The 115,343-nt window shown below is 35.9% G+C and carries 116 protein-coding genes, 1 tRNA gene and 1 riboswitch (1 of these 118 only partly in view); of the genes, 54 read left to right on the top strand and 63 right to left on the bottom strand.

Annotation, left to right across the window (positions count from 1 at the left end):
- The 19 genes in view from ACQ76T_RS23965 to ACQ76T_RS23875 are tightly spaced (at most 59 nt apart) and all read left to right on the top strand, a layout consistent with a single transcriptional unit that may run on beyond the window.
- On the top strand, positions 1-1,224 hold the 3' portion of the coding sequence (locus tag ACQ76T_RS23965; protein ID WP_431345708.1) for a hypothetical protein. It extends 474 nt beyond the left edge of the window; 1,224 of the gene's 1,698 nt are visible here — the last part of the coding sequence; its start codon lies beyond the left edge, outside the window; the stop codon is at positions 1,222-1,224.
- The gene (locus ACQ76T_RS23960) at positions 1,199-1,684 is read left to right on the top strand and encodes a hypothetical protein (RefSeq protein ID WP_431345707.1); all 486 of its coding nucleotides are present in this window, start codon (positions 1,199-1,201) and stop codon (positions 1,682-1,684) included. Before ACQ76T_RS23965 ends, ACQ76T_RS23960 begins: the two co-directional genes overlap by 26 nt.
- A gap of 24 nt (positions 1,685-1,708) precedes the next feature.
- The gene (locus ACQ76T_RS23955; protein ID WP_431345706.1) at positions 1,709-2,599 is read left to right on the top strand and encodes a hypothetical protein; all 891 of its coding nucleotides are present in this window, start codon (positions 1,709-1,711) and stop codon (positions 2,597-2,599) included.
- A gap of 59 nt (positions 2,600-2,658) precedes the next feature.
- Complete coding sequence (locus ACQ76T_RS23950; RefSeq protein ID WP_431345705.1) at positions 2,659-3,732, top strand: hypothetical protein; 1,074 nt, start codon at positions 2,659-2,661, stop codon at positions 3,730-3,732.
- A gap of 10 nt (positions 3,733-3,742) precedes the next feature.
- Positions 3,743-4,159, top strand: coding sequence for a hypothetical protein (locus ACQ76T_RS23945; RefSeq protein ID WP_431345704.1), 417 nt, complete (start codon positions 3,743-3,745; stop codon positions 4,157-4,159).
- Between the two features lie 17 nt (positions 4,160-4,176).
- Positions 4,177-5,304 carry a hypothetical protein gene (locus ACQ76T_RS23940; protein WP_431345703.1) on the top strand — a complete coding sequence of 376 codons (1,128 nt, stop codon included), beginning with the start codon at positions 4,177-4,179 and terminating at the stop codon, positions 5,302-5,304.
- Positions 5,301-5,828 (top strand): hypothetical protein, encoded by a 528-nt coding sequence (locus ACQ76T_RS23935; protein WP_431345702.1) that lies wholly within the window; start codon positions 5,301-5,303, stop codon positions 5,826-5,828. The genes ACQ76T_RS23940 and ACQ76T_RS23935 overlap by 4 nt, the downstream gene beginning before the upstream one ends.
- Positions 5,829-5,848: 20 nt before the next feature.
- Entirely contained in the window at positions 5,849-6,742 is an 894-nt protein-coding gene (locus tag ACQ76T_RS23930; protein WP_431345701.1) for a hypothetical protein, read from the top strand.
- Positions 6,742-7,008 carry a hypothetical protein gene (locus ACQ76T_RS23925; protein ID WP_431345700.1) on the top strand — a complete coding sequence of 89 codons (267 nt, stop codon included), beginning with the start codon at positions 6,742-6,744 and terminating at the stop codon, positions 7,006-7,008. Before ACQ76T_RS23930 ends, ACQ76T_RS23925 begins: the two co-directional genes overlap by 1 nt.
- Positions 6,926-7,378: a hypothetical protein gene (locus tag ACQ76T_RS23920; protein ID WP_431345699.1), complete on the top strand. Its 453-nt coding sequence runs from the start codon at positions 6,926-6,928 to the stop codon at positions 7,376-7,378. The genes ACQ76T_RS23925 and ACQ76T_RS23920 overlap by 83 nt, the downstream gene beginning before the upstream one ends.
- A complete protein-coding gene (locus tag ACQ76T_RS23915) occupies positions 7,378-7,632 on the top strand; it encodes a hypothetical protein (RefSeq protein ID WP_431345698.1) in 255 nt (84 codons plus the stop codon). Before ACQ76T_RS23920 ends, ACQ76T_RS23915 begins: the two co-directional genes overlap by 1 nt.
- Positions 7,607-8,248 carry a hypothetical protein gene (locus tag ACQ76T_RS23910; protein WP_431345697.1) on the top strand — a complete coding sequence of 214 codons (642 nt, stop codon included), beginning with the start codon at positions 7,607-7,609 and terminating at the stop codon, positions 8,246-8,248. The genes ACQ76T_RS23915 and ACQ76T_RS23910 overlap by 26 nt, the downstream gene beginning before the upstream one ends.
- Before the next feature lie 4 nt (positions 8,249-8,252).
- Entirely contained in the window at positions 8,253-13,076 is a 4,824-nt protein-coding gene (locus ACQ76T_RS23905; protein ID WP_431345696.1) for a phage tail tape measure protein, read from the top strand.
- Positions 13,073-16,297, top strand: coding sequence for a hypothetical protein (locus ACQ76T_RS23900; RefSeq protein ID WP_431345695.1), 3,225 nt, complete (start codon positions 13,073-13,075; stop codon positions 16,295-16,297). The genes ACQ76T_RS23905 and ACQ76T_RS23900 overlap by 4 nt, the downstream gene beginning before the upstream one ends.
- Positions 16,298-16,351: 54 nt before the next feature.
- On the top strand, positions 16,352-17,218 hold the full coding sequence (locus ACQ76T_RS23895) for a hypothetical protein (protein ID WP_431345694.1): 867 nt from the start codon (positions 16,352-16,354) through the stop codon (positions 17,216-17,218).
- On the top strand, positions 17,218-18,972 hold the full coding sequence (locus ACQ76T_RS23890; RefSeq protein WP_431345693.1) for a hypothetical protein: 1,755 nt from the start codon (positions 17,218-17,220) through the stop codon (positions 18,970-18,972). The genes ACQ76T_RS23895 and ACQ76T_RS23890 overlap by 1 nt, the downstream gene beginning before the upstream one ends.
- Positions 18,973-18,996: 24 nt before the next feature.
- Positions 18,997-19,554, top strand: a complete 558-nt coding sequence (locus ACQ76T_RS23885; RefSeq protein ID WP_431345692.1) for a hypothetical protein — start codon at positions 18,997-18,999, stop codon at positions 19,552-19,554.
- On the top strand, positions 19,517-20,092 hold the full coding sequence (locus ACQ76T_RS23880; protein ID WP_431345691.1) for a hypothetical protein: 576 nt from the start codon (positions 19,517-19,519) through the stop codon (positions 20,090-20,092). Before ACQ76T_RS23885 ends, ACQ76T_RS23880 begins: the two co-directional genes overlap by 38 nt.
- Entirely contained in the window at positions 20,089-20,529 is a 441-nt protein-coding gene (locus tag ACQ76T_RS23875; protein WP_431345690.1) for a lysozyme, read from the top strand. Before ACQ76T_RS23880 ends, ACQ76T_RS23875 begins: the two co-directional genes overlap by 4 nt.
- A 202-nt stretch (positions 20,530-20,731) precedes the next feature.
- Here ACQ76T_RS23875 and ACQ76T_RS23870 read toward each other — a convergent pair whose 3' ends face one another.
- On the bottom strand, positions 20,732-21,364 hold the full coding sequence (locus ACQ76T_RS23870) for a DUF4760 domain-containing protein (RefSeq protein WP_431345689.1): 633 nt from the start codon (positions 21,362-21,364) through the stop codon (positions 20,732-20,734).
- Positions 21,365-21,831: 467 nt separating this feature from the next.
- Between ACQ76T_RS23870 and ACQ76T_RS23865 the strand changes: the two genes are divergently transcribed.
- The 7 genes from ACQ76T_RS23865 to ACQ76T_RS23835 all read left to right on the top strand — a co-directional run bounded on the left by ACQ76T_RS23865 (position 21,832) and on the right by ACQ76T_RS23835 (position 26,088).
- Positions 21,832-22,209, top strand: a complete 378-nt coding sequence (locus ACQ76T_RS23865) for a YopX family protein (RefSeq protein WP_431345688.1) — start codon at positions 21,832-21,834, stop codon at positions 22,207-22,209.
- A 4-nt stretch (positions 22,210-22,213) separates the two neighbouring features.
- On the top strand, positions 22,214-22,627 hold the full coding sequence (locus ACQ76T_RS23860; RefSeq protein ID WP_431345687.1) for a hypothetical protein: 414 nt from the start codon (positions 22,214-22,216) through the stop codon (positions 22,625-22,627).
- Between the two features lie 211 nt (positions 22,628-22,838).
- On the top strand, positions 22,839-23,117 hold the full coding sequence (locus ACQ76T_RS23855; RefSeq protein WP_431345686.1) for a hypothetical protein: 279 nt from the start codon (positions 22,839-22,841) through the stop codon (positions 23,115-23,117).
- Between the two features lie 194 nt (positions 23,118-23,311).
- Positions 23,312-23,785, top strand: coding sequence for a LexA family protein (locus ACQ76T_RS23850; protein ID WP_431345685.1), 474 nt, complete (start codon positions 23,312-23,314; stop codon positions 23,783-23,785).
- On the top strand, positions 23,782-25,038 hold the full coding sequence (locus ACQ76T_RS23845) for a Y-family DNA polymerase (protein WP_431345684.1): 1,257 nt from the start codon (positions 23,782-23,784) through the stop codon (positions 25,036-25,038). Before ACQ76T_RS23850 ends, ACQ76T_RS23845 begins: the two co-directional genes overlap by 4 nt.
- Before the next feature lie 43 nt (positions 25,039-25,081).
- Complete coding sequence (locus ACQ76T_RS23840; RefSeq protein ID WP_431345683.1) at positions 25,082-25,720, top strand: SOS response-associated peptidase family protein; 639 nt, start codon at positions 25,082-25,084, stop codon at positions 25,718-25,720.
- Positions 25,720-26,088, top strand: a complete 369-nt coding sequence (locus ACQ76T_RS23835; RefSeq protein ID WP_431345682.1) for a hypothetical protein — start codon at positions 25,720-25,722, stop codon at positions 26,086-26,088. The genes ACQ76T_RS23840 and ACQ76T_RS23835 overlap by 1 nt, the downstream gene beginning before the upstream one ends.
- On the opposite strand, the gene ACQ76T_RS23830 is transcribed toward ACQ76T_RS23835, so the two are convergent.
- The 3 genes from ACQ76T_RS23830 to ACQ76T_RS23820 all read right to left on the bottom strand — a co-directional run bounded on the left by ACQ76T_RS23830 (position 26,078) and on the right by ACQ76T_RS23820 (position 28,574).
- Entirely contained in the window at positions 26,078-27,271 is a 1,194-nt protein-coding gene (locus ACQ76T_RS23830; RefSeq protein ID WP_431345681.1) for a phage integrase SAM-like domain-containing protein, read from the bottom strand. The two genes, ACQ76T_RS23835 and ACQ76T_RS23830, sit on opposite strands and share 11 nt — an antisense overlap.
- A 145-nt stretch (positions 27,272-27,416) precedes the next feature.
- A tRNA-Ser gene (locus tag ACQ76T_RS23825) sits at positions 27,417-27,503 on the bottom strand.
- Between the two features lie 54 nt (positions 27,504-27,557).
- Complete coding sequence (locus tag ACQ76T_RS23820; RefSeq protein WP_431345680.1) at positions 27,558-28,574, bottom strand: asparaginase; 1,017 nt, start codon at positions 28,572-28,574, stop codon at positions 27,558-27,560.
- Between the two features lie 161 nt (positions 28,575-28,735).
- On the opposite strand from ACQ76T_RS23820, the gene ACQ76T_RS23815 reads away from it, so the two are divergent.
- Positions 28,736-29,416: a TrmH family RNA methyltransferase gene (locus tag ACQ76T_RS23815; protein WP_431345679.1), complete on the top strand. Its 681-nt coding sequence runs from the start codon at positions 28,736-28,738 to the stop codon at positions 29,414-29,416.
- A 50-nt stretch (positions 29,417-29,466) separates the two neighbouring features.
- On the opposite strand, the gene ACQ76T_RS23810 is transcribed toward ACQ76T_RS23815, so the two are convergent.
- The 3 genes from ACQ76T_RS23810 to tsaD are packed head-to-tail and all read right to left on the bottom strand — an operon-like array spanning position 29,467 to position 31,567.
- On the bottom strand, positions 29,467-30,162 hold the full coding sequence (locus ACQ76T_RS23810) for an RsmE family RNA methyltransferase (protein ID WP_431345678.1): 696 nt from the start codon (positions 30,160-30,162) through the stop codon (positions 29,467-29,469).
- Positions 30,159-30,554, bottom strand: coding sequence for a hypothetical protein (locus tag ACQ76T_RS23805; protein ID WP_431345677.1), 396 nt, complete (start codon positions 30,552-30,554; stop codon positions 30,159-30,161). The genes ACQ76T_RS23810 and ACQ76T_RS23805 overlap by 4 nt, the downstream gene beginning before the upstream one ends.
- Positions 30,551-31,567 carry a tRNA (adenosine(37)-N6)-threonylcarbamoyltransferase complex transferase subunit TsaD gene (gene tsaD, locus ACQ76T_RS23800; protein WP_431345676.1) on the bottom strand — a complete coding sequence of 339 codons (1,017 nt, stop codon included), beginning with the start codon at positions 31,565-31,567 and terminating at the stop codon, positions 30,551-30,553. Before tsaD ends, ACQ76T_RS23805 begins: the two co-directional genes overlap by 4 nt.
- Positions 31,568-31,571: 4 nt before the next feature.
- Between tsaD and ACQ76T_RS23795 the strand changes: the two genes are divergently transcribed.
- From ACQ76T_RS23795 to ACQ76T_RS23785, 3 genes are all read left to right on the top strand, one after another.
- Positions 31,572-36,368, top strand: coding sequence for a translocation/assembly module TamB (locus ACQ76T_RS23795; RefSeq protein ID WP_431345675.1), 4,797 nt, complete (start codon positions 31,572-31,574; stop codon positions 36,366-36,368).
- Positions 36,369-36,502: 134 nt separating this feature from the next.
- Positions 36,503-36,973 carry an Lrp/AsnC family transcriptional regulator gene (locus ACQ76T_RS23790; protein WP_034682046.1) on the top strand — a complete coding sequence of 157 codons (471 nt, stop codon included), beginning with the start codon at positions 36,503-36,505 and terminating at the stop codon, positions 36,971-36,973.
- A gap of 68 nt (positions 36,974-37,041) precedes the next feature.
- A complete protein-coding gene (locus ACQ76T_RS23785) occupies positions 37,042-37,419 on the top strand; it encodes a hypothetical protein (RefSeq protein ID WP_431345674.1) in 378 nt (125 codons plus the stop codon).
- A gap of 3 nt (positions 37,420-37,422) precedes the next feature.
- Here the strand turns inward: ACQ76T_RS23785 and gwsS are convergent, their stop codons facing one another.
- From gwsS to ACQ76T_RS23760, 5 genes are all read right to left on the bottom strand, one after another.
- Positions 37,423-38,517 carry a grasp-with-spasm system SPASM domain peptide maturase gene (gene gwsS / locus ACQ76T_RS23780; RefSeq protein WP_431345673.1) on the bottom strand — a complete coding sequence of 365 codons (1,095 nt, stop codon included), beginning with the start codon at positions 38,515-38,517 and terminating at the stop codon, positions 37,423-37,425.
- A 343-nt stretch (positions 38,518-38,860) separates the two neighbouring features.
- On the bottom strand, positions 38,861-39,040 hold the full coding sequence (locus ACQ76T_RS23775) for a hypothetical protein (RefSeq protein WP_431345672.1): 180 nt from the start codon (positions 39,038-39,040) through the stop codon (positions 38,861-38,863).
- Complete coding sequence (gene gwsG / locus ACQ76T_RS23770) at positions 39,037-39,942, bottom strand: grasp-with-spasm system ATP-grasp peptide maturase (RefSeq protein ID WP_431345671.1); 906 nt, start codon at positions 39,940-39,942, stop codon at positions 39,037-39,039. Before gwsG ends, ACQ76T_RS23775 begins: the two co-directional genes overlap by 4 nt.
- Positions 39,939-40,823: a hypothetical protein gene (locus tag ACQ76T_RS23765; protein ID WP_431345670.1), complete on the bottom strand. Its 885-nt coding sequence runs from the start codon at positions 40,821-40,823 to the stop codon at positions 39,939-39,941. Before ACQ76T_RS23765 ends, gwsG begins: the two co-directional genes overlap by 4 nt.
- Before the next feature lie 112 nt (positions 40,824-40,935).
- A complete protein-coding gene (locus ACQ76T_RS23760; protein WP_431345669.1) occupies positions 40,936-41,121 on the bottom strand; it encodes a TIGR04139 family peptide modification target in 186 nt (61 codons plus the stop codon).
- Between the two features lie 681 nt (positions 41,122-41,802).
- On the opposite strand from ACQ76T_RS23760, the gene ACQ76T_RS23755 reads away from it, so the two are divergent.
- On the top strand, positions 41,803-42,069 hold the full coding sequence (locus ACQ76T_RS23755; RefSeq protein WP_431345668.1) for a hypothetical protein: 267 nt from the start codon (positions 41,803-41,805) through the stop codon (positions 42,067-42,069).
- A gap of 6 nt (positions 42,070-42,075) precedes the next feature.
- Here ACQ76T_RS23755 and ACQ76T_RS23750 read toward each other — a convergent pair whose 3' ends face one another.
- Positions 42,076-42,255, bottom strand: coding sequence for a hypothetical protein (locus ACQ76T_RS23750; protein ID WP_431345667.1), 180 nt, complete (start codon positions 42,253-42,255; stop codon positions 42,076-42,078).
- Between the two features lie 94 nt (positions 42,256-42,349).
- Here ACQ76T_RS23750 and ACQ76T_RS23745 point away from each other — a divergent pair, with 94 nt between their 5' ends.
- The 5 genes from ACQ76T_RS23745 (at position 42,350) to ACQ76T_RS23725 (ending at position 45,076) form a co-directional block, all read left to right on the top strand.
- A complete protein-coding gene (locus ACQ76T_RS23745; RefSeq protein WP_431345666.1) occupies positions 42,350-42,883 on the top strand; it encodes a DUF4303 domain-containing protein in 534 nt (177 codons plus the stop codon).
- A 39-nt stretch (positions 42,884-42,922) separates the two neighbouring features.
- On the top strand, positions 42,923-43,459 hold the full coding sequence (locus tag ACQ76T_RS23740; protein ID WP_431345665.1) for a DMP19 family protein: 537 nt from the start codon (positions 42,923-42,925) through the stop codon (positions 43,457-43,459).
- Between the two features lie 29 nt (positions 43,460-43,488).
- Positions 43,489-44,028 (top strand): hypothetical protein, encoded by a 540-nt coding sequence (locus ACQ76T_RS23735; protein WP_431345664.1) that lies wholly within the window; start codon positions 43,489-43,491, stop codon positions 44,026-44,028.
- A 72-nt stretch (positions 44,029-44,100) separates the two neighbouring features.
- On the top strand, positions 44,101-44,580 hold the full coding sequence (locus ACQ76T_RS23730) for a hypothetical protein (RefSeq protein WP_431345663.1): 480 nt from the start codon (positions 44,101-44,103) through the stop codon (positions 44,578-44,580).
- On the top strand, positions 44,558-45,076 hold the full coding sequence (locus tag ACQ76T_RS23725) for a hypothetical protein (protein WP_431345662.1): 519 nt from the start codon (positions 44,558-44,560) through the stop codon (positions 45,074-45,076). Before ACQ76T_RS23730 ends, ACQ76T_RS23725 begins: the two co-directional genes overlap by 23 nt.
- A 113-nt stretch (positions 45,077-45,189) precedes the next feature.
- Here ACQ76T_RS23725 and ACQ76T_RS23720 read toward each other — a convergent pair whose 3' ends face one another.
- Both ACQ76T_RS23720 and ACQ76T_RS23715 read right to left on the bottom strand, forming a co-directional pair.
- Positions 45,190-46,134: a transketolase family protein gene (locus ACQ76T_RS23720; RefSeq protein ID WP_422694768.1), complete on the bottom strand. Its 945-nt coding sequence runs from the start codon at positions 46,132-46,134 to the stop codon at positions 45,190-45,192.
- Positions 46,135-46,164: 30 nt separating this feature from the next.
- Positions 46,165-47,019 carry a transketolase gene (locus ACQ76T_RS23715; protein WP_431345777.1) on the bottom strand — a complete coding sequence of 285 codons (855 nt, stop codon included), beginning with the start codon at positions 47,017-47,019 and terminating at the stop codon, positions 46,165-46,167.
- A gap of 656 nt (positions 47,020-47,675) precedes the next feature.
- On the opposite strand from ACQ76T_RS23715, the gene ACQ76T_RS23710 reads away from it, so the two are divergent.
- Complete coding sequence (locus ACQ76T_RS23710) at positions 47,676-49,913, top strand: reprolysin-like metallopeptidase (RefSeq protein WP_431345661.1); 2,238 nt, start codon at positions 47,676-47,678, stop codon at positions 49,911-49,913.
- A gap of 93 nt (positions 49,914-50,006) precedes the next feature.
- Here the strand turns inward: ACQ76T_RS23710 and ACQ76T_RS23705 are convergent, their stop codons facing one another.
- The 13 genes from ACQ76T_RS23705 to ACQ76T_RS23645 form a co-directional block, all read right to left on the bottom strand.
- Entirely contained in the window at positions 50,007-51,566 is a 1,560-nt protein-coding gene (locus ACQ76T_RS23705) for a sodium:solute symporter (RefSeq protein WP_431345660.1), read from the bottom strand.
- A gap of 148 nt (positions 51,567-51,714) precedes the next feature.
- Positions 51,715-52,002, bottom strand: coding sequence for a GNAT family N-acetyltransferase (locus ACQ76T_RS23700; RefSeq protein WP_431345659.1), 288 nt, complete (start codon positions 52,000-52,002; stop codon positions 51,715-51,717).
- A gap of 1 nt (position 52,003) precedes the next feature.
- Positions 52,004-52,399 (bottom strand): OsmC family protein, encoded by a 396-nt coding sequence (locus ACQ76T_RS23695; RefSeq protein WP_431345658.1) that lies wholly within the window; start codon positions 52,397-52,399, stop codon positions 52,004-52,006.
- Complete coding sequence (locus tag ACQ76T_RS23690) at positions 52,399-52,617, bottom strand: (4Fe-4S)-binding protein (protein WP_422694763.1); 219 nt, start codon at positions 52,615-52,617, stop codon at positions 52,399-52,401. Before ACQ76T_RS23690 ends, ACQ76T_RS23695 begins: the two co-directional genes overlap by 1 nt.
- 163 nt (positions 52,618-52,780) lie before the next feature.
- The gene (locus tag ACQ76T_RS23685) at positions 52,781-53,320 is read right to left on the bottom strand and encodes an NADPH-dependent FMN reductase (protein WP_431345657.1); all 540 of its coding nucleotides are present in this window, start codon (positions 53,318-53,320) and stop codon (positions 52,781-52,783) included.
- Positions 53,321-53,344: 24 nt separating this feature from the next.
- Entirely contained in the window at positions 53,345-54,244 is a 900-nt protein-coding gene (locus ACQ76T_RS23680) for a pirin family protein (RefSeq protein ID WP_422694760.1), read from the bottom strand.
- A gap of 54 nt (positions 54,245-54,298) precedes the next feature.
- Positions 54,299-54,610 carry a GNAT family N-acetyltransferase gene (locus tag ACQ76T_RS23675; RefSeq protein ID WP_431345656.1) on the bottom strand — a complete coding sequence of 104 codons (312 nt, stop codon included), beginning with the start codon at positions 54,608-54,610 and terminating at the stop codon, positions 54,299-54,301.
- Between the two features lie 158 nt (positions 54,611-54,768).
- On the bottom strand, positions 54,769-55,644 hold the full coding sequence (locus ACQ76T_RS23670; RefSeq protein ID WP_431345655.1) for a pirin family protein: 876 nt from the start codon (positions 55,642-55,644) through the stop codon (positions 54,769-54,771).
- A 156-nt stretch (positions 55,645-55,800) separates the two neighbouring features.
- Positions 55,801-57,204 (bottom strand): MFS transporter, encoded by a 1,404-nt coding sequence (locus ACQ76T_RS23665; protein ID WP_431345654.1) that lies wholly within the window; start codon positions 57,202-57,204, stop codon positions 55,801-55,803.
- Between the two features lie 141 nt (positions 57,205-57,345).
- The gene (locus ACQ76T_RS23660) at positions 57,346-58,188 is read right to left on the bottom strand and encodes a hypothetical protein (RefSeq protein WP_431345653.1); all 843 of its coding nucleotides are present in this window, start codon (positions 58,186-58,188) and stop codon (positions 57,346-57,348) included.
- 345 nt (positions 58,189-58,533) lie between these two features.
- The gene (gene asnB, locus ACQ76T_RS23655; RefSeq protein ID WP_431345652.1) at positions 58,534-60,201 is read right to left on the bottom strand and encodes an asparagine synthase B; all 1,668 of its coding nucleotides are present in this window, start codon (positions 60,199-60,201) and stop codon (positions 58,534-58,536) included.
- A 319-nt stretch (positions 60,202-60,520) separates the two neighbouring features.
- On the bottom strand, positions 60,521-62,188 hold the full coding sequence (locus ACQ76T_RS23650) for a GLPGLI family protein (protein ID WP_431345651.1): 1,668 nt from the start codon (positions 62,186-62,188) through the stop codon (positions 60,521-60,523).
- 187 nt (positions 62,189-62,375) lie between these two features.
- Positions 62,376-63,581, bottom strand: coding sequence for an RsmB/NOP family class I SAM-dependent RNA methyltransferase (locus ACQ76T_RS23645; RefSeq protein WP_431345650.1), 1,206 nt, complete (start codon positions 63,579-63,581; stop codon positions 62,376-62,378).
- Positions 63,582-64,102: 521 nt separating this feature from the next.
- On the opposite strand from ACQ76T_RS23645, the gene ACQ76T_RS23640 reads away from it, so the two are divergent.
- Positions 64,103-64,447: a zinc ribbon domain-containing protein YjdM gene (locus ACQ76T_RS23640; protein ID WP_422694752.1), complete on the top strand. Its 345-nt coding sequence runs from the start codon at positions 64,103-64,105 to the stop codon at positions 64,445-64,447.
- 299 nt (positions 64,448-64,746) lie between these two features.
- Here the strand turns inward: ACQ76T_RS23640 and ACQ76T_RS23635 are convergent, their stop codons facing one another.
- Positions 64,747-65,682: a sulfate/molybdate ABC transporter ATP-binding protein gene (locus tag ACQ76T_RS23635; RefSeq protein WP_431345649.1), complete on the bottom strand. Its 936-nt coding sequence runs from the start codon at positions 65,680-65,682 to the stop codon at positions 64,747-64,749.
- 75 nt (positions 65,683-65,757) lie between these two features.
- Here ACQ76T_RS23635 and ACQ76T_RS23630 point away from each other — a divergent pair, with 75 nt between their 5' ends.
- A complete protein-coding gene (locus ACQ76T_RS23630) occupies positions 65,758-66,417 on the top strand; it encodes a YceI family protein (RefSeq protein WP_431345648.1) in 660 nt (219 codons plus the stop codon).
- 129 nt (positions 66,418-66,546) lie between these two features.
- The gene (gene pheS / locus ACQ76T_RS23625) at positions 66,547-67,557 is read left to right on the top strand and encodes a phenylalanine--tRNA ligase subunit alpha (protein WP_431345647.1); all 1,011 of its coding nucleotides are present in this window, start codon (positions 66,547-66,549) and stop codon (positions 67,555-67,557) included.
- A 288-nt stretch (positions 67,558-67,845) separates the two neighbouring features.
- Here the strand turns inward: pheS and ACQ76T_RS23620 are convergent, their stop codons facing one another.
- Entirely contained in the window at positions 67,846-68,616 is a 771-nt protein-coding gene (locus ACQ76T_RS23620; RefSeq protein ID WP_431345646.1) for a DUF3108 domain-containing protein, read from the bottom strand.
- Between the two features lie 150 nt (positions 68,617-68,766).
- On the opposite strand from ACQ76T_RS23620, the gene ACQ76T_RS23615 reads away from it, so the two are divergent.
- Together ACQ76T_RS23615 and ACQ76T_RS23610 are read left to right on the top strand one after the other, a co-directional pair.
- Positions 68,767-69,822, top strand: a complete 1,056-nt coding sequence (locus tag ACQ76T_RS23615; RefSeq protein ID WP_431345645.1) for an NAD(P)/FAD-dependent oxidoreductase — start codon at positions 68,767-68,769, stop codon at positions 69,820-69,822.
- Between the two features lie 12 nt (positions 69,823-69,834).
- Positions 69,835-70,164, top strand: coding sequence for a ferredoxin (locus tag ACQ76T_RS23610; RefSeq protein ID WP_431345644.1), 330 nt, complete (start codon positions 69,835-69,837; stop codon positions 70,162-70,164).
- A 71-nt stretch (positions 70,165-70,235) separates the two neighbouring features.
- Here ACQ76T_RS23610 and ACQ76T_RS23605 read toward each other — a convergent pair whose 3' ends face one another.
- From ACQ76T_RS23605 to ACQ76T_RS23575, 7 genes are all read right to left on the bottom strand, one after another.
- Positions 70,236-70,577, bottom strand: a complete 342-nt coding sequence (locus ACQ76T_RS23605) for a hypothetical protein (RefSeq protein WP_431345643.1) — start codon at positions 70,575-70,577, stop codon at positions 70,236-70,238.
- Positions 70,578-70,622: 45 nt separating this feature from the next.
- Positions 70,623-71,204, bottom strand: a complete 582-nt coding sequence (locus ACQ76T_RS23600; RefSeq protein ID WP_431345642.1) for a TIGR00730 family Rossman fold protein — start codon at positions 71,202-71,204, stop codon at positions 70,623-70,625.
- Between the two features lies 1 nt (position 71,205).
- Positions 71,206-72,174 (bottom strand): tetratricopeptide repeat protein, encoded by a 969-nt coding sequence (locus ACQ76T_RS23595; RefSeq protein WP_431345641.1) that lies wholly within the window; start codon positions 72,172-72,174, stop codon positions 71,206-71,208.
- A gap of 68 nt (positions 72,175-72,242) precedes the next feature.
- Positions 72,243-72,662, bottom strand: a complete 420-nt coding sequence (locus tag ACQ76T_RS23590) for a hypothetical protein (RefSeq protein WP_431345640.1) — start codon at positions 72,660-72,662, stop codon at positions 72,243-72,245.
- A gap of 14 nt (positions 72,663-72,676) precedes the next feature.
- Positions 72,677-74,119, bottom strand: a complete 1,443-nt coding sequence (locus ACQ76T_RS23585) for an aminoacyl-histidine dipeptidase (protein ID WP_431345639.1) — start codon at positions 74,117-74,119, stop codon at positions 72,677-72,679.
- 81 nt (positions 74,120-74,200) lie between these two features.
- Positions 74,201-74,692 (bottom strand): hypothetical protein, encoded by a 492-nt coding sequence (locus ACQ76T_RS23580; RefSeq protein ID WP_431345638.1) that lies wholly within the window; start codon positions 74,690-74,692, stop codon positions 74,201-74,203.
- 24 nt (positions 74,693-74,716) lie between these two features.
- Positions 74,717-75,322 (bottom strand): hypothetical protein, encoded by a 606-nt coding sequence (locus tag ACQ76T_RS23575; protein ID WP_431345637.1) that lies wholly within the window; start codon positions 75,320-75,322, stop codon positions 74,717-74,719.
- A 258-nt stretch (positions 75,323-75,580) separates the two neighbouring features.
- On the opposite strand from ACQ76T_RS23575, the gene recR reads away from it, so the two are divergent.
- The gene (gene recR / locus ACQ76T_RS23570) at positions 75,581-76,192 is read left to right on the top strand and encodes a recombination mediator RecR (RefSeq protein ID WP_422694740.1); all 612 of its coding nucleotides are present in this window, start codon (positions 75,581-75,583) and stop codon (positions 76,190-76,192) included.
- Entirely contained in the window at positions 76,188-77,027 is an 840-nt protein-coding gene (locus ACQ76T_RS23565; protein WP_431345776.1) for a glycosyltransferase family 2 protein, read from the top strand. Before recR ends, ACQ76T_RS23565 begins: the two co-directional genes overlap by 5 nt.
- Positions 77,028-77,078: 51 nt before the next feature.
- Here ACQ76T_RS23565 and secG read toward each other — a convergent pair whose 3' ends face one another.
- From secG to ACQ76T_RS23550, 3 genes are all read right to left on the bottom strand, one after another.
- Positions 77,079-77,432 carry a preprotein translocase subunit SecG gene (secG, locus tag ACQ76T_RS23560; RefSeq protein ID WP_431345636.1) on the bottom strand — a complete coding sequence of 118 codons (354 nt, stop codon included), beginning with the start codon at positions 77,430-77,432 and terminating at the stop codon, positions 77,079-77,081.
- A gap of 134 nt (positions 77,433-77,566) precedes the next feature.
- The gene (locus ACQ76T_RS23555) at positions 77,567-79,612 is read right to left on the bottom strand and encodes a M16 family metallopeptidase (RefSeq protein WP_431345635.1); all 2,046 of its coding nucleotides are present in this window, start codon (positions 79,610-79,612) and stop codon (positions 77,567-77,569) included.
- Positions 79,613-79,620: 8 nt separating this feature from the next.
- Entirely contained in the window at positions 79,621-80,934 is a 1,314-nt protein-coding gene (locus ACQ76T_RS23550; RefSeq protein WP_431345634.1) for a M16 family metallopeptidase, read from the bottom strand.
- A gap of 260 nt (positions 80,935-81,194) precedes the next feature.
- Between ACQ76T_RS23550 and ACQ76T_RS23545 the strand changes: the two genes are divergently transcribed.
- The gene (locus ACQ76T_RS23545) at positions 81,195-83,525 is read left to right on the top strand and encodes an ATP-dependent helicase (protein WP_431345633.1); all 2,331 of its coding nucleotides are present in this window, start codon (positions 81,195-81,197) and stop codon (positions 83,523-83,525) included.
- Between the two features lie 355 nt (positions 83,526-83,880).
- The gene (locus ACQ76T_RS23540; RefSeq protein ID WP_431345632.1) at positions 83,881-86,625 is read left to right on the top strand and encodes a TonB-dependent receptor plug domain-containing protein; all 2,745 of its coding nucleotides are present in this window, start codon (positions 83,881-83,883) and stop codon (positions 86,623-86,625) included.
- A 137-nt stretch (positions 86,626-86,762) separates the two neighbouring features.
- On the opposite strand, the gene tenA is transcribed toward ACQ76T_RS23540, so the two are convergent.
- The 7 genes from tenA to ACQ76T_RS23505 form a co-directional block, all read right to left on the bottom strand.
- Complete coding sequence (gene tenA / locus ACQ76T_RS23535; RefSeq protein WP_431345631.1) at positions 86,763-87,413, bottom strand: thiaminase II; 651 nt, start codon at positions 87,411-87,413, stop codon at positions 86,763-86,765.
- Complete coding sequence (thiD, locus tag ACQ76T_RS23530) at positions 87,400-88,233, bottom strand: bifunctional hydroxymethylpyrimidine kinase/phosphomethylpyrimidine kinase (protein ID WP_431345630.1); 834 nt, start codon at positions 88,231-88,233, stop codon at positions 87,400-87,402. Before thiD ends, tenA begins: the two co-directional genes overlap by 14 nt.
- Positions 88,230-88,865 carry a thiamine phosphate synthase gene (thiE, locus tag ACQ76T_RS23525; RefSeq protein WP_431345629.1) on the bottom strand — a complete coding sequence of 212 codons (636 nt, stop codon included), beginning with the start codon at positions 88,863-88,865 and terminating at the stop codon, positions 88,230-88,232. The genes thiD and thiE overlap by 4 nt, the downstream gene beginning before the upstream one ends.
- The gene (gene thiM, locus ACQ76T_RS23520) at positions 88,862-89,659 is read right to left on the bottom strand and encodes a hydroxyethylthiazole kinase (RefSeq protein ID WP_431345628.1); all 798 of its coding nucleotides are present in this window, start codon (positions 89,657-89,659) and stop codon (positions 88,862-88,864) included. The genes thiE and thiM overlap by 4 nt, the downstream gene beginning before the upstream one ends.
- 60 nt (positions 89,660-89,719) lie before the next feature.
- A riboswitch (TPP riboswitch) is annotated at positions 89,720-89,812 on the bottom strand.
- Positions 89,813-90,163: 351 nt separating this feature from the next.
- Positions 90,164-91,198: an alpha/beta hydrolase fold domain-containing protein gene (locus ACQ76T_RS23515; protein WP_431345627.1), complete on the bottom strand. Its 1,035-nt coding sequence runs from the start codon at positions 91,196-91,198 to the stop codon at positions 90,164-90,166.
- A 23-nt stretch (positions 91,199-91,221) separates the two neighbouring features.
- On the bottom strand, positions 91,222-91,605 hold the full coding sequence (locus ACQ76T_RS23510; protein ID WP_431345626.1) for a DUF3037 domain-containing protein: 384 nt from the start codon (positions 91,603-91,605) through the stop codon (positions 91,222-91,224).
- On the bottom strand, positions 91,592-92,365 hold the full coding sequence (locus tag ACQ76T_RS23505; RefSeq protein WP_431345625.1) for a HipA family kinase: 774 nt from the start codon (positions 92,363-92,365) through the stop codon (positions 91,592-91,594). The genes ACQ76T_RS23510 and ACQ76T_RS23505 overlap by 14 nt, the downstream gene beginning before the upstream one ends.
- A gap of 206 nt (positions 92,366-92,571) precedes the next feature.
- On the opposite strand from ACQ76T_RS23505, the gene ACQ76T_RS23500 reads away from it, so the two are divergent.
- Together ACQ76T_RS23500 and ACQ76T_RS23495 are read left to right on the top strand one after the other, a co-directional pair.
- Complete coding sequence (locus ACQ76T_RS23500) at positions 92,572-93,414, top strand: alpha/beta hydrolase family protein (RefSeq protein WP_431345624.1); 843 nt, start codon at positions 92,572-92,574, stop codon at positions 93,412-93,414.
- Between the two features lie 47 nt (positions 93,415-93,461).
- Entirely contained in the window at positions 93,462-93,971 is a 510-nt protein-coding gene (locus tag ACQ76T_RS23495) for a hypothetical protein (protein ID WP_431345623.1), read from the top strand.
- Positions 93,972-94,021: 50 nt separating this feature from the next.
- Here ACQ76T_RS23495 and ACQ76T_RS23490 read toward each other — a convergent pair whose 3' ends face one another.
- From ACQ76T_RS23490 to ACQ76T_RS23450, 9 genes are all read right to left on the bottom strand, one after another.
- Complete coding sequence (locus ACQ76T_RS23490; protein WP_431345622.1) at positions 94,022-94,846, bottom strand: flavin reductase family protein; 825 nt, start codon at positions 94,844-94,846, stop codon at positions 94,022-94,024.
- A gap of 62 nt (positions 94,847-94,908) precedes the next feature.
- The gene (locus ACQ76T_RS23485) at positions 94,909-95,316 is read right to left on the bottom strand and encodes a GxxExxY protein (RefSeq protein WP_431345621.1); all 408 of its coding nucleotides are present in this window, start codon (positions 95,314-95,316) and stop codon (positions 94,909-94,911) included.
- 33 nt (positions 95,317-95,349) lie between these two features.
- Positions 95,350-96,597 (bottom strand): fumarylacetoacetase, encoded by a 1,248-nt coding sequence (fahA, locus tag ACQ76T_RS23480; RefSeq protein WP_431345620.1) that lies wholly within the window; start codon positions 96,595-96,597, stop codon positions 95,350-95,352.
- 56 nt (positions 96,598-96,653) lie between these two features.
- On the bottom strand, positions 96,654-97,118 hold the full coding sequence (locus tag ACQ76T_RS23475) for a hypothetical protein (protein ID WP_431345619.1): 465 nt from the start codon (positions 97,116-97,118) through the stop codon (positions 96,654-96,656).
- Positions 97,119-97,189: 71 nt separating this feature from the next.
- A complete protein-coding gene (gene hppD, locus ACQ76T_RS23470; RefSeq protein WP_431345618.1) occupies positions 97,190-98,320 on the bottom strand; it encodes a 4-hydroxyphenylpyruvate dioxygenase in 1,131 nt (376 codons plus the stop codon).
- Positions 98,321-98,559: 239 nt separating this feature from the next.
- Positions 98,560-99,351: a hypothetical protein gene (locus ACQ76T_RS23465; protein WP_431345617.1), complete on the bottom strand. Its 792-nt coding sequence runs from the start codon at positions 99,349-99,351 to the stop codon at positions 98,560-98,562.
- A gap of 129 nt (positions 99,352-99,480) precedes the next feature.
- On the bottom strand, positions 99,481-100,755 hold the full coding sequence (locus ACQ76T_RS23460; protein ID WP_431345616.1) for an acetyl-CoA hydrolase/transferase family protein: 1,275 nt from the start codon (positions 100,753-100,755) through the stop codon (positions 99,481-99,483).
- Positions 100,756-100,976: 221 nt separating this feature from the next.
- Complete coding sequence (locus tag ACQ76T_RS23455; RefSeq protein ID WP_431345615.1) at positions 100,977-102,488, bottom strand: succinate CoA transferase; 1,512 nt, start codon at positions 102,486-102,488, stop codon at positions 100,977-100,979.
- A 174-nt stretch (positions 102,489-102,662) separates the two neighbouring features.
- Positions 102,663-103,814: a homogentisate 1,2-dioxygenase gene (locus ACQ76T_RS23450; protein WP_431345614.1), complete on the bottom strand. Its 1,152-nt coding sequence runs from the start codon at positions 103,812-103,814 to the stop codon at positions 102,663-102,665.
- A 121-nt stretch (positions 103,815-103,935) separates the two neighbouring features.
- On the opposite strand from ACQ76T_RS23450, the gene ACQ76T_RS23445 reads away from it, so the two are divergent.
- The gene (locus tag ACQ76T_RS23445; RefSeq protein ID WP_431345613.1) at positions 103,936-106,005 is read left to right on the top strand and encodes a TonB-dependent receptor plug domain-containing protein; all 2,070 of its coding nucleotides are present in this window, start codon (positions 103,936-103,938) and stop codon (positions 106,003-106,005) included.
- 92 nt (positions 106,006-106,097) lie between these two features.
- On the top strand, positions 106,098-106,463 hold the full coding sequence (locus ACQ76T_RS23440) for a thioredoxin fold domain-containing protein (protein WP_431345612.1): 366 nt from the start codon (positions 106,098-106,100) through the stop codon (positions 106,461-106,463).
- A gap of 175 nt (positions 106,464-106,638) precedes the next feature.
- On the opposite strand, the gene ACQ76T_RS23435 is transcribed toward ACQ76T_RS23440, so the two are convergent.
- Both ACQ76T_RS23435 and ACQ76T_RS23430 read right to left on the bottom strand, forming a co-directional pair.
- Positions 106,639-107,109, bottom strand: coding sequence for a cupin domain-containing protein (locus ACQ76T_RS23435; protein WP_431345611.1), 471 nt, complete (start codon positions 107,107-107,109; stop codon positions 106,639-106,641).
- A 3-nt stretch (positions 107,110-107,112) separates the two neighbouring features.
- On the bottom strand, positions 107,113-108,102 hold the full coding sequence (locus ACQ76T_RS23430; protein ID WP_431345610.1) for a quinone oxidoreductase family protein: 990 nt from the start codon (positions 108,100-108,102) through the stop codon (positions 107,113-107,115).
- 90 nt (positions 108,103-108,192) lie between these two features.
- Here ACQ76T_RS23430 and ACQ76T_RS23425 point away from each other — a divergent pair, with 90 nt between their 5' ends.
- Positions 108,193-108,582, top strand: a complete 390-nt coding sequence (locus ACQ76T_RS23425; protein ID WP_431345609.1) for a winged helix-turn-helix transcriptional regulator — start codon at positions 108,193-108,195, stop codon at positions 108,580-108,582.
- Between the two features lie 59 nt (positions 108,583-108,641).
- On the opposite strand, the gene ACQ76T_RS23420 is transcribed toward ACQ76T_RS23425, so the two are convergent.
- The 4 genes from ACQ76T_RS23420 to ACQ76T_RS23405 form a co-directional block, all read right to left on the bottom strand.
- Complete coding sequence (locus ACQ76T_RS23420; RefSeq protein WP_431345608.1) at positions 108,642-109,496, bottom strand: glycine betaine ABC transporter substrate-binding protein; 855 nt, start codon at positions 109,494-109,496, stop codon at positions 108,642-108,644.
- Between the two features lies 1 nt (position 109,497).
- Complete coding sequence (locus ACQ76T_RS23415) at positions 109,498-110,325, bottom strand: ABC transporter permease (RefSeq protein ID WP_431345607.1); 828 nt, start codon at positions 110,323-110,325, stop codon at positions 109,498-109,500.
- 1 nt (position 110,326) lies between these two features.
- Positions 110,327-111,577, bottom strand: a complete 1,251-nt coding sequence (locus tag ACQ76T_RS23410) for a quaternary amine ABC transporter ATP-binding protein (protein ID WP_431345606.1) — start codon at positions 111,575-111,577, stop codon at positions 110,327-110,329.
- A gap of 541 nt (positions 111,578-112,118) precedes the next feature.
- Positions 112,119-112,484, bottom strand: a complete 366-nt coding sequence (locus ACQ76T_RS23405) for a DUF1304 domain-containing protein (protein WP_431345605.1) — start codon at positions 112,482-112,484, stop codon at positions 112,119-112,121.
- A gap of 64 nt (positions 112,485-112,548) precedes the next feature.
- Here ACQ76T_RS23405 and ACQ76T_RS23400 point away from each other — a divergent pair, with 64 nt between their 5' ends.
- The 3 genes from ACQ76T_RS23400 to ACQ76T_RS23390 all read left to right on the top strand — a co-directional run bounded on the left by ACQ76T_RS23400 (position 112,549) and on the right by ACQ76T_RS23390 (position 114,068).
- Positions 112,549-113,121: a Crp/Fnr family transcriptional regulator gene (locus ACQ76T_RS23400; RefSeq protein ID WP_431345604.1), complete on the top strand. Its 573-nt coding sequence runs from the start codon at positions 112,549-112,551 to the stop codon at positions 113,119-113,121.
- A 63-nt stretch (positions 113,122-113,184) separates the two neighbouring features.
- Positions 113,185-113,622, top strand: a complete 438-nt coding sequence (locus ACQ76T_RS23395; RefSeq protein WP_431345603.1) for a DoxX family protein — start codon at positions 113,185-113,187, stop codon at positions 113,620-113,622.
- Positions 113,623-113,624: 2 nt separating this feature from the next.
- A complete protein-coding gene (locus tag ACQ76T_RS23390; protein ID WP_431345602.1) occupies positions 113,625-114,068 on the top strand; it encodes a carboxymuconolactone decarboxylase family protein in 444 nt (147 codons plus the stop codon).
- Positions 114,069-114,324: 256 nt separating this feature from the next.
- On the opposite strand, the gene ACQ76T_RS23385 is transcribed toward ACQ76T_RS23390, so the two are convergent.
- On the bottom strand, positions 114,325-115,293 hold the full coding sequence (locus ACQ76T_RS23385; RefSeq protein ID WP_431345601.1) for a cyclase family protein: 969 nt from the start codon (positions 115,291-115,293) through the stop codon (positions 114,325-114,327).
- Positions 115,294-115,343 lie beyond the last annotated feature (50 nt).

The following is a 115,343-nucleotide window of genomic DNA, read 5'->3' as shown; positions in this document are numbered from 1 at the left end:
ATAACAAAAATCGTATCAGTTGACTGTGATAGAGATAAGATTAATAAGATTGCTTATCTATCATGCTTAGAGCTAGAAGATCGATCTATTCACGGTTTTTCTTACATAGATAAAGATCAATATATTTTTTTCGATAGAGACTATAACATAATTGTACAGTCTTTCCATGATTTAGGAGAATGTCCTGCAGATTGGGTGTCATCTGAGAATATGTTTCAAAACAACAATGTAGTTAAGAAGTCTATTTTCTCCTATGCATTACCGGATTTTGAGGAATATGTTTTCCTTAAAACTTTGCAAAGAATGACAGAGCCAAACGGGGCTATTCCTGTAACTGTTCAATTAGATGCTAAAGAAACAAACACATCAGGTGAATTAAGAAAGGGGCTTTCAAAAGAGCCAATGTCTGCTACGATATTAGGAGCACAGGTAAACAATGAATTAAATCCTGTTGCGCCATCAGAAAGTGATGTGCAAGCGGGAACAATTATAAAGGTTAAAGTTCCTAAAAGCTCTGATACAGGAAAGGTTGATATGGATGTAGTTCAAAACTTTTTCCAATTTCACTATATGCCAATTGAGGCACTTCAATATTTGGATGACAGGATCAAAAATATTGAGACAAAGATATTATCATCAATGATTGGTGATGTAGCTGAACAAAATGAATCTGCTAAGAATGAAATGCAGGTATCAAAAGGCTACGATAGTAAAGAGGATAGACTAAGATGGTTGTCGGATGAATTAAGTCGAATTAAGCAGCTTTCAGACTTTAAAACATTAGCTCTTCTTCATGGAAAAGATAAAGTATCGGTTGAGGTGTTCTTTGGAACTGATTTTTTTATTGAGACTCTCGATGATTTGTATAAGTCTTTCAGTTTAGCACCTAATGCTATTGAGCGAAGAAAAATATTGAAGAGAATATCAATGAATCGCAATCAGCATAATCTTCAACAAGCTAAAAGAGATGTGATTTTATATGATATAATTCCTTACGTGTCAGATAAAGATTTTGATACTGCGAGAAATAATCAGATAGATCCTGTTGTATTCGAGTTGCAAACAAGATTTGATTATTGGATCTCAATATTTGAAGCTCAATACGGGCAGATAGAACTGTTCTACGAAGGATTAGGAGATATGCAAGAAAGTGCCAAGATGATAACAATTAAGAATTTAATAAAAAACATTATACAAAATGAAAAACCTATCAGTAACGCTTAGGCTATTCTATGGTGAAGTTAGCTATGATAAAGATGGAAAAGTGAAGAGCAAAAACGAAACGGTATCTATTACTTTCGGGAGCCCTGAATGGGATAATTTCCTAAAGCATTTAAAATCACATGGGGTAACATCTGTTGAGGTGGAGAAGGTTTATGATCTATCAAAAATCAATAAAGACGAGCCTATTGAATCACTAAAGAGATATACAGAGGTAGAGTATAAGTCAGAGATTGAAGCTGTGGTCAATAAGCTTTTTGAAGTGTCAGAAAAACCTCTAACACCTGAGCAATTAGAAATAGTAAAGCTTAAAGAACAGATTGCTGCTTTAGCCGCGGGTGGAGTAAAGACTACTGCTAAAAAAGAAACAGAACCTAAAAATGGACTTTCGAAAGGTGGAGTAAAGACTGGCGAAAGTGAAAATTTAAATCCAGATCCGGTAAAGGATGAAGAAGGTAAGTAAAAACAAAACAATACATAAAAGACTATGGAATTTTTAACAGGAGAGTTTGCTAAAGAGTTGGGGTTAACTCCAGAGCAAATCACAGGAATTACTACAAAAGGAACGGAATATATCTCAGACCAAAAAAAAGAATGGGATAAAAAAGCGAATGAAAATGCAGAGGGCATTCTAACCGGAGCGGCGAATTACTTGCAGGAGAAAACCGGGGTGAAATTAGACCGTCAAAGCGGCGAAAAGTTTGGTGATTATGTATCTCGAATTTCTACATCTGCTTTAGAAAGCAAATCTGCCGAAATTGAAAAACTTAAATCAGAATACAATCAGAAGATTAAAGATTTCAAAGGCGATGATGCAACAAAGGCAGAGCTAGAAGCGGCTAGACAAAAGCTAGACGATGCCCAAAAACAGCTTGCGGACTATGATACTGTAAAAGATAAAGCAGGGAAGTTTGAAAGCGTGTCAAATGAACTTTCTGAGTTTAAAATTAAGGCAGCATTTGGAGATGCTAAGCCTGTTTTCTCGAAAGATGCTAATCAATATGAAGTTCAGGCAAAATGGGCTGAATTTCAAAAAAGAACTCAGGATAAATACAATATCGAATTAGTTGATGGCGAATACCTGGCAATCGATAAAGAAAATCAATACAAAAATGTAAAGCTTTCCGAGCTTGTTGCCAATGATGAGGTTCTTAAGTCTATTACTACAGAAAGAAAACCAGGAGGAATAGGTGCGCGTGTAGACACATCTAAAGTAGAAGGAATCGAAGGGGATGTTCCGGTAACTGCTAAAACGGATGTTGTAGAGAGAACCAAGATTGTAAAAGATCAGATCGCAAAAGAAGGTATTTCTCCAACAGATCCTAGATATTCAGTAAGATTTGCTGAGTTAAATAAAAAAATTACAGAAACGAAATAACGAAATACTGCGAAGGACCGCAAACGTGTATAATTATTAACAATTAAAAGAAAATTTAAATGAATTTAGATGTAACAATGCTAAATAACTACCAAGACACTAATACGTTTTCGGAGTCACGTTATGCGGAGCTTGGCGGTGTAGATTTAGTAAAAAACAGTACAAGGAAAGCAGACTGGGTTTCCCCGGATGTTATCCAAAAAATTTCCGAAAGCTCTTCTTTGAGAGAAGTCGAGATCCCAGCAATTATTGATCAAGATGTTGTAGTAACAGCTGTGCCAGGTTTTGAGATACCAGCTAACTTATCTACATCAGGGAAGATCACAGCAATTGCATATGATATTTTCTCAGGATTTAGACATTATCCGGCTCACTATGCTAACAACACGGTGAAAGAACAGTTTGATTTGGACCATAAGATTAAGAAAGTTGCTTATGGAATGGGTAAAAAGTTGGACGAAATTGTATTGTCTCGTTTAGAAGCAAGAAAAACTCAATTAATGCCATTAGGAACCGCTCAAGTTTCTGACGGTTCAAAAACATTCGGATTTAACGTAACAACTGATACGTTAGAGATAAGTAAAGAAGCTCAGAAAGAGTACATGTTTGCTAACCTTTCCAGAATTGTTGAGGCTAACGAGGTAGGTGGAGATTATGAGATCGTGACTTCAAGAGCTGGATTAGCTGCTGCAAAGAATGAGTGGGCTAAATACGGTAATAGCAATGAAAAAAATCTACAAGCGTTAGGATTCCCAGCAATTGATCAACTTCATGAAACAGGAACGCTAATTCCAGGAGCAAACAACTTCAACGGTTACTATGTAAGAAATGGAGCTATTGCAATGTATGAGAACTTCCCGGCTGATTTTAGAATGGGCACTAAGTTCGGTGGCAAAGAATGGTCTATTTCTGATATGGAGATTCCATTTGCAAGGCTTAGAGCTAACGTGTTCACAAACTTAGAAGCAACTAATGCAACCGCTTTAGTATCGGCAGGAAGAGACACAAACTTAGTAATGACACACTTCCAGGAGATGGCACTATGGATTAGAGTGTACTTCTTGGAAGAGTTCAATAGTGACCTAACCACTAGAGTAAATCCAGTAGTTAAAATTGTTGGTTTAGCATCTTAAAAAAAAGCATATGAATAATATAACATATACAGACAGTAAGGGCAATGTAGGTGTTTTAAACACTATTGCTGTTCAGGAGATCACAGATAATCTAACTCTTACAGTTCATGACTCAGGAAAGAATGTTTTAGTGGGAATTGACGGAAAATCAATCACACTTCCTCCAACAATGAAGGGGTTGAAATTTACTTTCATAAACATTGGTGATGCTGGAAACAATATTGTTAAAGTTTCACCAGCAGCAACGGATGGTATTTCTGGAACAGTAGGAGCGGTTACGTTGGACGGGACAATTAATAAATCAGCTCAGAATACAAAAGGAACGTCAAAAACAGGAGATAATATCACGATTATAGGAACCGGAGTAAAAGGTCCAAAAGCATGGATAGTTGTTACCGGAACAGGAGTTTGGGCTAAAGAAGCATAATTTATTATTAGTATATCATGAAGATAGGATTTGCAGAAGAATACACATCAAATATTACGCTCGATAAAGAATTAAAACTGACATCAAAAACAGGAATAGTTCTAAACAGCGGTGTCCACCCGTACATTACGGTTGATAATCTTCTGCAGTTCCTTCCTTATGGTGATTTAGTTTTTAAAGAATACGATAATAGCAAGGTCTATAATAATTATTCCGAAAGCTTGAATAGGGATGATATTGTTAAGCATAATGATAATCTATATCAATGTTTAAATAATGTAATATCAGGTATCGAACCAGCGTCAAATTCAAATATTTGGTTGGTAACCAACAAGGAGAGTATTCTATTAAAGTCATGGATTGAGAAAGTTAAAGAAAAGGCTATTTCAGATCTATATCTTTCTAAAAGGCTTATTAATTCACAGTATATCTACGAGAATGGGGAACATAAGTATAAATTGCCAAATGATTACTCAGGATGGGTTTTTGAATCGAAAGGAAGCGATTATGTAACAATTACCTTAAATGAAATTTCATTACAAGCGACAACTTCTTCTCCTGTTAATTTATTCGTTATCAACAACGGGCAGCTTGTAGACACAATTGTTTTACATCCAAAAAATGGGGTTCTTTCTTTTGAACAAGTAAACTATTCATTCTCAGGAAGAGGTAAATGGGTATTTGCTATTGATAGTCAGGAAGTGTTAACCAATTTTGGATGGGTTGATGAACTAAAGTACGATGGATTTGTTTGTTATCCTGTAACAGGAATTGGAAATACCCCTGAGTCTGCTAGATACACATATCAAAATGTGTCAATGGGATTGGGGTTTAATGTATCTGTAACATTGGATAGCGAGAACTATTTGAAGTATAATTTTCAAAACTTTACCGGGTTTCTTAAAGCGTGTTTTGAATACATGACCTTACAAATGTTTCTTTCGAATTCTCATCAGCGAAGCAATCGCACGGAGAATGGGATTAATAGAGAACTATTGATGATGGAAACGAAAGATTTGGATGCCAACACATCTGCAAAAAGATATTTCCATGAGCTTAAAGAAGCTAAGAAAATCATAGAAAAAACATTCGATACTCAACTCAGTGATGATGATGGTTTTGAAATTAAAGTAACGTCTGTATGATACACGAAAAAGACAATTCAGTAGGCATAGACCATTTGATAAGCAAAGCGCAAAAAAAAATTTACGCAGCTTTAAACAAGAAGTGGAATATTGATTTAGAAGCTTATCCAAGGTGTTATGTGATAGAATCTCACGATGAAAAAAGAACTATTGAGCATTATAATTCAAACAAAGAATATAGTGGAAATTTGATAGTATCCGAAAGTGATAAATTCTTCTTTACTGCCGAAGATGATCAAGAAAGAATCAATAACAGACAATTTACAACTAAAGTAAAGTTGTACTTCATTTTAGATTTAAAATTCATCTATCCTAATGAGCCAGGAAGATGTGATAGTAAAGTCCTTTCAGATGTTGTTGGTACTATTGATTCAAGCGGAGGGTTTGAAAAGGACATTAAAATAATTACAGACTATCAAAGTGTCTTTGAGACCTTTTTCTATGAATTTGACAACATTCAGCCTTATTACTGCTTTCGTATTGACTTAAAAACAATTCCATATTCAATTGATTCAATTTGTTAAATAAATAAAATTAAAATACAATGTTAAAAATTAAAAGATGTAATATTTCAGAAATGGCGGCCAGACTGGGCGGTTTATTTTGTGATGAAGAGCCTGTTGTTGGGTTTATTTTCGCGGACAGAAGAATCCGTTTAGATCCTGCCTCGTTTACCAAAACAAAATGGGATGAGTTTATCCAGAAGGACTGGGTAATCGGAACCGTAAAGTATGATGCTGCGGAAGATGCAAACGTTGATCCTACATATACCGATCTTACAACCGGAGAAAGCATTAAGCAAAATGATGGTATCAAAAAATGGAATACAACTTACTATAAAGGGAACTGTTTCCAAAATGAATTACAAAAGCTTGATAAGAGTCAGAGATACTCAATTTTTGTCGTATTCCAGGATGGATCAATGCTTGGTCAGTTAATGAAAGATGGGAAGGTTAAAGGCTTTGACGTTCGTTTATTTACTGGTATTAAAAATGTGAAGACTGCTGCAGAAGGAGGGGGATCTACACTAAGAATTGATCTTACCCGTGATGCGATGACTTACTGGCAGAGAAGTTCTGTATTAGTGGAAAGTACTGAAATGTCATTTACAGAATTAAATCCGGTAACCGGGGTTAATCTAAAGGTCCTTTCACCGCTTGTTGCTGGAGCTACTAGTACTAAAATTGAAATTTCTAACATGTGTGCGAATTCAACAGTTATCGGCCTTGAAACTCCCGCTAAATGGAAAATGCGAAGAAACGGAGTTTTAGAAGCTGTGACAGCAATTACAGAGGTGAATGGAGTTTATACTTACACACACGCTGCTTTAGTTGCAGGTGACAATATTTCATTCGAAATAAATGATGGGGGGTATTCTGTTTATGTATTGGATACTGATTATTATGCAGGTAAAACACAAGAAGAAAAAGTAGCATAATGAGTAAGTATTACGTAGGAGCTTATGTAATTGTACCTGAAAAGCCTTTTACTTCCATGGATAAGGCGGTTGATTACATACAAGCAAGGCATCCAGAACTGAGCAGAGAAACCATTGAAGAACGTATTGATCCTAAAATTAAATTAGATGGGACTGATAAATCCGATAACACTACTGAAAAGAGTGAAGGAAGCAAAAGCGAAAGCTCCGAAATTAATAGTGGAGGGGCTAAAGGCGCAAAACCTAGCTCTAATAAACCAGGATAACCTTTTACATGGTAAAGATAGTGAAGGGGGCTTAATGCCCCTTTACTCTAAAAAGTATCGTAGGGGTAATTTATTCTATGCTGATTACAAAAATAGATCAAACCCTTTGAGCAAGAGACGATGGGATTTAAAACATTCATGGGATAAAAAATTTGATGGTTTATTCTACAGAAGCATAAAGGTTACTATCACAGATAAACAGGTTAAGTTTGATACAAATTACTCTCCTGAGTATATGAAAGAAATTTACTACTATAAATCAAAGAGTAAAATCTTAGGTATCACAAAGCAGCAGTTTATTGAAGTTCAATTGAAAAATAAACTCAAAGTAGGACCAAAACTAAAAAATATAATCAATAAAAGAAGTTAATGTGCAATTGTAGTAAGCCTGTAACTATTACAGAGTGTGAAAGATTAAAAAAATATGCAAGAGATCCGGAAGGAAGATTCTTTATCTATCACATTTTCGATGGAAGAGGTTTAGAAATAGCATATGTAGAAAATGATAATAATCCGAATAGAGTAGCGATAGAACGCGGTTTTATTAATAGCGAAGGATTGCCAGAGTGGTTTAATGTAAAGGAGCATCCGTGCATTTATGAAGAAGAAAAAAAACAAAATTAGAATTTATCAAGACAGTAAAGATCTCCCCTTTTGGAACTATAAAAGAATAGTGCAAACAGGGGATTTTTTTTACATGATAAAAGGATATAATTCAGGCGATGAAATTGAATATGATCTCACTGAATTAGAAAGTAAATATGATTCAATAATTCAAGATTATGTCATATCTCAAAACACAAAGAATGAAGATATAATCAACTATAGTAATTGTCTTATAGCTGCAAATGAAATAGAAAAACTGAAGATAGTCATTAAAATTATTGATCTAGTAATTGATCGAAATGAAAAGAAAAAAGTCTTAGGTCTCGAATTCGATAATAGAGTGATTGATGAATTGCTTCAGAATGTAAAAGTTCAACGAAGTGATGATCTGGAAATACAAAAGCAAAAGATACTCGATAAGATACAAAAGTTTAAAAATCAGCTAGAGAAGTCAAAGTCAATTATTGAAAAAAAGGAGAGTAATAATGATGAAGACTATGATATTGATGAGCAGTATATCAGTGTTTGCTTAGGTTTAGAAATGCATGTAGATGAGAAATTAATTTCTCTCTATCAATATGGAGTTATGGTTAAAATGTTAGTGAAAAAGGTAGAGTCTATTAATAAATCTTAGGGAAATGTCGGAGAGATTAGCGGTAATACAGAGTGATGTAACAGTAAAAGAAATAAATGAGATAGATAATAATGTGCAAAAATTAGTAAGTAGTTTTAATTCACTATTATCAATTACAGACGCAGTTAACAAATCATTTCAAACTGGAAAGCCTAAGGATTATGCAAATGGGCTTAAACAAGCTAAAACACTTGCTCAGGAGCTAGCAAATGTAGAAAAGGAACTAGCAAGCGTTAAGTTAAAATTAGCCCAAATAGAAACTCAGGAAACTAAAACCATTGTAGAACAATACAAAGCCAGGAAAGAAGCCGCTAACGCTGCCACTGCAGAAGCAAGGACAGAGCGTCAACAGCAAATACAGTCTCAGGCAAGTGCGAGCGCATATCAAAAAGTCTCGCAAGAAGCGAATAAATTAAAAAGACAAGCCAAAGACCTTGAAGCAGAAATTCTTCTGCTTACAAGAGATTTCAAGACTGGCGTAATATCTCAGGAACGCTATAATCAAGAATTAGGAAAGCTTCAGTCGCAATTCTCACAAGTTGTTGGTAAAGCCAGACAATTAGACTCCGAGCTTAAAAGAATTGATGCAAATGTAGGTGATAGGCAGAGAAATGTCGGTAATTACCAACAATCCGCACTGTCTGGAGTTAAGCAGTTGGAGTCACAGATCAAATCAATGATTACAATGTATGTAGGTTTTCAGGCTGTAGTTACTGGAGCAGGAAAACTAATGCATAATAATTACGAGTTATCAGATGCTTTGGTTGATCTTCAGATTCGTTTGAACGGAAATAAACAAGCAGCTGATGAACTCTTTGAATCATTAAAGCAAATTGACACCAGGACAAGTTTAGGGGAACTCGTTAATACAGCTTCGTTAGTTGCTAAAAAAGGAGTGGCTAAAGATGAAATTGAAGGTATCACAAAAGCCTTGGATGATTATTTTATTGTTGCTGGAAAAGAAGCCGGGAATAGGGAAGAGGGTACGGCATCAATTATCAAACTTATTTCCATTTTTAATGAAGACAAGCATATAACCGCCGAGCGTGTTACAGAAATTTCAACCGCACTTGTTAAGCTTCAAAACTCCGGAGTGGCTACAGGAGCTAGAATGATTGATGTAGCAGAAAGGATTGGTGCTATCAGAGGGTTAACAGGGGTTACTTTACCTCAGGTTTTAGGTTTCGCTGCCGCAATTGAGCAGCTTGGGCAGAAAAGTGAGGTTGCAGGAACTGCCGGAATGCAGATATTGACAAAGATCCTTTCTGACATGCCTAAGTACGCAAAATTAGCAAATGTATCTGTTAAGGAATTAAGAAAAGCGTATAGTGAAAATCCTTTTGAAGCTGTAGTGATGGTAGCCGAAGGAGTTCTAAAAAGCGGAGACTTTGAAAGAATATCTCAAGATTTGGAAGAAGTAGGAGTAAGGGGAGCAAGAGTTAAAGGAGTTTTAGGAGACATTGCCGGAAATGCAGATTTCGTTCGTAAAAGAATTAAAGATGCGGGACTTGCGATTAATCAAACCGGATACCTTTCTGAAACAGCGGCTTTAAAACAGGAAACGTATGCTGCGACAGTTGATAAAATCAAAAAGGAATTTGAATTAATAGGAGATTCAAAAGGGTTTATGAATTTTTTAAAAGGTTCTTCTAATCTTCTCATGAATTTTATAAAATTAATTACTGCAATTCCTTTTAGCGTTGTAATTACCGGAATAACACTAATGACCGCTGCATGGGCTTACTATAAAGGCGTTGCCATTCAAGCTGCAATAGCTACAGCATGGAATAATTCTGAAAGTTTATTAGGAATTGTTCGTAATACAGCTGCTAAATTGGGTCTAGTTAGCGAAACAGCAGCAAGAAGGGCCCAGACGGCTGCTATTCAAGCTGATACTTTGGCGAGGAATGTAAATATTGCAAGCCTTGAAAATCAAATTGTTCAAGAAAGGTTCGCTATTGCATCTATTCAAAGTCAAATAGTAACAACAGAAGCTGAAATGATTGCTAAAAGACAGCAGATCGCCACTAGAGAAGCTCATATAGTTGCTTTAGAAGCTGAAATTATAGCTACAAGAGAAGCGGCGGTAGCACAGGCAGCTTTAAATACGACAACAAAGGCATCACCATTAGGGGTAATATTAGGCTTGCTTGCTTTAGCAATTCCATTATTAATAACATATGCCGATAAGACTGATAAAGTAGCGATAAAGACAAGAACCGCAGCAGATAATCAAAAGGACCTTAATGACGCAATGAGCAAGGGAGCGAAAAATGCGGGCGATGAAGCATTTGAAATGGATAATTTATATAGAAAAGCTACCGATGCAAATGGAGCTATTAAAGATAAGCAAGCGGCCGTCAAGCAACTCCAAGAACAATTCCCTTCATATTTTGGTCAGATAAACGAGGAAATTATCATGAATGGAAAGGCCGAGGCAAGTTACATAAAACTTAAAAATGCAATTGTAGCGTCTGCTAGAGCCGAAGCTATTAAGGATAAATTAAAAGGTAGAGAATCTGAAAGGCTCTCAAAAGAGGAATTACTAAGAAGAGAACTAGATCAGGAACTTGAAAACAGAAAGAAATATAAGCTTCAGGCAGACTTAGGATTGGACGAAACATCTACTATTGATAATGGAGACGGTAAGGAAATATTTATCAAAAAAGATAGCAAGAAACTATACGAAGCAAGTACTATAAGGGCGTATAATATAATTAAAACGCTTAATGATAATAGAAAAAATTATAGAAAAGAAGATAAAATCCTACTTGATCAGATGGAGATAGATCTGAAAAATTCTGAGAAATATAGAGAAGATAGAGCAAATATGCTAGGGAAATTTGCTAAAAATGGAGATGATGAAAAAGAGAAAAAAGAGAAAGCATATACCGGTGCAAAATATACTGGAGAGCAGAAGGACTATATAATGAGGCTTGAATCCGTCAGAGATAAAGAGCTGTCTATTAACGAGAAAAAATATATTGATGGCGAATTGTCCTTAAAGGAATACTTAGAAAAAAGCAAAAATCTAAATATTAGTTATTTAGATGATAAAATTAAATATTTAAAAGGCGCCAATGCTAAAGAGGAGTCTGAGATTTCTAAAGCGGAGCTAGAAAAAGCAAAAATAACTAGAGACACTCAAAAAAAGATATTTGAAATTGATAGCAAAAATCTAGAAGAGAATTTTAAGATGAGATCCAACACTCTGGAAAGGCAATCTAAGGATCTTGAAAAATCGGATTATTTAACCGACTTCGATAAACTCAATAATTTAATTCAATTGGATAGTCAAATGCTATCTGAAACAAGTTCTTTCTACGAAAAGCAGATTGAATTAGCGCAAAATGCAGCTCAGGAAACTGTTGAATTAGAGCGAAAACGAGATGAGGAAATTGGAAAAATTGAAGATCAGAGATATGACAGGATAAAATCAATCACTGAAGCTGTAAAAAAGGATATAGAGACAAGATCAAGCTATGATAAAACATTTGGATCAATATCTCAAGAAGAGCAAAAGGCGGTTATTTTAAATAATAAAAAATTAACAATTGCAGAGAGAGAATACCGTTTAAGTGTCCTTGAAAAGAACAATCAGATAGAAGTTAATAAACTTGAATTAAAGAGGCTTGAATTACTATCAGATCAGCTTTCCACTAAAATAGCAATTAATCAAAATGGGTTTGCTACTCCAGCGGATTTTAAAGAAGCTGCTGATTTAAAAGCGCAAATCGAAGCTATAAAAAATGAAATTAAAGAGCTTAATTTAGAAATTATTGAAACTCTAAGCCCTAAGGATAACGCAACCAAGGATGTTATAATGGGTGGGCTAAAGGACTTAGGTTTTGACCATGTGTCTGATCAATTCGGCGTTATGTTTGACAAGATCAAGCAGCAAACGGCAGATTGGAAGGATTATTCTTTATTGGCGGCATCCGCAGTTCTGGAAGGCTTATCAATGCTGAGTCAACACCAAAAAGAAAAAACTATTGCTGACCTTGACGAGCAGCTTAAAAAATCCCAAGAAGTTACAGATCAAGAGGTGGGATTTATAAATTCCAGATTAGATGCATTAAATGCTATGGGAGATCTTACTGCAGAGCAGATAACTGAAAGGAATAGGCTGGAAGACGAAGCTAGAGTTTATCAAGACCAACAAAGGGAAAGGGAAAAGCTTATTGAGACTCAAAAAGCTAAAGCAGAACAAAAAGCAGCGGCACAACAAGCTCTCATAAATGGAGCCTTAGCTGCAACAATGACATTAGGTCAAATGGGATTTATTGCCGGAGCAATTCCTGCAGGTTTGGCTTTAGCTTTTGGTATCGCTCAATCTATTGCCATCATGTCAAAAGATCCGGTTCCGAAGTACTGGACCGGAAGAAAAGGAGGAAAGGCAGAGTTTGCTATCACACAGGATAGAGGACGTGAAATTATTGCCGGAGAAGATGGAAGGATTAAATCTTTAGGATCAGATTCAGGAGACAAGATGACGTGGTTGGATAAAGGAGATACTGTTTACACGGCAAATGAAACGAAAAGCATTTTAAAATCACTGGGCCCAGATGCGCAAGTCGGCAAAAAATTATTCAGAAACATCGCTCAAAAAAGTTTAATCGCTCCTCAAATGACGGTTCTAATGAAGACTGTGGATAATTCAGATGCAATAGCTGAAAAATTAGGAAAGAAGATTGATCAGTCGTTTGCAAAGTATACTCATCCAACAATCGAAAAAAGAAATGGAATGATTATAAGGTATAGAGGATCTCAAAATGGAGAGGTGATAGGAGAATATGATAATAACGGAAATGAAACTTACTACTCATGATAAGCATTAGAAACATAGTACACGAAAACGGAATTAAAAAGATTTTCAAATTCATTGTACCCTCTGGATCTTCTTTCCAGGGGGAATACAAAATAGAAATGCCGGATGGTTGGAATGATGTGGATTCCATAATTAATATTGATGATGAAAACTTTAGAGTTAAAGATTTCATTATTGGAGAAAACACTAAGCTTAAATTCTACCAATATGATGATGACGTGGCATATAACGTTCTTGAAAATGTATATGAAGAACAAAAAGGTGACGGAAGGATAATATTTAAATGGATTGCAGTAAAAGATGGTATTGAGTACGATCTTCTAAAGGATAATTTTGAAGTGAATATGAATAAATATTCGCGGACTTTCGATAAAAGTAATTTCAAAATTGAAATTGAACTTATTAAAAGTGAAGCTCAAAACAAATTATTTAATCGTGACGATGTAACAATTGATCTATTTGCCTTAAAGGATATTGATGAAAACGAGATTACGCCTGTTGAAACTTATAAAATTGGTTATAAAAAAGGAAATAGGAAACAATCAAACTTCTATTCATGGGATATATCTCAGGATGATTTCACACTTGATTCTAGAACAGATCATTTTGTTGCATTTCATAGGTCTGATGATTATCAATTTGGAAACAATACTAATGAATATTGTGGCTTTAAAAATATGAACTTTGGAACAATAGGGACGATAAGATCAGATGAAGGGCCATTTGTTACCACAGACATTACTTTGAAGTCAATAAAAATAGAAATAAGCAATATGCATTTTGTATTTAAAAGAAGTAATAATACAGCTCCTGCAGTTAGACTATGTGCAATTATTAGAGGACCAGGACAATATTATGCACAAGAATTAGTAAAGGCAGAAATGTTTCCCACGGAATCTGAGATTAAGATTAACAATGATACGTTTAATCTGTCTAATATGACCAATAATTCAAATAACCTAATGCCAGGCCAATCTCTTTCTTTTCTTTTTGTAACTGACGACCCGAATGATAAATTTACATTTCATTCGATTAAAACAAATACAAGTATTGAGATAACGACTAATATGGAATCTCCAATTGTTAGCACAAAAGGTGTAAGAATATTTGATGCTTTGAACCAGGTTGTTAAAAATTACACAAGTTCTAAGCTGAGCTTAATAAGTAACTATATAGGCCCAGGAGGAATATATTTTAATACATCAATTTCTACAGGGATTTATTTAAGAGGCCTACCTCCGGTTTACACTGTGGGTCAGAAGATTAAAACTTCTTTAAAATCAATAATGTCAGACGGATTGTCTAAACTCCTTGCATTAGGGTATGATATTTTAGATAACAAAGTAATTGTTGAAGATATTGGATATTTTTTCAAAGATATTAACTCTTATGATTTATCTGAAAAACTCTATTTAAAAGATGATTTTAAATTTGAAAACGACAAAGATGTAGTATTTAATTCTCTGCTTTTCGGATCAAAGAAATATTCAAAAAATGTAAAAGACGATATTCAGAATTTTATTACCGCATCAGAGTTTACTACACCAATTGTCAGCGTCAAAAATAAATTAGATAAGCAAACGGATCTAATTATTGATGAGTATAAAATACAGGAACTTATTGAAGACAATAGTTCTTCAACTAATGATAATGATGATGATCTCGTAATGATTGATATGATCAATAAATCAGATTATTTGGATAATGGAATTTTTGCAAATTGTAAGCATGCAAATAAAGAAGGTAAATTAACCCTTACTTGTACTACGACTCCATTTGACACTACGATGATGGAAGTAGGCACTATGATCCAAATTTTAGAAGGTATTAATACTGGAAAATGGGTTATATTAAAAATAGATAAAGCGGAGCTAACACTCAGTAAAACCTCCCAAATACAAGAGGGAGTTTTTGACACGCCAATTAGATACTTAATACCTTCATTGATCAAAAACAGATCAATGAATGATGGTTTTACAGATTCAGATGAAATAAGAAACCCTGAAACTTCTACGAATGCAAGGCATAATCCTAAATATCATATGGCCAGATGGTCGGCATGGTTTGGTAGTGGATTAAGAAAGAAAAAGGACACTGATTTAATCAAGGTTACCAATTACAAAAACAATAGTAAGGCTAAAATGAGAGCTAACTCTATGGATCTTATTAATGAACTTCAGGGATTGATAGAAGTGGGAGCGAATGAAACACTAGCAAGGTTAAGAGAATATTCCCAACCGTTTTTTTCCGGTGACAGAATAGAAATTTCGTATTCAGACGTTACATTCGAAGAGTTTATATCTCTTTATGAAAATTGGAGGTATGGCCATGATAATGATAGGATGAAAAGCAGAGGTAGTATTATTGTTAACACGCCAATGGGAATAAGCGAAATCTTTCCATTCGGTGACGGTGCATTTTCTCACAGCAGAAAAGATAATGTGTTGAGCATAAAAGGAAAGGTAAAAGGGAAATTCGCTGCCAAACCTGTTTTATTAAGTGTTAATCAGTTGGACCGCAATACAGTTGAACTTACATGGGATTATGATCAAACTTACGTAAACCCTAAAATAGACATTCAGTATACTTTAGATGGTTTTGTGTGGACTACTATAAAGCAAGTTCAAAATCTGAAACAGGATATAGTAAGCTCAGACGTTTTTAATGAATTAATGACGGGAACTAGTGTTCACTTTAGGATTCTCGTGTCAACCGATGACTTATTAAATAAAGCCTCAAACACCCTTTCTATTAATTGGAAATTCAATGATTATGTAATTCAATTAATAAGCAAGACGGAGAGCGCAGATTGTGGAAATAGTCGTTTAATACTTGATATTACTGGCACTGTTAGCTTGAATTTAAGCGTGGACTATGAGTTTGTACCAAGTGGCGGTAAGGTTAGTTTAGCTAATACATCAAATAATACAGATGATTTAAATTACACTTCTCCATATGGCCAGGATTCTGATGATGGTAACATTGGTAAGGTAATTAATATAAACAATGAAACTAAGAGGTTGATTATTGATTTGGTTAACAGCGACAAAAACGTTAATTCAGAACCGTTGAATTGTCGTTTCGGAGATACTACAGTTGGCGTTTTTGCAAATTCAACTATTAAATTTAAAAATACCACAACCAATCAAACAGATGAATTTTATTTGTCAGCTATAAATATTAAGAAATACATTGCATTCTCTACACCTCCAGAAATATAAAAAGATCATTACGCCCTCATAAAGGGGTAATGTAAGCAGATATAGATTTGTATCATGCAGAAATTCTGGTATCACAGCCCTGTAAGGTTTTATAGAACTTCGGAAGAACTCGAAGACATGACCAATCCACAAAACACACAGTTTTATGGACATAAAGAGCCTTATCCTTTGCAGGTGAAAGAGTATCATAGATTTTTAATTCCAAACTATAAAAATGAAGTAGGATCTGATCTGAAGCTGTTCTTAATAGCTGAAGATGAAACAGAAATACACTGTCAATTTGGAATAAGCGAAGGTAAACTATTTAGGCTTACCTTTATTTGTTTTGAAGAAATTCAAGGTCATTTTGAGATACGAAATGAAATTGGTGATATTCTTTATTATTCAAACTGTGTAAAATTCACTGATAGTACCGATGCTGATGGCCGTCAATTTATTCGAGTTGCGACTAAATGCGCCTACAATAGAAACCTTTTTTCATATGCCAATAATAGACATGACTGGATGATCACCAATCTACCTGCTTATTGTATGGGAGAGTTTACTATTGATGAAGAATTAACTACCGCTAAGTCAGGGAACGATTCAACAATTATCAAAGATGGATGGTCGGAAGAAGTTGTAAGCTATAGGGTATTAGCCGAAGGGGATAACAATATCCTGTCCTTTATTGCCGTACATACCATGAATAAGGATTTCTACATAGATGGAACCAAAAGAACGCGAAAAGAGAAATTAGAGACTACAGATCATACATCCGAAATAGAAGTAAAGTTTACCAATCAAAAAGATGAAAACGGACTCAATATTTTATTGGATGAAAAGGAAATATTTGCCGATGTGATAAAATTCGCACTAGGTAATGACGATAAAACAAAGATTTACACATACGATAATAACAAAGCAATACAGACAAGATAATGACCGAATTAAATTCAAAAGCATTTATTGATGTAGAACCAATATCGGAGCTTCCTGAAAAAACTTCACTAGAACCGGGAGGGCATATGCTATATCAAGCTGCGGATGGAAAGACCTATAGAATAGGCACAATTTCATTTTATCCATTGTTGAAAAACATTAAACCAATTTCCCCTAGTGATAGGGGGCCATTTGACGCTGATACTTTATACAAACCAGCTGTATATGCAAAAGATGGAACGGAATATCCAAATCTTATGCCTGCAGAGGATGAAAATGGAAATCCTACAATTTTAAAAGCCGTTGAAGGGTATGACACATTGTTTTACAATAATGGAACAGCTTGGATTATTATAAAAAATAAAATGCCTGAGCCCTCTAACATTACGCCAGACCGAACAACATTTTTTGACTCGGTGAATTTATCAAATCCTGATAAGCTAGAAATTAACAGAAATGTTGATGAAAAAACAGGATTGTATAGTGACACGCCTGATTACGATTTATTTAAATTAATTGAAGTCAAAGAAAATACTAATTATTCATGGAATACAGTTACAAGGGCGGCATGGTATGATAAGGATCTTAATTTTTTAAGTGGATTTTTGGATGTGACAGGTATACCATCTACGCATTCATCACCATATAACGCGCGTTTTGTATCATTTTCTGTATTAACAGGAGCTCAAATTATGATGAATGAGGGCGCTCCGTTGGATTATGCGCCGTATCAAGCAACAATTAAAAGAGAGTATATTGGAAAAGTACAGCCAGATGATATTGTTGATGGGTCTATTGCCAAAGAAAAGCTTCAAAATTATAAAGGTTCTGACACGTTAAGTAATATGTTTTTATTTGGTGCGGGTAATTGGAATTCAACCGGAGAGCACTCATTTGCTATTGGACCCGAAGCGTTAGAGAGTGTTCAATCAGCAGGTGCTATTGTTGCAATTGGATCACGCGCTTTGAAAAATCACAAAAGTCAAAATAGCAATGTTGCCATAGGCGCTGACGCGATGATGAATTCGGAAACATGTAACGATTGTTCGTTAATAGGTCACGAAGCCGGATTAAATATGGTGGGGGGTGTAGGTGATACAGGTATGGGTCGAAGATCTTTAGCTAGAGCTGCATGGGCTAGTAATAATACTGCTTTTGGTGATTCTACACTATTTCGAAATAAAGCAGCACAAGGCAGTGATATAAGTGCGGGAAACGTTGCCGTTGGGTATGTATCAATGGAGTATGGGTTTTATAATACAGCAACTGTTGGAATAGGAAGGGCAGCGGGAAGATTTACAAACTCAACCAATAATGTTTTAATAGGAGACGCCGTGCTTTATGGTCGGGAATTATCACATGAGGATAAAGAAGGAACTACTGTTGATGTTATTACCGCTGCTGAAAATGTTACTGCAATAGGTGCTATGGCTATGAACCAAGCAAAGAATGGCTGCCATGAAAATACAGTTGTTGGACAGTTAGGATTGTATCAAGTGGAAGGAATTAGAAATACTACAGTAGGCCTTCAATCAGGTTATAATGTTACGACAGGCAATGGAAATACATTTATAGGATGGTGTGCAGATGTGACAACTGGATCAGTATCAAATTCAATAGCAATAGGCTATAATGTAAAAACGACAAAAAGTAACCAGGTTGTAATTGGTAATACAGATAATGATGAATTTGTTTTCGCGGGTGTTGTGTTCTCAAAAGAGCAATTAGAAGCATTAAAGGCTTTAGTAAGCTAATTCAATAAAAAATATTAAAATGAAATGGCGAATCCAATATCTATTTTCATAGTCAATAATCTGCTTTCAATACACTCAGGATCTGTTGTAAGTAAAGTTAGTGCAACATTTAAACTTGCGGTAGTTCCTGCAGTTGGTATTTCTATATCAGAGCGGTTTACTGGATGGTATATTGATGCTCAATTTTTCATAATACTTTTAACTGGAGGTTTACTGGGAGATTTGATTATCGGTATTATTAAACATTTAAAATTGAACAGTTTTTCATTTAAAAAAATGCTGTTAGGATTCACTTTAAAAATGGCGATCATAACAATAGCGTATTTCTTTACAGAGGCTATTCTGCAAATTATTTCAGAAGGCGAAATGGATAGTATTTATTTTAAAGTAATATCCAAGCTGGCAATATTTTTATTTCCCGCCGGAAACGCTGCAATTAATATGGGCATTATTACTAATGGCAAATTTCCGCCGTTAGGATTTTTAATGAAGTTTGAAAAATTCAATAAAACACTTGATGTTAATATATTCAAAGAAAAGCAAAATGAAAGCGAAAATACTGATAATAATACTACTGAGTAGTTTTCTGCTCGGCTGTAAGACTAAGCACAAAACATCCTTTTATTCAAAAGAGGGTAGAACTGATATTGAGAGGATAACATTAGATTCCGTGAAAGAAAAATCCGTGAAAGAGTCCACTAAAAAAGTTGTGGATCACACGATAAAAAAACAGATGGAAGACTTCTCAGGGGATATTGTGATCCGGGGAAAATCAGATACATTGAACCCGTTGATATTTCATAACGTAATTTCCGGAGACACTTTGCAAAGTATCGTCATACGGGGCACGGCTGATTATTACATCAACAGCTACTACCGGAAGGCTACCGAAGACAAAAAAGAAAAGTCCAGTGAGGAAAAAACAAATATCATTCAGGAGCTGGCAAAAGATGCAGTATCCAAAGAAACAATTAAGAAAGTTGCTGCTGAAGTCGAGAAGAAAACCAATGACATTAAAACGAAAGGTTTTCAAGCCGGAGCCTGGATTGTTCTGACGGTATTAGGAGTCGTTGCAATCGTAATATTTGGAATTTATAAATACGTAAAAAGAAAGAAATGAAAACATCAAAAAAAGGCATAGACTTAATATTGTCATTCGAGGGGTTTAGTTCAAAGCCTTATCTGGACTCTGCAGGAATTCCAACAATAGGTTATGGAAATACTTATTATCCAGGAGGAAAAAAGGTGACAATGAAGGATCCGGCTATCACAAAGGAGAAAGGAGCAGAATTATTTGCGTCGGTCCTACCTACTTATGAAAAGATTGTCAACTCAAATGTGAAAGTTCCATTGACTCAGAATCAATTTGATGCGTTGGTATCCCATGCATACAATACCGGAGGATCAGACGGTTTGTTTTCGCTTGTCAATAAAAAAGCAGGTGAAGTTGCAATCAGAAATTGGTTCACTACAAAATACATTACTGCTGGAGGCAAAGTCTTAAACGGGCTAATCCGGAGAAGAAAAGCAGAGGCTGATTTGTTCTTTGCGAAATAAGCTGAAGTACTACAAGACCGTTTTTAAATAAAATAGCCTCCAACTAAGGAGGCTGTTTTTATTTTATTTTTAATTTTTCATTTGAATACATAGTTTTAAAAACCATGGTAGTCATTTTTGATTGCAGTCGTTTTCATAATTTTTCTAGTGTTAATGTTATATAATATAAGTTGATTTGTTACCGCAAAGATAATAAATATTTCTAATGTTTATCTTCGTTTATCCATTTTATTGCAAGTTTTTCAAAATTAATCCAACTTCTTGGACTTTCTTCTTGAACATAATTAATATAATGTTCTAGTTTTTTATAATACTTACCAAAAAGTCTGCCATATAAGCGTTTTACTATTTCATTATCTAAATCTCCAGCTAAAACCATTGCAGATATACTTTCAAAGTAATTTAGGGTAATAAATAAAGCTTGTCTACATTCTTTATTCTTGGAATCGTTTATGTGAGTAATTAATAAATGTAAATTTTGCCTTTCTAATTTATCTTTATGTTCAACAAATAAAAGCCTTACTTCATCATTTATCTCCATCATTATAGGTTTTCTAAAATCAGAACAAATATCGTATGTATATTTAGATAAATTCTGTCTATTGCTAGCTTCTTGAGTTTTAATTTGATTTTCAAGATTGTGAATATGATATATTAGAGTCAAGAATGCGAGAATTGCTAAAGTTACTTTAGTTGTGTTGTCTAGAGATTTAGCAGCATCCCATTCTACTATATATCTAAATGCAAAGAATACTGCACAAAAAGTTAAGGCTAAACAAATAATAATCAACCAAACGAGACGTATGTGGTATCTTTTATTAAATAAAGAATTCATTAGTTAATAGTTTATTTTAATTTACAATCGCGAAAATAATATTTCTGAACGACAAATCAAGTCGCATTATTAATTATTTGCGAAACTAATGAAAATGGACTTTAAACAATTACGGTTTCCCGTAGAGTTATTACTACAGCATATCCGGGAAAATACCTACTCAATAGTTAGATCTTCTATTCCGCCATATAGTTGCTTTAATGCATTCAATGCTCTAGTGGAATCTTTCTTAGTAAATGATCTATTCGCTGTTCGGTTTAGCTTGTTCGTAAGGTATAAAGCAGCCGTTTTATTGTTCGGAAACATAATTTTTGCAACCTCAGATATATTAACGGCCTTGTTTGTTTTAAGATATTCCTCCACTGTCATAAAGCAAAGGTAAAATATTTTTCAAAATAAGTACATATAAATATGTAATTGTACATAAAATTATGTACATTTGTAAAAGAAACATAAACAAAATAGTCATGAGAGAAATAAAATTTAGAGGTATAGAATTAGAATCTAAAAATTGGGTTTATGGCTCGTTAATAAATTTTGATCCAATTCCTGAAATTCAAGAAAACGATTACGATGAAGGCGCTTATGGTTATCAAAGGTGGGAAGTGATCCCTGAGTCAGTTGGCCAATTTTATATGGAACTTCAAACATATGATAATGAAGTACAATCATTTGATGCTTACGAAGGTGATATTATTGAAGTTGGAAGATATGCGCCAACCGAATATTATACAGTCGTCATAGAAGATATTAGAAAGACGCCTGATAATCTGTTTGGCAGTAGCGTTGTTTCTCGAAAGCTATTAGGAAATATTTACGAAAATCCTGAATTATTAAACGCCTAGTATTATGAAATTAATCCCCCTTTCGGACTTTGTTCTGGAGCAAGATAAAATTACAAGCAAAAGGCCATTGCGAGGTATATATACATACAAAGCAATCAGATCTTATGATAAAATTGTAAACTATGCGAATTTTTTAAAGCAACCCGTCCATGAAAGTATGTTTATACCTATTGATAAGCAAGGTAATATTATTTCAAGACCTAATTTGGAAGATGGATATTCATCGATTGGCTATTCGTCCGATGTATCCAAGGCTATAGCTAAGTATAAAAAAGCCCAAAAGAAAGTACTTTTCAATGGGAGATACAAAACAGGTATGTTTGACAAACCTATTTCTGAAATGATAGTTGAAGACTTAATAAAGTTTGAATTTGAACTAACCCCTTCCGCTTTAGAGGCTATAGGACTAAAGGAATAGCTTTTTCCTTTTTATTAATGAAAATATGACTTTTAGTGCAAATGCGATTATTATAATCAAGCAGAATGCTATTTGAATATCAATTTCAGCTTCAGTAATATTATCACTGGGCTTTGGAAGAGTAATATCAATTATAAGCATAATTTTTTTATGGAAGATAAAAAAAAATTTCAAACGGAGTAGTCTCCACAAAATATAAGAATATAGTGTTATGATTTTAGAAATTATAGATTGGAAAGAATATCACCCCAACGGACAATTGTGGATTGAGGGAAAAATTGGGATTGTAGCTGATTTATGGAAGCATTTATATGATACTAGAGAGCAGTGGAAAGGATATGAAGGTAAATATATTTGTAGATTGGGTAATTGGAAGAAATACTATGACAATGGTCAATTGGCTTGGCAAATGTTTTTTAATGATAATGGTTATTTTGAAGATAAAAAAACGCCATCTTTTAGAAAAGACGGAACGATAATTATATATTAAATACACAACAAATACAACTCATTAATTTGAGTTTTCATGGTTATTAGTTTTTATCCTCGGAGAGATCCGGGGATTTTTTTGTGGATAACTTTTTAATGCGTCAAGTTCTGTCGCCATGCGGGTTTTGATTTGTCGCATGAAAATTTAACATCGTTTTGGTATAATTTGGTTCAAAATGTACATAACTTTGCGATATGAAAACGATCGGAAATTTAGAGTTATTTACATTGGAAAGCACAGAACCTGTTGTGTTAAAGCCTTTTGAAGAAAGGTTGCACGCTGGCGGTTATGGAGCGTTTCCGAGTGCTGCTTTGGATTTTCCTGATGAATCGATTGATTTTTTAAAGCTATTGGTTAAGGATCCGGTAACGACATTTCCAGGAAGAGTTTCCGGAGATTCTTTAAAGGATATTGGTATACTCAATGAGGATTGGTGCTTGATACAAAAAGGCATCGAAGCCCGGCCAAATGATTTGGTAGCGGCAATAATAGAAAATCAATTCTTTATTAAGCGGTTCAGACCTCGCTATGGAGCCGGGAACCAAATTAAAGAATTGAAGCTTGAATCAGCCAACGTTGAATTTTCAGATTTTGACATCACAGATGAAACAGAATTCTTTCTATGGGGTGTCGTTACATGGACTTTTAAGAATTGGAGAAAATTATGATAGCGCTTATAGACGGCAACAATTTCTACGCATCATGCGAAAGAATATTTAATTACGAATGGCGAGGTCGTCCGGTCGTTGTACTTTCAAATAATGACGGGTGCGCAATCGCTAGAAGTAATGAAGCTAAAGCTTTGGGAATTCCCATGGGTGAGCCGTACTTTAAACTGAAACATTTCGAGAAAACACACGGCCTTGTAGTGTGTTCGGCAAACTTTGTGTTATATGGAGATATAAGCAATAGAGTAGTGCAGATTACCCGGAGGTACTGTAATGATATAGAAGTGTATTCTATAGATGAGTCCTTTCTTTTTCTGGATGGTTATTCAAATCAACTCCAAAGAATGGTAGATCTCAGAAGAGATGTCCTGCAGGGATTAGACCTTCCTACAAGTATCGGTATAGCACCTTCAAAAACACTCGCTAAAGTCGCCAATAAAATAGCGAAGAAATTCCCGGACAGGACCGGATCAGTATATATGCTTGATTCCTGGAAGAAAATTGAAGCGGCCTTAAAATGGTTTCCAATTGATGATCTATGGGGTATTGGTCGTAGATATAATGATAAGTTTCGAAGCTATGGCGCTCACACCGCATGGGATTTTACTCAATTCCCAGATGGATTCCTTAAGCAAGAAATGGGAATTCTGGGCCTACGAATGAAAAAAGAGTTATTAGGAGAAGCTCAATATTCAATGTCGGTTCCTGAGCCTAAAAAAATGATCTCAACGACCAGGACGTTTGATACCGGACACGCTGAGTATGATTATGTGCATGAGCGAGTATCCACTTTCGCGTCAGAGTGCGCCCGAAAACTTCGTGAGCAGAAGTCATGCTGCAGGCATGTAACTGTATTTATAATGACGGATCGGTTTAAGCAGAACCAAGTGCAATACTCAGACTCGTTTACGGTAACGCTCCCTAATCCTAGTAATTCATCTATTGATATTTCTAAGTACGCTAAAAAAGCACTTGATCACATTTTCATTCAAGGCCCGAAATATAGAAAAGCCGGAGTTATAACGGGAACGTTTGTTCCGGAAAATGAAAGAATGACGAGTCTGTTTGATATAGACAATCAAGAACGACATGCTCCAATTATGAAAGCCATGGATTCAATGAATAGTCGCCTTGGCAAACAAAAAGTTAAGCTGGCATCTATGGATGTACAGACTACATGGAAGATGGACCAAAAGCATCTTTCACCTAAATATTCAACAAGTTTTTACGACTCTATAATTTTGAAAGCGTAATAATTTGTACGCTTTTTGTATCTTTTCAATTAAAATTATCAACATGTGTTATTCGTTCAGTAATAAAAAAGTAGACCTTAAAGAGGTTGCTAAAGAATTGGATGCGGAAAATTATGAAAGTGATTATGTTCAGGAAGATAATGTTTCTGCATTCACTAGACCTGCAATGCCTATTGTATTAGAACACAACGGTAGAAAAATTACCCACGGAACCTGGGGGCTTTACGCAGAAATTCCAAAAGACAAACCCGCAAAGGGATTAAACCTCACAGCCGAAAACACACATACATATTATAAGAAGTTTGAAAATAACAGATGTGTTATTCCTATATCCGGATTTTATGATTTTCAGCATGTAACCATTCCCGGAAAGAAAACACCTGCGAAAGTAAAGCATGAAGTATTCTGGAAAGACGCGGATCATATGTATCTGGCTGGATTCTTTGACGTTTGGGAAAACAATGAAATAGGAGTAGGCATAGTAACTACTGCAGCAAACGAACTTATGTCGGTAATTCACAACTCAAAAATGAGAATGCCTATCTGCTTAGATGCAAGAATGGCGGACCGGTTCCTGAAGGACGAGCCGATAGAAGAATTTGTTTTTCCGGCTTTTGATCCGGAACTCGTTGCCATGAACCTGGAGCCTGAGAAAATGCCACCACCAACTCTTTTTGGATAATGGAAGATTCAAAACATATATTTCAATTGCTCGCTAACTATATAGAAGATGATCCGGAAAACCTGGATGATTTCTACGATGATGCTATGAATTTAATTCGCGGAGCTGCAGCAGATAAAAATATTGAGTTTGACGGCTACTTCCGGGAGCGCTGGGAAATCTCCGCAGACACTATCTTTGAATTTGATGAGGACTATTTTGAAGATGAAGATAGGAGAGATCTTTATGTATTCTTATCAGCTTTAGTTGACGAAGAAGTATTCAGCTATCTACATTATGTATGGCATCATGTTAAAAACGAAGAGCTATCGAAAACTATAATTGAAAATAGGATAGAGGAATTAAAAGAAAAAGGCGTCAGATTTTAGACGCCTTTATAGAATCAATAATTTCTTTATGAATCTTATCTTTAATATGATTGGGAAATTTACCTTCATAGATTGAGTGTGTATCGTTTTGTGCGTGTCCAGTTATTTCTTTAATTATGTCCCTATTTAGATATAGCTCTTTCCCGCCAATATTGATAAATGAGTATCTAGGCGACTTGGAGAATGTTTCAGTTTTTATTTTAAGATCTTCAGCTATTTTTCTGAAGCCATCAATGTATTTTTGTCTGTATGGTTTATAAACATATTTATGAATAGGAGTAATAAAATCTGAATTTGGATCATCAAAATAATCAATAATTTCCTGAGCTTCATCAAATATATAATTATCAATAACCTCTTGAGTATTTCCTTTAAATCGAATAAATTTTACTCTCCCATCTTTAATGTGTTTTTTTTTAAGAGATGCAATATCAATGAAATCAATTCCTCCAAGATAAAAACAAAGCATAAAGTATCGGTAATAATTATGATCAACTGGATTAACGGCAATTATTTTCATCTCATTTAGAGATAGGTATTTGTCTTTAGTATTTCTGCAGGACGTTTTAATTCCATGGAATGGACTCACTGAGGTTTCAGGCTTGTAAATGCCTCTTTTTACAGCCTGGTTGTAAACTGCTCTAAGATTTGCAATGTAGACGTTTATTCCTCCGTCACCACATTTATCTGATTTGTCTAGTCTAAATTTATGTAAAAAGTTATAATCTATTTCAGAAAATTTAAGAGACTTCTTATATGATTTGAACACCTTTAGGTTGTCGGCATATTTAGTCGCAGTACCCCCGGTTTTAATTTCTGTTTTTGATGTATTTTCTCTGTGAATTTCAAGTTCTTTAATTCTAACGCTCCAAAAATCATAAACACTATCAGATATTTCTTTTCCAAGAATAATATTTTCGACCTCTGGAGCAGTTCTTTTGTCTCGTGAATTTAAAAGATTAAGAATCTTTCTATCTTTTTCTAAAAGGAAATCTGAAATAGCAATATATAATGGATGGCTTTTTTTAGGCATTTCTTTTTTGAAATCCCAATCTTTTACAAGAGAAGAATATTGAGTAAAAGGATACTTTCTATCCTTTGCTGATATGTATATATAAAGCCTTAATGGATGCTCCCCACTTTTTAAAGTAGTTTTTGTATCTAAGTAAAATCTTATTTTCATGGAAATTCTATTGTGTAAATATTGTGTAAAAATAGATTGGAATATCCCTATTTTGTACTTAATAAAACTAATAAAATAAATTATAAAAATAAAACGTGTAAGCGTAATAAAAGCAAAAACCGCTGATAATCAGCGGTTTTATTTGCAGAGAGGAAGGGATTCGAACCCTCGATACAGTTACCCGTATACTACCTTTCCAGGGTAGCTCCTTCAACCACTCGGACACCTCTCTTTTTGAGATTGCAAAAATAGTGTATTTTCTGGAATATCCAAATAAATATTACAATTAATCTGTAATTTCTCCACAAAGACTTCTTGTAAAGTTATCTGCAAAGGTTCCGGTATAGTTTGGATTATCGATAAGGTGCATTGCCTTTGTAATCGCTGTTTCTGCAGTCATGTCTCTACCGCTTATTGCTCCGATTCTTGAAAAAATATTACTGTTTTCATACTTCCCGAATGAGATACCACCTGATATACACTGGCTTACCACAACGATTTCCGTTCCGTTATCTCTGATTTCCTGAAGGGTTTCCTGAGTTTTTTCACTGCTGAAAATAGTTCCGGACCCGAAAACCTGAAGAATAAGAACCTTCATTTTTGGGATTTCCTTAAAATGACTCAGATGCATTCCCGGGAAAATTCTCCAGAATAAAATATCTTCAGAAATATGCTCATCCACATGAAATTCTATAGTAGGATCACAACGAAGCAGATTGTCTTTAAGGATATTTAAATGAACACCTGACTGTCCCAGGATAGGATAGTTAGGACTAGAATACGCATCAAAATACTCAGCAGAATATTTCAAGGTTCTGTTTCCTCTTAATAATTTATATTCAAAATATATGGCAACCTCCTGAATCACGGCTTCATCGTTCTCGTAAAGGCTGGCGTAGTAAAGGCTTGTCAGAAGATTTTCCTTGGCATCCGTTCTCAGATCACCAATAGGAAGTTGAGATCCCGTCATAATCACAGGTTTTCTCAATCCTTTTAGCATAAAACTTAGTGCAGAAGCCGTATAAGACATCGTGTCCGTTCCGTGAAGAATCAGGAAACCATCGTAATCATTATAATTTTTGTAAATATAATTGGCGATGATTCTCCATTCCTCAGGTCCCATATCCGAAGAGTCTAGCGGTTTGGCAAATGGATGAACAAATACCTCACACTCCATGAGCTTCATTTCAGGCATTTTTTCAAAAATATTTCCAAAATCAAAGGCGCGGAGACTTCCGGTTTCATAATCTTTTTCCATTCCGATGGTTCCACCGGTATAGATGAGCAGGACTTTTCGCTTCATGTACTAATTTTAATTAAGAATTGAACCCCGATTAGGGTTCATAGGTCAAAATTACGTTAATTTGCAAAGATTTGAAAATGAAAGAAACGCTTATCATAAAATTTTATGTAAATAAGACGTTTATGGTTTGTGTTACCGTTTGTTCTTGAAAAAATAAATACATGCAGAAGAAAGATTTAGGAGAAACTTTTGAATATTTAAAACAATTTTTAACAGAGGAAAGACTTGCTAAAATTGAGCATTTCTCTCAGGAAAGTTCAGACTTTGTGCTTCCGGTTGTAGAAGATGTTTATCAGTTCAGAAATGCAGCGGCCATTGTACGTTCCGTAGAGGCCTGTGGTTTTCATAAAGTAGTCGCTTTACAGGAAGAATATAGTTTTGAACCCAATCTTCGGGTAACAAAAGGAGCAGATACCTGGGTTGAGGTTGAGAAGCTTCCAAGAAGTATGGAATCTTTTCAGAACATTAAAGACAGGGGATATAAGATCGTAGCTGTTTCGTTGGAGAATAATGCTAAAATGCTGCCTGAATATGAGATTACAGAACCTATAGCCTTAGTTTTCGGAACAGAAATGGAAGGTGTTTCTCAGGAAATTCTGGACTTTGCAGACGAAACACTGGCTATTCCAATGTATGGCTTTACAAGAAGCTTTAACGTTTCTGTAGCGGCTTCCATCTGTATGTATGAGCTGAAACAAAAGCTGATAAAATCTGATATTGATTATAAACTGGATGAAGAGAAGCTGTTGAGAATGAAAATTCTCTGGACAGTCAATTCAATCAGAAGCGGACAGCAGATTTTTGAAAAATACTTGCGAGAAAACAATATTGATTGGAAATAATTAATGAGAAATAAAAAAGAGAAGATTCAACGTCTTCTCTTTTTGTTTTTTTATATCATGTGGTAATAATTCCATGCGGCTACAAAAACGCCTGCAGTTTCTGTTCTAAGTCTTTGGTTTCCGAGAGATACTGCTTTTACTTTGTTTTCTGCCAGAAATGCAATTTCCTTTTCAGAAAAATCACCTTCAGGGCCAATCAGGAAAACAATCTCTTCCAATTGAGGAATTGCTTTAAGCTCCATTCTTTCAAGGTTTTCATGGCAATGCGCTACAAAAGTGTGTTCTGTATCAATATTTTTTAAGAAATCAGTAAGTTTCACCGCGTCATTGATGATGGGAAAATGAAACCTTAAACTTTGTTTAGAAGCTGCAATAGCTTGTTTTCTTATTTTATCAATATTGATATTTTTGCGTTCCGTTTTTTCCGTTACAATAATACTGATTTCCGAAACTCCCATTTCCACAGCTTTTTCTACAAAAAACTCAATCCTGTCGATATTTTTGGTAGGTGCTATGGCTATGTGAAGTGTTGGATTAAAACTAGGTAGATTTTCTTTGATCTCCGAAACTTCAATACCTGCTTTTTTACCTTCTATAACCAGTTTTCCGGATGCAAGTTTTCCTTTTCCGTCTGTCACGTGAATATCTTCACTATTCTTCATGCGAAGAACTTTTACAATATGCTGTTGCTCTTCATCATTGATGATTACTTTTTGATCGGCTATTTCTCCGTAAAATAGTTTCATATATCCTGGCTTATAAATGCAACGCCTGTTTTGATCGTGGTGTATATATCCGTATCGCACTCTCTGTAAGAGCACATATATATTTCTTCTATCCAGTTATTATTAATGAAAATCAGATTTAAGTATTCCTGTTTTCTCAAATTATTTTTGATGGATAAAAAATCGCCTTCTTTTGGGGTGTAGGGAAAACTGAAAAGATGTTCAGAATTGATTAATTTTAAAACTTCATCTTTTATATCCTGAATATAACCTGTTTCAGAATTTGATGGAAAATAATCTAAAGAAACCTCCGAATTTTCATTTTTTCCTGTAATCGTTTCCAGTATCCAATAATATTTGGAATTCTTTTTAGAATGTGTCCCCAGTACTTTTTCTTCTAAGAGTATTTTCATAAATCATATTTTGCCGTTGCCGAAGTTCTCAGGTCTGTAAATTCTCCTCTTTCAAATTTCAGTTGAGCTACCATAGCAATCATCGCAGCGTTATCTGTAGTGTATTCAAATTTGGGAATATAAATGTCCCAGCCCAGTTTCTCTTTATTGTCTTCCATTGCTTTTCTTAAAGCAGAATTGGCAGAAACCCCACCTGCAATAGCAACCTGGTTTACGTCGAGGTCTTTAGCTGCTTTTTCAAGCTTATTCATCAGAATTTCAATGATGCATTTCTGTACAGAAGCACAAAGGTCATTAAGGTTTTCTTTGATGAAATCTGGGTTTTTTCTAACCTCTTTCTGAATAAAGTACAAAACAGAAGTTTTGATACCACTGAAAGAATAATCGTAGTTTTCCAGTTTAGGTTTGTTAAACGTAAAAGCATTGGGATTCCCTTCTTTAGCAAGTCTGTCAATGATAGGACCCGCCGGGTAGTCGAGATCAAATATTTTTCCGATTTTGTCAAAAGCTTCTCCTGCGGCATCATCAATAGTTTTCCCGATGATTTCCATATCAAAATAATCTTTTACCAATACAATCATCGTATGTCCACCACTTACGGTAAGACATAAGAAAGGGAAAGTAGGCGGCACAGGATTTGCATCCTCGATGAAATGGGCCAAAATGTGGGCTTGAAGGTGATTTACTTCAATTAACGGTACATTAAGACTCATAGCCAGAGATTTAGCAAATGATGTTCCTACAAGAAGAGATCCCAAAAGTCCGGGTCCGCGTGTAAATCCTATAGCTGAGATAGCATTTTGTTGTATATTTGCTTTGGAAAAAGATTTTTCAACAACGGGGATAATATTTTGTTGATGGGCCCGTGAAGCCAATTCAGGAACTACACCACCGTATTCTTTATGGATGGCCTGATTCGCGGCAATGTTCGAAAGAATAGAATTTCCCTTGATGATAGCTGCTGAGGTGTCGTCGCAGGACGATTCAATACCTAAAATTATAGAGTCGCTCATAATAATGGCAAAGTTAGAGAATAATAACGAGAATGAGAATAAAAAATCAGTAGCTGAAAACCTAGGGGATCAGGTACAGAAAACTGTTGAAAATGTTGAAGGAAAAGTTCGGGAAACAGTAAAGGAAGCATCAGAACTTGCTTCAGACGCTCTTCATCACCCTGTAGAAACAGCAGGAGAATTTGGGAAACAGGCCATTAAAGATGTGACCAGCTATACCTGGTGGGCTAAACTTCTTCTGACTATTTTTTGGCTCGGAATTTTCGTTATTGGAAGTATTCTTGTGATTATCAATCTTCCGATTACCAAGCAGTGGGCAGCAGATCAGGCATTACAGATTGTAAATCAGGATTTCAAATCCGGTTTTTCCACAGAAAGTGTGGATGTGAATTATTTCGGAGACGTAACAATAAAAGGCTTAAAAGTTAAAGACTATAAAGGATTTGATTTCATTAAAGCAAAGGAATTTCGTGCCGACTCAGATTGGATTTCTCTGGCAGTAAATGCCATTTCAGGAAACAGTAATTCTTTAAGCTTCAACTCTCTGACACTTATAAATGCCGATGTGAAAGTTATTACGTATAAAGGGGACAGTATTTCAAACTTTGTCCGTTTTACAGAACTTTTCGATAACGGTAAAAAAAGGGATCCTAAAAAACCTCCTTTTCAGCTGAATTCCAGAGTGCAGATTATTGATTCCAAAGTATCAATCATTAATGAGAATTCTCCGGGAGAGCATGGCAAGTGGCTTACCGCAACAAAATTTAATCTGAAAGCTCCCAACATGAAAGTCAATGGACCTAATGTTTCAGCTTTAATCAATAACATGTCGTTTGTAACTTCAAGATGGGGGAAATCTCACATTGTAGATACTTTTTCGACGGAACTGTCTTTAACCAAGCAGTTTTTATCATTAAAAGACCTTACGCTGAATACAGATCACACTTTACTTCAGGGAAATATCAAATTTAATCTTCATGATGGCTCCTGGTCAGACTTTGCAGATCGGGTTCGTTGGGATATGAATATTAATCAGGGAAGTGAGATTAGCGGTTATGATATCAGTTATTTTGTAACAAACTGGGATAATATCAAACCTTTTAATCTTTCCGGAACAATGACGGGTCCTCTGAATAAATTCCATTTAGAGAATTTTCTCATCAGAAACCCGGATGTAAATATAGCAACCAAAACCATGAAGGTTGATAAGTTACTGAAAGGGCATTTTTCTATTGAAACAAAAGATCTTTCCACAGATTTTACCTATAAAGACTTAAAGGCAATGATGCCTTCCTTCATTTCCAATAAGATGAAGAACTTTGCTGATGATTTTGGAAAATTGAAATACAATGGAACAGCAAAAGTAAATCCCGATCAAATTTATGTAGAGAATGGAAATCTAATGACAGGAATCGGGCAGGCCAAAATTTCCAAACTTACCCTTACCGGCTACAGTACAGCAATGCCTAAATACTCTGGCTATCTTGATGTAAAAGATCTTAATACTTCCGTCATTACAAAAAATAAAACGGTAGGATTAATCTCGGGAAAATTTGATCTTAACGGGCAAAGCTTTGATGTAAATACAATGCGACTGACTACCAAATCTCAGATTGCCAGCATTGAAATCATGAACAAAACGATTAATAATCTCTATCTGGACGGATTATTGGATCATAAAAAATACAACGGACTCATTACCGTAAATGATGAACAGGCAAAAGCTACCATCAAAGGGTTAATAGATTTCAGTACTTCCAAAATCGCAATGGATGTGAATGCTGATGTGAACTATTTGAACATGAACTATTTTACCAATAAACCTGGAAGTCAGGTGGTAAGTGGTCAGGTGGAAGGGAAGATGTCTATGTCATCCATCAATGATCTTACTGTGGATGTAGATGCCAATAATCTTCATTTTGCTACGGCAACCCAAAAATATGATATTCCTAAAGCCAAATTAAAAACTTTTGTAGGTGCAACGGGCCGTATTATTGATGTAGATGCTCCAGGGGCAGCTACAGGGAAAATATCTGGGAAATACAGCCTTGCAGATCTTCAGGGAATGGTGGAGAACGGAATAGGAAAAATATTGGTAGGACCTCCGCCAAGAAAATTATATCACGGACAGAATTTTGCCCTGAACTTTAATGTTCAGCAGGGATTGGTCAACTATTTTCTACCCGATCTGAAACTGCCTAAGGGCGCTATAGTTGAAGGAGAGTATGACGGAAATTCCAATAATTTGATTTTGAATCTTGATGCAGCTTCGTTAAAATATATCATGACGAAGGAAGAGGATATTACAGATGCTGATAAAGCACTGGCTGCCTCCAATCCTGATTACAAAATTAACGACAGAAGGAGTCAGAGCAGAGACAGTGCTATGGTAGACAGTGTTAAAGTGAGAATTAACACGGCAAATCTTAACCAGCAGTTATATGCAAGAATCAACAGACTGGAGTATAATAAAAATATTATCAAAGACTTTGAACTTAAAGGAAGCAATGAAAATGGAAACACTCTTCATTTAGCAACTGTATTTAAGCATGGAAGCCCTGATGATGAGATCAATGAAAAACTTAAAGAATACGCCATTAACGTGGATCAGTCTACGGATGCCGTTGGTGATTTTGTGTTTAAATTTGAACCTACGGAAGTTAAATTTAATGAAGTGACCTGGGCTATAGATACAAGTCCGGATTTGAATCATTCCATTACATACAGAAAGCAAACGGGAGATTTTGATATAAGGAACCTGAGAATTTATTCCGATAAGAGTGCGCTATTTATCAAAGAAGCCCAATTTAAGTCCGCCAAGGATTTTTATGTAGATGCAGATATTAACGATTTTGCTGTTGAAAAACTTCTTGAAATGCAGTCTGGAGGGAATGGAATGGATATAAAAGGTCTTGCTAACGGAAGTGTGAAGATCAAAATGGATAAAAGTACGCTTCAGCCTTTAGTAGATGTGACGATTGATGATATCAAAATGAATGGTAATGATATGGGTGATATTTCCATTTCAGCTACCAACGGATTCTCTCTGAATGTGTATGATATTGATGTGAAAGTACATTCGGCAGGAGTTTTGGGAAGCAACAGCCTTAACTTAACAGGAACTGTTAACAACAACACCTCTTCGCCAATCATAGATCTTACCGCAGAAATGCGTGATTTTGACCTGTCATTCACCCAGCAGTTTGTACAGACTGTTTTCGGAAATATCCGAGGAAAAGCAACCGGCGATCTTAAGATCAGTGGTAAGCTCAATAATCTTGATTATAACGGAGATATTGCTTTAAAGAATTTTGGACTTAAACTTCTTTTTACCGGTGTAGATTATGCTTTTGATGATAATGTCATTCAGCTTACAAAAGGGCTTGCCATTCTCAATAATATTGAAGTACACGACGGCAGAACAAATTCGAAAGGGAATATATCCGGGGCGATACAGTTTGAAACTCTTTCTTCAATGGGTGTATCTCTCGTAATGAGGGCAGATAACCTGCTTATGCTGAATTCAACACAAAAAGATTCCGATCTTTTCTGGGGAAGAGTTTATGGGCAGGGAGATCTTTATGTGGATGGGCCGGTTTCAGGGTTGAGCATCACAACACCTAATATGAAAGCGCTTAACGGAAGTACTTTTACCTTCAATTCAAGTTCTACTTCGAATGTTGAAGAATTTAAAATGTTGAGATTCCTGAAAGAAGGAAAAGACGGATTGGTCACTCTTGAAGAAAAGAAAAAGACGGGAGCCAATATGAATATCGACTTTAATCTGAATGTAGACAAAGGAACAACAGTTAACGTACTTGTAGGAGATGATGTGGGTAATATTACCGTAAAAGGAGTCGCGGACCCGTTGAAGTTCCAGATGAACAGACAGGGGAATATTGCGATGAGCGGAACCTATAAAGTAGATAACGGAACTTTTGTCTCCAAAGCGATCCTTAATAAAACATTCCAGATCGAGAAAAACAGTAGCATCCGATGGGACGGTGATGCCATGAAGCCAACGCTAGACATCAATGCCAATTATATAAGAATGGTTTCCAATGTAGGAGAATACCTGAGCATGGGGAAACTACAGCCTATCAGTGTGCTGCTTCAGGCTCATATTACCCAGTCGCTGGTAGATCCTAAAATTGATCTTAACGTAACAGCTATGGATGTTTCCAGCCAGGTAAGAGAAACATTAGCTGCTAAAATGAGCCAGGAAGGAGAGAAAGTTCTTCAGTTTGGTTCGGTTCTGTTGCTGAGTACCTTTAATGTATCCAATTCCGGCGGAGTAGATGTGAATGTAGGAAATGTGGCCGAATCTTCGGGGTATAATATGCTTCTTAAACAGTTGGGATCTGTACTTAATACGATGAGTAATGAATTCCAGATTGACCTTAATTATGTGAAAGGTGATCAGAGCTCAAGTGTAGGAGACAGAGCGAATGCCGGAGTAAGTGTAGCAGTTTCTCCGAGAGTAAATATTAAAACAGGATTGGGAATTCCGCTTTCAAAGACAGAAGGGGCTCAAAATAACTATCTTTCTACTGAAGGCTCTGTTGAGTATGACCTTTCCAAGAAAAATGATGGTACGCTGCTTATAAGGGCTTATTCCAAGCCAACCAATATAGGAATGGGAATGGTGAGTACAAATGGTTCTGCAAATCAAGCCTATGGTGGTGGTATTGTATGGAGTAAAAGCTTCAATTCTTTGTTTAAAAAGAAGAAAAAAGACAAAAAAAATTCAGACGCCAAAGGTGAAATAAAAACAGATTCTATAAAATCAACTGGTAAATAATCGGAATATTTTAATGATTTTTATCATCTGTGTTAATTATTGTTAATATTTGATATATATTTTTTACTTAAATTATTTTTCGTAAATTTGCAAAAAATACATAGATTTTTTAAAGAAATTGTAATTTAACTAATATGAACTATCAACTGGACGAAATAGACAAGAAAATTCTTGATTTCTTAGTAGAAAACACAAGAATGCCTTTTACAGAAATTGCAAAGCAGATGGATGTTTCTGCTGGAACAATTCACGTAAGAGTGAAAAAGATGGAAGATGCAGGTATTATTTTGGGATCATCTCTTAACATCGATTATGGTAAGCTGGACTATCACTTTACAGCTTTCATCGGAATCCTTTTGACAAAATCAAACCGTACTCAGGAAGTACTGAAAGAATTGTCAACAATTCCAAACGTAATCGAAGCTAGCGTTATTTCAGGAAAATATAATATTTTCTGTAAAGTAAGAGCGAAAAATACAGATGATGCCAAGAGAATTATTTATCAGATTGATGACATTCAGGATGTAATGAGAACTGAAAGTATGATTTCCATGGAAGAGTACTTGAGTGACAAGAATAGACTGATCAACGCGATCTCTATTTAATTCAAATTTTAAACAAATAACTATAAAAGAACTTATGAAATCTCTCATAAGTTCTTTATTTTTGTAAGATGGAAGAATACACCTATTTTGACGAAGATCCGAAGAAAGGATGGGGATTTGTATTGGCCTTTGCAGCCTTGATGTTGTTTACCGTAATGGGATTGGGAATTGATGTGGATGAATATCTGCAGCACGAGTTTCTGGAAATTCCAAGATGGTATTTTTATGTGATCTTTTCGATTGATCTTGTGATGATGATAGGACTTGTACTGATGTTCTTCTATAGAAAAATCGGGATCTTTATGTTTCCGGCTTTATTGGTGCTGCATTTCTTTATGCACAATTATTACCTCTCTACATTTTTGTATACGGATGTAACCAATCTTTTCCTTTTTACAGGATTTGGAATGCTGGCAATTATCCCGAAATGGAAGTTTTTCAGGTAGTATTTATAGCCTTACAGAGCTTTTAAGATCTTGTTCCTGATAATATTGAATAGCTTCTTTTTTCAAAGGGTTTTGGGACCACTCTTCCCACTCGCAGCGGTAAGGATTATACCCACATTTTAAAGGCTTTGAAATATCAAGTCCTTCTGGATTTAAATGGGTTCTTTCTGTGTAAGCTCTGCAGTCGGTGCATACATAACGGAATTCACAGTCTTTACAGGTTTCTATCTGATCCTTGGTAAGACTCCAATACTTTTTGAAATGATCCATGTTCAAAGCTTCCTCAAGGGTTTTATAGTTTATATTGCCAAAACTTTCAGACATTAGAGGGCAGTTTTTCAAATTGCCATTTCGGTCAATACCTATTTTCTTATGAAGGCAGGAATTATAATTGACTGCTTCCAGAACTTTAGGAAGGTTAGTATTGAAATATTTGACATCTACTTTACCACAGGCTGATATTTTTAGATCTTCTTTTATAAACTGTACAGAAAATCTGTAGTTATTTTTAATATTGAATGGTTTTTGAGTACAATCATAAAAAAACAAACTGTAAACTCTTCTCGTATTCTGATGAAGCTGTTGGATGAAAAGCTCATTGATCTTTTGATGGAACGGTGAAAATATTTCTATCCCGGATAAAACTGAATTTTCAAATATTTTGTCGATCTCGATTAAATCTTCAGCACTGAACACAGCTGAACTGTATAGAGTAAGATGTTGTATTCCCAGATTTTCGATGGAAGGTTTTATCTTTCTTATCAACTCTATATTGTCTGTTTCTATAAAAATATCGGTGATTTTGCCTGGCTCCTGATATTCCATTGAAAGTGATGGAAAGTTTTTATCCCAATCATTTTCTGAGATAAAGCCATATTCTTTTTCCAGTAAAAGAGTGAGATATTCATTAACTATTTCTCCCGATTCTTTATCGTAGTTTTCCAGGATATTTTCAATAGAAAGGCTTTTCAGCTCTTCTATGAACTCGTACAACTCCAAAGGGTACAGCTCTGATACATTTCTCTGTAGATCGGAGATTAGCATTCTATTTGCTCCTTTGGCGATCAGAATGTTGCTGAATAGATTGAAATATTGCATAGACTGAATAAAGTTTTTATTGTTGGTATTACTGGAAAGCTACCTATATTCTGATTTGTGATTGAGTTCAACAGGACTGCTTTTTTTAAATTGTATTGCCAATTTTCTTTTTCTCTTCTGTAATTTTCCAGTTAAATTCTTCTTAAATAGAAATAGCATAAGTGTCATCACTTAAAGGAACAAATACATTTTATCGAATCTGATTGTCGAAATTTTTCCGACCGAAATATTAAGGCTTCATCTTTACTATCGAGATAAAAAGTGATTTTTTCAGTTTTTAAACTGTCCGAATAAGAGCTAGTATCCATATAAAGAAGAAAGAATAATAAAAAAATCGGAATTTTTATAAGAGTCTTGTGAGAGATTTTAAAGGTTTTTCTCTGATATGAAAGTTACTTTTATATTTTTCACAGCCCAGGACATAGATAACATCATTTTCTTTTTTTGTTTTCTGATTGTGAAAGGCTTCGATATGTTTGAAAGTAAGGGGTAGTTTGTTCTTTTCTTTTACTTTGATTTTCATAAATATTCTGCGATTTCTTTATCCAGCGAATAGTTACATATATTGGAAAGTCCCAGGAATTGTCCAATTGTATTAACTTCCAAAAAATAGAATTTTCCGTCTTTACATTTTATAAAATCTAATGAACCACAATTTAAATCCAGGGTTTGCATTAGAAGTTCAACTTTTTTCTCAACATGCTGTGGAAGTCGATATCGGATGTTTCTATTGGGCTTTTTAAAATTATATTTCCTGAAATCTGTTTTTGTCTGTTTGTCGTTCTGAGAAAAAATAGCCATTGAGTAACATTTTCCGTTCAGATAAAAGGTTCTTATCTCAAATTCTTTATCAATTTGTTCCTGAAAGAAAGTAATAAAAAAATCTGTTTTTTCTTTTTGATGTATCGTTGTAGTATACATGATACCGTTTAAATCCTTATCAATATCATCCAATATTGGGTTTCCGCCAATTGTTTTGATAATGGTCTTATGCAGAGTGACTTGTTCCGTATTGTCTGCCAGAAAATATTCAGGAACTTTTAAACCTACTTTTCTTGCCTGTTCTAAAACCAAAAGTTTATTTATATCGCTGTTGCTTTCCTTATTGATGTGCTTTTTAGATTCCAATGTTTTTCTTACATAATCTTCTAGCCAATGCTGTATCTCATTCATATGAGCATGTACGGAAAGATTATCGTATTTCAGCCGTTTAATCTTCAGTCTCCCTCTTCTATACCACACGCTGGTAATATCTTCAAGGAAAAAAGAATTTCTATCACTCTTCAGAAAGATCTTTTTATTCTCTGTTTTGATTTCAAAAACTTCATCTTCATGGATGCGAATGAAGTTTTTCTTCATATTCACAAGCCATTGTATAACTTTTAGAGTAGTTCTCTCATTATTGTTGGAAATAATAAGAATCATTTTGTTCCTTTTTGGGTGATGGAAGAACGTTTCAAGGCAGGTAATCCTATACTTTTTCTATTTCGGTTTACTTTTACGGTATCAATAACAGCAGTATAACTTGGGTAAGAGCCAAAGGGCATCTCTTTTTTACTGATTTGCAGATCATGCCTGTCTACCATATTGGCGTAATCTTTTGGATTGCAGTCACCCGATTTTATATATTCAAGCATTTTCATCTTAAAGTAAGGATATTCCTCCTCATCAATCATGTGGCTAAATAATGGATGCATGGGCATAAAAACATCATTATTTCCAATAAGTCCAATTTTCTGAACAGAAGGATAACCGTAATTTTCAAAGGTCCATTTCAGCAACCGAGCATTTATTTTATCATTCTTTTCACTCAGTTGAGGATTCTTGCGCTCTTCTGCCTGATCACGGATAAATGCTATGCTGAAAGAATCTACCAGACGTTTATTTAAGCCTTTTTTCCAATTTGCAATTTTCTGTTTTACCTCAGTGCTGTCTATTCCGTATTTTCTAAACAGGTCATAGTGTTTTTGATAAGAATCTTCATAAGGAGCAAGTAAAGAAATAAGTTTATAAAGACTTTTTTTTCCTCCAAAATTTTTGTTGCGCTTATCTGCCAGTGTAATGTAAGTTTCATATTCCTCAATACGTTCCTGGTTTTTAGGAGCATATTTTTTGAAAAGGATTCGGTATTGTTTAATAACTTCTTCCGGCTGTTTGTTTTTTCGATAAATACTATCAATCTCATTCACTTTATTATAATAGGTGATATAATCTTTTGTTTTGCAGGAGAATAGTAGAAAAATTATAGATAATAGGAATAGGGTATTTTGGATAGAAGGCTGTTTTTGTATTAATTTTCTTTTCATGAGTGGTTGGAATATTTTTATTTACGCCTTGAAAATTATTTTTCACTTATTATTTGAAAAAAGGGGGAATTACTCCCCCTTTATAAATAATGATGTATACTAATATTCCTTTTTAGCAAACTTCTAACGTAGATTCAAGCTTATGATCTCTCCATGTTTCTTTGTCATAGCAATCTCCGTTGTTGGTTGCTACATAGTTAACTGCAGACCTTCCTCCTCCTTGAATTGTTTGCAGGTTTTTCAGTTTCTTGTTTTCTAAAGAGGAGAAACTACTCTTCATACCGACTAATTTTTTCATTTTGATAGTTTTTTTGTGTAATTAAAATCATTTGTGTCATTTACCTTTGACGTAAGGATCAATAATTCTCATCATTATCTGTACTGTACACTTACATCTATTGATTCAGAATATATTTCATCAACGTTGATGGATCAAAACTATAAATAATTAGGTCCCGTTATAGTGCTAAGTATTGCGTATAATTTGTAGTTTTTTTGAGTGGATTTTTCAATAATTTACATGGTAATTATTGTACAGATTAATGATTAATGGAGATTAGGGATTTGATGAACACATGAAGTTTGATAAAAAGTGTAAAGTATTGAAAAGAAGATTGGATAGAGTTTTTATGAATATTCTGTAAAAAGCAGAATTATTTTCTCATGTACACAATAAAAAATGATCTCCTTACACGAAGGTATAGGGATGCAAATGATACAAATATAAATGTTTTTACAGGACACAATTGGTTTTGAAAAAAAGATATTGATCTTTTTTCAACTTTTCATTTCGACAATTTGAAAAGAAAGAAGCTCAGATATTGTAGAAATATTACCTTAATAGAAAAGGTAATGATAACGGTCTAAAAAATGAAGCTTTGCCATTAAATTTACTCGGAAAAAATCCCTTGGAAAAAATGTTTCCAAAGCGGTGTGTTCATCCAGTCCAAATTTCTTTTTTAGGCGGTATTTTGATCCTGTGTCTAGGTTGCTCACCGCCAGTAATGGCGGATTAAATCGTAAGAAGTTTATTTACAGCCTTGGTGATCTTAAAGGTTTTGAGCTGCAAACTTTCCGGATGATGGGTTTTATTCCTATAGTTTGCTATCTGTATGCTAATTTTAGAAATACCTCGGGATTGAAACGTCCGCTAATCGTACAATCTTTCAGAAAGAGTACAATGCAGGAGGTAACGAATGAGATTGAAGATGTAAAAAAATGGAATAACGAAATACCAATCACTTAAAAAAAACTATTGGGTATTATTCTGATCCTGACGGGTTTTTGCCTGGCTGTTATTGTGAAAATAGGATCCTCCAGGGAAACTTCCTGGATGTTCACTCATGGAGATGTTCCTCCACTGCTTTTTGCTGTAGCTTTCATGATTCCCGGAATGATTATATATAATAAAAACAGATGATAAGTTATCCATAATCATGAAACTGGCTATACATATATAAAATATAATAGACTGATTTCATTGAATTAAGGTAATTTTACCGCCCATTTTAAAAAAGAAAAGAAGTATGGATTTTGGAATTTTGAAACAGCAGATAGAAAATGCTGCTAAAAAAGCTTTTTTAGAAATGTATGAAAAGCATGGAGCAGAAAAAATCTACAGTTTTGCTTTGTACAGCGATGAAGGGGCAATGACGGTTTGCCCTGCCACCAATACAATAAAAGTACTTGAGACTGTAGATCAGGAAGATGCGCTGTATTACAAATATGAACCTGCAGAATGGACCTATGAAATGGAGGGAGCCAATGATGAGTTCGATACCATTTGTACACAATTGAGAAGTGAACTTGAAAAATATGAAGAAGATGATCAGGGATTTCAAAATTTTCAAACTAAGCTGTATTCTTCCTGTATCGAAGTACTGGAGAAACTTAAAAATGAGAGATTTTTTACGTCAATCACAGGGGAGGATATTTTCCTGATTTTTACCATTTCAGAGTATGAATTTGAGATAGAAGAAGTAAAAGAGCTCATCATAAGACTAAATGATAATCAATATCAAAGAGAATATCTTGAATGGATGGCTACCTGGGGCAATTAAAAGAATGGGAATTAAAAAAACACATTTTAAATATATCATATGAAGCAAGATAAAATAATTGTCTCAGATACCTCTTATAAAAATGATGATGCTTATGAGGTAATAGCATCCAATATATCTATAGTAAATCTTTTAAATGAAGAAGGAATTGCAGAAGAATATATGCATGAAGATTCAGTCATGAGCTATTACGTCGATTATTATGTGGCACAATATAAAAATGGAAATTTTTCTCAGTTTGTCTGGAATTCCGGCTGGTCTGAAGAACTCAATAAAATGATAGAAGAAGGCCTGAAGAAAATAGGTGCAGAAAAACATCTGGAATTATTTCAGGATCAGTGTTCGAAAGTAGAACAACTTGATGATGAAAAGCTTGAAATATTTCTGGAAGGCGAATATTTTGGTCCCAATGAAATTCGGGACTCTTTGAAAAACGATTCATTTTATACTCTGGAAGAAGATATTACAGTACTTCATTCCCAATGGTTGAAGAATCATCCGGATCTGAAAGTTCTCACTATTGATGAAATGTTTGCCGAGCTTGAAAAATGGATAGGAAGAAAGATTGAACGATAATATTTTAAAACTAAAAGTGAATTCAACGTATGGAAAATCTCCAAAACCTAAATATTGAATTTAGAAATTATCTGGATATGATCAGTTCCGGACTTATAGATGATCTGGCTCAGTTGCTGAGAGGTGAAACAATAAGCTATCTTCACGGTATGCATTCTGATATCAAAGCTTTCTATTTTGAATATGAATTTGACTATCTGAATATTGTGTTTTGGGGAGTAGATCACAAAGGCAATATTGCGACAAATACCCAATCTCTGCCAACCAAAAAGAATAGCAATGCATCTAATGAAGAATGGAGCGCCTTGATTCCTGAAGAAATATGGGATAAAGTTTCAGACTTTGAGGATCATTATGAAGATGATGATTTTGACGAAATTATGGACGAATATAACGAAGAGAAGTATAAGATTTTTGAACAGTGGTTTTCTGACTGCTGGAAGAAAGCTTCAGAACATACCCTAATAAAAATGAATGCCTATTTTTCTATTCATGATACCTATTTCAGGACAGATCTGAATACCATGAAAACGATTAATGAAGACGAAATCGCCCGGATTTTTGAATAAATATAGGATCGAAGATCTCTTCAAGTAGTAAAATGTAAACCCAAATAAAATATCAATAACAATTATATTATTATGAATAACTATAAATTTTATAAGCAGGAAGGAAATCAATATGTATTTAAAAATCAACCGGTATTTATCACCATACTTTGCCTTATTTTCCTAGTGATTGCTGGATTGATCTTTAACAGTGCAAGAACTTTTAGCTATATTATTATTGCTCTGGTAGTCCTTATTATGATCAATTTCTTTACAAAAAAATTCATCATAGATATGGATCGGAAAACCATTACCGGCAAACATACCATTTTTGTTCCTGAGAGAACTTATCCCCTTGAAAATTTCACAAACTTTCATGTATTGGCGACCAAATACATGGGATTTATTACAACAAATGTAATGCTGTCTATTTATTTCGAGGTAGATGGTAAAGAAAAGAAACTTACCGTAGGACAGGCTCTTACCCAGGGAGGAATACAGAAAATGGTGAATGAAACGGAAGATATTATGAATATTAATAATCCGGACAATGGACATCACAGACCGCTATAAGTTTGAAGAGACCGGAAGTGAAATAAGTTTTATGCCCAATTTTAATGCGCTGGGAAGCTTACTTGTGTGGCTGGCTTTAGGAGTTGTTGCTGTTCCAATTGTCATCTGTTATTTTATGAATAGAATGTCTTCTGATCAATTTAAAATCGCAGGCATTGTATGGGGAATTTATATGATGTATTTTCTGTTCGATCTTATCTTCAGAGTTCCCGTGAAATATATCTTTGATAAATCGGAGAAATGTATCTACAGAAGGCAGATTCTGGCCAAAAAGATCATGAATTTTGAAGAGATGACCTACTTTATCAATGATGAAAGCGGAGGACATTATTATTCCATAGGCAAAAAGCGAAGTCAGTTTGTGAAAAACTATAGAATCAGTAATTACTTTTCAGGTTCAAAGGCTTCTCATAGAAGAGAAGATGAGTACATCGAAAAAATATTACATCCAATATTAGTTGCGGTAGGTATTCCACTGAATCAACCCGAGACATAAAAATAAATAACAATAGTAGGGTAGAAGCTACGAACCATGACAAGTATAGACAAAGTAAATGCGGCGGTTTCGAAGAAACCGCCGCATTTTTATATCAAATAGCTCTTACAATATTAAGCTAAAATTCTCTTTACAGCTTCTTTTACAGCTTCTGCATCAATTTTATACTTCTTCATCAATTCTGCAGGCGTTGCAGACTCTCCGAAAGTATCATGTACAGCTACAAATTCTTGTTTTGTAGGTCTCTTTCTTGCAAGCATTCCCGCAACAGATTCTCCTAAACCGCCAAGATAGTTGTGCTCTTCAGCTGTTACAATTTTACCTGTTTTTTCAACAGATTTTAAGATGATTTCTTCATCAAGAGGCTTGATGGTGTGGATGTTGATCACTTCACAAGAAATTCCTTCTTTTTCTAGCTCATCAGCCGCTACAAGAGATTCCCACACAAGGTGTCCTGTTGCAACAATGGTTACATCAGTACCTTCCTGAAGAAGAATTCCTTTTCCGATTTCGAACGGCATATCTTCAGGGATGAATACAGGAACTACGGGTCTTCCGAATCTTAAATATACAGGACCTTCAAAGTCTGCAATCGCTAATGTTGCCGCTTTGGTCTGGTTGTAATCGCAAGTGTTGATTACCGTCATTCCAGGAAGCATTTTCATCATCCCGATATCTTCCAATACCTGGTGAGTAGCTCCATCTTCTCCTAGGGTAAGACCTGCGTGAGAAGCACAGATTTTTACATTTTTATTAGAATAAGCGATAGACTGACGAATCTGGTCGTATACTCTCGAAGTAGAGAAGTTCGCAAAAGTTCCTGTGAAAGGAATTTTTCCTGTAATGCTAAGACCTGCAGCAAGCCCCATCATATTAGCTTCAGCAATACCTACCTGGAAGAATCTTTCAGGAGCCTTCTCGATGAATTTCTCCATTTTCAAAGAACCGATAAGGTCTGCACAAAGTGCTACTACATTAGGGTTTTTATCAGCAAGTTCAGCTAATCCTGCTCCGAATCCTGAACGTGTGTCTTTTTTTTCTGTATATGTAAATTTCATTTTTATTTTTATTAATCGAGAGGTTAGGATTTAGTAATCTGCCTGTGTTTCTAATGGTAACTGTTGTAATGCATTGGTCAGCTGCTCATCATTTGGAGCTTTACCATGCCATGCATGAGATCCCATCATATAATCTACTCCTTGTCCCATTTCTGTATGAAGAAGAATAGCTACAGGTTTTCCTTTTCCTGTTTCAGTTTTTGCTCTTTCAAGAATTCCGATTACTGCTTCAAGATCGTTACCGTTCTTTTCTTCTAAAACAACCCATCCGAATGCTTCAAGTTTAGCATGAAGATTTCCTAAGCTTAATACATCATCTGTATCACCATCAATCTGACGGCCATTGTAATCTATAGTAGAGATAATGTTATCTACTTTTTTAGCAGCAGCATACATGAAAGCTTCCCAAACCTGACCTTCCTGAAGCTCACCATCTCCGTGAAGAGAGTAAACAAGAGATTGATCACCATCCAGTTTTTTACCCTGAGCTACTCCTAAAGCCACAGAAAGTCCTTGTCCAAGAGATCCTGATGCTACTCTGATCCCAGGAAGTCCTTCATGAGTTGTAGGGTGACCCTGTAATCTTGAATCCAGTTTTCTGAAAGTGCTAAGCTCCTCTACCGGAAAGAAACCAAATCTAGCTAAAGTAGAGTAGAACACAGGAGAAATATGCCCGTTTGATAGATAAAAATGATCCTCATTTTTACCTTCCATTGTGAAAGGAAGATGATAGTTCAATACTTTACCGTAAAGGGCTGTGAAGTATTCTGTACAACCTAAGCTTCCACCTGGGTGTCCTGAATTTACAGCATGAACCATTCTTAAAATGTCTCTTCTGATCTGTGTAGCAAGAGATTTTAGCTCTTCAATACTTTTACTCATTATATCTGATTTATTTGCACAAATTTACAATTTTTTAGTGGCTTATGGAAATACAAAAATAGGAACCAAAAAAAGCTCATTTTTAATTAATTTTAATATTTTCCTGTTTTTAACAATCTTTGTTGAGGTGAAATTGAATTTACTTGATAATATTATTAATAAATTTTAAGGTAAGCTCTGTTTTCATATCATAATCCTCAATAGTAAAATATTCTCAATCTTTCCCATATTCTCCCGTACATTCTCCATTAAATAACTGAAATTTTATATTTTCCCTTTTCTATAATGATTGTAGAAGGTATGCTTTTCAAAGACGTTTCTTCAATATTTTTCTGAATATTAGTAAAACCAACGATCAATACAGATTCAAAAATCGGGATATTTTTTATGATTGAAATATGTTTTTGTCTCAAATTAAGATAATAATTTCAAAAATGCGGCAACTGCCTTATGGAAGGCTTTTCGATTGAAATATTTCATGTTTTTCAAAAAATATAATTTTATTTTTTTGAAAGAATGGAGCCTGTGTTTTTTACTAATATTTTTTAATTTTTATTTTTTTTATGACGATTTTATCTTAAAATTTATTAATTTTATAAAAAATGAAGGTTTTTATTACACCAGCTTATATATATGGCAATCTCAAAATATCATAAATTATGAAAATTAAAAAACTATTATCTCTGGGGATATTTATTATATCCATCTCCCTGGGAAAGGCACAGGATTTCTTTACAAAGATCAGCGAGAGGTCCATCACATCAGATCCCAAAAGCAGGACAGTGCAACCGGAAAAATTTCTCACCTATCAACTGAAGGTTGCTGACCTGAAAAACTACTTCAATGCTGTTCCGGAATTGGGAGATAGTGATTTCAAAGGGAAAGCTCCGATTATTGTACTGCCTATGGCTGACGGATCAAAAGCAAAGTTCAGAGTCTGGAAATCTTCTGTAATGGCTCCAAAACTAGCCGGTCAGTTCCCTCAAATTGTTACGCTAACAGGGCAGGGTATTGATGATCAGTATGCTACTATAAAGCTTGATTTTACAGAATTAGGATTTCATGCCCAAATAAAATCGGTAATAGCAGGTGATACTTATATTGATCCTTACGCAAAGAATAATATTGATAACTATATTATTTATAAGAAGAGTGATCTGATCAATAAAAATCCTATGACATGTGAAACGCATGCTGAAGATCTTCAAGTAGAAAAAAAAAATGCACAAAAAACCGTCACTCCAAGCGTAGGAACTCAAATTAGAATTTTCAGATTTGCAGTAGCTTGTACAGGCGAATATGCTGTAGCGGCTACCGGAACTGCTACTCCAACAGTTGCTCAGACGTTGTCTGCAATTGTAACCAGTGTAAACAGAGTGAATGGAGTATACGAACAGGAAGTTGCTTCAAGATTGGTACTGGTAGATAACGAAACCAATGCTATTTTTACCAACGCAGCTACCGATCCTTTTAACGGAAATAATAATGCCAATACATTAATTAACGAAAGCCAAACTCAAATTGACCTGTTGATTGGAAATGCCAATTATGATATCGGCCATACCTTCAGTACAGGTGGCGGTGGATTGGCCGGATTAGGAGTAATTTGTAGCAATTCAAGCAAAGCAAGAGGAATTACAGGTTCTCCCAATCCAGTTGGTGATCCATATGATATAGATTATGTTGCCCATGAAGTTGGTCATCAGTTTGGTGGCCCTCACACCTTCAATGCAACAACTGGAAGCTGCGGTGGTGGCAACCGTAGTGCGGCTAATGCAGTTGAGCCGGGAAGTGGTATTACCATTATGGCATATGCAGGAATTTGTCTAAGCTCAAATAACCTGGCAGCTAACAGTATTCCTATTTTCCATACCCGTTCATTCCAGTCTATAACGACAAAAGTACAATCTACGACTTGCCAGGTGACCAATCCTGTAGCGAATACGGCCCCTGTTGTCAACGCTGGAAATAATTATACGATTCCTAAAAGTACACCGTTCAAACTAACAGGTTCTGCCACAGATGCTGAAAACACCGGACTTACGTACTGCTGGGAACAAAATGATGTGGGGCCGGCCGGAAACTGGAATGCTCCAATAGGAAATGCAGCTATATTCAGATCATTTATACCTACAACGGTTCCTTACAGATATTTCCCAAAAATTACAGATGTTATCAATAACACAACAACGATCGGTGAGATTTTACCATCCTATGCAAGAACAATGGAGTTCAGACTGACGGTAAGAGATAATAATGCAGGTTGTGCCGGAGTCGCTAACGATGATGCAATCGTTACGGTGGTAGACAGTGCAGGACCATTTACTGTAACGGCACCCAATACTGCGGTAAGCTGGACAGGAAACAGTACTCAGACGATTACGTGGGATGTAGCCAATACTACTGACGTTCCGGTAAGTTGTGCTAATGTAAGTATTTATCTTTCAACAGACGGTGGACTTACTTATCCGATCACCATTTTAGCTTCTACCCCTAATGACGGATCAGAAACTATTACAATTCCTGATGTGAATACAACACAGGCGAGAATTATGGTAGCAGGAGAAGGAAATGTATTCTATAATATCAACCCGATTAATTTCACTATTAACAAACAAATACTGGGGGTAAGTGAGGTATCAGGAAAAGCAGATGTATTTTCTGTATACCCTAATCCAAGCAAAGGAATTGTTAATATTAAATTTGCCAAACCTAATGACGCATACGATATTACGGTATATGATGCAAGCGGAAGATTGGTATTCAGCCAGCAGAATAATAAGCTAAGCAACGATAAAGTTGGAACATTTAACTTAACGGAACTGGTAAAAGGAAACTATGTGATCAAAGTAAAAACCAAAGATTTCGAACAAGCTGTAAAATGGATTAAAGAATAATACGATTCTGACTATCCCAATATATAAAGAAGGCTGTTTTCATCAATTATGAAAACAGCCTTCTTCGTTTTTATAAGTATCGGTAGTTTTAGATTATACCACCTTTAAATAAGATTTATTCTTTACCAGCCATAAGCCGATGAATGTAAGCAGTCCGTTCAGAACAATCAGTTCTACACCAATTCGGTAATCGGTGTAAGTAGTAACGGCCAGATTGATTAAATAGGTAATTATAGGAGCTAAAAGAGTCACGGTAAGAATGGAGTATTTTTTCGAAATATTGAATTTGGTGAAAATTCCGAAAGCAAAAAGCCCTAACAAAGGTCCGTAAGTATATCCTGCGATTTCCATGATCAGATAAACAATAGATTTATCGTTTAAAGCTTTAAAAATCATGATTAAAATGAAGAAAACAACGGTGAAAGTTAAATGCACCTTCATACGAAGATGTTTCTTTTCTTTTTCGGTTTTGGTTTTATCTTCATTCAGATTTAAAAGATCAACACAATATGAACTTGTAACCGCAGTTAAAGCTCCATCAGCAGAAGGGAACAACGCAGAGATCAATCCGATAATAAAGATGATTGAAATAAACATTGGGAAATATCCCTGAAGAGATAAAGCCGGGAAAAGGTCATCTCCCATGATGTTTTTAATATTCCCTGCGGAATCTTTAAATCCGAAAATATTGGTTACTGTTTCAGCGTTTATTGTTCCGTATTCTGCACCGTTCTGCAAAGCAAAAAGATAAAGTAACCCTCCTAAGAAAAGAAATGCCAGATTTACAAGAAGAAGTGTTCCTGCAAAAGTCAACATATTCTTTTTAGAATTTTTAAGGTTGTCTACAGAGATATTTTTCTGCATCATTTCCTGATCCAGACCAGTCATTGCAATGGTGATGAAAATTCCTCCCAAAATTGTTTTCAGGAAAAATGTTTTGGAATTCGGATCAAAATTGATGAAATGAGTATAATTTTTCTGTTCTAAAATAGTATATGCTTCACCAAACGACAGATTAAGATTGGATAATATAAAGACGATACAGGCGATCAAACTGATAATCATGAAAGACGTCTGTAAAGTATCTGTGATAACGATCGTTTTTACTCCTCCTTCGAAAGTATACAGAAGAACCATCAGTAAAAGAACCATCGAAGTTACCCAAAATGGAACCCCTAGTCCCTCCAGCAAAAAGATCTGCAATACATTTACTACCAAATATAATCTTGCGGTAGCTCCAATTGCTCTTGAAATAATGAAGAATATAGACCCGATTTTATGCGCTTCCACATTGAATCTTTTTCCTAAATACGTGTAAATAGAAGTAAGATTCATTTTATAATAGAGAGGAAGCAATATGGCTGCAACAATGAAGTATCCAATGAAAAAACCGATTACCATCATGTAATATTCAAAACCGCCATAGATGTATTCGGAACCGGTCATTTTTCCTACAGTTCCCGGAACAGAAATAAAGGTAACCCCACTGAGGCTGGTGCCTATCATTCCGAACGCTACAAGCCACCATTTACTTTTTTTGTTGCCAATAAAGAAGGACTGATTGTCAGAATTCCGGCTGGTAAAATAAGAAATCACCAAAAGACCGATGAAGTAGATAAAGACAAATAGCAAAAGGATCGTTCCTGGATTCATGCTTTGATTTTAAATTTTAGCAAATATATAAAAAAGATCAGTCGTGAATCGTGAATTTACAATGGAGTCTGTTGGAGGTTTCATTTTAGAAATAAAAAACCTTCCAGAGATTCTCTGAAAGGTTTATATGGTAAGGGTGGAAAAGTGATCAGTTCACTAAAACATCCTGAATTTCCTCACTCTTCTGGAAACTAGCTTTCGCAAAAGGACAAAGCGGAATGATCTTTTTCCCGTTTTTTCGGGCAAAATCTACTGCTGCCAAAAGCATTTCCTTGCCTACGCCTTTTCCGTTGTAAGCTTCTTCCACCTCCGTGTGGTCTATAATAAATCTTTCTTCTCCTGCCCAGGTATACGTCATTGTTCCTGCGCGTCTTCCATCTATGAAAGCTTCAAAACTTCCGTGTTTTTCGTCGTTGTTTTGTTTTACTTCGATCATACTATGAGAATTTAGTTAATATTTCTATGTCGTTGGTTAATATTTTATGAACAGGGCATGCATCGGCAATGGTGTGCAATCTTTTCAGCTGCTCATCATCCAGGATACCTTCAAAAGTGATATCTCTTTTGAAAACCGCTCTTTTGGTCAATGGGTAATTCTCCAGTTCCACTTCTACGTTGATGTTTTCCACATCCCATTCTTTTCTCTCGATATACATTCTTAATGTCGCTGCAGTGCAGCTTGCCAGAGAGGTTGCTAAAATTTCCAAAGGATTAAAACCTTTATTCTGGCCGCCTTTGTCAATGGGTTCATCCGTGATGATCTTATTTTCACCAGCAGTTACCTCCGTATAGTATTTTGTTTTTCCTAAACTTGCTTTTACCGTTACCGCCATTATTTCTCTGTATTGAATTTATAACTTAACGCACCAGAAGGGCATAGATCTATTTGATTTTTAAGCTCTTCCGGTGTCGCATTCTCTGCTTTTATCCAGGGTCTGTCTTTGGGATTGTAAACCTGGGGAAGAGTTTTTACACATACAGCCGAGTGGATACACTTCTGAGGCTGCCAGATGACAGTAATGTTACCGTTAGGATATTCGTGTGTTTCCATATCAATTTTCTTTTAATGATTTTTCGATTCTTTTGTCCGGAATCAGCCATATGAGCGCCACGATATAATAAAAACCTATGGCAATATAAGGATAAAAAAATGAAGTTGCTATGTCGGGTATATAAAATATAATCGATATATATATTCCTCAGAATCCTTTCCTTTAGTTATTATTTTTAATCTGAATTTTAAAATTGTTTAGTTTATTCTTCAGATCAGCCAGCAGGTCAGGATTGATCACTCCGCTTTCCAGATCAAAATTTTCATAGAACTTTGGAAGCGAAAAGGTTTCCTTAATGTCTGCAGCAAACTGAGGAAAAAATGTTTTTGCAGTATTCATTACATTTCCACCGCCATAACCTCCGGGAGAAGTACTCATCAGAAACATAGGTTTGTTTTGAAATACCTTTACATTAATTCTAGAAGCCCAGTCGAAAACATTTTTAAAAGCAGCACTGTAAGATCTGTTGTGTTCTGCAAGCGAGCAGATAATCACGTCACATTCTTCAATTACTTTCAAAAAATGGTGGGCTTCATCTGGAAAGCCTTTCTTTTCAAGATCTACCGAAAAAACAGGCATCGTAAAATTGTTGAGGTCAATAAGGTTGATTTCCTCGTCCTGAAAATCTTTCAGAACAAATTTTACCAGTTCTCTGTTGATGGATGTGGAAGAAGTACTTCCTGCAAATGCTAATATCTTCATGGTTTTTATGATCCGGACCGGATATTATTTTCTGTTTAAAATAGCTTTAGGTAGAGGAACATATTCCTGATCGTCACCCGGAACCAAAGGAAATGCTTCATGATTCTGGTCGTTCCAGTTTACTTTGGCCTGGTCAATCATTTCTTTATCAGAATTTACAAAGTTCCAGAAGATGAAACGTTCCTCATCAAAAGGTTCACCACCAAAAAGATAGACAGTACCATTTTCGCTCATGTCGAATTCGCAAAGTTGGGTGTCTTTGGCAATCATCAGCTGTTTTGAACCATAGGAATTTCCGTCTGTGGTTACCGTTCCGTCCAGAACATACATGGCTGCTTCTCCATAAAGGTCTTTCCCTATGCTTATTTTCTTAGCATCTTTGGTTTTGATCTCAATAAAAAATAACTTGCTGTGTACAGGAACGGGAGACGTTTTTCCAAATGCTTCTCCTGCGATTAATTTATACTGAATTCCATCTTCTTCCCAAACAGGAATATCATCCGCTTCAATATGATGAAAAGTAGGTTCTGCCTGTTCAAGATGTTTAGGAAGACCTACCCAGATCTGGAAACCGTGAAGTCTCTTATCACTGTGTCTTAAATATTCGGGAGTTCTCTCAGAATGCACCACACCTTTTCCGGCAGTCATCCAGTTCACAGCCCCTGGTTTTATTTCAATAGCGCTTCCGATGCTGTCTCTATGAAAAATAGAACCTTCCAACAGATAAGTCAGAGTCGATAAGCCAATGTGCGGATGTGGCGGAACATCAAGATTTTGATAATCTTTTAATTCTGAAGGGCCCATATGATCGATGAAAACAAAAGGTCCCACTGCTCTTTTTTCACGGAAAGGAAGAAGTCTTCCTACCAGAAAGTTTCCTATATCCGCTGCTTTTTCTTCTATGATAAGTCCAATATTTGACATAATGCTGTATTACTTTTTTTAATTGTATGTAAGTTGAATCGTTTTTTGGTCGAATTAAAGTTTGTCATATCCTTCAAACTTTTCATCAACGATGCGCTTCCATTCAGAATGTTTTTTTATAAAAGCAAAAACATAAGGACAGAAAGGAAGAAGCTTTTTATCACTTTCTTCGATATAATTCAGCGTTTTTTCTACTACGGCCGCTGCTGCACCCGTTCCTGCCAGTTCAGGTTCTGCTTCGGTATGTATCAAGGCGATCTGGTGTGTAGTCTCGCGGTAATCGATGAAGGCGTAATGTCCGTTAAACTCTATTTCAAATCTTTTCTCGGCTTTTATGAGAGGTATATTTTCAAATTCTGATTTCATAATATTCTGTATTAAGTAAGGATACGGCTTCCCATTAAAGCAGGAAATTGTTGATGAAGACAATTAAACCTTATAGATTTTTACAACCTATAAGGTTTGCCATTATATAAAGTTAATAAAAAAAGGTCTAATTGAAGATTAAGATAAATTTAATTCTTTTAATCCTCCAAATAACCGAATTTACCGGTATTGTAGTCTTCAAAAGCCTGCATGATCTCTTCTCTTGAGTTCATTACAAAAGGCCCGTGAGGATAGATAGGTTCATTGATAGGTTCTCCGCTGATGATCAAAACAATGGAGTCTTCCGTTGCTTCAATACTGAAAGTTTCACCTTCATTTTTAAATAAAGCAAAGTGGTCCTGTTTTACTTTCTCTTCTCCATTGATGATCACATTTCCTTCAATGACCAAAGCTGCCGTATTGTAATGAGCAGGAAAACTGAATTGAGCTTTTCCACCGGTTTTCAGTTTTGCATTCATCATATGAACAGGTGTGAAAGTAGATGCAGGACCTTGGTGTCCGTTGTATTCTCCGGCAATCACTTCTACAAAACCGTTTTCATGTAAATCTACTCTTTCCATTTTGGAATTTTCGATGGACTGATATTTTGGACAGCTCATTTTATCTTTTGCGGGAAGGTTCACCCAAAGCTGAACCATTTGGAAAATTCCGCCTTCTTTGGCCCATTCTGTTTCGTGATATTCTTTATGAAGAACTCCTTTCGCTGCAGTCATCCACTGTACATCACCTTCGCCGATAATGCCACCACCGCCTGCACTGTCATGATGTTCTACTTTACCACTATAGGCTATGGTTACGGTTTCAAAACCTCTGTGCGGATGAACGCCCACTCCTCTCGGTCTGTCTGAACCATTGAAATGAAATTTTGAATTGTAATCCAGCATAATGAACGGGTCCATTCTTTTCATATCCAATCCGTGCACGCCGGGAATAAAATTGTGAACTCTGAAACCATCCCCTACAAAATGTGCAGGTTTTGGAGATACTACGATTTCTACTTTTTTAGTTGCCATCACATTGTTGATTTTTTATGTATACAAAAATACTTTGACAGCATCGGAAAAACATTGATCTGTGTTAAGTTCGTAGAAGAACAATAAAGAAAGCAGAAAGTGTAAATAAAATTATTATCTGATGTGGCTTTTTTACAGGTTTTAAATGATTGATCATCACTCTTCTTTCGATTTCATATTTTTTCCATCTGAAATATGGAGTCTTCTGAACACTAAACCGGAGAAGATTGTCAGAATTCCTACGGTTAAAAAAGTATATCGGAAAGCATTGTGAATTTCTCCCTGAATAAGGTCAGTATTTTCAAACAGTTTTAAAACAATCAATCCGAAAGCAATTCCGAAACCGATAGCCAGCTGCTGATTAACAGATATGAGTGAATTGCCGCTGCTGGTCTGGAAATTTCTTAAGTCTGCAATAGAAATTGTATTCATCGAGGTAAACTGAATGGAATTAAAAAATCCCAGCACCGCAATAATAGGAACAAACCAATATAAAGAAGTGTGAATATTGGGTATGGCAAGCATGCAGATTAAAGTTCCAATGATAAATGTATTAATCATAAGGGTTTGGCGGTAACCATATTTATCCAGAATTTTTATGACGGTTGATTTTCCGAAGATAGCTGTAATGGCCATAGGCGCAATAATCCACCCTGAAGTAACCGCAGACTGTTTATAAGCGATCTGGATCATCAGGGGTAAAAGTAAAGGAACTGAGCTAATTCCTAACCTTGTGGCCAGATTTCCGACAATTCCTACGCGGAATGTTCTTACCTGGAAGAGGTTTAATGGAAAAATAGGATTTCCCCCTCTTTTTGCATGCTTGTAATAATAATACAGGAACAAAAATCCTAAAATAAATACAAGCAGCACGGGGGTGATATTCTGTATGTCTCCAAAAAGTTCCAGGGAAACAGAAAGGAGTAGGGAAGCTGCGGCAAAAATAAGGAAGCCTTTCAAATCAAAATCTACATCATCGGATTTGTAGTTGGGCATAAATTTTAATCCTAAAAGTATACCTAAAAGGCCAATTGGAATATTAATAAGGAATATCCAGTGCCATGAAAGATAATCAACCATATATCCTCCAACCAATGGTCCAAGCACAGGACCTATCAATGCCGGAATGATCGCAAAGTTCATTGCTTTGAGCAGTTCGTTTTTATCAAATGTTTTAATTAACGCCAGTTTTCCAACGGGTGTCATCAAACTTCCTCCAACTCCCTGCACAACTCTTGAAATAACCAGATGCGTAAGGTTTTGAGAAAGTGAACAGAATAAAGATCCAAGGCTGAACAGGATCAGTGAAACAATGAAAACCTTTTTGGTACCAAACCTGTCTGCAAGAAATCCACTGGCAGGCATGAAAACGGCTAATGTAAGAACGTAGCTGATAATGGCGTTCTGCATATTAAGCGGAGACTCGTTGAGGTCTTTGGCAATGGAAGGCAAAGAAGTATTCAGGATCGTAGAATCCAGCATCTGCATAAAAATAGCAGTGGCCAGAATCAGGGGAAGAATTTTTTTTATGGACGTCTGTTGCGGGCTTGTTTCTGTCATTGTATATAGGCTGGAATATTCAATGATTTCCAGACTTTTTTTATTTTGAAGAAAGTGCTTGCTTTAAGCGTTTATTCTTTTAGATAAAGAAATCCATATAAAATTAAAAAAGTCCTGCGAGATTTCACAGGACTTTTTGATTTATTTTCTAGGTTTTTCTACTCCTTTCCATTCATCGCCGGCTTTTCTGTACTGGCTTAGGATAAAGGTTTTGAAATCTTTGGTTTTGTATTCGATGTTATCGGTATTTTGTTCAAACGGCATGATGTAGAAGTATTCAATATCCGTTTTATCAGATTTATTTCCTTTTTTTACGGTAGGAACATATTTCGAGAATTTGTAGCTTGGAAGATATTGTTTTAATCTTGTATAGAAAGCTTTGTCATCTTTTTCGCTAGGAATAATATCAACAATATTCAAATCATCTTTTTTCTTATCTACCCAAAGATAATAGGTCTTTTCTTCACCTAAGTTTCTGTTGACAGAGTTGAAAGCAAATAATTCTTTCGGTACAAGTTCCTTAATTTTTTCCGGGTCAACTTTTGTATAGAACAGTCCTTTTGAAGGGTCAACATATGTTTCAAGGTTGTACATCAGTACAGAATTATTTTCAAAGTTTTTATTTTTAAAATACTGATTTAAAGATAATTCTGCAGTAGCTCTAAGCTCTTTACCTCTTGCATCCAGCTTTTTAGTAGGATTCTGAGGGTTTACGTACTTTACAAATTCATAGAGAACAATGGGCTTGATGTCTTTAAGGTGAGGATACGTTTTCAGTTGTTCTGCCTTTATAAGCCAATAGTATTGCTGATAATAGTCGTCTTTATCCTGATCTTTCACAGTTTTATAGGTCAAAGCAAGCTTTTTTGAACTCAGGTATTTACCATATTTTCCTTGCCCAAAAGCAAAACTGAAGGACAATAAGGCAAATAAAACAGTAAGGTTTCTTCTCATTTTTTTATAATTGATATTTTCGTTTTCCAAATATAATTATTTATTAGATATTATTTTGGATTGTGAGTTAAATTATGCTATATTATTATCGTTAATTCAAGAAAAAATCCTGTATCGCTACAGGATTGATAAATTATAAATGAGGAGGTTAGATGTTGGCATGAGAAAAATGCTGCTATGAATGGTTAATTCTGCTTCGCCAGCAAATGTGGAATAGTGAATCGTCAATTTTTATTTTGTAAATGAATCATCAATAGTTGACGGATATTGAACTTATTTGTAAAGACAACCAGCTAACTCTGAATTTTCGAATCATTTATCCGAAATATAAAAAATTGACAAGCGAAGCAAATTCACCATTCACAAATCTCATTCCTAATATGATGTTTCATGCACTTTCACCGATCTTCCGCTCGGATCATTCATTTTTTTGAAAGCTTCGTCCCATTCCAGTGCAATAGGAGTAGAGCAGGCTACAGAAGGAACAGAAGGTACTGTCGCTGCAGAAGTTTCACTTGGGAAATGTTCCTCAAAAATAGTTCTGTATCGATATTCTTCTTTGTTTTGAGGAGTGTTTAACGGAAATCTGAATCGTGCGTTTGTCATCATTTCATCGCTCACTTCTTTTTCTGCAACTTCTTTCAAAGTATCGATCCATGAATATCCTACACCATCTGAAAACTGCTCTTTCTGTCTCCATACGATAGATTCCGGAAGAAGATCTTCAAAGGCTTTTCGCAGTACCCATTTTTCAATTTTCCCTTCAGCAGTATTGATCATCTTATCCTGTGGGTTAACGGTCATGGCAATATCCATAAATTCTTTATCAAGAAAAGGGACTCTGCCTTCAATTCCCCAACTCATCAGTGCTTTATTGGCTCTTAAGCAGTCGTAAAGGTGAAGTTTTCCCAGTTTTCTTACTGTTTCATCATGAAATTCTTTGGCATTCGGTGCTTTATGGAAATATAAATAGCCACCGAACAATTCATCTGAACCTTCTCCCGAAAGCACCATTTTGATTCCCATCGATTTGATAACTCTGGCCAAAAGATACATTGGGGTAGAGGCTCTAATGGTAGTAACATCATAAGTTTCCAGATGATAAATAACATCGCGTACAGCGTCCAATCCTTCCTGAACGGTGAAGTTAACTTCATGGTGAACGGATCCTATATGTTCTGCCGCTTTTTGTGCCGCAGCCAGATCAGGAGAACCTACAAGTCCTACTGCAAAACTGTGAAGTCTCGGGTACCATGCTTCCTGGGTATCTCCACTTTCGATTCTTTGCCTTGCAAATTTTGCAGTGATAGCAGAAATAACGGAAGAATCCAGTCCGCCGGAAAGAAGAACGCCGTAAGGAACATCACTCATTAGCTGTCTGTGAACAGCGTCTTCAAGTCCTTTTCTTAATGCTGTAATATCTGTTTTGTTATCTTTTACATGATCGAAACTGTCCCATTCTCTGGTGTACCACTTTTGAAGCTCACTTCCGTCTTTGCTGTATACCAAATGTCCCGGTAGAAAGGTTTCAATGGTTCTGCAAACTCCTTCCAGAGCTTTGAGTTCTGAGGCTACATAATAGTTTCCGTTTTTATCCCAGCCTTGGTAGAGCGGGCATATTCCCATATGATCACGCGCAATAAGGTATATTTCGTTTTCGATATCGTATAACGCGAAGGAAAAAATTCCGTTCAGTTTTTCAACAAACTCTTTTCCGTATTTTCTATAAAGGGCAAGAATTACCTCACAGTCGGATTGAGTCTGAAATTCATAATCCGGAAATTCTTCTTTTAATTCTCTGTGGTTATAAATTTCGCCGTTTACGGCTAAAACTACCTTGCCGTCTTTGGTAAATAAGGGCTGTTTTCCCGATGTAGGGTCAACAATGGCTAGCCTTTCGTGAGAAAAAACGACTTTCTCATCCTGAAAAACTCCACTCCAGTCCGGTCCTCTATGACGGATCTTTTTTGACATTTCTAAAACCTGAGGTCTCAATATCTCGGTTTTTTGCTTGGCGTCAAATAAACATACTATTCCACACATATTTTTTATTATTTATGAAACAAAAGTAGAATTGATGTTTATAAATAACAATGAAAAATATTTAAAAGCGAATATTTTTAACTATAAAATTATTTTTAATTAAAAATATTAACTATTTGTATTGATTTCTATGGTTTAGATTGATTTTTTTCGTTGGGCTTAAAATGATGCTATCTCTATACAAAATAAAAATGACATATTTATTAATATATGATAATTTATTATACAAATATTAACCCTTACTTTGTGGCTCGAAATAATTTTTTTTCATCATTTGTGTTTTTACCTTCTTGCAATTCTCATGCAAGAAGGTTTTGTTTTATTGTACCCCAAGTAGGGTTCCGGAAACATTCCATGAGCTGAAACTTGTACCTTCTGTAGGCCCTTGAGGAATTTTTATCTGAATCGTATGTTTTCCGGCCTTTAAATCTCCCAGCGGAATAAAGTTCGGATTGGTAACCGTTCCAGGACACCAGTTGGATCTGCTGAGATCTGATGATGAAAGCCCATCCTGAAAATTTCCTGAGGCGGGATTGTACAAACGGTAAGATCCACAATCTGTTCTCCAGGGAATGAAAGAAAATACAGATTCGCCATCCATAAAAATAGAATTGGCTTTGGGAACAAACTCATCACCGTTTTCCCATCCTCCATGTCCTGTAGTTGTATATCTTAACTGCGCATTTTTAACATCTTTTTTTAACGTAAAATCTACGGTTAATCCTTTTTCCTGATTAAACATAGTGGAGTAGTCCTGACCGGCCATTTCCATAATGTTCAACGTGTTGAATAGAGGAATTGCAATATTGTTTTTATAAATATTCTGATCGCTTTTGTGAATAGTAATTTCAAGACTTACCTTATGTCCGCCTTTATCATAGTTCCCAATAAAAGTTCCTACCCAAAGCTCTTTTCCGGATAATGAAGGTTTTAATTCTGTAATATCCTGACGATAAGGGCTGACCATCTGCCAGTTTTTCCCTTTCAACTGAATATGATTGAACTGCTGGATTCCAAACGCTGTGAAGAATCTCATCATTTCCATAGCAGGACTATAATTGTCTGTAGAAGTGATCCCGAAATATTGTTTTCCGTTCCCGTTTTCGAAAACAGGAAGTGTTTTGGCTCCTTTCTCCAATCCGTCAAAAAATGATTTTTCTTTGTCCTGAGGGATGAAAAATACAGTTCCGGTTCTGTCGTAAGCATCTCCGTTTGACTGCTGTTTCAGCTCTACGAAAATGTTTTCTCCTTCAGTAATAGCGGGAAATTTTACTTTTTTAAGAATAATGGTTCCGTTAGCATATCTTTTTATCTGGTCATCAGATTTTGAAGCGTCAGAAAAATTGATGGTTTCATTTTCAAAAACATTCAGTGTGGTAAATCTGCTTTTCCATAACAGGTCTTTATATCCTAACTGATCGGTAGACTGGATGGAGCCTTTTAGTATTACTTCAATTCCGGTATTTTTAATTTTTTTAATTGAACTGGCGGTGATTAAAGAGTTTTTATTTCTCTCCACTTCCAAAACAAAACCTAAATTTTGCCCAAGTACAGAGGGACCACCCTGGAGTTTCAGATCATTGGTATACCAAACTTCGATGGTGTTGGAGTTAACTTTGGTCACTGCTTTTTTACAAGTATATCCCAGAATTTTTTTAGTCTCATTGGTCAACTCAAAGGTCTGCTTATTTACAGATTCTTTATCCGAAGCTGATATAATGGATTCCGGCTTTAAGAAAGCATAAGAAACAACAGTATTGGATGGTTTTTCTACTTTGGTAATCTCAAAAGGATAGCTGTTTTTATGCTCTTTAATAGTACTGTTTAAAATGAAGTTTTCTTTTTCATTGACCCAGACAATTGTTGAAGGCTGGTCTGATAGTAATTTCCCGTTATAGGAACTGGTATACTGAATTTCATACGTCTGTGCAGAAAACAGACAGAATACGAAAACAGCCAGAAAATTGAAGACAATTCTTGTATACATAAATAAATGAGTTTAGTGCAAAGTTATTTTAACTTTTTGCAGCAACAAAAAACGGGTTAATCTATATAATAAGTAGAGAATAGTATTGAAATGTTACAAAAATTGTTACAAAAAGTTTTTTAATTCCATGCATAAAAAAACTACCCCTGAGTGGAGTAGTTGATATATTATTGTATGGTTTCTTAGATTAAGATACTCTTTCGATCAAAGCCATGTAGAATCCATCGTAGCCTTCACTTGGCATTACTTTTTCATCCTTGATCATTTTAAATCCAGGATTGTTCTTAATGAATTCATCTACCTGCAGGTTGTTTTCAGAAGGAAGGATAGAACAGGTAGCATATACCATTTTTCCTCCTTTTTTCAGCATTTTAGAATAATCCTGAAGAATCTGCTGTTGTTCTTTTTTAATTCTGTCGATGAAGTCCTGATCAATTTTCCATTTGCTGTCCGGATTTCTTTTTAAAACTCCAAGACCGGAACAAGGTGCATCTATCAAAAGTCGGTCTGCTTTTTCGTGAAGACGTTTGATTACTTTATTGTCAGAGATCATACGGGTTTCAATATTGTGAGCACCGGCTCTTTTAGCACGACGTTTCAATTCCGCAAGTTTCCATTCAAAGATATCTAATGCGATGATCTGACCTTTGTTTTGCATCAGTGCAGCCAGGTGAAGAGTTTTTCCTCCAGCACCTGCACAGGCATCTACCACTCTTTGTCCTTCTTTTACATCCAGGAAATATCCTATTTTCTGAGAAGAAGCATCCTGAACTTCAAATAAACCTTCTTTAAAAGCAGTCGTCAGGAAAACGTTTTTCTTTTCTTCCAACTGAACGGCATCAGGATGGTTTTTAACAGGGAAAGAAACAACTCCCTCGTCTGAAAGGTCAGAAATAAGCTCTTTTGTAGTTGTTTTTAAAGAATTTGTTCTTAAAACAGTAGGAGCCTGCTCATTTAATGCAAGCATTTCTCTTTCCCATTTTGGACCTAATTCTTTTTCAAGAGTTTCGGCTAACCAGTCTGGAATAGAATATTCTATCGCTTTGGTAGGAACCGTATTTTTTTTAAGCTTGGTAAGGATATCAGCAATTTTGATTCCGTCAAACTCTTCGAATTTTTTATAATTGGTTTTGCTCCAAAGCAAATACGCAATAATCAGTTTGTAAATATTGTTGGGTTTCACGCCTTCTCCCATGTAGTACTCAAGGCGTTTTTTCCAACGGATAATATTGTAAAAAATTTCAGAAACAACGGCTCTGTCCTGGCTTCCCCATTTTCTGTTTGCTTTCAAAAGTCTTTCGATAACTTTATCTGCATATTTGTTTTTCTCAAAAAATGTCTCCTGTAGGGCATCGTGAATTCCGATTGCCAAGTTTCTGTGAATAAGTTCCATAAGTTTGCTTCGCTGTTTGAATCTGCAAAAATACGACTTTTAATTGAGAGTATGGAATTTGGGGTGATAGAGTTGATGAATGACGAATGCTTAATTGGTTTGATTTTGGATATTTTACTATAATAATAAATGATTTTATCGAGCTATTCCATATAGATTTTATGAAGGATCGCAAAGGCATTTCACTGAGCAATAGGTAAAGTGATATTTTTGCTGAACGACGTGCCCTTGCGAACGAAATACATAAAAGATCAATATCAGCTTTGCGAGCCTGGCGTTTTATTTAATAGCAAATAAATATATTTTACCGCAGTGTTCGCTAAAGAATTTTTATAATCTTTAAAAACGATCGCAAGGGCGTTTCACTCAGCAGTAAGAAAGCTTATGTCTCGGCAGAACGAATTATAATATTTTAATCAAACCTTGCGAGTGATAGCGTTTAGTTTTGAGCTTTCAACAGTTCTGCATTCCTACTTGACTTCAACCTTCAAAAAGCTCTACCTTTGTAGAAAATAAAAAATATGAGTGATACAGTACTTTGTCCAAAATGCAGCTCCGAGTTTACGTACCCGAGCGATAATATGATGGTGTGCTCTCAGTGTTTCTATGAGTGGAATCCTGAAGAAGCAGCTAATGATGCCGCCAGTGAAGGAAAAATATTGGATTCCAATGGAAACGAACTTCAGGATGGTGATTCTGTAGTGGTGGTGAAAGACCTTCCTGTAAAAGGAGCTCCAAAACCTGTAAAAGCCGGTACTAAAGTGAAAAATATTCGTCTTAGACCAGGAAGTGATCACAATATTGATTGTAAAATTGATGGTTTCGGGGCAATGGCTTTAAAGTCTGAATTCGTAAAGAAAGCATAAATAATTTGGCAAAAAGCCACAAAAAAAGGAAAAGATTGGACAGTGTAATCTTTCAAAAGACTTAATTGCAAGATTGCTAATGTCCGTCTGGAAGGCAGAAAGAGAATTAACCAAAAATTTCCTTATGCTTTGGAAATACAAATGTAAGAAAAAGTTTACGAACAGATTCTTATGTTTGTGTTTTTTTTTGTGATAAGTGTAAGTAAATGTATGAGTTATATTCGGAATGTGTGGGGAGAAAGAGTGCGAAACTGCTTCGGGTCTTCCTATTTTACTCTTCTCAATTTGGCTTTTTTCCTCTAAATAAATGAAATAAAAGCGGATCCTTCTATTCTCTCATCTGTATAGATCACAAGGTCTTTTTCTTTTGCTCTTAATTTATTCCAGTAATAATTTCCTGCAAACCTGCTCTCCAGAACTTCTGCTTCAAGGCCGCTTTCTGTAATTTTTATTTCTTTTGGATAATAAGAGGATTTTGGAAGCTGGAAATCTTCCTTTTCAACCTCACTGAAAATATTCACTTCCCCAAACAGTTTGGCTACATAAGAATTGTAAGGCTTTCGGTAAGTTTCCTCGGGGCTGTCATTTTGAATGAGTCTTCCATCCTGAAGAATAACAATCTGATCCAGCCACGGCATAATATCCTGAAGTTCGTGAGTAGAAATTATAAGAGAAATCTGATGCTGTTTCACATATCGGAAAAGCCTTTCTCTTAGTTCAATCTTTCTCGGGAAATCCAGATTACTGAATGGTTCATCTAAAATAAGAAGCTTAGGCAGTACAGATAATGCTCTTGCAATAGCAACTCTCTGCTGCTGGCCGCCACTCAGGTATTTTGGGAGAATATGGGCGAATTCCTGAAGTCCTACCACTTCAAGAAGTTCCATAACGGTTTCTCTTTTTTGATTTAAATTGATGTTCGAAATAAATTTACCTACATTTTCAGCCACAGTAGCGTAGGGCATAAGGTCAAAATTTTGTGCTACAAATTTCATGTCGGACTCTCCGGGTACAAGATTTCCTTTTGGCCCTAAAAGTTTTGTTCCGTTAAAAATAATTTCTCCACTTTGCCAATCGATAAGACCATAAACAAGGCTGAGTAATGTAGATTTTCCGCAGCCACTTTCCCCTGCAAGGGCAATGATTCTGTTTTCTTCAAACCTTAGATTAAGGTTCTGAAACAGGGGTTTATCTGGATTGTGAGAGAAAAATAGATTGTTTATTTCTAATAGCATACTACAAATGTAAGGTTTTTATGAAAACACAATTTTTTTTATTATATTAGCGGGACTAATAAAAATAAATCAAAAATGAGAAAAAAACTGTTTTCACTAGCTATTCCTGCTTTATTCTCGGCTGCTGTGATGGTTTCTTGTAAAAAAGATAAACCACTTACCAGCGAAAGTAATGAGGTGACGACTACCAAAGATGGGAGTCAGTACACTTTGGATACGCTAAACAGTAAGGTTGAATGGAAGGGATATAAAGTATTTAAATCTGAAAATACGAGCCACTTTGGAACGATCAAGTTTGAAAGTGGAGATGTAACGGTGAAAGACGGAAAACTGGAAAGCGGAAAATTCGTTGCTGATATGAACTCACTCACTTCTGTAGACTTGAAAGACAGTCCGGAAGATATGGGAAAACTAAACGGCCATCTTAAGAGTGGTGATTTCTTTGAAGTTGAAAAATTCCCAACAGCTTCTTTTGAAATTACAAAGGTGACTCCCTCTACAGAAGGAGATTACAATACACTTCTGGATGGAAATTTAACGGTTAAAGGAATTACAAAACCAGTTCAGTTTAAAGCTAATGTTTCTGTGAAGGAAGGAGAGGTGAGTGTAGCTACTGAGCCGAAAGATATCAAGAGAGAAGAGTTTGGGGTAAAATTCCAGGCTCCTGCTGAAAACGGAGTGATTAAAGATGAGGTAACTCTTCAGATCAACGTGAAAGCTTTAGAAAAGAAATAATTTTTTTATTTAAGTGAAATAAGTGATTGAAGTCTGCCTCCCGAAAAAGAGGCAGATTTTTTTATGAGTCAATTAATTATTAAACTTAAAAATCGTATTTTTGCAAAACATTTTTGAAAGGGTAAAATAATGATAGAAAAGATAGAAGAACTACTGATCGAAGTAAACGGCTTCAATACTACCTCTAAGGAAGAGATAGAGAACTTCCGTATCAAGTACAACGGTAAAAAAGGGGTTCTTAATGATTTTTACGAAACATTAAAAGAAGTTCCTAACGACCAGAAGAAAGATTTCGGACAGAAGATCAATACTTTAAAGCAGGCAGTTGCTGTAAAACTGGAAGATTTGAAAAATGCTTCTGCATCTTCTATTGTTGCAGAGAAAGAAGATCTTACAAGACCGGCTTTCCCATTGGATTTAGGATCAAGACATCCAATCAACCTGGTTAAAAACAGAATTATTGAAATCTTCAAATCAATTGGCTTTGCTGTAGCAGATGGTCCTGAGATTGAAGATGACTGGCATAACTTTACGGCGCTTAACCTTCCGGAATATCATCCGGCAAGAGATATGCAGGATACTTTCTTCATAGAGCAGAATCCGGATATTCTTTTGAGAACGCACACTTCTTCTGTACAAACCCGTTACATGGAAGAAAACCAGCCGCCAATCAGAATTTTATCTCCGGGAAGAGTATTCAGAAATGAGGCGATCTCTTCACGTTCTCACTGTATCTTCCACCAGATCGAAGGATTATATATTGACGAGAATGTAAGCTTTGCAGACTTAAAGCAGACGATTCAGTTCTTTACTACTGAACTTTTTGGTAAATCTAAGATCAGAATGAGACCTTCGTTCTTCCCATTCACTGAACCAAGTGCTGAGATTGATGTATATTGGGGACTTAACTCTGAAACAGATTACAGAATTACAAAAGGAACAGGATGGTTGGAAATCATGGGTTGTGGAATGGTAGACCCTGCCGTACTGAAAAATGTGAATATTGACTCTGAGAAATATTCAGGATATGCATTCGGAATGGGAATTGAAAGAATCACGATGCTTCTTTACCAGATGAGCGATATCAGAATGTTCTTTGAAAATGATATCAGAACACTTGAACAATTCAAAACACTATAAAAAATCAAACCTCCGGAGCTCCGGAGGTTTTTTGTTTTTAATTACTGACCTAAGAAACAAAACGTAACTAAAAACTGATCTTATTGAAAAATTTACACGTGTCTGTTTCTTATGCCTCTACTTGTGCTCGAATCCGCAAAGGATTTCAAAGAAAGTATTGACATGCCGCAGCTTTATGGCTGCCTCTATTATAAAGACAATTCGTGTTAAGGATATATTACATCATTAATGAAAATGTCTGCAAAATTTTTGCAGACATTTTTTAAATGAGAAGAACTCAATATATTTTTACTTGGTAAATTTTAAAGGATACTTTACATTTTTGTAGTCATCAATGCTTGCTTTTAACGATCCTACAGCCAGTTCTGCTTTCAATAACATAGGAACATGGTTGGCATCATTGGAAACCCACATTGTTACACCTTCTTTTTCTTTAAATACTCTTCCGCTTTTTACAGAAGGAATAATTTTCAGACAATTGATAGTTCCGAATTTGGTTTTTAAATCTTCTGCTCCGACTACTTTTAACTGAAAAGGAAACATTTCATCATCAATCCATACATTCATATTGATGATGGTTCCTGCTTTCAATTCGTCAGGAGCTTTGCTTCGCAGGTAATAGAAACAGGAAAGCATGTCCTGTACTCCTTTTACAGATTTTAAAACTTTAGATCCATTGGCAGGCGTTTTTTTATCGGTTAAAATTAAAGTATTGTTATCGTGATTAAAAACGGTTTCAAGATGCTGACGATAGCTTCCCTCCCGCACGTTTCTGACATAAAAGCTGGGTAGCCCCGTTGATGTACTGATGAAACTTTCATATAGATCTTCCACTTTGAAGAACGCCTTTACAGCACCCGTTGTTTCTCCTGTTCCTTTTACGTAAAGATGGGGAACACCTTTGTAAACGGTCTGTTTAGTGGTAAGATTTGCAGTTCCGGCATTCAGGAAACCATAGTGGATTCTCAGGGTGATAGATTCACCGTCTGCGATGTTATCAATCTGGGCTGAGCCTAAGATGAATAATACTACTGCAAAGAGGGTTAAAATTTTCTTCATGACAAGACATTTACAAAAACATTGCCAAATTTAAAATCTTAATTAATAGATATTTGACAAATCTCAGGTTTTTATTTAGAATCAATTAAATATGCTTCGCATTAAAATTAGTAAATTTGCAGTTACATGTATAATTAAATTATCTAAATTATGATAACCACTGATATATTGATCATAGGTGCAGGTCCAACAGGACTTTTTGCAGTTTTTGAAGCGGGCCTTTTAAAAATGAAGTGCCATATTATTGATGCACTTCCACAGCCGGGAGGCCAATTGGCAGAACTTTATCCTAAAAAACCTATTTTCGATATTCCAGGGTATCCTTCAGTGAACGCTGGGGAATTGGTGGATAATTTAATGGAGCAGATTAAGCAGTTTCAACCTGGATTTACACTGGGTGAAACCGCTGTTTCTTATACAAAGGTTGATGATGAGTGGTTTGAAGTAATTACCAATAAAGGAACTGTTCACAGATGTAAAGCTATTGCTATTGCAGGTGGACTAGGAACTTTTGAACCGAGAAAGCCTACTTTCGAGAATGTAGCGGATTATGAAGAAAAAGGGCTGGAATATTTCGTTAAAGAACCTGAGCATTTCAGAAACAAAAGAGTAGTGATTGCTGGAGGTGGAGATTCTGCACTGGACTGGAGTGTTTTCCTTTCTAATGTGGCAAGCGAAGTAACGTTGATCCACAGAAGAAACGAGTTCAGAGGAGCTTTGGATTCCGTAGAGAAAGTTCAGGATTTGAAAAACCAGGGAAAAATCAAATTAATTACGCCTGCTGAAGTTACCGGAATTAAAGGTGACGGAAAAGTAGAAGCCATCACTGTACAAAAAGATGGTGAGGATGCATTTGAAATTGAAACAGATTATTTTATTCCATTATTCGGATTGACTCCGAAATTGGGTGAAATCGGAAACTGGGGACTGAATATTGAGAAAAATGCTATTGTGGTAAACAACGCACTTGATTATCAAACGAACATTGATGGAATTTACGCGATTGGAGATATTAACACGTATCCTGGTAAGCTTAAATTGATCCTTTGTGGTTTCCACGAAGCTACTTTAATGTGTCAGAGTGTTTATAACAGACTTAATCCTGGTAAAAAATTCGTCCTAAAATATACAACCGTAAGTGGAGTAGACGGGTTTGATGGAAGCCGTAAAGAAGCAGAGAAGGCAGTTGTGAAAAAAATTGACTAATTTTGCAGAATTATGTCAGATATTAATATTAAAATCACCGACAGAGAAGGTGTAATCCACGATGTTGTAGCTCCTACGGATATGTCCATGAACTTAATGGAGATCATCCGTTCTTATGAGTTGGCAGAAGAAGGTACTATTGGGGTATGCGGAGGAATGGCGATGTGTGCTTCTTGCCAGGTTTATGTAATCAGTGATCCAGGTCTTGAACCGATGGGAGATGAAGAAGATGCAATGCTTGCAGAAGCTTTCCATGTGAAAGACAACAGCAGATTGGGATGCCAGCTGCATATGGTAGATGAAATGGAGGGACTTGAAGTGGAAATAGCTCCTTATCCTTAAAAATATTTTTTAATCTTAATAAGAAACCCGTACGGATTTTCCGTACGGGTTTTGCTTTTTTAATAGCGATTTTATTTTGGAGAACATATATATTCATGTCTGATGATAGTATCTTTTTTAATAATTTCGAAATAGTTTTGTTCTTCTTTTTTAATAAAATAATCTCCAGGTTCTATTTCATCTTTATAAGATCCCCACCATTGGCTGTCTTCTTTGCATGTGCAGGGTATGAAGGTATCAGGAGCTGTTCCTGTAAGTTTAAGAGATTTTAAACCTTCAATATTTTCTACTATAATTTCACATTTTTGCTTTTTGATCCTTTCCATTATTGTTTTACAATCTTCTCCAAAATAAGATGAAACAGTGGGAACAATTACAAATATGGTTACAAAGACTATTGCAATTCCAGCCATTTCTTTATTGACGTTGTAGTTATTCATACAAAAGATAAAAAACAATTACACTTCATCTTTAGAAATTACCTTCCAAACTGTAGGAGCCTCATAATTTTTCATTTTTTCCAGCAAATCATCAATGCTTTCGCTGATCAGTAACATATCTTTATTAACTTGTTTTAAAAATCCTTTATCTACCATGGTTTGAATCAGGTTGATCAGATCATCATAAAAGCCATCAATATTCAAGATACCGATTGGTTTTTTGTGAAGACCCAACTGTGCCCAGGTGATCATTTCAAAGAATTCTTCAAGAGTTCCGTAGCCACCGGGAAGAACGATAACGCCATCACAAAGGTCGTTCATTTTTGTTTTCCTTTCGTGCATGGTTTCCACAATGATAAGCTCAGTAAGGTTTTTATGAGCAATTTCTTTAGACTGTAGAAAGTGGGGAAGTACTCCAATTACCTTTCCATTTTCACTTAAAACTCCATTGGCTACGGTACCCATTAAACCGGTTTGTGAACCGCCATAAATAAGTTGGATATTTTGTTTTGCCAAGGTTTGCCCAAGCAAAAAAGTCTGGTCTTCATAGATTTTATCTGTGCCAAAACTTGAGCCACAGAATACGGTTATACTTTTCATGTTATTTACAAAAATCTTTTAAATAATTTCTAACTTCAAAATCGGTTAAATCTCCAGCTTTTCTAAAGCTATTACATGCTTGTTCAGTTTTTCCAATAGCAAGATAGGATATTCCTAACTTAATATATGCATTGTGAACTTCTGTTACAAAACGATTATCCTTGGGTTGATATTCATTAACTCGACTGAAATATTCAACTGCTTTTTCAAATTTATTATTGTTATAATATCTTAACCCTTCCCCAGTATTATTGAATAAATCTTTTTCTGATTTATCTGATAGATCATGATACCATTTTAAGAAATGTTTTTCATCAGTTACAAGTAAGTCTTTACCATAGGGGTTTTCAAAATATTTTTCGGCTTGTTTTAATGCTTGTATAAATTGTGTATCATATTGTGGAGTCCGTTTATCAAGTATTTTAATCTGTTTAATTTTATTATTTTTTGTTAAAATATATTCAATTTTAAAATATAGGTCATCCATATCTTTTGAGGCTTCTTGTTTCATTAATGGAATTATAAACTCATCAAATGTTTTATCATTATTGAATATGGGATGTATTACTTTATTAGCAACTAAAAGACTATCACTATTTCTAATCTCAATCTGGGGTTTAAATTCCGAATTTCTTTTTATAAAATCTTCAGCTTTTAATAATAAAGAAATCTCATTTCCTTCTTGCAAAATAAGATAATCTTCTTCAAACCAATATTTAAATGTTCTATTATCTAGATTAATGAGATCTTTACTGAATTTGGCTTTGAATTTGGTGTTGTTGATTGATAATTCGTCAGGATTGATTTCATAGAAAAGGAATGTTGAATATCTGGGATTATTTATTTCTAAATTTTTTCCATCTGGTTTTACAATTTTATCTAAAAACCATTCACCTCTTAGTTTTTCAGATTGAGAATACGTTTTAATACAAATTATTAAGTAAAATAATAGGAGTAGTTTTTTTATCATGTTTAAAAAATTAAAAATATCCAAAATCATAGGACTTTGGATATTTGATATAGTTATTTTATACTTGCTTATTCTATTTTGGCTATTTCCCAGATGCCTTTTACTCCAATAAGAAGATAAAGTAGTTTGCTAATGACACTACTTCCTTTTATTTTCCAATGTCCGGAATAAGAATCTTTAAGGTTTGAAATGCCGGTATAATAAATGGGAGGATGTTTTTCGTTTTCATTTTCCACCCTTTTTCCGTTCATAGAGACCATTGTTTTAATAGGCATTTGTTTAATGAATTCTATACAGTTGTCATTAATTTTTCCTATGATGGTTCCTATACCTCTGGTTCCATACTCGTGATCGTTATCTTGTACTGTTCCGGCAAAATTTTCACCATCAAACACTGTTATTTTTAATAAGAATTCAACTTCCTTATCATAAAATTCAGAGCTTTTTTTAATGTTGTACTTATATTTTCCTTTCCAGGTTCCGATCATAGCTTTTAATCTACTTATTTTTGAGGAATATTCGCTAAAATATCTTTCAGGAAGCTCCAGAATTTCTGAGCAGAAGGAATATTCGCTTTTTCGTCCGGAGAGTGTGCTCCTCTAATGGTTGGTCCAAAGCTTACCATTTCCATTTCAGGATAGTTTGCACCAATGATTCCGCATTCAAGACCTGCGTGGCAAGCTACAACATGAGGTTTTTCATTGAATTTCTCTGTGTAGATTTTTTCCATGATCTGTACGATCTCTGAACCTGGTTTGGGTTTCCATCCAGGATAAGAACCGCTGAATTCTACGTTCATTCCTGCCAGTTCGGCTACAGATTTCAATTGTTCTGCGGTAGAATACTTAGAGGAATCTACAGAAGATCTTGTAAGGTTTAAGATCTTAAGCTCTCCGCCTTTCAATTCAACTCTTGCAACATTATTGGATGCTTCTACCAGATTGGCTACATCCGGGCTCATTCTGTATACTCCGTTGTGAAGAGCTTGTAAGGTAAGGATGATTTTCTTTGAATCTGTTTCAGAAACCGCTTTGTCAGAAGAAGTAGAGTTTTCAATATTGATCTGAATTCCCGGCTCTACAGAAGCAAATTCTTCTAAGATATCTTTCTTAAGAGCTGTTGCGTTTTCAATAAATTCCTGAGCATTTCTAACAGAAATAATAGCAACACCTTCTCTAGGAATAGCATTTCTTAATCCGCCACCGTCGATGGATATCAATTCTACATTCTGCTTATCCAGTCCTTTGTAAAGAAGTCTTCCTAAGATGATGTTTGCATTTCCGAAACCTTTATGGATGTCCATTCCGGAGTGACCTCCCTGAAGACCTTTCACTTCAATTCTTACAGTCTGTCCTTTTGACGCTTCGGTTGGATAACTTTGGGTAATGGTTACATCTACACCTCCCGCACATCCTATATCAATTTCATCGTCCTCTTCAGTGTCAAGGTTTAATAAAATCTGTCCTGTAAGCTGCCCTGGCTTTAAACCTAAAGCACCTGTCATTCCTGTTTCTTCATCAATGGTGAATAAAGCTTCAAGAGCTGGGTGCGGAATATCTGAGCTTTCAAGAATAGACATGATTGTCGCTACTCCCAAACCATTGTCTGCTCCCAGAGTAGTTCCTTTTGCTTTTACCCAGTCACCATCAATTTCCATTTTGATTCCTTCTGTTTCAAAATCAAAACTAACGTCATTATTTTTTTGGCAAACCATATCCAAATGTGACTGAAGTACAATAGATTTACGGTTTTCCATTCCTGCAGTGGCAGGTTTTTTAATAATTACATTTCCTACTTCATCTACAGTAGTTTCCAATCCAAGATCTTCGCCAAATCCTTTGATGAAAGCAATTACTTTTTCCTCTTTTTTTGATGGTCTTGGAACTGCATTTAACTTGGAGAAATTTTTCCAGATTATTTGCGGTTCTATATTAGATAATTCCATTGAAATTTATTTTTCTCAAATTTACGAAATAAAAAATGCTTCTGTGAGATACAGAAGCATTTTTGTGTGATTTCGCTTTTATTAACATCCACATTCTCCATAGATCGGAGTGGTGAAAGTAGTACCGTCCGGTTTTTCAATCGTCAGAGTACCCTCAAATAACAGAGCTTCTTCACCTTTTATTTTTTTTCCTTTTACCGAAATTTTGTAATCACCATTTTCTATTTCTTTAGTAAGGGTTTCATCCACTTCCATATCGCTTGATGAGATAAGATTCATTGCGAGTCTTTTGCCATCCAGCATCATATAAGCTGTTTTTCCCGCATCATCTGCATAGATGTATTTTTCGGTTTCAAAATCGGCTTTGTTTTTGGCAAAATAACAGGAACATTCTTTAATTTCTTTTGGAAATGGAATAGTTCCAACCAAAATATTACCTGAAGAGTGACCTGAAGTGGCAGAATCTTTAACAATAGATAAAGAATCTGCAGGAGTAGAATTTGAAACGGTTTCTTTTTCTTTCTTGCAGGCTACCATTAGAAATGCTGAAAATAAAATGATTACGTATTTCATTTGTTTTTGGTTTTATTTGTTTTCTTAACCTCTCGCTCTTTCCAGTAATGTCATCATTAATAATGAAAGGATCACTAAACTTTCGTCTTCATCATCAATGTCAATCAGTCTGTCCAACTGAAATCTTCTTCCGAAGAATGAAGGCATTTTTTTCAATTTGAAATATGCTTTTCCGTCCATTCCTGTTACCGTGTAAGAAGGATTAAGGAAGTATCCTGTAAACATTCCGATGATAGGAAGTTCGCCTACAAAACTGTCCCAGAATCTTACCCATGCATTATCTTCCTGAATTTTGAATTTAGGCTGATCATGGTCATCCATAACATCGTAACTTGCCTTCCAGATAGAACGCATTCCCTTTCTTGCCAATCTTCCGAAATTTTTATTATCAATAAGATCATTTAAAGAATACGATGCGTTGAAATCAATCCATTGGTTAGCTCTGATTCTGAAAAGTTCCTTCGATTTGCTCTCATCATTAAAAACAATAACATCTTCTTTCAGTTTGAACATTTTCTGACGTACGTAGGCTACGTAGTTTCCATTTCTGTCAGTAATGTTGAAGTCGCTTGCTAAGGTAGTGATTTTGAATTTGAAATCCAGAGGATAATTTAGGTTGTTAAGTACCATGCTCGTTAATTTTTTTCATATTTAATTTAAGGCGCAAATATAGAGGTTTTTTTTATGGACTGGGACCGGTTTTATACGGTAATTTATCATTGTCTTAAATAGAGGGATTAAAAAGAAAGTGAAGAGCAAAGTATCCACAGTAATACATCAAAACTGAAAAGCTGTTGGTTTTCATTCTCCACTTTTAACTTTCAACTTTCCGTTCACCATTTACCATTTCTCATCATTTCCTCAACTATAATCCTTATTTTTGTAACTATGGATTACCCAAGTAAAGTTTTGGCAAAGGCGGTTGATGAAATTTCGGGACTGCCTGGGATTGGGAGAAAAACAGCTTTGAGATTGGCGCTACATCTATTGAAACAGCCTAATTCCAGAGCGGTAAGCCTTGGAAATTCCCTGATCAACCTTGTCAATGAAATAAAGTACTGTAAAGAATGTCATAATTTTTCTGATTTTGACATCTGTGAAATATGCAGCAATGAAAAGAGAAATGGAGAGTTGATTTGCATTGTGGAAGATGTAAGGGACGTTATTGCTATAGAAAATACCGGGAAGTATACCGGGAAATATCTTATTTTAGGAGGAAAGATTTCTCCAATGGAAGGAGTAGGGCCCGGTCAGCTGAATATTCCGAGTATTGAAAAGAAGCTGAATGATGGTCAAGTAAAAGAATTTATTTTTGCTTTAAGCGCAACAATGGAAGGGGATACCACTGCGTATTATATTTATAAGAAGTTTAAAAACTTTAAAGTGAATTTCTCCAGTATTGCCAGAGGAATTTCAGTGGGTGATGAATTGGAGTATGCTGATGAGATTTCATTAGGGAGATCTATTATTAACAGGCTACCCTATAACGAAAAAGATTAATATGAAGTTGTCTGTTATTATTGTAAATTATAATGTTACTCAGCTGCTCAGAAACTGTCTTGTATCTATTCAGAAATATATAACGGATGTAGAATATGAGGTTGTTGTCATTGATAATGCTTCTACAGACAGCTCTTGGGGAGATCTTATTCCCGAATTTCCCAAAGTACGTTTTATCTCCTCTGATATAAACGGAGGGTTTTCAAAGGCTAATAATCAGGCTATACAAACCGCTGTAGGAGAGTATGTATTACTTTTAAATCCCGATACGGAACTGGAAGGGTATGATATGAAGAGCCTTCTTGATTTTGCCGATTCAAAACCTGATTTTGGATGTCTGGGAGTTCGTATGCACGATGCTGAGGGAAACTTTCTTCCCGAGAGCAAACGTTCTGTCCCTGATATGTTCAATTCTTTTGAAAAGCTTTTTACCAATTTTAAAAAGAATAATTCTAAGTCTTATTATAGAAACGACCTGGAAGAAGATGCGATAGCTGAGATAGATGTAATCACAGGCGCGTTTTTATTGGCTAAAAAAGAGGTATATCAGAAAATCGGAGGGCTGGATGAAGCTTACTTTATGTACGGAGAAGATATTGATCTTTGCTATACTTTTCTCAGAAATGGTTATCAGAACTTTTATTATGGAAAAGTTTCTATTCTTCATCATAAAGGAGAAAGTACCGTAAAAGATGAAGTTTATCTGGAGAGATTCTATGGTGCGATGCAGATCTTTATAGATAAGTATTACAAAGAGGCAAAGCCCATGCAGTATTCGTTTTTAAAAGCCGGATTAAAACTCCGACATCAGATTGAAAAGATCAGACTAAAATAAAAAAGCAACTCATATTGAGTTGCTTTTGTTGTATGTAAGATAATATTCTTCTTATTTTGCCGGTGCTGCAGGAGCCTGTACCGGAGCTGTAGTTGTTGAAGAAGCAGGAGCAGATTGTTTTGCAGGAGCTTCTTTCTTTGCCGGTTGCTGAGCTGGAGCCACTTGAGACGGCTTACCTGTTATTACAACGCTTATAAGGATAAGAACAATGATCGTTCCGCCTAGAGTCCATGTTGCTTTTTCCATGAAATCATTGGTTCTCTGTACTCCGAACTGTGCAGATGATGCACCTCCAAATGTACTGGAAAGGCCTCCTCCTTTTGGGTTTTGAGCCATAACAATAATCACCAATAAAACACTGGCAATCATAATAAGAACCATCAATAGTGTAAATATAGTATCCATTAATTCTGATATCTTTTTGAATGGGCAAATTTAATCTTTTTTTACTGAACAACAAAAAAAGATGTCGCCAAATGTTGATAAAAATAAAAAACGGCAACAATTGTTGCCGTTTTTTCTATAAAAAGAAGATGTTATTATTTAAAATCAGCATCTGTAGCCTTATTGATCTCATAAGACTTTACCGTCATTGTCATATCCATTCCCATTTGGCTTACAGAAATTGTGTAAGGCATTTTTACCCCTTCTACCTCTTTGTAGTTGGAGTATGTAGTTGGAATATTCATTTCCTGGCCTTGAGCTTTTACTTTTTTGGTTTCTCCGGTTTTTAGTCCCGTTGCCACACTGTAGTAATAGGTAGTATCTCCACCTTTAATGGCGTAAGAATCTTCACCTGCGATTTTCTCAATTCCTCCTAATTTATAATCAGTAGACTTTGCAAAACCTAGTTCTTCGAAAAGTTCAGTATTCTTTTGCTTGGCAGCAAGTTCTTCAGGTGTGATGTCAACTTTTTTTCCCATTTGCATAGAATATCCGGTTTTTCCGTCAAATACCTGCTTCTGAACAACCTGTCCCATTGCTGTTACTGTAGTAAGTTCTTTTCCGCCCTGTGCTTTTATCATTTTCAAATCGATGGTCTGCCCTTGCATAGACATCGAAGCATTGGTTGTATAGGAAGAAATTTTCGCCAAATTAGCTTTTCCTCCGATTGCATTGATATATTTGTCCACAACAGAAGCTATAGTAACATTGGCATCCACTTTCTGTACTGCAGGTTTGCTTACCGGATTAGCTTCTTTGTCAAAATATTTTACAGGATATCCTAATTTTTCCAGTCCTTCCGAAATATCAGATGCTTTACCCGCAACGAAAATTCTGCTTTGGTTTGGAAGGATTGTAGTTTTTACCGCATTGGAAACATCTGCAGCTGTTACTTTATCAATAGATTTTAGATAATTGGTATAAAAATCAGCAGGTAGGTCCTGAACTTTTTGATTAAGTGCAAACCTTGCGATAGTTTCCGGTTTTTCCAGAGACATAATGAAAGATCCTTTCAGCTTTGCTTTTGCATTGGCCAGTTCTTCAGGCTTTACTGTAGAAATGCCGTTCAGCTCATTGATTAATTCTTTAATAGCCTTATCGGTCACTTCATTTCTTACACTTGTTTCAGCAGAAAACTCAGGAGAATATTTGCTGGCACTCATTGTAGAGTATGCTCCGTAAGTGAATCCGTTTTTCTCTCTCAGGTTCATGAAAAGCCTTGCTTCACCACCGCCACCAAGAATATAATTGGCAATTGTAGCAGGGAAGTAATTCGGGTCTTTCATTTTAAGGGTAGTAAGATTGCTTACTGATAATACAGATTGTACCGCAGATGGAACATCTACCACATTGATCTCTGTTTTTGCTACATTGGAAGCGGGTTCTAATGGCGCAAACTTTGTGTTGGATTTTTTCCAGCCAGCAAAAGCTTTTTCAACTAATGATTTTACCTGATCGAATTTTACATCTCCTACAATGACTAAATAAGCATTATCCGGTGTGTAATACTTGCTGTAAACATTCTGTACATCTGCCAACTGAATTTTGTTGATAGATTCAACGGTTTCAAATTCTCCTCTTGAAGTATTTTTGCCATACATTAACGCATTCGATACTTTTCCTGCGATGTTGGAAGCGTTTTTCTCATCCGCTTTTAATCCCTCAATCGTTCTTTCTTTAGCATCTTGAATTTCTTTAGCAGAAAACTTTGGATTAACGATAGCATCAGCCATTAATCCCAATACTTCCGGAAAATATTTTGAAAGTGAGTTGGAAGAAGCTCCGCTGGCACTGAAGCTAAGGTTAGCCCCTAAGAAATCTACCTTTTTATTGAAGTCATCTTTGCTTAGATTAGTCGTTCCGTTATCAAGCTGGCCGGCCATGATTTCACTTACTCCCGTAATATTTCCCTCATGATATGGAGGTCTGTCTATAGAAAGAGTTGTGTTTACCCTAGGCAATTTGTTGTTTTCAACAACCATTACAGTAAGGCCATTGCTCAATTGGAAGGTTTTAGGTTTAGCAATGTTGATGGCAGGAGTTGGACCTGGCTTTGGCATTGCATTTAGGTCGATTTTTTGAGCAGAAAGCATTCCTGCAAATAAAAATGACGCTGCTATATAGGTGAGTTGCTTTTTCATTGATAAAATTATTTTTTCTCAGGAACGTAATTGATGATGATTCTTTGGTTGGAATTCAGATATTTTTTAGCTGCATTCTGCAGGTCCTGTCTTGTGATAGATCTGTAAATGTCGATTTCCTTATTGATAAGATTCGTATTTCCCATCAATACGTGATTGGTTGCTAAAGAAGCTGCAATTCCCTGAATGCTTGAATTCTGATTAACAAACTGATTTTCAAATTGGTTTTGTAATTTTTGATAATCTTCTTCAGAAATAAGAGTCGTCTGTAATTTTTTGATTTCAGCATCAATATCAGCCTGTAAAGTCTGTTTGGTAGTCTGTCCCATAGGAATAGCGAAGAATGCAAAAATACTGTAGTCTTCCAGTCCCTGGTTGAACGCTGCTACCTGAAGTGCTTTTTTATCCTGATCTACTAATTTTTTATAAAGAACAGAAGATTTTCCGCTGCTTAGATAAGTAGAAAGCATATCCAGAACATAGGCATCTTTTTCTTTATTAGCCGGAGTTCTGTAAGCAAAAATATAAGCAGGAAGCTGGATGTTTGGATCAGTGGCTGTTACTTCTTTTTCCTGAGTAATAGGAGCGTCTTTAGGGAAGTCTTTTGGATAAATAGTTCCTTTCGGGATACCTCCGTAATATTCCTCAATCCATTTCTTAGTCTGTTCTGGCTTAATATCTCCCGCTACAACTAAAGTTGCATTGTTCGGAATATAATATTTTTTGTAAAATGCCTGAAACTCTTCAAGCTTTGCCGAATTAAGATCTTCCATAGAACCGATTGTTGGCCAGTTGTATGGGTGATTGGTAAATAGGTTTTTCTGAATAGTAGGGAAAAGATTTCCATAAGGCTGGTTATCCATTCTTAATCTTTTTTCTTCTTTTACAACCTCTCTCTGAGTGTCTACACCGATCTGGTTGATTTCCGCATGGCGCATTCTTTCAGCTTCCATCCAAAGTCCAAGCTGTTCGTTGTTGGAAGGGAAAGTTTCATAATAGTACGTTCTGTCATTGGTAGTATTGGCATTATTTTGCCCCCCGTTTGACGAAACAATCTTGAACCATTCACCTCTTTTGATGTTGGGAGTCCCTTCAAACAAAAGGTGCTCAAAGAAGTGTGCAAAGCCTGTTCTTCCCTTTACCTCGTCTTTAGCTCCAACATGATACATGACACCGGTTGTAACTACCGGAGCAGAATTATCCTGATGAAGAATTACATGAAGACCATTGGGAAGGTCATACTCTTCGAATTTGATTTGCTGTGCATTCAGCATGAGTCCGAAGAAAGCTACGGCTGCAGCAGAAAGAAATCGCTTTTTCATAAACTTAGAAATTGTTTACACAATTAGTAGGAAAAATGAATTAATTGTTACATATCTTTAAAATTAATCAACAATTAATTACTACCCGGAAAATAAAAATAGTTGTTCTGTTGGATTTTCTTTTCAGAACAAAAATTATAGACATAAAATGCTCGGCCAGTTAAATGATTTAAGAAGATCTAACCTTTAACTTCTCTAATCAAAATTTGATTTCTCCTTTGAATATATTAATTTTGTGTTCCCAAAATTTTTTTTGCTGTATGGATTATCTGAAAGGACTCAATGAATCACAATATGAAGCCGTTACCTCTTTACAAGGACCTCTGATGGTACTTGCGGGAGCCGGTTCCGGAAAAACACGTGTATTGACTATGCGTATTGCCCATTTGATACACAATGGTATAGACCCTTTCAATATTCTGGCCCTTACCTTTACCAATAAGGCTGCAAAGGAAATGAAAGAGCGTATTGCAAAAGTTGTCGGAGACAGCAATGCCAGAAGCCTTTGGATGGGAACTTTTCACTCGGTTTTTGCGAGAATTTTAAGAATTGAAGGCCATTACCTGGGATATCCTTCCAATTTTACTATTTACGATCAACAGGATGCATTGAACGTCATCAAAAAAGTATTGAAAGATATGAACATTGATGCCGATCTTTATAAGCCTAAAAAAGTTCAGGCAAGAATTTCTACTTACAAGAACAACCTAATCACGGTAAAAGCTTATTTCAATAATCCGGAATTGATGGAGGCTGATGAAAAGGCTAATATGAAGTTCATTGGGCAGATTTATCAAAGATATGTTGAACAATGTTTCAAAAACGGATCTATGGATTTTGATGATCTTCTTTTGAAAACCAATGAATTACTGACGCGTTTTCCGGAAGTGTTGGCAAAATATCAGGATAGATTCAGATATATCATGGTAGATGAGTACCAGGATACCAATCATTCTCAGTATCTTATTGTAAAAGCTTTGGCTTCAAAATTTGAAAATATCTGTGTGGTAGGAGACGATGCTCAGTCCATTTATTCTTTCCGTGGAGCAAATATTCATAATATCTTAAATTTTCAAAAAGATTATACAGACGCTAAAAGTGTGTCTTTGGAACAGAACTACCGTTCTACCCAGAATATTGTAAATGCTGCCAATGTAGTGATTGCAAAAAACCTGCAGCAGTTCAAGAAAAATGTTTTCAGTGATAATGAAGAAGGAGATAAAATTAAAATTTACCGTTCACTTTCTGATGCAGATGAAGCCAACTTTGTAGCTGGAAATATCTGGGAACTTCGCAACCGCGACCAGAGAAAGTATAGTGATTTTGCTATTTTATACAGAACAAACTCTCAGACCAGAGCATTTGAAGATGCTTTGAGACGTAAAAATATTCCGTACAAAGTATACGGAGGACTTTCTTTCTATCAGAGAAAAGAAGTGAAAGATCTTATTGGCTATTTGCGCCTTCTGATCAATGAAAATGATTCTGAAGCCTTAATGAGAATTATCAACTATCCGGCAAGAGGAATTGGTGAAACCACTCAGAATAAATTGGTTGTTTTTGCTGATGCACAGAATATTGCCGTGTCACAAGTTTTGGATAATCTTCCGATATATGCACCACAATTGGGCTTGAACAATGGAGTATTGAACAAGCTAAACGATTTCTGGTCGATGATCAAGGCATTTCAGGTATTACTGAAAACAGAAACGGCTTACAGTGTGGCTATGGAAGTTGCTAAACGAAGCGGCCTCATCAAATTCCTGAAAGATGATCAGACTCCTGAAGGGATTTCCAGAGTGGAAAACGTTCAGGAATTAATGAACTCGATGCAGGGATTCATTGAGGAACAAATACAGTTGGAAGACGGAGATCCTAGCCTTTCCAATTTCCTTGAAAACATTGCCCTTTCTGCAGATACTCAAAACAAAGACTTGGAAGATGATATGGTTTCATTAATGACGATTCACCTTTCAAAAGGATTGGAGTTTCCGGTAGTTCATTTGGTGGGACTTGAAGAAAACCTTTTCCCAAGCTTTATGAGCTCTGCTACCAGAGAAGATCTTGAAGAGGAAAGACGATTGTTTTATGTAGCGTTAACCAGAGCAGAAAAGCAGGTCTTTTTCTCCTATGCGGTATCCCGTTTCCAATGGGGAAAAATTACGGATGCAGAGCCATCAAGGTTCTTAAGTGAGATTGATGATGAGTATATCGAATTTCTTAATCCTGTATTGGAAAAAAGGTTTATCAATAACTCAGGTGTAAAGTCTAATATTTTTGACGAACATCCATCTGAAATGAAATCTTTCAAAAAGGTTGAAAAAAAGAGCATCGATAGAGGAGATAACTCGAAACCGGCTCCAGAGGTAAGAAAGCTAAAACCAGTAAGTACAGCAAAAATTATCAATCCAAGCGGTGCTTCCTCTCAGGATATTGAAGTGGGAGATAAAGTAAGACATGACCGTTTTGGAATTGGAGAAGTTACTTTCCTGGATGGAACAGATCCTCAGAATATCAAGGCCAAGGTTATTTTTATCCATGAAGGTGAGAAAAATTTGATCTTAAAATATGCTAAGTTGACTAAGATTTAATTTAAAAATCAATAGATAAAGAAACGGACTCTAGAATTGGGTCCGTTTTTATTTTTAGTAAAACATTCGTAAAGCTATTCGTTGTTGAACACATTGCTTTTTTGATCGAAAGAGTAATTATAGAGCGATATAGTTCTTTATATATATTGTGTTTTCTGTATTGTTTTGGGTTTTATATTGAATAAAGTAAGTTTTTTATTGAATGTTTCTTAATTTATCATAACTTTAAGTGAGGGATAGAAAGAAACGATAACTATTTTTTACAAAAACAAAGTCTATTATTTTTGTGGACTAATAATTAAATTCTACATTTGCAACTTGTAAAAAAACATGAATGTTAATCAATTTCTAAACTATGAAAAATAAGAAAACTATTCTTTCGGCCTCTGTTCTATTTTTCCTTGGTGTATTTACCTACGGGCAGGAGAAAGACAGTGTAAAAACGAGTAAAGACACTATAAAAACCAATAATGTAGAAGAAGTTGTTATATTGGGATCAAGAGCCGGTGCCAGATCCAAAATAGACAGCCCGGTTCCGGTAGATGTATTCAATGTAAAGGAGTCGTCGGTTATTCTTCCACAGACCAACATCGGACAGATTCTGAATGCTGTTGCTCCATCTTTCACCTCTACCATCCAAACCAACTCAGATGGAACAGATCACCTAGATCCTGCTCAGTTGAGAGGATTGGGACCAGACCAGGTATTGGTATTGGTTAATGGGAAAAGAAGACATACTTCAGCACTTGTTAACGTAAATGGAACACCGGGAAGAGGTACAGTAGGAACGGATTTGAATGCCATTCCATCTTTTGCCTTAAACAGAATAGAAGTTTTGAGAGACGGTGCTTCTGCACAGTATGGATCTGATGCCATTGCCGGAGTGATCAATCTTGAACTGAAAAAAGATACCGGAAAACTGGCGGGGCAGATCAGTTATGGAGGAAATTTAACCCCTGCAGCCAATGATCATACTGGAAATTTTGATGGACAGAATATCCAACTGGATCTGAACTACGGAAACAAAATTGGAAAAAGAGGAGGTTTCTTCAACATTACATGGACTTCACAGTTCAGAAATCCTACTTATAGAGCAGGGACGGAAAGTGGTCCTATTTATAATGCCTATAATGCTATTGAGCAGCGTGCTTTGAATAACGGAGTTAATCTTTCTTCTCTTTTTACTGATATTAAAGATATAGCCAATCCTCAACAGCTTGTAAACTATGTGCATCAATATGCACAGCAGGTAGGATATTTTTCTCAGGATTTGCAAAATTCAATCCAGGGAGCGAATACAATCGGCGCTTTACAGGGAATTTTAGGAGCAGATGTAACCGATCAGGAGCTTGCATACAGAGGACTGAACCGAAAAGATTTCAACATGCAGGTAGGCCAGTCGAAGCTTAATAATCATCAGTTTTTTATCAATGCTGAATTGCCTATTAATGACGATTGGAAAGTATATACTTTTGGAGGATACAGTATAAGACATGGTACTTCCGGAGGATTTTACAGAAGACCTAGAGAAAGCAGAACCTTTACAGGACTCTATCCTAATGGGTATCTTCCACAAATTGGAACCGATATCCAGGATCTTTCTTTAGCAGCTGGAATCAAAGGAAAATGGGAGGGCTGGAATATTGATTTCAGTAATACTTTCGGACAAAACGCATTTACCTATAATATTGGAAACACGGGAAATACTTCAATGCGTTTTGCTTCTCCAAATGAATTTAATGCAGGAGGTTTAAGATTTTCACAGAATACAATCAATTTAGACTTTTCTAAAAAATATGATGTTTTGGAAGGAATCAACGTTGCATTTGGAGGTGAACACCGTTTTGAAAATTTCAAAATAACACAGGGAGAAGAAGCTTCTTACCAGACTTATGACCAGTATGGAAACATCTGGAATGGCGATCCGGCTCAAAGAGCTACAGATTTCTTTGGACAGCCTCTTCCTGGAGGTTCACAGGTATTCAATGGATTTAGACCTGAGAATGCAGTGAATAAAAACAGACAGTCATTGGCAGCGTATGCAGATGTTGAGTTCAATTTTACCAACTGGCTTTTAGTAGATGCTGCTGCGAGATATGAAAACTATTCAGACTTTGGATCTACTTTTAACTATAAACTGGCTTCCAGAATCAAGGTTGCTCCAAACTTCAATGTAAGATTTGCAGGATCTACCGGATTCAGAGCACCTTCTATCCACCAGATTTATTATAATGTAACGTCTACTTTATTTACCAATAATCAGCTTTTGGAAGTAGGAACTTTCAGCAATGACTCCCAATTGGCAGGTCTGCTGAATATGCCAAAACTGAAACAGGAAACTTCAAAATCTGCAAGTATAGGATTCACATATAGAATTCCTTCTGTGAATCTGACCTTTACAGCAGATGGATATTTTACTAAAATTAATAACAGAATCATTCTTACAGACCAATTCTTAAGAAAAGATGTACCAGTGGATGCACAGCTACAGTATGACAAATTAAATGTGAATGCAGCACAGTTCTTTACCAACGCCATTGATACAGAAACGAAAGGATTGGATATTGTGATTTCTCATAATACAAGATTTTCAGACTTTAAGTTAGATAATAACTTTGCGGTGAATCTGAACCAGACTAAGCAGGTTGGAGATATTCACTCAGCAGGACTGTTGGCTTCTCCGAATCTTGAAAAGATTTATTTCTCTGAAAAATCAAGAGTGTATCTGGAAGAAGCGGTTCCTAGAGTGAAAGCCAGTCTTTCTCATACCCTTTCATGGAAAAATGCAAGTTTCTACCTTAGAAATACCTATTTCGGAAAAGTGACCGGAGCTGATATAGTAGATGCAAATGGTGATGGTATTATAGAGCCTAACGAGCATCAGAAAATAGGAGATAAGATCATTACCGATATTTCTGTAGTGTATCAGTTTACAAAAAATATAGGATTGACTTTAGGGGTAAACAATGTTTTTGATATTTATCCTACCAAAAATCTTGCAGTATCTTCCAATAACGATCAGTTTGTTTATTCCCGTTCCACCTCACAGTTTGGGCAGAACGGAAGGTATGTTTTCTCCAGATTGAATTTCAATTTTTAAACAATATTTTACTTTTTACAAAAAAACGGAACCTTTATTTTACAAGGTTCCGTTTTTATTTTCTGTGATATTCTGAAAATGACAGGATAGGTTGAAAATTTAAAAGGTAGAAACCAGTACTATCAACCTTGCAGATTTTATTTCCAGGTTTTAAGTTCATAGGCAGCTTCCCAGAAATGATATTCCATGCGGGATGCTGTAATGAAAGCTTCGGTCATTTTTTTTCTGGTCTCAGCAGTACTGTTTTCAGCGATTTTATCACAAATAGCTATTGCCTGATCCACTGCGGCAGAAAACTCTTCTCCGGCGTAGGTAGCGATCCATTTTTCATAAGGATTATTGTCGGTATTCTGAATTTTGTAGATATAATTTCCAACTTCCCTGTAAATCCAGAAACAAGGTAATACTGCAGCTACGGCAATTTCTACAGACTCCAAAGCAGCTGTACTTCTCAGAAAATGAATGTAATGATGGCAGACAGGCTGTAAAATACCTTTATCGTTCACTCCGAAATCTTTAAAGTAAGACTCGTGCAATGCATTTTCTACAACAATAGCATTCTCTGCGAAACGCATGAAAGCCAATACATCCTGAAGATCCGGGATTTTAGCAGCAATCAGAGAAAGAGTTCTTCCAAAGTGTTCTAAGTACAGAGAATCCTGAGCCATGTAAAAACGGAATTTTTCCTGAGGTAAACTGCCATCTGATAATTCTTTTATAAAAAGCATATCAAGAATAGATTGGTAGCATTCTTCAATATCATTCCAGGTTTGTTCAGACCATTTCATTTTTGATGAGTTTTTGAGGGTTAAAAAAGTGATTAAGCGGACCATTTCCAAGTCCTGTTTGTACATCCATTCCGTTTTCTATAGCCTGATAAACATAATCCTGAGCTAAAGAAACAGCGTCGTACAAAGTTTTTCCCTGAGCAATATAAGCCGCGATTGCTGAAGAAAGCGTACAGCCGGAACCATGGGTATTGTGGGTCGCAAATTTTATAGTTTCAAAAGAATGAAATAGATCAGATTCATCATAAAACAAAGACGTTATCGTTGAGGTTTCCTGATGACCGCCTTTAAGAAGAATTGTCTTGCATCCCAATGTTTTGATCTTTTTTCCTGCTGTGTAAAGATCCTCAAGGGTTTCTACTTTCATGTCTGCCAGAATAGCGGTCTCATCCATATTGGGCGTAATTACATCGGCAATGGGGAAAAGCATTTCGGTAATTGCTTGAATGGTCTCTTCTTCAATCAATCGGTGTCCGCTGGTGGCTACCATTACAGGATCAAACACAATGGGGATCTTTTTATATTGAGATAAGGTAGAAACGATGGTTTCAACCAGCTGAGGCGTATGAACCATCCCGATTTTAATAGCATCAGGAACGATATCTTCCAGAATCGCTTTGATTTGATCTGCAACCGCTTCAACAGCAATCGGATAGATATTTCTTACTCCTTGAGTATTTTGTACAGGTAAGGCCGTTAATACAGATGTAGAAAAACATCCTAATGCAGAAGCCGTTTTGATATCCGCCTGAATTCCGGCGCCACCGCTTCCGTCAAAACCGGCTATGGTCAATACGGATGGATATTTATATTTTTTCATTTTAAGATTTCGTTTTTTAATTCATATGCTGCTTTTTGAGGATTATCAGCACTGCATATTGCTGATACTACAGCGAGGCAGTCTGTTCCTGCATTCATGATCATTTTCGCATTTTCCAGATGTACATTTCCTATCACAACCAGCGGTTTTTCTGTAAGCTGCCTGATCTTAGCGATGCCCTCAAGTCCCCATTCCGTAATGGTATCTGTTTTAGTATTGGTTTTAAATACGGGGCTTATTCCGAGGTAATCTGACACAGAAGTTTCCTGATTATCAAGTTGTACTAAATGTTCTATAGAATACCCTATTATTTTATCTTTAATGGAAGGTTGCTGTCTCAGATAGGTAGGAGCAGAGTCACTGTTTCCAACATGAATTCCTGCAGCATTTACTTTTTCAGCCACTTCAATGTTATCGTTAATGATAAGAGGAATGTTATATTTATCGGTAATCTCAAGAAGTTGGCGTGCCTTCTGAAGAAATAAAGCAGTAGAGTCGTTTTTTTCTCGCAACTGAATGATATCTACACCACCGAGAATTGCCTGTTCTGCAACTTTTAGGAAATTTTTTCCAGCACAGTCAGCTTCTGAAATTACAAGATATAATTGGTAAGGAAAGGAATGTAGACTCATTTTTTTTCAATCTTCAAATGACGGATGAATTCTTCCTCAGTAATATTGTACAGCTTATCAATCAGATTAACCTGAAGGCTTCCCGGACCTTTGCTTTCCTGAACTGCAAGTTCTCCGGAAATTCCCAGGAGTGCCATTGCAGCGGTTGTTCCTAATGATTTATCTTCTGAGGACCCTATGAATGCTCCTATTAATGCTGTGGCTGAGCATCCAAGACCAGTGACTTTCGTCATAAGAGGATGCCCATTTTTAATAAAAAAAGTTTGTTGAGGACTAAGGATAATATCCGTTTCACCAGAAATACAAACAATCGTATTGTACTGATCGACTAAAATTTGAGCTGCGTCAATCGCTTCATTACTTTCTGCGGTACTGTCAACCCCTTTGGTGACTGTTGTATTGATCTTGGCTAAAGCAATAATTTCAGAGGCATTCCCTCTGATCACTGTAGGATGATACTGTAAAAGCTGGTGTAAAATCTGGTCGCGAAATGAAGTCGCTCCCGCTCCAACAGGGTCTAAAACCCAAGGCTTATGTATAGCATTTGCTGTTTCTGCAGCCATAAGCATCGATTCGGACCAGTATTCATCAAGAGTACCGATATTAATCACTACCGAATGGGCGATATTGATCATTTCTCTGATCTCAGATTTGGCATGAGACATAATAGGAGATGCTCCTGCAGCCAAAAGAGCATTGGCTGTATTGTTCATCACTACGTAATTGGTAATATTGTGAACCAGGGGAGACTTTTGTTGTACAAGCTGAACTTGCTGCCAGAGAGTTTTTTCCATTGTTATATTAAAATAAAAATAGCTTTAGGAAAAATCCGGAACAAAAGGTACATTACAATATAATGTAGTTTTGCTTTTCCCTACGCCGGTGTAAGCCGTATCAGGTTCAAAGGGACTCTCTCAATTCTTTTCAGAATACCCCTAAAGCATAACAAATGTATAAAAATTATCACAGCAGGCAAAAAAGCGCTACAGGAATTTGAAAAAGAAATAGATCAATCTTTTCATTTTCATCATTACTTCTTAGCTATAAAAACTAAAAATCATATCAATTCTTCCCACCAATTTTTACCAATATTATCAATCAACCCATTATTATCATCCCCATCCAATAAAAACACAATCATCTGTACACATCCGTGAAATCTGTGGTTAAAAATTAAAAACCTCTCAGATTAAATATAATCAGCAAATAATGTTTAATAGTATAGTCTTTCAGTACATAAAAAGCGATATCTAGACAAAAATAATATGACTTAAATTATAAAGTATTGATTATATTTTTTACTTTTTCTGCGATACAACGAAATCCACCATTTCATCTGTAAGTTTATCAAGATATGCTTTATCTGTAGTACCGAAGCCGTGAACACCTTTATCTACAACAATTAAAGAGGTTTGTACTTTAGCTCTTTTTAATTTCCTGTACAGTTTTTTCGATTGACTTAAAGGAACAATTTTATCGCTATTCCCCTGAACAATCAAAGTGGGAACGGCTTCAGAAACAAAATAAACCGGAGATATGGTTTTGAAATATTCTATTGCCCTGCCCTGATCTTTTTTTACATCATATCCGGAAAGTCCTTTTACTAAATCTTGTTGTAAACTGACAATCTTCTTTGAAATTAACCCAATCATAGCCACAGGGATGGTTCCCAGTCTTGTATGAAATAGCTTATTCAGGTCAGCAGGGCCATAATGATCAATAACATAATTAACTTTTGCTGAGTAGGAGGAAAGCTCAGGATTGCCAATATAAGTATTGTCCGGAGTGTAGGCCGCCATTAAGGCAAGGTGTGCACCTGCTGATGCTCCGAAAAGGCCAATATTATGAGTGTCGAAATTGTATTTTTCTGCATTTTTTCTTACCCATCTTATCGCATCTTTGGTATCTTCCAGCGGAAGTGGAAAATGGGTACTGTCATTGAGAAGTGTATAGTTGATGCTGACTACAGCATATTTTTTGGCCATCAGCTTTGCAATCGTAGTTTCCACATAATTATCAGCATGAATGATCTTGTCTCCTCCTACCCATCCACCACCATGAATGTAGATAAGCACAGGCAACTTCTCTGTCAAAGCATTTTTAGGCGTAAAAACATCCAGTTTAACCGGACTGCCTTTTCTATTGATTGTGTAAGTAATATCTTCGGTAATATTGGCTATCTCTGGAAGAAGAGTACTTTTTACTGGAGGTGTTTTAACCAGTGTTTGTGAAAAGTTTTGTGAAAAAAATGAATTGGAAATACTTAAAAATAAAACAAAAAACAGGTTTGTGAAAAACCTGTAGTTTGATATGTTGTTGATGGATGAGTTCATGATAATTTTTTTTGAGGGAATCGTTATTTTACTAACTCCTCAAAAAGCTTACCAAAAGTGCGATCCAGATCTTTGGATTTTCCGGGATGAGGTCTTGAAGTCTGCACAACGGCACTTCTTACTGCGGTCAGCCATCTAAAGCGCTCAGGAATGTCGAGCAGAGCGATAGGGCCACCATCTTTATCACCATTGGCTATCTTCTGAAAACTTATCAGATTCTGGATAACATCATCATAATCAAGTTTACTGTGCATGAATTTGAATTTATCCGGACAAAGGTAGAATTCTACTTTGATGAATTTTTCTTTTTTAGAAAACATCACCAATCCTATATTGAAAAATTCTTCTCTTTCAACTTTTGGTACCAAGCGTATTACCGCATATTCATATATTTTATCCCCTTGCATTTTTGGCTTCGTTTACAAAGATTTGAGAATTTTCGAATCTGGTTTTTAAGAACTGAAAATAGATTTCACGGATTTCGTCGGGAGTTTCTTCAGCATCATTCCAATGTAACCAATCTTCGGGAATAGCATTGACTATGTCTCTGAAAAGGGCATCATTCAATACTTCATGGGCAAACTTATCAGCTTCATCCAACATTTTAGCTTTAGGCAGCAGTACGTGGTCTTTCACATACTTGAAAGGCGTTTTTGCGGCTGCATCAAAATTCTGCCATGAATGGTGGAAATAAAACGAGGCACCATTATCAATGATCCAGAGTTCTTTATGCCACATCAGCATATTGGTATTTTTAAAAGTACGATCGATATTGGTGATAAATGCATCCAGCCATACTATTTTCGAAGCCAGAAACGGATCAACTTTCACACCCGGATCATAAGTAATGGAACCGGAAAGATAATGTAAGCCAAGATTTAAACCCTCAGAATACTTTAATAAATCTTGTATTTCTTCATCGGCTTCCGTTCTTCCAAAATCTGCATCAAGAGTAATAAAAACCAGTTCAGGAATTTTCAATCCTAACGCTTCTGTAATTTTTCCACCCAAAAGTTCAGAGATCAGCATCTTTACTCCATGGCCTGCACCACGGAATTTTAATACATATTTGAAATCATCATCAGCTTCTGCCAAAGCAGGAAGAGAACCTCCTTCTCTCAACGGCAGAATGTAACGCATCACGGTTACAGTTCTTAAATTCTGCATAAGGCAAAAATAAGCTTATTTTTTATACATTTTTAGAGAATCTTTCCTTTGTTTTTAGAGTGAAGCCTATCAATTCGTCTGAGATATAATGCCATTTCAATCAATAAAATATAATTAAAAATAAAAAAAGTAGAGTTTTTTTCATAAATTTATATTTAAGTTATCATTGTAGCTGTAAATTATGTTAAATGAAACTCGTTTATTTTATGAATTTGATTATTGAAAAAGATATATTTTTAGAAAATAAGGAAACAAGAGGTTTTCTGGCTGATAGTTTTTATACAGATACCACCCAAAAACTTCCGTTGGTCATCTTTGTTCATGGGTACAAGGGATATAAAGACTGGGGCGCATGGGATTTGATGGGACAAAAATTGGCTGAAGCAGGCTATTTCTTTGTAAAGTTTAATTTTTCTCATAATGGAACAACGGTCGATAACCCTCATGATTTTGCTGATCTTGAAGCTTTTGGAAATAATAATTATTCTAAAGAACTCTCAGATCTTGGGGTTGTTATTGACCATTTTATTCAAAATCCACATGTAGATTCGGAGAAGGTTGTTTTGATCGGGCACAGCAGAGGAGGAGGTATTTCCATTATTAAAACATCGGAAGATGAAAGAATCAACGGTTTGGTTACTTTAGCCAGTGTAGATACTTTAGAAAGGTTTCCTACTGGGGAAGCCTTGGGAAAATGGGAAAAAGAAGGGGTATATTATGCATTAAACGGCCGTACGAAGCAGGAGATGCCTCATTATTATCAGTTTTATGAAGATTATGAAGAAAACATTCATCGATTTGATGTAGAACGGGCTGCCGAAATGGCAAAAGCTCATATGTTGATTATACATGGAACAGAGGACGAGGCTGTAGAAGTAAAGCAGGCTGAACATCTTCACCTTCTTAATCCAAATTCTGAACTGTTTCTTATTGAAAATGCCAATCATACTTTTGGAGCAAAAGAACCATGGGCTGATCAAGATTTACCCAAAGATCTGAATACCGTCACCGAAAAATGTATTGATTTTATCAAAGAAAAACTGAATTAAAACCTTTACAATCATTTTATAATATATTAACCAACATACTTATATTTATGAAAAAAATCATTGCAGGCGCATTTGCGCTATCATTATTTGTCGTTTCCTGTAATAAGGAAGCAAAAACGGATACTTCTGTGAGCAAAGATTCTTTAGCTGCCACAACACCCAAAGATTCGGCTGTTGCTCCAAAAACAGATTCTGCTTCAACAAAAACAGCCTCTGTTCCGGGTACAGACAATATCATTGCCAAAAATGAAGGAAAATATCCCCATGATATCAAACTGTTTGAAGATAAAACTATTTCTGACAGATTGAAGAAGTTACTGGGGAAAAAGTATGATGAAATGGTGAAAAACTTCAATGTAGAAACCCCTGTTACCTCCGAAAACGGGATTTATAAAGTGACAGGATGTAAGCAGCATGATTGTCCGGGATATTCCACAGATATTTATTATGATGCCAAGGATGACAATATAAATGTTATGATAGATCAGAATGGAACATTAACAGATTTTAGCGAAAAGAAGAAAATCGCAGTGACAAAATCTTTAAAAGCAAAATAAAGAAAAGCAGCCTGAATTTTTCAGGCTGTCTTTTTTATCGTTAGAATTATTTACTTAATGGTAAGAATACTCCATGCTTCCTCTATTTTACTTTCCAGAAGAAGTTTTTGAACATCACGATGAATATTTTCCTCGGTATGGAATTCTCCGGATGGTAATACTTCCGTATTGGCAAGCATCCCGAGATCATTTCCTGTGAAGATTTTACTGTATTTGATGGCTTCCGGCAGAAGATCAAAACCAATTCCTTTTGTTACTAAAGGTTTGGGTACTTCAAAAAGATTGTTTTCATTGCTTCTGGAATACCAGTTGCTGCCCAGGCGGGCTACCATATCCAGTTTTTGCTGATCAAGATTTCCTGCTTCATTCAGATATTCTTCACGAATGTGAATCTTCTGAACCTCACAGATTACCAGATTACCGGCACCGCCCTGATCACCCAATGGTTTTACCTCTAGCACTTTGCATTCAAAATTTACAGGACATTCCTCAATCAGTTTGGGCTTTACAAGATCTGCATCTTTCATCGTAAGACCAGATTTTACAAATTCATTAACTCCGGTTTCATATTCTGTAGAAGCCAAAGAAATTTGTTGTACAATTGGGAAATTTACCGTTCCAATTACAACTTCCGGAACTTCCAGAACATTTTCCAGTGTATGTTTTGTCGTATTATCACGCACTCTTCTCGATGGTGAAAAGATCAGAATCGGAGGCACCGTACTGAACATATTGAAAAAGCTGAATGGTGATAAATTATGATGACCGTCTTTATCCACCGTAGATGCCAAAGCAATAGGTCGCGGTGAAACGGCCGTTTGCATAATGGTTTGTAACTGTACGGAGGTTATCTCGGAGGGGATTACTGTTTTCATATTCTAATTTAACCACAAAAGGCACAAAAGTTTTTAAGTAAAATAGCTTTCATATTTAAAGTTTAAAAAAGCATATCGTAATATTGGTTCACAAAGGTTTCCTGTCCTTCATGATATAGATTTTTTACATTAAAATTGATTAAAATCCCTTTGGGTTTCTTCATTAAGTTAATATAATTAAGAAGTTGAGCTTTATGAATATCATTAAGCTTTACAACTGACTTTAATTCTACCACAATTAGGTCTTCAACTAAAAAATCACAAAAGAAATCACAATTAATTTCTTTTCCCTTATAATGTACTGGAACTTTCAATTCAGATTTAAAATTAATATTTCTTAATCTAAATTCTTCTTCCAGACATTTATGATATACGCTTTCCAATAAACCAGGCCCTAAAACTTTGTGAACTTCTATACAAGCACCATTTATTTTATAGGTAAGATCTGTTAAATATGACTGCGTGATCATTAATTCTTTTGTGACTTTTGTGGTGAAAAAAAATTAAAGTGTTGGGATAATTTTACCCGAAACCTCACCGAAACCTACTCTCACTCCATCTTTTTCAGCCCATGCCTTCATGGTAACAGTATCATTATCTTCAATGAATTTTCTCTCTTCACCGTTGCTTAATGATAAAGGATTTTGACCTCTCCATGTCAATTCAAGCATAGAACCGAAAGATTTTGGATCGCTACCGGAAATAGTACCGCTGGCGTATAGATCACCTACCTCAACATTACATCCGTTTACAGTGTGGTGTGCCAATTGCTGAGTCATATTCCAGTACATGTGTTTGTAGTTGCTTTCACAGATCAGATTTTGATCTCCGTTTTCAGGCTGAATATAGACTTCAAGGTTGATGTCGTAGTTTTTATCTCCTTCAAATTTCAGATACTCTAGAACTTCAGGATCTTGTGTTGGAGAAGCTGTTCTGAATGGTTCTAAAGCTTCAAGAGTAACCACCCATGGAGAAATGGATGAACCGAAGTTCTTTGCTAGGAAAGGCCCTAGTGGAACATATTCCCAAGCCTGAATATCTCTTGCAGACCAGTCATTGAAAACTACCATACCGAAGATGGAATCTTCAGCGTCTTTTGTAGAAATACTTTCTCCCATCTCTGTATTTTTATTGATAATGAAAGCCATTTCCAGTTCGAAATCCAGTTGTTTACATGGTCCGAAAACAGGTTTGTCTACATCAGCAGGCTTTGTTTGTCCTTTTGGGCGATTGATTTCCGTTCCTGAAACAACGATAGAAGAGGCTCTGCCGTGGTAACCTACCGGTAAATGCTTCCAGTTAGGTAATAACGCGTTAGCTGGATCACGGAACATTTTTCCTACGTTGGTAGCGTGCTCAATGCTGCTGTAGAAGTCTGTATAATTGGGGATGTGAATAGGCATCATCATTTTTACCTTATCCAGGTCATAGAATGCTTCTTCAATTGTTTTCTGATCTTTTGATAGGGTAGATCCTTCCTGTAAGAGTGCCTGAATTTTTGCACGGACAGCATTGGTAACCGGTTTACCCAGTTCGATAAATTCGTTGATGGTGTATGCTTCAAAAATATTGTCGTCCAATCCTTCAATATCTTCAAAATAACCAAGATCGTAAAGTGTGGCAAGATCAACAACCTGATCTCCGATTCTTGTACAGCATCCGATATATTCTTTGTTAAAAACTGCTACTCCAAAAGGAATATTATGTATAGAAAAATCCGAATTTGAGGAATAGTCTACAAATGATTTCATAAGTTTAGATTTTAGTTAGATTAAAACAGAGGCTGGAATTTATTTTTTCCAGGTGTTTATTTTTTTGCCTTTTTCGAGTAAGATTGCTCATCAATCCATCGGTCTTTTGTATTGACATCGATAAGGTATAGGATATTATCCTGTTGGGTCAGGAGCAGTGTTTTGGTAACCGGCAAGGGAACTTTTTTATTTTCAAGCATATCTGCTCTTAAAGAAATTATGTTTTTCTTTCGGATAATATCACCGGTAAAAACGTTGGAACTGCTTTCTCCTGTGGCTTTATCATCGAAAACCTCCACATAGGTTGCGTTGTTTCCTTTAATAATAATAAAGTCTCTTTCCGTATGGTCTGCCTCATCTTTAATGAAAACAAATTTCTTGTTATCAATATTTACCTGCTCAAGATTCTGATTGATGCCTTTTCTTTCTTCAAGTCTTTTAAGAATTGCATCCAATGTTCCATACTGAGCTTTCAGCCCTAATGTTCCAAAGAATAAAATCCCGATTAAAAATTTTCTCATATGGTGTGTTTTATAAAAAAGTTTTGCCAGAATACTGTATCCTGACAAAACTTAATATTTCTTATGTAAAATTAAAGATTACCTCTTCTCTCTTGCTCTCTTTCCAGGGCTTCGAATAAAGCTTTGAAGTTTCCGGCACCAAAACTCTGTGCGCCATGTCTTTCAATAATTTCGAAGAACAGGGTAGGGCGGTCTTCTACAGGTTTTGTAAAAATCTGAAGTAAGTACCCTTCTTCATCATGATCAATAAGTATACCTAAGTCCTGTAGTTTCTTTAAATCTTCATCTATGTGACCTACTCTTTCAGGAACCATATCGTAATAAGCTTCCGGTGGAGCAGAAAGGAATTCTACACCGCGTTTTTTAAGTTCGGTTACTGTGTGGATGATATCTTTTGTAGCTACAGCAATGTGCTGTACCCCTTCCCCTTCGTAGAAGTCAAGGTATTCTTCTACCTGAGATTTCTTTTTACCTTCTGCCGGCTCATTGATAGGGAATTTTGCAAATCCGTTTCCGTTGGACATTACTTTAGACATCAGTGCAGAATATTCTGTGTTGATTTGTTTGTCATCAAAAGATAGGATATTTACAAATCCCATTACTTTTTCATACCATTCAACAGTAGGGATCATTCTGTTCCAGTCTACATTTCCTACACAGTGGTCTACATATAGCAATCCGGCTTCTTCAGGTTTGTAGCTGCTTTCCCACTTTTCATACCCAGGCATGAAAGCTCCGTTATAATTTTTTCTTTCAACAAACATATGAACGGTTTCTCCATAAGTATAGATTCCGGACATTCTTACCTCACCATGCTCATCAGTTAAAGTTACAGGCTCTAAATACGGTTTTCCACCTCTTTTAGTTGTTTCTTCGAAAGCTGCATAAGCGTCATCTACCCAAAGTGCCAAAATTTTTACTCCGTCACCATGTTTTTTTACGTGTTCGTTGATAGGAGAGTCAGATTTCAATCCTGTTGTTAAAACCAATCTGATTTTTCCCTGTTGAAGCACATAAGATGCACGGTCTCTCACTCCTGTTTCAGGACCGGCATAAGCTACAGACTGAAAACCGAAAGCGGTTTTGTAATAATGGGCAGCCTGTTTTGCATTTCCTACATAAAACTCAATGTAATCTGTACCATTAATTGGTAAGAAATTTTCTGCTTGAGCAATTTTCTCGGCAAATGTAAGTGTTGACATATTTTCTCTTTTACTTTTATTTTATTGGTATGCAAATTACAAAAATCTTAGACATTGCGAAAATATAACCCCGGAATCGTTGAATATATTTAACATAACCTTAAAGAAGAGTTTACTTAAGTATATTTAAGTTTCAGATGTTTAGAATCAACCGCTTACATTTGTTATACAAAAGACAAGTGAAGAAAAATATTTCGAACATGAAAGCCGCAGAATTTATCTGCGGCTTTCTTATTTTTTTAGACGGTTTCTATTTGTCGGTTTAATCTTCCGGCATCCGGATTATAGTTGTCCCATATTTTCCAGGTGTCATTTATTTTTTTGATAAAATAAATTTGGGTATTCAGTTGATTAACAAAGTGTTCCTCTTCCGTTTCTCCGACTTTAAATAAAAGGTTCCAGAATTCCTGAGACTCCAGTATTTTTTTATCCGGTTCGTCTGTGACAATATTAATGTCAAAAACCTCGTAGTTGGAACGGTTGTTTTTGGTCACCAGATGAAAATCTTTATCACACAATTCTTTACTGTATAATGATAAACGCTCTAAAAACGGTGAGTCATGAAACACCAGGTCTTTTAGGTTCTCTGTGTTGTGAACAGGAAAGAGTTTGTAAAATTCAAATGCAGAAGCACAGTAGTCGTACACCATCTGTGTCAGGAAAGATTGTTCATCCGCCTCCTGATCATCGTTTTGCTTGTGCCTTACAGACAGAATGTAATCATTAAGATCTTTATATCCCAGAAAAATGCAAATCTTGTCTAGCGTTTTCAGGAATCTGAGGTCATTGTGAGTTTTATCCTGATAATCATTTTCAAAAAAACGCTGCAGTGTAACGTGTGAAATGGTATTACCGATTTCAAATTTTTTACCTCCTTTAAGTTCTTCAGCTTCCGATAGCTCGTCTTTGATAATTTCTGAAAGAATAATATAATGGCTTCTTTTCCATTCATTCACATTCCCCAAAACAGAATTCCTCACTTTCGAATGCTTTACAACTTCTTCTCGTATCGAATTATATATAGTCTTCAATTTCCTTGTTTTATAAAGAGTTTGATCAAAAATACTGCCAAAATATTGACACATTTTTATGGTTTACTCATATGAATTAAAAAGTAGGTTTTAGATTTGAGTTAGTGAAAAAATATTATTACCTCATTATCAGTGCTTAAATCTTTCATAAGCTGCACGCTCCAGCATTTCTCTATCGTCAGGATGAGCAATACTGATGAGCTCCTGTGCTCTTTGGCGAAGATTTTTGCCATATAAATAAGCCGTTCCGTATTCGGTAACAACATAATGAATATGTCCCCTCGTAGTAACCACTCCGGCTCCCTGTTTAAGATAAGGTACAATTCTGGAGATTCCTTTTTTTGTTCTGGAAGTAATGGCAATAATAGGTTTTCCGTCTTCACCCAACGCAGCACCTCTCATAAAGTCCATCTGTCCGCCGATACCGCTATATTGAAGTGTTCCAATAGAGTCGGCACATACCTGTCCGGTAAGATCTATTTCTATGGCCGAGTTGATGGCTACCATTTTTTTGTTTTTCATGATGTTGATCGGAAAATTAACCTCACTTACATCCCTGAATGCAAACACAGTATTGTCATCTACATAATCATAAAGTTTTCTTGTCCCGAAGCAGAAGCTGGTAATGGTTTTATTGTCATTGTACCCTTTATATTTATTATTGATTACATCGTTTTGTATCAGATCGATTACTCCATCACTCAGCATTTCTGTATGAATACCCAGATCTTTATGATTGGTTAAGCATTTCAATACAGCATCGGGAATGGTTCCTATTCCCATTTGAAGGGTGGATCTGTCTTCAATAAGTTCGGCTACATTTTTTCCTACAAGCATTTCTTCAGGACCTACTTTTGAACCATAGTCTACAGTAGGAAGCTCTTCCTCATGCCACACCAGTTTATGGATTCTGCTGATGTGAATCATTCCGTCACCGTGGGTTCTCGGCATTCTGGGGTTTACGATTGCGACGACTATTTTGGCGGTGTCTACGGCAGATCTTGCAATGTCTACGGATGTTCCCAATGTACAGAAACCATGCTTGTCGGGTGGAGAAACCGTTATCAGTGCCACATCCAGTGGAAGAATATTTTTTCTGAATAAGATCGGAATTTCACTTAAAAATACAGGAACAAAATCACCTCTGTCTGAGTTGACGGCATCACGTACCGGAGTAGAAACAAACAATGAGTTGACAAAGAAATGATCTTTGTACTGAGGTTTGGCAATTTCAACATTTCCCTGTTGGGTAATAGAAACCATTTCTACATTTTCCAGGCGGTGGGACTGTCTTGCCAGTTCATCAATCAGGTAATTGGGAGTACAGGCACTTCCATGAAAAAATACACGGTTTCCGCTTTTTATCGTATATATCGCTTCTTCTGCGCTGATGTAATTCTGCATATTTTATCTTTTTTAAATAATAGTCATAATGGGTTTTGACCTAATCTTTTATCCTGTAAAATATCTCTGTTCTTTCAAAGATAGCCTTTATAATTTTATCTTATTCTAAATATTTGATGGTTTTGATGAGATTTTTATCATATTAATGAAAGAAGTATTGCATAAAAATAAAAGGACCCAATGCATTGTATTGGGTCCTTTTAAATATTTGTTGACAATTCTTAATTTTGAATATCTGTTGCTATAGCTTGTTTCATGCTTCCTGTCTCAGCAAAACGTAAATGCCAGCTGAATGACTCTTCCAGCAAGTGTGGAGTATGGCCTCCTCTTTCGCAAGCTCTGTCAAAATAAGATTGTAGTTCTTCTTTATAATCAGGGTGTACACAGTTGTCAATGATTTTCTGGGCTCTTTCTCTTGGTGCTAATCCTCGCAAGTCTGCCAATCCAACATCAGTTACCAGAATATCTACATCGTGTTCAGTATGATCTGTATGAGAAACCATTGGAAGAACGTGGGAAATATTGTTTCCTTTTGAAGCTGCCTGAGTTACAAAAATACTTAGGTAAGCATTTCTGGCAAAGTCTCCCGAACCTCCGATTCCGTTCATAATTTTGGATCCGCCGATGTGAGTAGAGTTTACATTTCCGTAGATATCAAATTCAATAGCTGTATTGATGGCAATAACTCCCAATCTTCTGATCAATCCCGGTGTGTTGGAAATATTTTGAGGTCTTAAAACGAATTTGTCTTTATATTTTGAAAGATTTCCCAATACTCTTTCATAACATTCCTGAGAAACAGTGATGGAAGATGCTGATGCAAAACTTAATTTTCCAGAATCAATCAGATCAAATGTACTGTCCTGAAGTACTTCGGAAAACATAGTGAGATCATAAAAATTGCTATCCTTAAATCCTGTAAGTACAGCATTAGCTACTTTACCAATACCTGCCTGAAGAGGAAGTAGTCTGTCTGTAAGACGTCCCAGAAGAACTTCATTTTCAAAGAAAGCAAGAAGGTGCTTGGCAATTGCTGTTGTTTTTTCGTCCGGTTCAGCAATGTCGGCAGGGCTGTCTTTGCGGTTGGTGAAAACAATGGCCTCAATTTTATCAGGATCTACAGGAATACTTTTTCTTCCGATTTTGTTCCATGGAGCCACAATAGGAATAACATTTCGGTAAGGATAATCTTCGGCCTGGTAAATATCATGGATTCCATAAACTTCTTCAGGAACTTCTGTATTGATTTCGATGATCACTTTTTTAGCCAAGGCAGCAAATGTTACGGAGTTGCCTACAGAAGTGGTAGGAACAATACTTCCGTCTCTTTCAATATAAGCTGCTTCTATAACTGCGACGTCTATACTTTGAAGATTTTTGGTGTGAAGAAGTTCGGCACTTTCACTCAAATGCTGATCGATGAAGAGAATTTCTCCGTTGTTGATCTTGTTTCGTAAGATGGGATCTACCTGAAATGGCATTCTTTTCTTTAAAACGTTTGCTTCGGCCAGTTTTCCGTCGGTACCATGGCCAAGGGAAGCTCCGGTCATTAAGGTGACTTTAAGGTCTTCTGTTTTTCCTCTTTCCGCCAGTGCAGGCAAAATTGCTTTGCTGTCACCCGCTTTTGTAAAGCCACTGGACCCAATGGTCATCCCATCTTTAATAATTTTTACAGCATTTTCTGCCGTGGTTACTTTTTGGTGTAGACTTTCTAATCTGATTCTTTCTAACATGTAATATTGATTTTTATTTAACCACCATTACTTAAGGCTTTGTTATGAAAAATAATGATGATTATAAATGTTAACCATTCCTTACAAATTTACGAAAAAAGACACTTTAAATAAAGGATTTAAAGTGTCTTTTGTATGTATTCAGTAGTACTTTTTTGAGATGAACTCAATAGACTATTCCAGCCATGAAGTTTTATAAGATGGATCTTCCACTTTTAAAGCCTCTTCTGTAATTTTTAAAGGACGGAAAGGATCTACCATTACGGCATATTCTTCTGTGAATTTTTTACCGATACTTCTTTCCATCGCGCCAGGGTGAGGTCCGTGTACAATTCCTCCCGGGTGAAGGGTAAAGTCCATCAGGTCAATATGATTACGGCTCATAAAATCACCTTCTGTATAGAACAATACTTCATCAGAATCGATATTGGAGTGGTTGTAAGGAGCAGGAATTGCCTGTGGATGATAGTCGTACATTCTTGCGCAGAATGAGCATACTACAAAGTTATGTCCTTCAAAATTCTGGTGAACCGGTGGCGGTTGGTGAATTCTTCCGGTAATCGGTTCGAAGTTTTTAATATTGAATTTATAAGGATAAAAGTATCCATCCCAACCCACTACGTCAAATGGATGTGTTGCGTAGATAAAATCTGTAATTTCGTTTTGTTTTTTTACTTTGATCAGAAATTCTCCTTTCTCATCTATAGGCTCTTTGAAAGTAGGAGCAATCATATCTCTTTCGCAGAATGGAGAATGTTCCAACATCTGCCCAAACTCATTTCTGTATCGTTTCGGAGTATAAATAGGAGAGTGGCTTTCCAGTACGAAGAAAACCGTGTCATCAGATTTCAGTTCTACCTGATAAATGGTTCCTCTTGGGATGATAAGATAGTCACCGGTTCCGAATTCAAGATCACCAACAAAGGTTTTCAAAATTCCGGTTCCGTTGTGAACATACAAAAGTTCATCACATTCAGCGTTTTTGTAGAAATAATCCATCGATTTTCTTGGCTTTGCCAGTCCCATTTTCAGGTCGTTGTTCATCAGAAGGATTTTACGGCTGTCCATAAAATCGTCTTCAGGAGTTACATTCATTCCCTTAAACATTCTTGGCGCAACGTTTTTCTCTACTGCAATTTTTGGAGTAACGTCTTTAGGTTCACCGATCGATTTGATCTGTGTAGGACGGTGAATATGGTATAGCAGTGAAGAAATTCCATGAAAGCCTTCGGTACCGAAAAGCTGTTCATAGTAAAATTTATCTTCCGGTGACTTAAAGATTGTATGTCTTTTTGGTGGGATATTTCCCGCTAGATGATATCTCATTTTACTTTGATATGTAGTTTCTCAAATTTAATCATTTTTCATGAATTGGCTCAATCAATATTTTTCAATAAGTTTTGTAATTAAAAAATAATTGTTAGATTTGTCTAACAATTTTAATTTCATGAAGCGAATATTATTTTCTATTACTTTTTTATCCTCATACTGTTTTGCTCAGGAGGCAGACAGTTTACGTTTATCTCCACAAAGAAATATAGATTCAGCGAAGGTTTCGAGCAAGGAGATCCAGACGAGCAATATTGAAGATGTTGTGGTTACCGGCACCATAAAACCGATGAGCAGGTCCAAAAGTCCTGTTGCCGTAGAAATTTACAGTCAGAAGTTTTTCCAGAAAAACCCAACTCCCAGTATTTTTGAAGCCATTGCGATGGTAAATGGAATAAAACCTCAGCTGAACTGTTCTGTCTGTAATACCGGAGATATTCACATCAACGGATTGGAAGGACCTTATACCATGATTCTGATTGACGGAATGCCAATTGTAAGTTCTTTGTCCACAGTGTATGGTTTGAGTGGGATTCCCAACAGTTTGGTAGACCGAATAGAGGTGGTAAAAGGCCCGGCTTCTTCTATTTATGGTTCTGAAGCGATGGGTGGGGTTATCAATATTATTACCAAAAATGCTCTGACAGCTCCTAAATTAAGTGTCGATCTGATGACAACGAGCTGGTTTGAAAATAATCTGGATCTTTCCACTAAATTCAATGTAGGGAAGAACGCAGCTTCACTATTAAGTTTAAATTATTTCAGTTTTCAGGAAAGAATAGATCAGAATAAAGATAATTTCACAGATACGACTTTACAAAGCCGAATTTCAATATTCAACAAATGGAATTTTAAACGAAAAAACAATAGACAGGCCAGTTTTGCAATGAGATATCTGTACGAGGATCGTTTTGGCGGTGAAATGCAGTGGAACAAATCTTTCCGCGGAAGCAATGAAGTATATGGTGAAAGTATTTATACCAACAGAGCTGAGATTTTCGGTTTGTATGAATGGCCTATGAAAGAACATATTGTGACTCAGTTTTCTTATAACTATCATGATCAGAATTCTTTTTACGGCACCAATCCTTTTAATGCACTGCAAAAAGTGGCTTTTGTACAAACGTATTGGGACAGAAGTTTTGGAAGTCATGACATCACTGCAGGACTTACTTTTAAAAGAACGTATTATGATGATAATACTCCCGGAACTCTGGCATCAGACGGGATCACCAATGCACCGATGAAATCACCAATTTTGGGGGCTTTTGTTCAGGATCAGTGGGAAATTAATGATAAGAACACTCTATTGCTGGGTTACCGATATGATTATGATAAAGTGCATCATTCTGTTCATTCCCCAAGGTTTGCCTGGAAGTTTTCTCCGAATCCTTATCATACTTTGCGATTCAATTTTGGAACAGGTTTCAGGGTGGTGAATTTATTTACAGAAGATCATGCTGCCCTTACAGGTTCCAGAGAGGTGGTGGTAAAAACAGACCTCAAGCCGGAAAGATCGGTGAACGGAAATCTTAATTATATCTGGAAAGTTCCTGTGGGAGGTCGTATGCTGAGTTTTGATGCTTCAGCATTTTATACCTATTTTAGTAATAAAATTGTAGGTGATTTTGATTCTGATCCTAATAAAATCATTTATGACAATCTCCATGGATACGGAATTTCAAGAGGAGCTTCTCTGAATGTAGATTTTACTTTTCAGTTTCCTTTGAGTGTCAATCTTGGGGTAACCTACCTGGATGTCTATCAGAAATTTGATAACGAAAATCAAAAAACACAACAACTGCATGCTCCCAAATGGAGTGGTACTTATAACCTGACTTATAAGTTTGCCAACAATCTGACGATAGATTTTACGGGACAGTTTTATGGACCTATGAGACTTCCTGTTTTACCTAACGATTATCGCCCGGAATATTCACCATTCTATTCTTTGGCTAATATTCAGTTTTCTAAAAGTTTCAAATCTGGGTTTGAAGTGTATTGCGGCGTGAAAAACTTATTCAACTTTACCCCTAAAGATCCTCTGATGAGACCTTTTGATCCTTTTGATAAGCATGTTGATGATCCCATCAATAATCCCAACCATTATACTTTTGATACAGCGTACGGGTATGCCCCAATGCAGCGTATCCGAGGGTTTTTGGGTGTAAAATATAATTTAAAATGAAAAAAATAGCTTTATTTTTAATGTTAGTGCCCTGTTTTTATCTGTCTCAGATGAAGACAGGCACTTTTTCTGAAATAGAGACTTTACAAAAAATGAGTCCAAGACCCGTTGTCATTCACCTTTATACCGATTGGTGTGCAGTCTGTAAGATTGAATCTTATCATATGAGTAAAGATAAAGAGCTTGTAAATTTGATGAATGATCATTTTTATTTCGTGAATTTTGAAGCGGAGAAAACAAAAGAGAAAATTCGTTTTCAGAATCGTGATTTTGAATATCTGCAGAATGGAAGCTCCGGAATTCATGAATTGGCTTTGGCTTTATCTAAAAATAAAAACCAGCCTGTGTATCCGTTATGGGTATTCCTTGATAAGCATCAGAATTTGGTGTATTATCAGGAAGGGCAGATGACATCTGAGAAAATGAAGCAGAAGCTGTTGGAAATTTCTGCTTTGTAAGGTGTGAGATTTAAATTTAGACAATTATATACAATTTCACATTAATCCTGCCATCTTATTATTATGACGCTGTCATTCTGAATGTAACGCAGTGAAATGAAGAATCTAAGCTTTACATGAGATTCTTCCTTCGTCAGAATGACAATGGTGTAAAATCCTATATAGCCGTGTAAATTTAAATCTCTGCATCGATCAACACCGCCAGCTGAATACAAGGTTCATCAGACCGGTTACTCCATGCATGATTGGTTCCTCTTTGGATAACGATATCACCAGGTTTCAAAAGGGTTTCACCTTCTTCCATGATGAGATAAAGTTCACCGGAAAGGATGATAATATAGTCAAGTGTCGGCGTTTTGTGCATCATGGGATGAGGTTCATTTTTTTTCCATTCTACCCCTAAATCTTTATCAGGAGGAACAACAACATATCGAAAGTACGTTCCGTTTTTGGGAGTTTGCGGAAATCCGGTATTGGGAATTTGCGTTTCAAAATCAAGGCTGACGGGCATTTTTTGAGTGTTCCAGATATCTGAAATGATAAGGCCCGGAAAATGTTCTACAGCATTTTCTACCTGTTGATCTTCTATAATAACGGATTTTCCGTTTTTCATGCCTGTAACGATTCGTCTTGGTATTTTGTTCATAAATTAATGTTTCATAATGAGTTTATGACCTTGGGTCTGATTATTTTTTAATAGAAAATGTGCTTTTAAAACGGTTTCCAGAGAAAGGTTACCAAGAGTTTTATACTGCGGGGGTGCAATAACTTTATTTTCGATGAGTTTTTTTATTTCTTTTAATCCGTTTTGATAGTAGTCATACTTTTTGATCATACTGTAAGCATAATTGGAAATATTCATGATGATGCTTCCCTTATTGAAAAGAAGTTCATGAGCATTCTGACTGACTAATGCCGTTACATCTACATAGGTTCCATTAATTGCTAAGACTTCGGCAATGACTTCCGACATAAAGTTTCCTACCAGATCAATTCCATATTCGAAAGGTCTGTCATCATTGGATTTTAGGATATTCTCAATAAGATTTTCTTCCTTATAATTGATAATTTGATGGTTTTTCAGTCCCATATTAAGGAGAGTTTGTTTGTTTTCTTCACTTCCAACAGTCGCTGTGATCTGAAGGATCCCCTGGGAGAGTAAAAGTTTGATCAGAAATGAACCAACTCCTCCGGATGCTCCTGTTACAAAAAGGGTATCTTCAGGTTTAAATTGCAGTCGTTTAAAGACCTGTAAAGAAGTTAATCCAACAGAAGGGATAGAAGCTGCCTGTTCAAAAGAAATATTTTTTGGTTTGAGTGACACAATGGTTTCGGGAACTGAAATATATTCTGCATATGTACCGTTGCTTCCCATGGAACCGCTGCCACAGTAGACTTCATCACCTATGTTGAATTGTGTAACTTCATTACCTTTATCAACAATAATTCCTGATAATTCTCTTCCTAATATCGGAGAACTGATTAATTTTCGTTCCAGTTCGTTTTCCAGCATCTGATAGTCGATGGGATTGAAACCGCTGGCTTTAATTTGAATTAAAACTTCATTGCTTTTGGGTAGTGGCTTTTCTACAAATCCGTCTTCCAGTGTTCCGTTTTTATTTAAAATAACTGCTTTCATATTGTTTTTTGTAAGGCAAATGTAAAGACAGAATAGTTTATATTTGCTACTAGTTAACTATTGGTAACTAGTTACCTTGATGAAACTATTATGGCAAAAATTATAGAAAACGGTATCGAAAGAGAAGCAAACTGTACTGAAGAATTGTTTGCAATGCGGGACAGTCTGGATGTTTTGGGTGGGAAATGGAAACTGATGATTCTGAGGTATTTAACCAACAGGCCAAATCAGATGATTCATTTTAAAAAGTTGGAAAGAAGTATTGAAGGAATTTCTGCTAAAATGCTGAGCAAAGAATTAAAAGAATTGGAAACCAATCTTCTCATCACAAGAACGATTCAGGATACAAAACCGATTACAGTAACGTACGCCGTGACGGAATATGGAAAATCTGTATTTCCGGTAACGGAAACATTGGTAAATTGGGGAATACTTCATCGGGAGAAAATTAAAGAATCGATGACTTCTTCTGATATATAGATAAAAAAATCCTCATACCCGTGTAGAGTTGAGGATTTTAAATACTACCAAATTCTTAATTAATTTTTACTTAGCCATGAGTGTATCAGCTCAGAGTGATCTTCTACCCATTCTTTGGCAGTGGCTTCTTTATTTTTACTCTGTTCCATTTTCATTAAAAGATCAGACATATTTTCATCATCAAAATGAAGTTTTGAAAAGAATTTTGCCAGCTCCGGATGATCTTTAGCAAAGCTTTTTCTGGAATAGGTTTTAATCTGCTCCGCTTCACCATAAATCTTTTTGGGATCTTCAAGAAACTTAAGTTTCATTTTACCAAACATCCAGTGAGGCTGCCATCCGGTTACTACAATCCATTGTTTCTGCTGGATAGCATTCTGTAATTCGGTGATCATGGCAATGGTTGAGGAGTTGATCTGTTGATAATCCAGTTTATAATCAATAATCGCTTTGTCTGTTCCGGTGGTTAATCCGGCTCCTTTTTCGATACCTATAATTCTATGACTGAACTGATCTTTATGCTGATTGAGCTCTTCAATGGAATTAATGCTAACATATTCCGGGACAACCAATCCAATACGGCCGTTGTCATAATTGGTTCCAAGATGAGTCAGTCCCGGAAATTTGGCCAGTTTTTTAGCGTGGGTGTAAGGAAGCCAGACTCCCATGAAAAGGTCTGTGTCTTCATTATTCATCGAAGCCAGAATCATATCGGTAGAGGCTTTTTGAATAATAACATGGTATCCTTCTTTATCCAGAATGGCTTTAGCAACATGTGTCATCGCTACATCTTCCGCCCAGCCATCTACCATTCCTATGGTAATGTATTTTGAGTTTTTTATGTTTTCACACGAATGTAATGCTGTAAATATCAACATTAAAATGGGTAAAAACAGATATTTTGCTTGTTTCATTTTATTGTTTTTTCTTTACAAATCCCTGGGTAATACGATCGAGGATAATGGCTAAGATCACTACAGATAAACCACTTTCAAATCCTAATCCGATATCCAGATTATTAATTCCTTCCAGTACTTTCTCTCCTAAACCACCTGCCGCAATCATTCCTGCAATAACAACCATGGATAATGATAATAGTATGGTTTGGTTGATTCCCGTTAAAATCGTTTTCATCGCTAAAGGAAGCTCTACTTTGAACAAAATCTGACGGTTGGTCGCTCCGAAAGCTCTGGCTGCTTCTACAATATCCTTCGGAACGGCTTCAATTCCCAACGTCGTTAATCGAACAGCCGGGGGCATCGCAAAAATAATGGTTGCAAAAGCTCCGGGTACTTTACCGATACTGAAAAACAGTACAGCCGGAATCAGGTAGACAAATGCGGGCATGGTCTGCATCAAATCCAGTAAAGGACGAATGATTTTGTCTGCTACTTTACTTTTTGCCGCTAAAATACCCAGAGGTATAGAAAGAATAAGGGCGGTAATGGTAGAAACAAAGATAAGCGCCAAGGTTTCCATGGTTTCTTTCCATAGTCCCATTAAAAATATTAAACTTAGTCCGGCTGCTGTTACCACAGCAATTCCTTTTCCGGCTTTCCATAATGCCAGAAGTGTAAAAAAGAGAATGATTACATAAAAAGGTGTGTTTGTTAAAACCCATTCAATCCCCATGATGGAGGAGTTTCCCAGATGTTTTATGACATCAAATACAGGCTTTCCGTTTTGTGTGAGCCAATTGATTGCAGTTTCTACATATTGGCCTATATCTATAGTTTTATTCATCTTATTGATTGTTTGCGATTTCTTTTAATTCTATGATCTCTTCTTCGTTAAACTTGGTGGCTTCTATGATGAGCGATAATTGGGTGATAAGACCTAAGAATTTATTGTGTTCATCTACCACGGCAATGGAGGATTTATTTTCAGAAATCAGCGGTAACATTTCTTCTACAGTTACTTCAGGATAAACTGAAGGGACATTGCTGTTGATAATGGATTCCACCGTGGGTTCTTTCATTTTGGCAATACGGACCACATCGTTAAGCTTTACAAAGCCCAGAAATTTATTCTGAAAATCCACAACAGGTAAGTTTTCAAGACCAGTAGTTCTCATTTTTCTTAAAGCACCCTCAGGACCGTCTTTTTTGAAACGTACTACTGTAGCCTTATCAAACATTAAAGATCTTGCAGTGATAATTGTTTTACGGTCTACCTTCTCTACGAATGCTTTCACATAGTCGCTGGCGGGATTGGTTAGAATATCTTCGGCAGTTCCTATTTGCTCTATGACCCCGTCTTTCATAATGACAATACGGTCTCCGATTTTAATGGCTTCATCCAAATCGTGGGTAATAAAGACAATAGTTTTTTGTAATGTATTCTGCAGTTCAAGCATCTGGTCCTGCATTTCAGATTTTATCAGAGGATCCAGTGCAGAGAAAGCCTCATCCATAAGCAATACTTCCGGATCGTTGGCCAAAGCTCTGGCCAATCCTACTCTCTGCTGCATTCCTCCAGAAAGTTGGGATGGGTATTGATTTTCAAAACCAGTTAATCCTACAATATCCAATGCTTTCTGTGCTTTTTGATCACGGGATGCTTTATCTTCTCCTCTGATTTCCAACCCGAAACCAGCATTATCTAAAATAGTATGATGCGGAAGTAATCCAAATTTCTGGAATACCATGCTCATTTCTGTTCTTCTTACTTCCAGCAGCTCTTTGTTGTTTTTACCGGTAATATCATCGTCATTGATGTATACTTTTCCGGAAGTGGGTTCATTCAGCCTGTTAAGACAACGCAATAGGGTAGATTTTCCGCTTCCCGACAGTCCCATAATCACAAAGAATTCTCCTTCATAGATTTCAAAACTGGCTTTGTTGATTCCTATGGTACAGCCTGTTTTTTCAAGAATTTCCTTTTTGGAAAAACCTTTATCCAGAAGTTCCTGCGCTTTTTCTTTGTTTTTACCAAAGATGATGGTCAGGTCTTCCACTTTAAGTTTTACTTTTCGAGTGTTTTCATTTTTTTCCATATTCAGAATTTTTTAATTAATAATTTGATATAAAAAATTGTACACCAATTCATTATATCCATTTTATTTTAGTTGTTCTGCTGATGACGATAGGATAAAATAATTTGCTAAGCCTTTATTGATAAAAGCTTTCAACAAAAAATAACAGTATAAAGACCTGTTGGCCTTATGTTTATTTTAAATATTTCAATAGATTATACTCTAGAAAAAGAGTGTATCATGTAAAAAGAAACTCATCTTTTACATAGATTCTACAATTAAATTACTGATGAGGTAATTACAGATATGTGTACTGAACAACTTGAATGGCTACATTTAATCAAAATGCTTGCCAGCATCAAAAAACTGGGTATCAATTTTTTATGGCGTTGCAAATTTACGAATTTTATATTAAATGAATTTTAAGCTGCGTAAAGTATTGATTTCCAGTGTTGTTTTGAGTGTTTGGTTTCATGGTGATTTTTTCCCCTATCATTAATGGTAAGGGAGGGGTGATCTTATCGTTATTTAAGAGATATTTTTCCGAAAGTACCCGATGAGGTTACTTCAATAAAACGGCAATAATAGCAAGGATAGCAGGTAAAGCCTGAACGAAAAATATTTTTTTAGTGGCAGAAACAGCACCGTAAATTCCGGCAACAGCAACGCATCCTAAAAAGAATAAAGCCACATTGGTCTGCCATTGCGGATCTTTGATAAGGAATGACCAGATGAGCCCGGCAGCCAGAAAACCATTATATAATCCCTGGTTGGCAGCTAAACCTTTGGTAGGTTTAAACATTTCTGCAGGTAGAGCCGCTTTGAAAACTTCTTTTCCTTTGGTTTCCCAGGCGAACATCTCCATCCATAGAATGTAAAGGTGTTCTAGTGCAACAACAGCGATCAGAATTTTAGCAACGATTTCCATGATTCAATATTTTCTCTTTGTAAAACTAAAAAAATAAAGTTAAGTTTGAGTATTAATTCTTAAGATGGATCCATTCAAAATACATTTAAATAAATTTATTACGGTTACTGACGACGAATACAATTCTATCATTTCTTTTTTTCAGGTTATAGAGGTAAAAAAGAAGCATACCCTGATGCTTGAAGGAGAAATTTGCAGAAATATGTATTTTGTGAATAAAGGCTGTCTGAGAAAGTTTTTTATCAACGAAAAAGGAGTAGAGCAAACTACGGAATTCGCCATTGAAAACTGGTGGATTACGGATACTTTTGCCTATGAAAGACAAATTCAAACCGATTTTTCTATTCAGGCGGTAGAACATTCATCTATTTTGGTCATTGATATGGAACGCCAGGAAGAACTCCTACAGAAACACCCGGTTATGGAACGTTATTTCAGAATGATCTACCAACGCGCCTATGCTGCTGCAGAACGCAGGATTCGTTATTTGTATGAAATGTCCAGAGAAGAGCTTTATATGCACTTCAGTACTTTATATCCCTGGTTTATTCAGCGGATTCCTCAGTATTTAATTGCTTCTTTCCTTAATCTTACTCCAGAATATCTTAGCGAAATACGAGCAAAATTACGTTCTTAAACCAGTTTAAGATTTTTACGAATCAGAAATCGGAACTTTGTCATGTAATTAAAAGCCAATACAATGACAGAGACACCTAATCCATTTCCGCAGTTATTTTTAAGACTGACCCTTTCCGTAACTATGCTTTCTGCTGTGGCAGACCGATTCGGATGGTGGAACAAAGAAAGTTCAGCTTGGGGGAATATGGCCAACTTTAAAATATATACCAGACAGTTGACATCTTTCCTTCCGGAAGCTTTGAGTACATTTTCTGCATATTCAGCAACTTTTTTCGAAATACTATTTCCTTTGATGCTTATTTTAGGTTTTAAAACCAGGATTGCAGCTTACGGGAGCAGTATTCTATTATTGATTTTTGCTTTATCCATGACGATTTCTCTGGGAGCAAAAGCACCTTTGGATTATTCTGTCTGGGTAGGAAGTGCAGGAGCTCTCATGTTGGCTGTACAAAAACAGTATTCTTTTAGTATCGATCAATTAACCCAAAAAAAAATATAATAATGAGCGCAAGATTAAATATTGCAACAGTAGATGCAGCCGCTTACAAAGCGATGTTAGGATTGGAAGGATATCTTCAGACGATTTCTTTGAGCCATATTCAGAAAGAATTAATTAAAATCCGTGCTTCCCAGATCAATAAATGTGCTTTCTGTCTTGATATGCATACAAAAGATGCCATCAAATACGGAGAAAATCCTCAAAGAATCTTTATTCTGAATGGATGGACAGAAGCCAAAGAATTTTTCACTGAGGAAGAGCAGGTGCTATTGGCAATGACGGAAGAAATTACATTAATCAGTGACAAAGGGCTTACGGAAGAAAAGTATCAGAAAGCGAAGTCATTTTTTGATGATAACCAGATCGCTCAGATCATCATGGCTATTATTACAATCAATGCCTGGAACAGAATTGCAGTAAGTACTCATCTTCCGATTTCAAAATAGTAGAATCAGGAAGTGGAGAGATGAAGGATGGAAGGTAATGATGACTGCACCATTCAGAGATGTTTACTTTATTTTTAAGAAAACGGCCTTTCAAATGCTGAAAGGCCGTTTTAATGTTATAGACAAAATGACAGTGTAATACAGTTTGGGTATTAATTCTAAAAATAAATTCTAAGGTTGACTTTATTTTTTTAACTGAAATTACATTGTCTCTCTGTTTTTAAAAATTGCATAAGTTTTAATAATCCTAAAAAGATTAATAAATAGCCACAGGATTCACGTTTACCTGAGTAGAGCCTACATATAAAGGCTGTCCCAGAACGAATAGAAATTCCCATACTTTTTGCTTCACCAACGGGCGGCTGTCAATAAGTTCTAAGTTGTAGATTCCTTTTTTGGCTAACATAAATTGGTTGATAGGAAATTCTTCATTGCTTTTAGGATTAGGATATACTTCTGAAGCCCAGGTATCGCCTCCGAAAGCAACAATTCCTTGATCGGCCAACCATTTTGCGGCTTCCATTCCAATACCCGGTTCCGTTTCCAGAAACTGTTTATTGTCTTTTCCTATCAATTCAAGCCATCCGGTATTGAAGAGAAGAACGTCTCCTTTTCTTAATGTTATTCCCTGTTTCTTTAGAACCGATTTGATGTCTTCTACAGTGAATTCTGTTCCTCCAGGTACAATGGATTTTCCATAATGGGCAGTCATGTCAAGAACAATACCTCGGGTAACAAAAGGGGGAACTTTTTCAATACCTAACTTTTTAACGCCTTCTACTGTTACAAAATCCACGGCTTTATTTCCGTTATAATAGGTGTTGTTGATTCCGATATGTCCGATACCGTTAAGTTGGGTTCCTACACCTGTCCATCCATTGACCAATTCATCATTGAAGGTGAATTTGTTGGGACCGATGCTTTTTCCTCCCTGTTCACCGGGCTGAATATTATACAAATTGAAACTTCTGTGTCTGAAGGCGGGTAGGTTTTTATCAATAGGAACAGCAAGAGCTAATGTTTTTCCCTGCTTTACTAATCCTAAGGCTTGCTTCACGACTTCAGGTGTCAGTAAATTGGCCGCTCCGATTTCGTCCTGTGCTCCATAAGCGGAAGGATACCATGTTTTATCTTCTGGATTGACAAGGGTTTGAGCCTTTATGGTAACGCTGTTGAATACCAATAGCGTCATCAGTCCGAGCGTTTTGATCAGATTCTTTTTCATTTTTAAAAAATTTATAGAGAGAAAAGAAAGAAGAGATATTGGAAGAGAGA

Source organism: Chryseobacterium sp. JK1 (genome assembly GCF_050632815.1).
Taxonomy (GTDB): domain Bacteria; phylum Bacteroidota; class Bacteroidia; order Flavobacteriales; family Weeksellaceae; genus Chryseobacterium.
The sequence above is the reverse complement of the archived record's forward strand: the minus strand, read 5'-3'. Positions and strand labels throughout refer to the sequence as shown.

Excerpts from the sequence above, each read along its gene's own strand:
- ACQ76T_RS23860 (WP_431345687.1), top strand. The coding sequence starts at position 22,214 with ATGAAATTAATCCCCCTTTCGGACTTTGTTCTGGAGCAAGATAAAATT.
- ACQ76T_RS23395 (WP_431345603.1), top strand. The coding sequence starts at position 113,185 with ATGACAGAGACACCTAATCCATTTCCGCAGTTATTTTTAAGACTGACC.
- ACQ76T_RS23880 (WP_431345691.1), top strand. The coding sequence starts at position 19,517 with ATGAAAGCGAAAATACTGATAATAATACTACTGAGTAGTTTTCTGCTC.
- ACQ76T_RS23790 (WP_034682046.1), top strand. The coding sequence starts at position 36,503 with ATGAACTATCAACTGGACGAAATAGACAAGAAAATTCTTGATTTCTTA.
- ACQ76T_RS23540 (WP_431345632.1), top strand. The coding sequence starts at position 83,881 with ATGAAAAATAAGAAAACTATTCTTTCGGCCTCTGTTCTATTTTTCCTT.
- ACQ76T_RS23585 (WP_431345639.1), bottom strand. The coding sequence starts at position 74,119 with ATGGAATTATCTAATATAGAACCGCAAATAATCTGGAAAAATTTCTCC.
- ACQ76T_RS23785 (WP_431345674.1), top strand. The coding sequence starts at position 37,042 with ATGGAAGAATACACCTATTTTGACGAAGATCCGAAGAAAGGATGGGGA.
- thiE (WP_431345629.1), bottom strand. The coding sequence starts at position 88,865 with ATGAGTCTACATTCCTTTCCTTACCAATTATATCTTGTAATTTCAGAA.
- gwsS (WP_431345673.1), bottom strand. The coding sequence starts at position 38,517 with ATGCAATATTTCAATCTATTCAGCAACATTCTGATCGCCAAAGGAGCA.
- ACQ76T_RS23495 (WP_431345623.1), top strand. The coding sequence starts at position 93,462 with ATGAAAAAAATCATTGCAGGCGCATTTGCGCTATCATTATTTGTCGTT.
- ACQ76T_RS23680 (WP_422694760.1), bottom strand. The coding sequence starts at position 54,244 with ATGTCAAATATTGGACTTATCATAGAAGAAAAAGCAGCGGATATAGGA.
- ACQ76T_RS23730 (WP_431345663.1), top strand. The coding sequence starts at position 44,101 with ATGAATAACTATAAATTTTATAAGCAGGAAGGAAATCAATATGTATTT.
- ACQ76T_RS23475 (WP_431345619.1), bottom strand. The coding sequence starts at position 97,118 with ATGAGAAAATTTTTAATCGGGATTTTATTCTTTGGAACATTAGGGCTG.
- ACQ76T_RS23670 (WP_431345655.1), bottom strand. The coding sequence starts at position 55,644 with ATGGCAACTAAAAAAGTAGAAATCGTAGTATCTCCAAAACCTGCACAT.
- ACQ76T_RS23620 (WP_431345646.1), bottom strand. The coding sequence starts at position 68,616 with ATGAAGAAAATTTTAACCCTCTTTGCAGTAGTATTATTCATCTTAGGC.
- ACQ76T_RS23915 (WP_431345698.1), top strand. The coding sequence starts at position 7,378 with ATGTGCAATTGTAGTAAGCCTGTAACTATTACAGAGTGTGAAAGATTA.
- ACQ76T_RS23445 (WP_431345613.1), top strand. The coding sequence starts at position 103,936 with ATGAAGCGAATATTATTTTCTATTACTTTTTTATCCTCATACTGTTTT.
- ACQ76T_RS23600 (WP_431345642.1), bottom strand. The coding sequence starts at position 71,204 with ATGAAAAGTATAACCGTATTCTGTGGCTCAAGTTTTGGCACAGATAAA.
- ACQ76T_RS23595 (WP_431345641.1), bottom strand. The coding sequence starts at position 72,174 with ATGATAAAAAAACTACTCCTATTATTTTACTTAATAATTTGTATTAAA.
- ACQ76T_RS23830 (WP_431345681.1), bottom strand. The coding sequence starts at position 27,271 with ATGAAAATAAGATTTTACTTAGATACAAAAACTACTTTAAAAAGTGGG.
- ACQ76T_RS23955 (WP_431345706.1), top strand. The coding sequence starts at position 1,709 with ATGGAATTTTTAACAGGAGAGTTTGCTAAAGAGTTGGGGTTAACTCCA.
- ACQ76T_RS23485 (WP_431345621.1), bottom strand. The coding sequence starts at position 95,316 with ATGATCACGCAGTCATATTTAACAGATCTTACCTATAAAATAAATGGT.
- ACQ76T_RS23510 (WP_431345626.1), bottom strand. The coding sequence starts at position 91,605 with ATGCAAGGGGATAAAATATATGAATATGCGGTAATACGCTTGGTACCA.
- ACQ76T_RS23940 (WP_431345703.1), top strand. The coding sequence starts at position 4,177 with ATGAAGATAGGATTTGCAGAAGAATACACATCAAATATTACGCTCGAT.
- ACQ76T_RS23700 (WP_431345659.1), bottom strand. The coding sequence starts at position 52,002 with ATGATCGAAGTAAAACAAAACAACGACGAAAAACACGGAAGTTTTGAA.
- ACQ76T_RS23545 (WP_431345633.1), top strand. The coding sequence starts at position 81,195 with ATGGATTATCTGAAAGGACTCAATGAATCACAATATGAAGCCGTTACC.
- ACQ76T_RS23870 (WP_431345689.1), bottom strand. The coding sequence starts at position 21,364 with ATGAATTCTTTATTTAATAAAAGATACCACATACGTCTCGTTTGGTTG.
- ACQ76T_RS23910 (WP_431345697.1), top strand. The coding sequence starts at position 7,607 with ATGAAGAAGAAAAAAAACAAAATTAGAATTTATCAAGACAGTAAAGAT.
- ACQ76T_RS23455 (WP_431345615.1), bottom strand. The coding sequence starts at position 102,488 with ATGTTAGAAAGAATCAGATTAGAAAGTCTACACCAAAAAGTAACCACG.
- thiD (WP_431345630.1), bottom strand. The coding sequence starts at position 88,233 with ATGAAAAAATATAAATATCCATCCGTATTGACCATAGCCGGTTTTGAC.
- asnB (WP_431345652.1), bottom strand. The coding sequence starts at position 60,201 with ATGTGTGGAATAGTATGTTTATTTGACGCCAAGCAAAAAACCGAGATA.
- ACQ76T_RS23685 (WP_431345657.1), bottom strand. The coding sequence starts at position 53,320 with ATGAAGATATTAGCATTTGCAGGAAGTACTTCTTCCACATCCATCAAC.
- ACQ76T_RS23635 (WP_431345649.1), bottom strand. The coding sequence starts at position 65,682 with ATGCTATTAGAAATAAACAATCTATTTTTCTCTCACAATCCAGATAAA.
- ACQ76T_RS23750 (WP_431345667.1), bottom strand. The coding sequence starts at position 42,255 with ATGGATAACTTATCATCTGTTTTTATTATATATAATCATTCCGGGAAT.
- ACQ76T_RS23400 (WP_431345604.1), top strand. The coding sequence starts at position 112,549 with ATGGATCCATTCAAAATACATTTAAATAAATTTATTACGGTTACTGAC.
- ACQ76T_RS23895 (WP_431345694.1), top strand. The coding sequence starts at position 16,352 with ATGCAGAAATTCTGGTATCACAGCCCTGTAAGGTTTTATAGAACTTCG.
- ACQ76T_RS23745 (WP_431345666.1), top strand. The coding sequence starts at position 42,350 with ATGGATTTTGGAATTTTGAAACAGCAGATAGAAAATGCTGCTAAAAAA.
- ACQ76T_RS23765 (WP_431345670.1), bottom strand. The coding sequence starts at position 40,823 with ATGAAAAGAAAATTAATACAAAAACAGCCTTCTATCCAAAATACCCTA.
- ACQ76T_RS23460 (WP_431345616.1), bottom strand. The coding sequence starts at position 100,755 with ATGCAGAATTACATCAGCGCAGAAGAAGCGATATATACGATAAAAAGC.
- ACQ76T_RS23420 (WP_431345608.1), bottom strand. The coding sequence starts at position 109,496 with ATGAAACAAGCAAAATATCTGTTTTTACCCATTTTAATGTTGATATTT.
- ACQ76T_RS23640 (WP_422694752.1), top strand. The coding sequence starts at position 64,103 with ATGAGTGATACAGTACTTTGTCCAAAATGCAGCTCCGAGTTTACGTAC.
- ACQ76T_RS23795 (WP_431345675.1), top strand. The coding sequence starts at position 31,572 with ATGGCAAAGTTAGAGAATAATAACGAGAATGAGAATAAAAAATCAGTA.
- ACQ76T_RS23590 (WP_431345640.1), bottom strand. The coding sequence starts at position 72,662 with ATGATCGGAACCTGGAAAGGAAAATATAAGTACAACATTAAAAAAAGC.
- ACQ76T_RS23405 (WP_431345605.1), bottom strand. The coding sequence starts at position 112,484 with ATGGAAATCGTTGCTAAAATTCTGATCGCTGTTGTTGCACTAGAACAC.
- secG (WP_431345636.1), bottom strand. The coding sequence starts at position 77,432 with ATGGATACTATATTTACACTATTGATGGTTCTTATTATGATTGCCAGT.
- ACQ76T_RS23695 (WP_431345658.1), bottom strand. The coding sequence starts at position 52,399 with ATGGCGGTAACGGTAAAAGCAAGTTTAGGAAAAACAAAATACTATACG.
- ACQ76T_RS23855 (WP_431345686.1), top strand. The coding sequence starts at position 22,839 with ATGATTTTAGAAATTATAGATTGGAAAGAATATCACCCCAACGGACAA.
- ACQ76T_RS23435 (WP_431345611.1), bottom strand. The coding sequence starts at position 107,109 with ATGAACAAAATACCAAGACGAATCGTTACAGGCATGAAAAACGGAAAA.
- ACQ76T_RS23665 (WP_431345654.1), bottom strand. The coding sequence starts at position 57,204 with ATGACAGAAACAAGCCCGCAACAGACGTCCATAAAAAAAATTCTTCCC.
- ACQ76T_RS23515 (WP_431345627.1), bottom strand. The coding sequence starts at position 91,198 with ATGAACTCATCCATCAACAACATATCAAACTACAGGTTTTTCACAAAC.
- ACQ76T_RS23740 (WP_431345665.1), top strand. The coding sequence starts at position 42,923 with ATGAAGCAAGATAAAATAATTGTCTCAGATACCTCTTATAAAAATGAT.
- ACQ76T_RS23950 (WP_431345705.1), top strand. The coding sequence starts at position 2,659 with ATGAATTTAGATGTAACAATGCTAAATAACTACCAAGACACTAATACG.
- ACQ76T_RS23705 (WP_431345660.1), bottom strand. The coding sequence starts at position 51,566 with ATGAATCCAGGAACGATCCTTTTGCTATTTGTCTTTATCTACTTCATC.
- tsaD (WP_431345676.1), bottom strand. The coding sequence starts at position 31,567 with ATGAGCGACTCTATAATTTTAGGTATTGAATCGTCCTGCGACGACACC.
- ACQ76T_RS23390 (WP_431345602.1), top strand. The coding sequence starts at position 113,625 with ATGAGCGCAAGATTAAATATTGCAACAGTAGATGCAGCCGCTTACAAA.
- ACQ76T_RS23650 (WP_431345651.1), bottom strand. The coding sequence starts at position 62,188 with ATGTATACAAGAATTGTCTTCAATTTTCTGGCTGTTTTCGTATTCTGT.
- hppD (WP_431345618.1), bottom strand. The coding sequence starts at position 98,320 with ATGTCAACACTTACATTTGCCGAGAAAATTGCTCAAGCAGAAAATTTC.
- ACQ76T_RS23845 (WP_431345684.1), top strand. The coding sequence starts at position 23,782 with ATGATAGCGCTTATAGACGGCAACAATTTCTACGCATCATGCGAAAGA.
- ACQ76T_RS23710 (WP_431345661.1), top strand. The coding sequence starts at position 47,676 with ATGAAAATTAAAAAACTATTATCTCTGGGGATATTTATTATATCCATC.
- ACQ76T_RS23885 (WP_431345692.1), top strand. The coding sequence starts at position 18,997 with ATGGCGAATCCAATATCTATTTTCATAGTCAATAATCTGCTTTCAATA.
- ACQ76T_RS23440 (WP_431345612.1), top strand. The coding sequence starts at position 106,098 with ATGAGTCCAAGACCCGTTGTCATTCACCTTTATACCGATTGGTGTGCA.
- ACQ76T_RS23505 (WP_431345625.1), bottom strand. The coding sequence starts at position 92,365 with ATGCAGAATTTAAGAACTGTAACCGTGATGCGTTACATTCTGCCGTTG.
- ACQ76T_RS23820 (WP_431345680.1), bottom strand. The coding sequence starts at position 28,574 with ATGAAGCGAAAAGTCCTGCTCATCTATACCGGTGGAACCATCGGAATG.
- ACQ76T_RS23835 (WP_431345682.1), top strand. The coding sequence starts at position 25,720 with ATGGAAGATTCAAAACATATATTTCAATTGCTCGCTAACTATATAGAA.
- ACQ76T_RS23385 (WP_431345601.1), bottom strand. The coding sequence starts at position 115,293 with ATGAAAAAGAATCTGATCAAAACGCTCGGACTGATGACGCTATTGGTA.
- ACQ76T_RS23605 (WP_431345643.1), bottom strand. The coding sequence starts at position 70,577 with ATGGCTGGAATTGCAATAGTCTTTGTAACCATATTTGTAATTGTTCCC.
- ACQ76T_RS23935 (WP_431345702.1), top strand. The coding sequence starts at position 5,301 with ATGATACACGAAAAAGACAATTCAGTAGGCATAGACCATTTGATAAGC.
- ACQ76T_RS23430 (WP_431345610.1), bottom strand. The coding sequence starts at position 108,102 with ATGAAAGCAGTTATTTTAAATAAAAACGGAACACTGGAAGACGGATTT.
- ACQ76T_RS23725 (WP_431345662.1), top strand. The coding sequence starts at position 44,558 with ATGGACATCACAGACCGCTATAAGTTTGAAGAGACCGGAAGTGAAATA.
- gwsG (WP_431345671.1), bottom strand. The coding sequence starts at position 39,942 with ATGATTCTTATTATTTCCAACAATAATGAGAGAACTACTCTAAAAGTT.
- ACQ76T_RS23645 (WP_431345650.1), bottom strand. The coding sequence starts at position 63,581 with ATGGAACTTATTCACAGAAACTTGGCAATCGGAATTCACGATGCCCTA.
- ACQ76T_RS23925 (WP_431345700.1), top strand. The coding sequence starts at position 6,742 with ATGAGTAAGTATTACGTAGGAGCTTATGTAATTGTACCTGAAAAGCCT.
- ACQ76T_RS23735 (WP_431345664.1), top strand. The coding sequence starts at position 43,489 with ATGGAAAATCTCCAAAACCTAAATATTGAATTTAGAAATTATCTGGAT.
- ACQ76T_RS23500 (WP_431345624.1), top strand. The coding sequence starts at position 92,572 with ATGAATTTGATTATTGAAAAAGATATATTTTTAGAAAATAAGGAAACA.
- ACQ76T_RS23610 (WP_431345644.1), top strand. The coding sequence starts at position 69,835 with ATGTCAGATATTAATATTAAAATCACCGACAGAGAAGGTGTAATCCAC.
- ACQ76T_RS23810 (WP_431345678.1), bottom strand. The coding sequence starts at position 30,162 with ATGAAACTATTTTACGGAGAAATAGCCGATCAAAAAGTAATCATCAAT.
- ACQ76T_RS23415 (WP_431345607.1), bottom strand. The coding sequence starts at position 110,325 with ATGAATAAAACTATAGATATAGGCCAATATGTAGAAACTGCAATCAAT.
- ACQ76T_RS23960 (WP_431345707.1), top strand. The coding sequence starts at position 1,199 with ATGAAAAACCTATCAGTAACGCTTAGGCTATTCTATGGTGAAGTTAGC.
- fahA (WP_431345620.1), bottom strand. The coding sequence starts at position 96,597 with ATGAAATCATTTGTAGACTATTCCTCAAATTCGGATTTTTCTATACAT.
- ACQ76T_RS23615 (WP_431345645.1), top strand. The coding sequence starts at position 68,767 with ATGATAACCACTGATATATTGATCATAGGTGCAGGTCCAACAGGACTT.
- ACQ76T_RS23690 (WP_422694763.1), bottom strand. The coding sequence starts at position 52,617 with ATGGAAACACACGAATATCCTAACGGTAACATTACTGTCATCTGGCAG.
- thiM (WP_431345628.1), bottom strand. The coding sequence starts at position 89,659 with ATGGAAAAAACTCTCTGGCAGCAAGTTCAGCTTGTACAACAAAAGTCT.
- ACQ76T_RS23865 (WP_431345688.1), top strand. The coding sequence starts at position 21,832 with ATGAGAGAAATAAAATTTAGAGGTATAGAATTAGAATCTAAAAATTGG.
- ACQ76T_RS23410 (WP_431345606.1), bottom strand. The coding sequence starts at position 111,577 with ATGGAAAAAAATGAAAACACTCGAAAAGTAAAACTTAAAGTGGAAGAC.
- ACQ76T_RS23450 (WP_431345614.1), bottom strand. The coding sequence starts at position 103,814 with ATGAGATATCATCTAGCGGGAAATATCCCACCAAAAAGACATACAATC.
- ACQ76T_RS23675 (WP_431345656.1), bottom strand. The coding sequence starts at position 54,610 with ATGAAATCAGAATTTGAAAATATACCTCTCATAAAAGCCGAGAAAAGA.
- tenA (WP_431345631.1), bottom strand. The coding sequence starts at position 87,413 with ATGAAATGGTCTGAACAAACCTGGAATGATATTGAAGAATGCTACCAA.
- ACQ76T_RS23875 (WP_431345690.1), top strand. The coding sequence starts at position 20,089 with ATGAAAACATCAAAAAAAGGCATAGACTTAATATTGTCATTCGAGGGG.
- ACQ76T_RS23840 (WP_431345683.1), top strand. The coding sequence starts at position 25,082 with ATGTGTTATTCGTTCAGTAATAAAAAAGTAGACCTTAAAGAGGTTGCT.
- ACQ76T_RS23905 (WP_431345696.1), top strand. The coding sequence starts at position 8,253 with ATGTCGGAGAGATTAGCGGTAATACAGAGTGATGTAACAGTAAAAGAA.
- ACQ76T_RS23850 (WP_431345685.1), top strand. The coding sequence starts at position 23,312 with ATGAAAACGATCGGAAATTTAGAGTTATTTACATTGGAAAGCACAGAA.
- ACQ76T_RS23490 (WP_431345622.1), bottom strand. The coding sequence starts at position 94,846 with ATGAAAACAGTAATCCCCTCCGAGATAACCTCCGTACAGTTACAAACC.
- ACQ76T_RS23425 (WP_431345609.1), top strand. The coding sequence starts at position 108,193 with ATGGCAAAAATTATAGAAAACGGTATCGAAAGAGAAGCAAACTGTACT.
- pheS (WP_431345647.1), top strand. The coding sequence starts at position 66,547 with ATGATAGAAAAGATAGAAGAACTACTGATCGAAGTAAACGGCTTCAAT.
- ACQ76T_RS23555 (WP_431345635.1), bottom strand. The coding sequence starts at position 79,612 with ATGAAAAAGCAACTCACCTATATAGCAGCGTCATTTTTATTTGCAGGA.
- ACQ76T_RS23630 (WP_431345648.1), top strand. The coding sequence starts at position 65,758 with ATGAGAAAAAAACTGTTTTCACTAGCTATTCCTGCTTTATTCTCGGCT.
- ACQ76T_RS23575 (WP_431345637.1), bottom strand. The coding sequence starts at position 75,322 with ATGGTACTTAACAACCTAAATTATCCTCTGGATTTCAAATTCAAAATC.
- ACQ76T_RS23815 (WP_431345679.1), top strand. The coding sequence starts at position 28,736 with ATGCAGAAGAAAGATTTAGGAGAAACTTTTGAATATTTAAAACAATTT.
- recR (WP_422694740.1), top strand. The coding sequence starts at position 75,581 with ATGGATTACCCAAGTAAAGTTTTGGCAAAGGCGGTTGATGAAATTTCG.
- ACQ76T_RS23550 (WP_431345634.1), bottom strand. The coding sequence starts at position 80,934 with ATGAAAAAGCGATTTCTTTCTGCTGCAGCCGTAGCTTTCTTCGGACTC.
- ACQ76T_RS23900 (WP_431345695.1), top strand. The coding sequence starts at position 13,073 with ATGATAAGCATTAGAAACATAGTACACGAAAACGGAATTAAAAAGATT.
- ACQ76T_RS23890 (WP_431345693.1), top strand. The coding sequence starts at position 17,218 with ATGACCGAATTAAATTCAAAAGCATTTATTGATGTAGAACCAATATCG.
- ACQ76T_RS23930 (WP_431345701.1), top strand. The coding sequence starts at position 5,849 with ATGTTAAAAATTAAAAGATGTAATATTTCAGAAATGGCGGCCAGACTG.
- ACQ76T_RS23760 (WP_431345669.1), bottom strand. The coding sequence starts at position 41,121 with ATGAAAAAATTAGTCGGTATGAAGAGTAGTTTCTCCTCTTTAGAAAAC.
- ACQ76T_RS23805 (WP_431345677.1), bottom strand. The coding sequence starts at position 30,554 with ATGAAAATACTCTTAGAAGAAAAAGTACTGGGGACACATTCTAAAAAG.
- ACQ76T_RS23580 (WP_431345638.1), bottom strand. The coding sequence starts at position 74,692 with ATGAAATACGTAATCATTTTATTTTCAGCATTTCTAATGGTAGCCTGC.
- ACQ76T_RS23775 (WP_431345672.1), bottom strand. The coding sequence starts at position 39,040 with ATGAAAATCAAAGTAAAAGAAAAGAACAAACTACCCCTTACTTTCAAA.
- ACQ76T_RS23945 (WP_431345704.1), top strand. The coding sequence starts at position 3,743 with ATGAATAATATAACATATACAGACAGTAAGGGCAATGTAGGTGTTTTA.
- ACQ76T_RS23720 (WP_422694768.1), bottom strand. The coding sequence starts at position 46,134 with ATGAAATTTACATATACAGAAAAAAAAGACACACGTTCAGGATTCGGA.